Below are 113,006 nucleotides of genomic sequence, written 5' to 3'. Positions count from 1 at the left end.
TACTGATCGCCAGCCTGCTGCTGGTGCTGCGTGCCGTGCGCCAGCCCATCGCCGATACCCTGCGGTTTGCCGAAGACATCGCCGAGGACCGCCTGGACAGCGTGCTGGTGGTGCACAACCCGCATGATGAGATCGGGCAGCTGGCGCAGCGGCTGGTGCACATGCAGCAGCGCCTGCGCGGGCGCATCGAGGCCGAACGTGCCGCCGCGCGCGACAACGCCCGCGCGCGGCAGGCGCTGGACAGCACCCAGGCCGGGGTGATGGTGATCGACCCCGACGGCCGCATCAGCCTGCTCAACCATGCGCTGTTGGCCGAACTGGCCGCACCCGAAGCGCAGTGGCGTGGCCAACCGGCGCAGGCATTGCACCCGGTGTTCGCGCGCATCGTGGAAGCGCTGCAACGCCGCGAGCCGGGCAGCCATGAGATCGAGCACGCGGGCACGCGCTACCAGCTGGTGGCCACCCCGATCATCGACGACGGCCACCTGCTGGGCGCTGCGGTGGAGTGGCGCAGCCGCGCGCTGGAAACCACGGTCGAAACCGAAGTGGCGGCGCTGGTGGATGCCGCTGCGCACGGCCAGTTGCATGGCCGCATCGACACCACCGGCAAGCACGGCTTCGTGCACACGCTGGCGGTCAGCATCAACCGGCTGCTGGATACCTTCCAGGGCAATCTGTCCGGTCTGCAGGCGGTGCTGTCCGCGTTGGCCCAGGGCGATCTGCGGGTGCGCATGCAGGGCGAGTTCCAGGGCGTGTTCGCGCACCTGCGCGACGATGCCAACGCCACCGTGCAGCAGCTCACCGACATCGTGGCACGCATCCAGCAGGCCTCGACTGCCATTGATGGCGCAGCGGGCGAGATCGTGGCCGGCCACCAGGAGCTGGCCGGGCGCACCGAGCGGCAGGCCGCGCACCTGGAAGAAACCGCCTCGTCGATGGAAGAACTCACCGCCACCGTGCGCCAGAACGCCGACGCCGCCCAGCAGGCCAACCAGCTGGCGCTGCAGGCCACCGGCGTCGCCCAGCAGGGCGGCGCCTCGGTGGCGCAGGTGGTGGCCAGCATGCGTGACATCGCCGACGCGTCACGGCGCATCGGCGACATCACCGGGGTCATCGACGGCATTGCCTTCCAGACCAACATCCTGGCCTTGAACGCGGCGGTGGAGGCGGCGCGGGCCGGCGAGCAGGGCCGCAGCTTCGCCGTGGTGGCCAGCGAAGTGCGCCTGCTGGCCCAGCGCAGTGCCGACGCCGCACGGCAGATCAAGGGCCTGATCGAGGCCTCGGTGGACACCGTGGCCGCCGGCAGCCGCCAGGTGGACCAGGCCGGTGCGACCATGGACCAGATTGTCGGCAGCGTGCAGCAGGTCAGCGCGATCATGGCCAGCATCTCGGCGGCGTCGCAGCAGCAGAGCGCCGGCATCGAACAGGTGGGGCACACGCTGCTGCAGATGGATGGCAGCACCCAGCAGAACGCGGCGCTGGTGGAGGAAGCATCGGCTTCGGCGCAGGCGATGGAACGCCAGGCCGCGCTGCTGTCCGACGCGGTGGCCGCGTTCGTGCTGGAGGTGCCGGTGACACCGCGTGCGGCCCTGCGCGTGGCGGTGTAGCGGCATCCCCACACACGCCCTGCTCACGTTCCTTCACTGGCCGCTTCGACGGGTGCTCTTTATCCTGCACGGATGAGCACCCGTCGCACGCCCCCGTCACCGTCCACCCGCAACGCCTTCGTGCGCGTGCGCGGTGCCCGCGAACATAACCTCAAGGACGTCGACGTGGACATCCCGCGCGATGCGCTGGTGGTGTTCTCGGGCATCTCGGGGTCGGGCAAGTCGTCGCTGGCCTTCGGCACGCTGTATGCGGAGGCGCAGCGGCGCTACCTGGAGTCGCTGTCGCCGTATGCACGGCGGTTGATCGACCAGGTGGGCGTGCCCGACGTGGATGCCATCGAGGGCCTGCCGCCGGCGGTGGCGCTGCAGCAGCAGCGCGGCACGGCCAGCGTGCGCTCCAGCGTCGGTAGCGTCACCACGCTGTCCAGCCTGCTGCGCATGCTGTATTCGCGCGCCGGCACCTACCCGGCCAAACAGCCCATGCTGTATGCCGAGGACTTTTCGCCGAATACCCCGCAGGGCGCCTGCCCGAACTGCCATGGCCTGGGCCACGTGTATGAAGTGACCGAGCAGTCGATGGTGCCCGACCCGTCGCTGAGCATCCGCGAACGCGCCATCGCGGCGTGGCCGCCGGCCTGGCACGGGCAGAACCAGCGCGACATCCTGGTCACGCTGGGCTACGACGTGGATATTCCCTGGCGCGACCTGCCCAGGAAGCAGCGCGACTGGATCCTGTTCACCGAGGAACAGCCGGTGGCGCCGGTGTATGCCGGCTTCACCCCCGCCGAAACCCGCGCCGCGCTGCGCCGCAAGGAAGAGCCCAGCTACATGGGCACCTTCAGCGGTGCGCGGCGGTATGTGCTGCATACGTTTGCCACCACCCAGAGCGCGATGATGAAGAAGCGCGTGGCCCGCTACATGGTGGGCACGGCGTGTCCGGTGTGCGACGGCAAGCGACTCAAGCGCGAAGCGCTGTCGGTAACCTTTGCCGGGCTGGACATCGGTGCGCTGTCGCAGCTGTCGCTCAGTGCCATGGCCGCCGTGCTGCGCCCCGCCGCCGAAGGTCATTTCGAGGCCCCGGCGGCGGCCGCCACCCGCAGCCGCGCGGCCGGGCGCAAGGCGCAGCAGGCGCGCGTCGCCGCCGGCGGCCCGTCCCATGCAGGCGGCAGCGACGTGCGGCGCACGCCGGACCTGTCCGAGGAAAAACGCATCGCCGCCCAGCGCATCGCGCATGACCTGGTCGAGCGCATCGGCACGCTGGAGGCGCTGGGCCTGGGCTACCTGTCGATGGACCGCGCCACGCCCACGCTGTCACCGGGCGAACTGCAGCGGCTGCGCCTGGCCACCCAGATCCGCTCCAGTCTGTTCGGCGTGGTGTACGTGCTCGACGAACCCACCGCCGGCCTGCACCCGGCCGACGGCGAAGCGCTGTATGGCGCGCTCGATCAGCTGAAGGCCGGTGGCAATACCCTGTTCGTGGTCGAGCACGACCTGGAGATGCTGCGGCGCGCCGACTGGCTGGTGGATGTGGGCCCGGGGGCCGGCCAGCATGGCGGGCAGGTGCTCTACAGCGGGCCGCCCGACGGCCTGCGCACGGTCAAGGCCTCGGTCACCGCGCCGTACCTGTTCGACGGCGACCGCGGTGAACGGCGCACGCCGCGAACGCCCTCGGGCTGGCTGGAACTGCGCGGCATCCACCGCAACAACCTGCACGGCCTGGACGCGCGTTTCCCGCTCGGCGCATTCACCGCGGTGACCGGTGTCTCCGGCTCGGGCAAGTCCAGCCTGGTGAGCCAGGCGCTGGTGGAACTGGTCGGCGAGCACCTGGGCCACGAGCCGGTGGTGGAGGACACCGACAGCGAACTGCCGGTGCCCAGCAGCATCGAGCGTACCCGCGGCCGCCTGCATGCCGGCGCCAAGGCGATCAAGCGGCTGGTCAACGTCGACCAGAAGCCGATCGGGCGCACCCCGCGTTCCAACCTGGCCACCTACACCGGTCTGTTCGACCACGTGCGCCGCCTGTTCGCCGCTACCCGCACCGCCAAGGCGCGGCGCTACAGTGCAGGGCGTTTTTCCTTCAACGTGGCGCAGGGCCGCTGCGATACCTGCGAAGGCGAAGGCTTCGTGCACGTGGAACTGTTGTTCATGCCCAGCGTGTACGCGCCGTGCCCCACCTGCCATGGCCAGCGCTACAACGCCAAGACCCTGGAAGTGGAATGGAACGGCCGCAACATCGCCCAGGTGCTGGGCATGACCGTGGAGGAGGCACTGGCCTTCTTCGCCGACGAGGCCCCGGTGCAGCGCCCGCTGCAGCTGCTGCGCGACATCGGCCTGGGCTACCTGCGGCTGGGCCAGCCGGCCACCGAGTTGTCCGGCGGCGAAGCGCAGCGGATCAAGCTGGCCACCGAACTGCAGCGCAGCCAGCACGGCAGCAGCCTGTACGTGCTGGACGAGCCGACCACCGGCCTGCATCCAGCCGACGTGGACAAGCTGATGGCGCAGCTGCACGGTCTGGTGGATGCCGGCAATACCGTGGTGGTGGTCGAGCACGACCTGCGCGTGGTGGCCGACGCCGACTGGGTGATCGACGTCGGCCCGGGGGCGGGCGAGCAGGGCGGCACGATCGTGGCTACCGGCACACCCGCGCAGGTGAGCCGCGCCAAGGCCGGTGCCACCGCGCCCTACCTGCGCCGCTGGTTCCCCTAAGCCGTGCGTCGCTGCACCACCCGACCACCGATTGAAGCAAACCAGCACCGGTAGAGCGACGCCATGCGTCGCTGCACCCCTCAATACACGTCGCGGCGGTAACGTCCTTCGCCCAGCAACGTATCCACCTGGTCCTCGCCCAGCACCTCGCGCAGCACCGCGTCCACCCCCTCGGCCATGCCGTGCAGCGAGCCGCACACGTAGAGGCTGCCCCCCATCGCCACCCAGGCCCGCAGCGCCTCCGGGTCCGCACGCAGGCGGTGCTGCACATAGCCGCCCCCGTCCACGTCGCGCGAGAACGTCAGGTCGACGCGGGCCAGGTGGCCCTCGGCCTGCCAGGCCGCGATCTCGTCGCCGTACAGCCGGTCGAACGCGCGGGTGCGCTCGCCGAACACCAGCCAGTGACCGCGGTCGCCGTGCGCGGCGGCTTCGCGCAGCAGGCTGCGCAGGCCCGCGATACCCGTGCCATTGCCGATCAGCAGCATCGGTGCGTGTTCCGGGAAACGGTGGAAACCGGCGTTGCGACGCACCCGGGCCTGGATCGACGCGCCGGGGGCGGCGTGCACGCACAACCACCCCGCGCCCAGCCCGTGGCGGCCATCGGACAGGTGGGTAAGGCGGATCACCAGCTGCAGGCCATCATCGTTGGGCACCGAGGCAATGGAATACTCGCGGTGCGGCAACGCGGGCAGCGTGGCCAGCCAGGCGGCGGCGTCGGCGACCGGCAGGGCCGGCGGGACGTCGGGCAACACACGGCCCGCCGCCACCTCGACCAGCGTGGCGGCCACACCGTCCACCACGATGCGTGCCGCCGGGTCGAGCCCGTGCCTGGCCAGCACGGCGCGCACGTACGCATCGGCATGCCGCGGTGCCACTTCCAGGATGTCGCCGGCCTGCCAGCTGGCGTGTGCCGGCGGGGTCAGGTCCACCTGCCAGATCGCCGCAGCGGCACTGCCCGCGTTGAGCTGCTGGCGACCCTGCAACACCCACGCCTGCAGCGCGGCCGGCGCCGGCGGTGGTGCCGTGTCTTCGATGCCGCTGATCGCACTCAGCTGCTGTTGCCAGCGTGCGAGCGCCGCCGCATCGTCGCGGTCTACCTCCACGGTCGGGAACAGGCGCTGCGCGCCCTGCGTATGCAGCCACGCATCCACCGCACGCGAGAAGCCGCAGAAGCGCACGTACTCGCCATCGCCCAACCCCAACAGCGCATAGTCCAGCCCGGCCAGCGGCAGGGATCGGGTGAGCAGGCGGCGCTCGAACACGCGTGCGGCGTCCGGCGCTTCGCCATCGCCGAAGGTGCTGATCACGAACAATGCCTTGCCGGCCTGCTGCAGGCTGGCAGCGTCCAGCTGCCCCAGCGCACGGACCTGCACCGCCAGCCCCGCCGCCTGCAGCTGCGCAGCCGCGCGCCAGGCCAGCTGTTCGGCGAACCCGCTCTGGCTGGCGAAGGCGACCAGCCACGGTGCCTGGCCGTTGCCTCCCGCCGTGGCGATGGGCAGGCGCGCGTTGCGTACCTCGCGCTTCTTGCGGCGCCGGTCCAGGTACAGCATCCAGCCAGTGATGAAGAACAGCAGCATGGCCAGGCTGCTCAGCATCACCACGATGCGCCCGGGCAGGCCGAAGAAGCTGCCCGAGTGCAACGCGAACACGCTGACCATCACCTTGCCGCCGGCGTCCTGGGCCGCATACGGCTCATAGCCCAGCAGTGCGCCGCTGGCCGGATCGATCTGCACGATGTCCTGGGCGCGGTCGTGCGCGGTGTTGGTGCCCTGCACGCGCGCGGTGACCGCCTTGCCGGGTTTTGCCGGGAAGCGCAGGTCCACGTAGCCGCCGCGCACGCCCTCCAGCGCGTACAGCGTGGCCTGCAGCTTGCCCAGGTCCAGCGCGCCGGGCCCGGCCGTGGCGGTGGCCTGTTCGGCACGGGCGCCGCCCAGCAGCTGGGTAGCGCCGGCGCGGTACCAGTCGAACGACCACCACAGCCCGGTCAGCGCGATCAGCAGGTACACCAGCAGCACCCAGGTGCCCACCACCGAGTGCAGGCTCCACAGGAACGCGCGCCCGCTGCGGGCCCATTCCACCGCCAGCCAGGTGCGCCAGTGCCACCAGCGCCGTGGCCAGCGCAGGTACAGCCCCGACAGACAGAAGAACACCAGCACGATCGCGCAGCTGCCGGTAACCACGCCGCCGCGCTCGCCGGCCACCAGGTGCCGGTGCAGGTCTTCGACGAAGGCGAAGAACGCCAGGCCGCGGAGGTCGTTGAACACCGCGCCGGTATAGGGATCGAAGTAACGCCAATGTTCCTGGCCGCCCTCGAAACGCGCCACCGACAGCCGCTGGCCGGTGGCGTCCATGCGCAGCCGCTGCATCGCGCGCGGCTGGCCCTGCTGCAGCCGCGGCACCAGCTCGGTCAGTGCCATCGGCTGCGCACCGGCCTCATGCTGCCGGGCCACCTGGGCGAATACCGGGTTGGCCGCGCGCATGATCTCGTCTTCGAAGGCCAGCGTGGCCCCGCTCAGGCCCATCACCGCCAGCACCGTGCCGGCGGTGATGCCGAGCAGCCAGTGCAGCTGGAACAGGGTCCACTTGAACATGCGGGTCGGTCCGGTCAGAAGTCGAGCTGGTAGCCGAGGGTAACGGTGCGCCCGCGCCCGGCGAAGTAACGGTCCGGCTCGATCAGCGCGCTCTGCGAGTAGTAGGTGATGTACTGGCGGTCGAGCAGGTTGGCCACGCCCAGCTGCACGCTGCCCTTGGGCAGGGTGTACGTGGCGGCCAGGTCGAACAGGGCATAGCCCTGGAACTGCTTGGCCGCTTCATCGAAGGTGCGGTTGAACGCGTACTGCCCCTGCACGAACGTGGACAGTGCCGGCGTCCACTGCGCCGACCAGCTGGCAATCACCCGGTTCGGCGCGATGTTCAGGCCATCCAGGCGCGCATCCAGGCGGCCATCGGCATTGCTGTCGTAGCGCCCGCGCGTCCACGCATAGGACAGGCCGAGTTTGTGCGCTTCGTTGAGGCGGTAGCGCACGCTGGCATCCAGGCCTTCGATGCGGGTTTTCTCGCGTGCCATCTGGAAGGCACCGTCGACCGCGATGATCCGCGTGCCCAGGTCCGAGCGCGACTGGAACAGCGCCACGTCCGCTTCCCATGCACCGGCGCGCAGCCGCCCGCCGAGTTCAACGTTGCGGGTCAGCACCGGTTCGAGCGTATTGAGGTCGGCCACCGACGTGCCGCGGGTGTTGATCGAGCGCAGCACGCGGCCCACGTCGGGCATGCCGAAGCCTTCGGAGTAGCTGCCGAACACGTTGAACGTGTCGGTCGGCGCGAACACCAGGCCGGCGTTGTACAGGGTTTCGCCGAAGCGCAGCTTGCCGCCCTCAACGTTGACCCGGTTGTAGCGGTACAGGGTCTGGTAGCTGTCGATGCGCAGGTCGGCTTCTTCGCGGCGCACACCGGCCTGCGCAGTCAGCGTGGGCAGCAGCTTGTACTCGGCCTGTACGAAACCGGCCACGTTGCGGAACGCGGATTCCGGCACGTAGGTGCGGCCGGTGCCGTACAGGTCCTGCTTGCCGCTGTCGTGCAGCAGGTCGATGCCGCCGGTGAGCTTGAGCGCGCCGCCCAGCAGGTCATCGCGGCCCAGGCTGGTCTTGGCGCCCCACTTGGAGGCCACCGAGCGCGACTGGTCGTACAGCGTGCCCACCGGGGCGATCAGCGGATCCTGGAAGGTCGAAGAGCGGTCGCCGCCGAACAGGCCTTCGAATTCCTGGTTGAACACCATCGCGCGCAGTTCCATCCCGGCCAGGTCGTGATGGATATACGACAGCCCGGTGGTCCACACATCGTTCCACGGCGGCGTGCCCGGCGGCGTGCCGCGCACCGACGTGGTGGGAATGCCGGCGCTGCGGTTGCCCGCCACGGCGAGGTAGTCGGCCTTGGACTTGATCCGGTAGCGATTGGTGCTGAACTGCAGTTCCTGGTTGTCGTCGAACCAGTAGCCCAGCTTGGCGTGCAGGTCGTAGGCGCGGGTGGCCATCAGGTCGCCCTGGGTGGTGTCGGTGCCGATCGCGGTGCCGTCGCCGTCCAGCCACAGGCCCTGGTCTTCGACGCCCACGCCGACCAGGTAGTCCCAGCGGCCGGTGCCGCCGCTGATGCGGTAGTCGGCGCGGTAGCTGGTGGTGTCCCCGTCCAGGCCGCTGGTGGGGACGGTGGTCTGCACGCCGAGGTGCTGGTTGACCGCGCCCGGCTCGGGGCGGCGGGTGATCAGGTTGATGGTACCGCCGGTGGCGCCCAGGCCGTTCATGGCGTTGGCGCCCTGGATCACCTCGATCCGCTCGACCATGGCGTAGTCGATGGTGTGCGCTTCGCGACCGGTCGGGCGCAGCGGGTTGGACTGCGGAATGCCATCGACCAGGATCAACGGCGTGCGCCCGCGCAGGGTCTCGCCACTGCCGTTCATCTTGCCGCGGCTGGGCGTGTACGACGGCAGCAGGCTGGACAGCAGGTCCGACGAATTGCCGCTGATGCGCAGCTGCTGTTCGATGGCCTGACGATCGATGATCACCACCGTCTGCGGCGCGGTGTCAGCGAGCTGGCCGGTGCGCGAAGCGCTCACCGTGACCGTGTCCAAGGTGCGGGCGTCGGTCTGCTGGGCGATGGCGGGCGCCGCCAGCAGCGCGGAAAGGGCGATGAACAGGGGAGATAAGCGCACGGGCACGTCCTTGGAGCATGGACGTGGCAACACCAGCCCAGCAGCGAATGAGAATTGATCGCGTCATTGTTGGGCGGGCCATCGCCCCGGTCAATACCCGGCCCAATCCTCGATCTCGCCGGCCGCGAACGGCCCCAGCTTCTGCTTCACAATGCGCCCGTGCGCATCCACCAGCACCGAGTACGGCAACAGCCCCTGCGCGTTGCCCAGCCGCACGCTGGCATCGGCGGGCCCGGGCGTGTCCAGCACGATCGGGTAGCCCACCGGCACCCGGGCCAGGAAATCGCGCACGCCTTCGGGTGTATCCAGCGCCACCCCCAGCACCTGCACGCCATCGGCCGGCTGGGCAGCGGCAAAAGCCGCCAGCGCCGGCATTTCTTCCACGCACGGGCCGCACCAGCTGGCCCACACGTTGATCAGCAGCGGCCGACCGCGGAAGCGGGCCAGGTCCACGGGCGTGCCCGACACATCGGGCAGGGTGAGGGCGGGCATCGGATCGCCGATGCCGGCGCCGGGGGACATCGTGCGCGGTGGCGGTGGCGGTAGCGCTGCGCCGGGACGGTTGAAGAACCACGCCCCGGCGGCCAGGCCCACTACCGCCGCCAGAACGGCCACCACCCCCAGTTGGCGGGGTGGCCGGGTGCTCATCGCGCGGTCCGCAGCAGGGCTTCTTCGACGATGGCCTGGGTGAGCACGGTAGGCAGCACGGTCGGCGGTGCGCCCGGGCCATACACCACGTACAGCGGCACGCCCACGGCCTTGTGCTCATCCAGGAACGCGGTGATTTCCGGGTCGACGTTGGTGTAGTCGCCGCGCATGTACACCGCGTTGGTGCGGCGCAGGGTGTCGTGGAAGGCGTTGGTGCCCAGCACCGTGCGTTCGTTGGCCTTGCAGGTCACGCACCAGTCGGCGGTCATGTTGACGAACACCACGCGGTTGTCCTGGCGCAGGCGGTCGAGCATCTGCGGCGAATAGGCCACCACGTTGTCGGCGGCGGCGGCCGCCGCCTTGGCCGGCGGCACCAGTTGGGTCACGCCCCACACCGGCACCAGCGCGGCAAGCAGCAGCAACAGGGCCAGCAGCCCGCCCACGCGGTGGCTGCGCCAGCGGCTGCGTTCGTACCACCACAGCGCCAGTGCCAGCACCACCAGACCCCCCAGCACCAGCGTCATGGCATCCACGCCACGCTGCTTGCCCAGCACCCACAGCAGCCAGATCGCGGTGCCGTACATCGGGAAGGCCAGCACGTGCTTGAGCGTTTCCATCCAGGCGCCCGGGCGCGGCAGGCGCTTGGCCAGCGACGGAATGAAACCGATCAACAGGAACGGCAGCGCCAGGCCCAGGCCCAGCGCCATGAACACCAGAATCGCCGGGACGGTGCTGGCGGTAAACGCATACGCCAGCGGCAGACCCATGAAGGGCGCCACGCACGGGCTGGCCACCACGCAGGCCAGCACACCGGTGAAGAAGTCCCCCACCGGTCCGCTGCGCGCGGCCAGCGACTGGCCCACACCCCCCAGGCTGCCGCCCAGGGTGAACACGCCCGACAGGCTCAGGCCCACGGTGAACATCAGGTACACCAGCGCGGCGATGAACCACGGGTGCTGCAGCTGGAAGCCCCAGCCCGCGGCTTGGCCGGCCGCACGCAGGGCCAGCACCAGTGCGCCGATCGCGGCGAAGGCCACCAGCACGCCGGCGGTGTACCAGAGCGCATGGCTGCGCGCGCGCTGACGGCTTTCGCCGCTCTGCGCCACGCCCAGCACCTTCAGCGACAGGATCGGCAGCACGCACGGCATCAGGTTGAGGATCAGCCCACCGAGCAGGGCCAGCAGCAGCGCGCCGATCAGCGTGGTGGGCGCGGCATCGTCGCCCGGCGGGCGGGTGCGCTGCGCGTTGTCGGCGCTGGCATCGGGCACGACCGAGGTATCGGTCGCGGTGGCGGCCGTGTCGTTCGGGCGGATCAGCATCGGCTGGGTGGCAATGCCGGCGGCGTCGCGCTCGCGCGCCTGCGCCCGCTTGTCCTTGCCGGGCAACGGCGCAATCACTTCGTTCTGGTGCGCCGCTTCGTCAGCGCGCGCGTTGACCTTGCCGGCCGGCAGCGCCAGCTTCACCCGGCGCGTCATCGGCGGGTAGCAGATGCCATCGGTCTGGCAGCCCTGGAAGGTGATCACCAGGGTGGCTTCGTCGGCGTCGGCACGGCTGCGGCGCAGCGGCAGCTTGACGTCCACCTGGTCGAAATACACCGCCACGTCGCCGAAATGCTCATCGCGATGTGACTTGGCCGCCGGCCATGCCGGCTTGTCGGCGCGGATCCCGGCGGCGCCCTCGAGCTTCAGCGAGGTGCGGTCGCGGTAGAGGTAGTAGCCCGGCGCCGGGCTGAAACGCAGCAGCACGGTATTGCCGTCACCGACGATGGCGTCAAAGCCGAACGCGCGTTCGGAGGGCAGCGGCAGCGCCTGGGTGTTGGCGGTGCCCGGCAGGCGCAGGCCGCCGCCACTGCTGTTGCCGGCCAACGGGTTGTTGAAGGGCGAGGCGCCGACGGCCGCAGGCGCGGCGGCGGCCGGGGCCACGCCGGCAGCGGCGCCGCTGCCGGCGGGCAGCTTCACTTTGATGCTGCGCTTCTGCGGCGGGTAGCACACCCCGGCATCGGCGCAGCCCTGGTAACGCACTTCCAGGGTCACCGTATCGGTGCCGTCGTCGGCCTTGCCCGGCAGCACGGCGGTGAGCCGCTCGCGGTAGGTTTCCACCTCGCCGAAGAAGTCGTCGTGGTGCTTCTTGCCGGCCGGCATCTGCAAGGCCTCGGCGGCAAAGCCGGCATCGGCCTTGACCGTGGTGCGGTGGCGGTACAGGTAATAGCCGGGCGCAATCTTCCAGTTGATCTCGACGCGGTCGCGATCACGCGCCTGCGCGGTCAGCCCGAACGCTTCGTCCACCGGCAGCAGGTCTTTCTCGCTGACGGCCCACGCCGGCAGGGACACCACGAACAACGCGCACAGCGCGGCAACACGACGAAACAGCGTCATCAATCAGTTTCCTCACGGGTCTGCGCCCGAATCCAGTCCAGGTACGCCGGCAGGCCGGCGCGGGTTTCGACCGCGATGCACTCCGGGAGTTCATACGGATGCAACGCCTGCACCCGTGCGATGGCCGCGTCCAGGCGGCTGCCGGTGGTCTTGATCAGCAGCTGGACCTCGTGGTCCTCGCTGATCTCCCCGTGCCAGCGGTAAGTGGAGTGCGCCCCGTCCAGGCGGGTAACACACGCCGCCAGGCGTTCTTCCACGAGCGCCTGCGCCAGCCGCGTCGCGGTGGCCGCGTCGGGGCAGGTGGTGAACAGCATGAATACGGGATCGACGGTCGACATGACCGCCGAGTATAGGACTGCCAGACCCGGATGGCCGACCGGCGCCGTTGCGGCGCCGGCCGGCGGGGCTCAGTTGAGCAACTGGCAGCTGGTCGGCTTGGCCGAGGTGAACAGGCCCGGGGTGGCCCATTCGGGGTGGTCGATGAACGGGTTGCGGTTGCCCTGGAAGCTGTAAATCACTTCATTTCGGGCGCGTTCGGCGGCATCCGGCGGATCGGAGAGGTGCCATTCGATCAGCGTCGAGAGCAGGCCCATGTACGCCGGCGAGGCCGAGGTCTTGACGATTTTGGCCCGGTCGTCGGTCAGCTCCAGGTCGGGTTCGGACTGTCCGGTTTTGGCGTCTTTGCCCCCTTCATAGCGGATGGCCATGTACATCACGGCCCGCGCCATGTCGCCCTTGCGGTGGCCCCACACTTCGAAGGTGCCGGTATTGCCGTCCGGCGTGCGCACCCAGTTGGAGTTGCCGGGATAGCCGCCGCTGCCGCCGCCAACGCCGTTGTTGGACTCGGTGGCGCGCTCGCCGCAGTTGCTGTCGCACTTGCCGAACGGCTTGTTGCCGCGGTCGGCGTTCCACTGCGCGTCGGTCAGGTACAGCATGTGGGTGTCGGTGTAGGGCGCGTACGGCAGGCCCTTGTCGCCGGTGGTGTTGGCAAAGCCCAGCGAGTTGGGCCAGGTGTGTTCGCGGTTGTAGGTCAAGCCGCTGCCGGTGCCTGCGCGGCCGCTGACCTTGGTGTAGCTGTGGTTGCGGTAGGCGTCCAGGATCTTGCCGCTGTTGTTGGGATCTTCGTCGGCGATTTCCAGGATGGTCCAGGTGCTGGTGCCCGAGCCGCTGTACGGGTAGGCGGTGTGGCCCTTGATGGTTTCATGCAGCGAGCAGCGCAGCTGGCTGGGGTTGGCGGTGTTGACGCGCGAGTAGTACTCGCCGGGGGTGCCGGGGTCGGGATTGCCCGGGTCCGGGTTGCCGGTGCTGCTGGCCACGGTGAAGGCAATGCGGGTGTCGGCGGCGGGGCGGGCGCCCTGGGCGTCGCTGACCTTGGTGGCGCGGATGTCGAACCGGCAGGCTTCGCCGGCCACCAAGGCGGTGTTGGTGGAGACGGTGAAGGTGCTGCCGCTGCTGGCGTGGCTGAGCGGCACGGTGCCGGACTGGCCGCAGCTGAGCACGAACGCGCCGCTGGCCAGGGTGACGGTTTCGCTGAAGGTGACGCGGAGGTCGGCGGCGGCGGGGAAGGTGCTGGCGCCCTGTTCGGGGGTGGTGGTGCGCACCGACGGCGGGGTGTTGGGACCGGTGCCGCCGCTGCCGCTGAGGGTCTGGCCGTTGTTGCAGGCACCGAAGGTCTGTTTGGCCGATTCGGCCCAGGTGAAGTGGGCGTACTGGCTGCCGCTGCCGGTGAGCTGGAGGGAGGTGCCGGGAGCGGTGCTGTTGCTTTCGCTGACGGGGATGTTCTGGCTGGTCAGGCCGGCGGCGGGGCCGCCGCTGGCGGTGATGGTGCCTTCGTAGCTGATGAACTGGACGACGTTGCCGCTGGCGTCGACAAGGGCGATGCCGTCGTTGGCGCCGTTCTGGAGGCCATTGGTGGGGTAGGTGACGGTGGCAAGGGTGGCCTTGCCGCACCCGGCGGCGGTGCCGGCGGGAACCGGGTTGTTGGCGTAGACGGTGGCCGCGGACGGGTTGCTGCCGTTGTAGAGGTAGAGGCGGTAGGTGCTGAGGTCTTCTCCGCCGGTGGCGACGACTTCGATGGCTTCGCCGACGTCGCCGGCGGGCGTGCTGTCGTCGTAATGCAGTTCATTGATGAATACGTCGGCCTGGGCGGCGTTGGCGGCCAATGCGAGCAGGCACCCCAGGGACAGCGGTGTAAGCAACCTCATCTACGTCTCCTTGTGATTGGGTATTGCTGGCCGAATCTAATCAATCCAGATGACACATCTATCGATATGGCGGGACTTAGGTTCCGCAGTGGGACGTGCGTCAAGGAATTGGCGGGGGGGTTCTTTTTTTTAGAAGCTGAAGAGCCTGAGCAAAAGCCAGTGCCAGAGCCAGAGCTCTGGTTGGCCGGTTCTACAGGCTGGGCGGGGGTGTGAGGGTTCACGGGACACGCTGCAAGTACGTCCCTGTAAGCTCCGCCACCGCATCCATGCGGTGGAGGGTCCCATGAACCCTCACACCCCCACCCCAGACAGTTGGCTGGTGGCCCGGGGGAGAGCGGGCGCCTTTCCGCGCCTGGCGGGGAGGGCGTTTGCCTCTGCCGTTCCGTGAGCAACGGCAGAGTGTCTGAGGGGTGGTAGGGGTGGGGATGCGGGACCCTCGGCGCCATGGATGGCGCCGCGGAGCCCCCAGGGATGGGTTCACGGCGTGTCCCGCAGCCCCACCCCTACCAGCCCGGCGCGCCACGCCCGCAGTCTCGCGGCGCAGTTGACCTTGACCTTGATCTTGCCTCGAGCCCCACCGGCCGCCGGCCGGAAAAATTTCTCCCCTGCCCCTTGAAAGGGAAGTGCCCAGCACCATCTCTGCTCTGTACCCGCACCGTCGGGTTTTTTCGTGAGCGTGGCTGGCAGTCGCCCTGTGCGAGTGCTAACATCGCCAGACTTTTCCAGACCAATCAACAACTTAAAAGGGTCTCACATGAGCATCAAGCCGCTTCATGACCGCGTCGTAGTCAAGCCGATCGAAGCCGACGAAATCTCGTCCGGCGGCATCGTGATTCCGGATTCCGCCAAGGAAAAGTCCACCAAGGGTGAAGTCGTGGCCGTCGGCCCGGGCAAGCCCCTGGACAACGGCAGCGTCCGCGCGCCGTCGCTGAAGGTCGGTGACAAGGTCATCTACGGCCAGTACGCCGGCAGCAGCTACAAGTCCGAAGGCGTCGAGTACAAGGTCCTGCGCGAAGACGACATCCTCGCCATCATCTGATGACGTAGAGCGGGGCGCTGCCTCGCTGCGCGGTAGCCGGACTGACCGGTCGACCGTACCCCCCATTCAAGCAGCCGGGCATCGCCCGGCTCTACAAAAAAGGTAATCGCAATGGCTGCCAAAGATATTCGTTTCGGTGAAGACGCTCGTTCGCGCATGGTGCGCGGCGTCAACATTCTCGCCAATGCCGTCAAGGCAACCCTGGGCCCGAAGGGCCGCAACGTCGTGCTCGAAAAGAGCTTCGGCGCCCCGACCATCACCAAGGATGGCGTCTCTGTTGCCAAGGAAATCGAACTGGCTGACAAGTTCGAGAACATGGGCGCGCAGATGGTGAAGGAAGTTGCTTCCCGCACCAACGACGACGCCGGCGACGGCACCACCACCGCCACCGTGCTCGCCCAGGCCCTGATCCGCGAAGGCGCCAAGGCCGTTGCGGCCGGCATGAACCCGATGGACCTCAAGCGCGGTATCGACAAGGCCGTCATCGCCGCCGTCGCCGAGCTGAAGAACATCTCCAAGCCGACCGCTGACGACAAGGCCATTGCCCAGGTCGGCACCATCTCGGCCAACTCGGACGAGTCGATCGGCAACATCATTGCCGAAGCCATGCGCCGCGTGACCAAGGAAGGCGTCATCACCGTTGAAGAAGGCTCGGGCCTGGACAACGAGCTGGACGTCGTCGAAGGCATGCAGTTCGACCGTGGCTACCTGTCCCCGTACTTCATCAACAACCAGCAGTCGCAGACCGCCGACCTGGACGATCCGTACGTGCTGCTGCACGACAAGAAGATCTCCAACGTGCGCGACCTGCTGCCCGTGCTGGAAGGCGTCGCCAAGGCCGGCAAGCCGCTGCTGATCATCGCCGAAGACATCGAAGGCGAAGCGCTGGCTACCCTGGTGGTCAACACCATCCGTGGCATCGTCAAGGTCGTGGCCGTCAAGGCACCGGGCTTCGGTGATCGTCGCAAGGCGATGCTGGAAGACATGGCCGTGCTGACCGGCGGTACCGTGATCTCCGAGGAAATTGGTCTGTCGCTGGAAAAGGCGACGATCAAGGACCTGGGCCGCGCCAAGAAGGTGCAGGTCTCCAAGGAAAACACCACCATCATCGATGGCGCCGGCGAGAAGGCCAACATCGAAGCGCGTGTCACCCAGATCAAGACCCAGATCGAAGACACCTCGTCCGATTACGACCGTGAAAAGCTGCAGGAACGCGTGGCCAAGCTGGCCGGCGGCGTTGCCGTGATCAAGGTCGGTGCCTCGACCGAAATCGAAATGAAGGAAAAGAAGGATCGCGTCGACGACGCCCTGCACGCGACCCGTGCAGCTGTTGAAGAAGGCGTGGTCCCGGGCGGCGGCGTCGCGCTGGTCCGTGCAGTCACCGCGCTGAGCGGCCTGAAGGGTGCCAACGAAGACCAGAACCACGGCATCCAGATCGCCCTGCGCGCGATGGAAGCCCCGCTGCGCGAAATCGTGGCCAACGCCGGCGAAGAGCCGTCGGTCATCGTCAACCGCGTCAAGGAAGGCAGCGGCAGCTTCGGCTACAACGCGGCCACCGGCGAATTCGGCGACATGCTGGAATTCGGCATCCTGGACCCGACCAAGGTGACCCGTTCGGCGCTGCAGAACGCTGCCTCGATCGCTGGCCTGATGATCACCACCGAAGCGATGGTTGCCGAAGCCCCGAAGAAGGATGACGGCGCTGGCGCAGCTGGCGGCGGCATGGGTGGCATGGGCGGCATGGGCGGCATGGACTTCTGATGTAGAGGCCGGCCATCGGTCGGCACACATCGGAGCGGTCGGTACCAACCGTTGGTCGGTACCACCACCCGCCAAGGCAGTAGAAAAAACCCCGCCGGAAGGCGGGGTTTTTTTGTGCGCGGACCACGGGCTCACAACGCGCTGGTCGGCGCCTCGACTTCTTCCTGCAGCCAACGCAGGAACGACGCGATGGCCGGGTTCTCCTCGGCGCCGGGCAGGGTGGGACTGGGTGGGGCAGCATGCCGACGGCTGGCTGACCTATCCCGAGGCCACCCACAATGCGGCCGGGCCAACACGACTGGCGGCCAAGATCCAGGCGTGGCGTCGCCTGATTCCCGACGGTGGTTTCCGCCCGCATGTCACCAACGAGTGGCTGGACCTGGTCGACGATCCCAACCACCCGCGTACGCCGATCAACGGCGGCTACACGTTGAAGACCGGGCGCAACGGGCTGATCGATCTGCTTGGGCAGTGGCAGCAGGCCGGGGTCAACCACGCCGCGCTGGGCATCCAGTTCTCACAACGGCCGGCCGCCGAGGTGCTGCAGGAACTGGCCGAGTACGTGCTGCCGCTGTTTCCGTCGCATGCGGGGCCACTGCCGGCACAGGTGCGCTGGTAAGCCGCTACGTTGCCTGCGTCACTCCACGAACACCTTGCCCCCGTACTCCCACGTCCACGGCACGCCGGTGTCGCCCAGAACGAACTGCACCAGCGCCGGGAACGCCGCTTCGGCACGCACGTCATTGCCCAGCACCACCACGCAGCGTTGGCGCCGTGCCACGCACACCAGCGTGTTGCCCACCGCATCGTCGTGGCCGCCCTTGTAGAACCCGCGCCCCTGCGGCCCCTGGAACACCACCACGCCCAGCCCGGCGGCGAGGTCGCGGCGGCGTTGCGCGGATGCCAGCTCGTCCTGCAGGGTCGGGAACTGGCTGGCCGTGGTGATCGGCCATTGCGCACGGACCAGCTCCGCACGCCCCTTTGCCGACAGTCCCTCGCCGCGCATGTAGCCGGCTGCGAAACGGGCCATGTCGGCGATGGTGGTATCCATCGAGCCCGCGGCACGCACCCGGCTGCGTTCGTCGTGCGGTTCGGTGCGGCCGTCCTGGGTCCAGCCGTCGGCCAGGTTGCCGGCGAAGTCAGCGCGCCAGGTCATGCTGGTGCGGGTCATGCCGAAGCGGTCGAATACCCGCCGTTGCATCTCCGCGCCCACCGCCAGGCCCAACCCGCGCTCCAGCACGAACTGCAGCAGGATCAGACCTTCGCCGGAGTAGGCATAGCGCGTGCCTGGGTCGAAGTGCAGGCGCAGTTTTCCGTCGGGCTCCAGGAACGCGAAATTGGCAAAACCGCTGCGATGGCTGAGCAGCATCCGCGCGGTCAGGCGCCGCCAGCGCGGGTCGTCCTTCAGGTCCGGCCAGGGCGCGTACTGCTTCTCTGCCGGGTAGTCCGGCAAGGGGCGCTCCAGGTACTCGCCGATTGGCCGGTCCAGGTCCAGCACCCCCTCGTCCACCAGCTGCATCACCATGTAGGCAAAGGCCATCTTGGTCAGCGACGCGCCGTACATCACCGTGTCGGTGGTCAACGGGTCACCGGCGGCGTTGCGTTTTCCCGCTGCATGCACCTGCACCACCTTGCCCTGGTCGACCACCGCCACCGCCCATCCCTGCGCCCCGGTGGCGCGCATCAAGCGCGCCATTTCCGCCTCCACCGCAGCGGCGTCGACCATCGGTGGCGGGGCAGGGGGCGCCGCAGCGAGGGCGGTCACGGGTGCCATCACGGCGAGCAACACGGCGAACAGGCGCATGCACGGCACTCCAGCGGGCGGTGTGGCGCATGCTACCGCGGCGGCCTCGCCGACACAGTGCCGGCGAGGCCGCCGGCCTGGCCCACTCAGCCGCGCCGCAGGCAGATCCAGGCTGCGCCGCTACCCACCTGCACCCGCGTATCGGCCATCGCATCGGCCCCCAGGATCAGTGCCGGTCGTTCCTTCAATCCCAGCGAGGCGAACACCGGCAGTTCGCTGATCCGCACCTCCAGCGCGGGGTGCTGCCAACGGCCCATGCGCAGGCCCGGCAGCGTGACCAGCCAGGTCTCCATCACCCGGTCGCCCAGCCCGCGGGTGCCCTTTTCGCGTACCCGCACGCGCGCATCGCTGCCATCGGTGCGCAGGCCCAGCGCACTGGCTGCGGCGCTGTTGAGCACGGTCTGCGCCGCGCCGGTGTCTACCACCGCGATGGCCTCCACCGCAGGCGCGCCCAGCTGCACCGGGATGAAGCCGAACCGCTGCATGCTCGCGTCGCGGACCGGAACGGCATTGGGGACGCAGCCGGGGTCGGCCGGCATCCGGCCCGGCGGCTGCAGCAGCACGCGCTGGCCGGCGATATCGAAGGTGGTATCGAAGCGGTCGGTGACATCGTTGCCGAGGATGCCGTCGATGCGCCGCCCGTCCTTGGCCAACCCGCTCAGGTCGGTCTGCATGGTCGCGGCCTCGAACGACAGCGTGCCCACCTGCCAGCGGGTGCTGCGGGTCCGGCGCAGCACCGCGCTGCGGTCGGTCGCGCCTTCCACCTCGACGCCGGCCGCGTCCGGGTCATCCAGCCCCAGTCGCCGCGCCGTGGCCTGGTCCATCACCGTGGCCCCGGCCGCACTGTCGATCACAAAGTGCAGTGGCTCCACCCGGTCACCCAATTGCACCGCCACGGTGGGGTGGCCGCCCCGCATCCACATCGGGATCTCATGGGTGGCAGGCGCAGCATGCGCGGGCAGGGTGGCCAGGCAGGCCAGGGCGAGCAGGGGCGTGATGCGCATGGGACGGTCTCCGTTAGGGAAGGCCAGTACAACCGCTGGCGGTATCGGCACGATGTCGGCGCGGCACGCGCGCCGATACAGTCCCGATACAAACCCACGCCATAATCGGCGCATGCCTGCAGCAACCGACATCGTGGTGGTGGATGACGACGCCAGTATCCGCGACGCCATCGCCGACTGCCTGCGCCAGCACGGCTACCAGGTGCGGGTGGCGGCCGATGCGGCCATGCTCGATGCATTGCTGGCCCAGCAGCGTACCGCCCTCATCGTGCTCGACTGGATGATGCCCGGCGAAGACGGCCTGTCGGTCTGCCGACGATTGCAGGCCAGCGGCATCCCGATCCTGATGCTCAGCGCGATGGGCACCACCCCCGACCGCGTGATCGGGTTGGAGATGGGTGCCGACGACTACCTGGCCAAGCCATTCGACCCGCGCGAGCTGCTGGCCCGCGTGCGCGCGCTGCTGCGCCGCGCGCACAAGGGGGAGACGGTCGCGCCTTCCACCACGCTGCACTTCGAGGGCTGGCAACTGCAGGTGGATCAGCATCGCCTGCTGACGCCGCAGGCCAATGAGATCGCCCTCACCCGCGGTGAGTTCGCGCTGCTGCGCGTGTTGGCCGAACGCGCCGGCCGCGTGCTCAGCCGCGAGCAGCTGCTTCGGCTCACCCGTGGCGAGGACAGCGAACCGTTCGATCGCGCCGTCGACCTGGCGGTCAGCCGCCTGCGCCGCAAGCTCGCCCAGGCAGCCACGGGCGGCGACGCGTTGGTGCAGACCCTGCGCGGGGAGGGCTATCGCTTCGCAGCCCCGGTTACCCGCCGATGAGCCGCCCCTGGCGTACCGCCACCTGGGTGGCCCTGCTGACCCTGGCCACGCTGCTGGTGGCGCAGGCGGTCAGCTTCGCCGTGGTGTGGACGCTGCCCAGCCCGGCCGCGCCGCAGATGAACCTGCACCAGGCGCTCCAGGTGATGGCCGGCGAGCGCGCGGCCGCCGACCTGGGCCTGCGCCGCTGGCGGCAGGCGCAGCCGCCGGCGGGCAGCGACAACGACTGGATGAGCAGCGTGGTGGCGGCCCGCCTGGGCGTGCCGCGCGCGCGGGTGCGCACGGTCTGGCAGCGCAGCACCGATCCCACTGCCGTGCAGGTACAGGTGATCAAGCAGGGGCAGCTGCTGGCCAGTGGCCCCGAGCAGCGCGCCACGGTGGAAGAGGCATTGCTGTTGCCCGGCCTGTTGTGGCCGGCGTTCGAGCTGGCGGTGCAGCGGCCCGATGGCCAGTGGACCGTGGTCGGCGCCGACTACAGCGCGCTGCTGCAATGGCGACGCCAGGTGCTGCTGGCCTTGTTGGCTGGCGCGGTACTGCTGGCGCCGCTGGCGGCCTGGCTGGCGCTGCGGGTGACCGGACCGCTGCGCCGCCTGGCCGATGCCAGCGCGGACCTGTCGCTGCAGTCCACCGCGCGCCTGCCCGTGGAGGGGCCGCGCGAAGTGCAGGTCATGGCCGAGGCGATGAACGCCGCGCGCGAACGCCTGCGCGACCAGGCCCATGAGGTGACCCGCATGCTGGCCGCGGTCGCCCACGACCTGCGCACTCCTCTCACCGGTTTGCGCCTGCGGGCCGACAGCGCACCACCGGCCCAGGCCGAGCGCATGGTGGCCGACATCGCGCGCATGACCAGCATGATCGACCAGGTGCTGGACTATGCGCGTGGCGAACTGCACCCCGCGCAGCGCCACCCCACCGCACTGCACCTGCTGCTGGAGGAATGCGCCCAGCATGCGCAGGCACGTGGCGCGGACGTGCGGCTCACGCATGCCGACCCGGTCACCCTGGCCGTCGATGCGCTGCAGCTGCGGCGCGCGGTGGACAACCTCATCGACAACGCCCTCCGCTATGCCGGCGCAGCCGAGGTGCGCCTGGACAGGGGCGATGGCGTGATCCTGCTGGAGGTGGCCGACCGCGGTCCGGGCATCGCCGACGCCGACAAGGCCCGCCTGCTGCAGCCATTCCAGCGCCATGAAGGGTCACGCAATCGCAGCACCGGCGGCATTGGGCTGGGCCTGGCCGTGGCGCAGGGCGCGGCCCACCAGCATGGCGGCGAGCTGCAGCTGCTGGCGCGCGAGGGCGGTGGCCTGGTGGCCCGCATCTGCCTGCCATCCCTGCCTCCTGTCCGGCGCGCACCTGCGTAGGCGGATCACCGAAGGCAGGACCCACACCCTGCACAATCCGGGCTATGATTAGGCGCCTAATCATTTGCGCGGAACCCCCATGCTGGCCCTGAAGCACCAGGCATTCCTGGCCGAGATGCAGCGCCGCGGCCAGCCGGAGCCCGACGGCCTGGCGCAGTGCTTTCAGCTACTGTCACTGGCCAGTGCGATTGACCAGGACTGCGCGCAGCGGCTGGCCCCGTTGGGGCTGAGCGAAGGTCGATTCGTTCTGCTCTTCCTGCTGCAAGGCGCCGCGGCGCCGCTGTCGCCGCACCAGCTCGCCGAACGTGCCGGGGTCACCCGCGCCACCGTCACCGGCCTGCTGGATGGGCTGGAGCGCGACGGGCTGCTGGAGCGGCATGCCGACCCGGACGACAAGCGCCGCATCAACGTGAGCCTGACCACGGCTGGCGAGGCCTTGGCACTCACTCTGTTCGACCAGCACACCCAGTGGATACGCGACCTGTTCGCCGACCTCAATGAGGCAGAGCGCACCCTGCTCAGTGGCATGCTGTGCCGCATCTGGGCGCGCACCGATGCGGGGAGGGCAGCATGAAGAAACAGGCACTGACGCGCGAACGCCGCGGTCAACTCGATGGGGGCGAGGCCGAAGCGACCCATCTGGCCGAGATCCTCGCGGTCGATTTCGCCCGGCTGCTGGCCAGCGTGGCGCCGTCACTGCCGGCGGCGGCCATCAGCAACATGCGCAAGGCCGCCAACAGCGGCATCACCCTGCGCATGCAGGGTGCCGCCACGCTGCTGCGCGCCCATGCGCTGGGTGACCCGTCGCCCTGGTCGGCGCACGCCAGCGACACGGTGCGCGGCTGGGCCTGCTACCTCATCGGCAGCGATCCACGGCTCGCCCTGGAACACAAACTCGATGCGATGCGCGCCTTGGCCGACGACCCCCATTTCGGCGTGCGCGAATGGGCCTGGCTGGCGCTGCGTCCGCACATTGCCGCCGAGCCGCTGCGGGTGCTCGCGCACCTGCAGGCCTGGGTCCACGACGCCTCGCCCAACGTGCGCCGCTTCGCCTGCGAAGCGCTGCGCCCACGCGGGGTATGGGCCGCGCATATCACCTTGTTCAAGCAGGAACCCCACCATGCACAGGACCTGCTGGACGCACTGTGCTGCGATGAAGCGCGCTACGTGCAGGATTCGGTAGGCAACTGGCTCAACGACGCAGGCAAAAGCCAGCCCGACTGGGTCCGCGCGCTGTGCAGCCAATGGCAGCAGCGCCATGCCGATGATCCGGCCAACAGCTACATCCGCAAGCGCGCCCTGCGCTCGCTCTGACCCAAGGAATGCCATGTCGTACATGCTGATCGAGCTCTACACCGCCACCCCCGCCTGGACCGCGCTGGACCCGGTATCGCGGGGGGCGCTCTTCGCCCGCATCGGCGCGGGCATGCAGCATGTCGATCCGGCGCGGATCAAACCGCTGGCCATGGGCCCACTGGATCCGGACGTGCCGCGCAGCAGCGCGGAGCAGTTCTATGCCGTGTGGCAATGCAGCGACCGCACGGACGCTGATGCGCTGCTGGCGGCCATCGATGGCACCGGCTGGCACACCTACTTCACCACCACCCACATCGCCGGCGCATCGGGTGGGCTGCAGCAGCATCTGGCCGAACTGGCGGCGCTGCCGAAGGCATGAGGCTCCGCCCACGGTGGCTGAACACCGCCGTCGCAGTTGCGAATGAAACATTTTGCGCCGCACAAAAGCTGTGCTATCAATACTCCCCAATGAACGCACGTCCCGCCAATGCCTACTTTTGGTATTACTTTCCGAAGCCACCGGCGGAGGAAGGCATGCGTTCACCCTGAAGAAACCTTCAGACGCATTCCCGAAAGCCGCCAGCGCACCTGGCGGCTTTTTTGTTGCCGCCGCGCTGGGGACCCCCACTTCCAAGGAGTTTCCCTGCATGCCCCCGCACACCGATGACCTGCGCATCCGCAAGATCGAACCGTTGACCCCGCCGGCCCAACTGCTGGCCATGCTGCCCTGCGACGATGAAGCCTCCGACACGGTCAGTGCCTCGCGCGCGGCCCTGCACGAGATCCTGCACGGCCGCGATGACCGCCTAGCTGTAGTGATCGGCCCGTGTTCGATCCATGACCCGGTGGCCGCCATCGAATACGCCCAGCGCCTCAAGCCGCTGCGCGATGCCTACGCCGATGAGCTGGAAATCGTCATGCGCGTGTACTTCGAAAAGCCGCGCACCACGGTGGGCTGGAAGGGCCTGATCAACGATCCGGACCTGGACGGCAGCTTCAACATCAACAAGGGCCTGCGCGTCGCGCGGGGCCTGCTGCGCGACATCAACAAGCTTGGCCTGCCGGCTGGCGTGGAATTCCTCGACGTGATCTCGCCGCAGTACATCGCCGACCTGGTCGCCTGGGGCGCGATTGGCGCGCGCACCACTGAGAGCCAGGTGCACCGCGAGCTCGCCTCGGGTCTGTCGTGCCCGGTGGGCTTCAAGAACGGCACCGACGGCAACATCAAGATCGCCGCCGATGCGATTGGTGCGGCTTCCAACCCGCATCACTTCCTGTCGGTGACCAAGGAAGGCGGTACCGCCATCGTGGCCACCGCCGGCAACCCGGATTGTCACGTCATCCTGCGCGGCGGCAAGACGCCGAACTACGATGCCGACCACGTTGAAGCGACCAGCCAGACCCTGGCCAAGTCGCACCTGGCCGCGCGCATCATGATCGATGCCAGCCACGCCAACAGCAGCAAGAACCCGGAGAACCAGCCCAAGGTCATCGCCGACATCAACGCACAGCTGGCCAACGGCGAAGAGCGCATCGTCGGCGTGATGGTGGAAAGCCATCTGGTGGCCGGCCGCCAGGACCTGATCGATGGCCAGCCGCTGACCTACGGCCAGAGCATCACCGACGGCTGCATCGGCTGGGACAGCTCGCTGGCGGTGCTGGAAAGTCTGGCCCAGGCGGTGCGCGCGCGCCGCGCAGCGCGGGTGCGCGAAGCGGCGTAACGCGGTTGACGCGCCCGCGCCCACGGCAGGCCGGTACACCGGCCTGTCCCGGTAGAGCCACCCCATGGGTGGCTGCACGCAGCCCTGGCCCCTGTTGCAGTGCGTTGTTTGACAACAATTTAGTTTCGTTGCTACAACGCTCCTTGCTAGCTGCCCCAGCAACTGGGGTGGCAGGGAATGGCTCAGGGGAAACGGGATGCAGCACGTCGCACGGTATTTGGCCGGGCTCGGCCTCGCGTTGTCTTTCGGATTCGCCCACGCACAAACACCCGGCTCCTACGGCCTGCACGAACGCTCCATCGAGCGCATCAACGGGGCAAAAGATCTGGGCGTGCTCTCAGGTAGCCGTTGGCACGCATCGGCGGCGAGGAAAATGGCTGAACGTTACGGTTGGGGGGGGGGACTCCATGAAGTGGGTACGCTCTTTTTTGCGGCAAGGATATTGATAGAACCGACGTTGAAACTTCGCTTCTAACCGTGAGGTCGTTGGGGTGTGATCCTATCCAAACAAGCGGTACCCAGGATTTTTACGCGCACTTGGAATGTCTTCTTGGTGTTCTGGACAAAGACATTCCAACGGCCTGGCAGCTTGATGACAAGAAGCCGAGCGCAGGCAGCTAGTTCCCCTTACTCCGGGGCGTGCAGAACCCGCAATGCGGATCTTGTCGTTATCGCGGTTGTGCGAGCCTTGCCGTGCTTCCTGCTTTGGCAAGTGACGAGGCAATCTTCACCGATGGCGCTACGGAAAGCAGCGATGAACGGCCGCAACTGGCTGGGCGTGCCATCGGGGACTGCTGGAGCGCCTGCAGCAGCAGGCCTCACGGTCCCGACAACATCCATATCTTTGGAGCTGCGCTATGAGATGTCTTTCTCTCTCCATCATCTTGATTCTGACTGTCGGCTGCTCATCAACGCAGGTCAAGGCGCCGCAGCAGGATGTTGAAACGGCACTCCGCGCCTATTCCGACCAGATCGATCTCTGCGTAGGCGCATGGCAGACCATCGTTGATGACTGGGTCGAGCATGGTGGCCGCATTGACGGGGACATTGATTTGACCCGCGAACGAATCGCCGGTGACCGCGTCAGCACCTTCGCGGCGCTGATTCGGAGTGTCTGGAGCAGGCAGGTCGTGGCTGGAACGGATCTAGACCGATCGTATACGTTCATGGAGGCGCTTGAATCAAGAAATGTCGTGCCAGAAAGTTGCACACCTCTGGTTTGGGCGGCAGAGGTCCTGGCCAGTTCACCAGCGGCGATCTCTCCTGACACGATCACGTCCCTTCAGAAGAAGCTGGGTATTGAGAATGACCGAGTGAGAGTGACCATTTGGGCGATGTCCCAGCTGCTGATTTCACCGGCGAATGCGCCAAGGCACCCGCAGCGGACACCGTAGACCTGGACGGCCCTTCATGCGCTGCATCATGGTTGGTCGGAGGTCATGGCCGACGATCTGGAACCGGATACGTGGACAAGGCAGCGGGCCAGAGCAGCGTGAGCCCATGGGAATGGCCTTGCATACAGAATGCTTTCCTCATTCGAGAAAAGGTCAATAAAATGCGCAACATGCAAGCGGGGTGCTTCCTGCTTATTCTTCTTGGATCGTTATCTTGTTCGGTAATTGCCAAGGACGTGCAAGGGGACGTTTTTTTCAAGGATGGTGTTGATAATAGCGATGGGATGAGTTCGTTCATTAATTACTCGAACGCGACTATGAGGGTGCTGGGAGAGCGTAATTCGCTTTCTGCCTGCGGTGGCAATCCCCCTTCCAGGGCGTGTGTGAAATCTTCTTACTTCCATTTCTATATGCCTTCATCCCTGGCGCCGCAGTGGGAGAGTGAGGGCGTAAATTTTGCGCTGGTGGGCCAGTGCGCGCTTTCGACAGGCGCCCAAATGGTGTCCTCCTATGTGATCAGGTCACCACAGGATGGAAAGGTGATGACGTTCTATGTAGCCCGTTCCGGAGGCTTGTTGGGTTGGGAAATCGCATATCCCGATGGAGAGTACCGGTACTTCAAGGAAGGTGTGCGAGCTGAATCTTGCGCTTATGATCACATCGACCATCAGGTGGATTGAGAGCACCGCGGCCGCGTGAAAGGACTCGGTAAGGCACATGTGCCTCTGTCCGATGAGAACATGGCGGTGTCTGCGGCGATGGTTGCGGGGAAGAGTGCAGGGCGCTTGGTTGTAGGACAGGTTCGGGTTGATCCCAGATCGCTCTTTCAGGCTTACAAAGAAGCAGGGCTAACAGTGGCGGCTTGGATGCACGGACATTTTGATTCTCAATTGAACTTCTCGGCTCAAGATTTCACGCTTGTATGGGGTGCGTCATTTGAAACATTCTTGCTTAACAGGGAGGGTGAAGTTAGAGTTTTGACGAACGATCATCTTATGGATGCTTTCAAGAGAATTACGATAGGCAAGCGGCACTTGGGGATCCAGGGGCTTCAGCGTCAGTATTCGAGTGGAATTTCAGGTGACGAATCATGAAATTGATTTCAGCATTTGTTATATTGATGCTGGTCGCCGGATGCTCCTTGGCAAAGGGGAGGGGTGATCCGGAGGATTATCACCAGATACTTGATGCCTATTTTGACGAAAACAATGTATGCAATGCTGCGTGGGAGCCCATCGTTGACGAATGGGTAGCGCACGGCGGCAGCATCAGTGATGATATGGCCGCTACCCGGGATAGAGTCGTAGATGACCGGGCCACCCTGTTTGCGTCGCTCATCCGCGAGGTTTGGAAGAACGCAGCGGGAACGGATGGAGACCGGTCAAGCGCTTTCTCTGAAGTGCTTCTTTCCAGAAAGGTAGTGCCCGAGCGTTGTGCTTACCAGTTCTGGGTGCAAGGCGCTTTGATCGATACGCCAGGCGCCTTCGCTGCAGGTGCAATGACTGCAATCCAGCAAAGGCTGGGTATCGCAGACGACCGCTTGCGAACCGCTAGTTGGGCGATGTCCCAGTTGCTCATATCACCAGCCAATGCGCGGAAGTAGCTGTCAGCTTCGGATGGAAGGGTGCTCAGATGCGCAAGATGCAGTGCATTGGTGTAGTTGTGATCATGATGATTTCATGAGGTGCAAGCGGTGCTGGAGCCTGGAGCGTCTACTATATTGATGGAGTAAGAAAAGGCGGCGGAATGGTTGCGATCATTGATGCCGAATCAAGGTCATTGATCACCGTAGGCCATGGCGAAGAGCAGCCACCCATGGGGTGGCTCTACCGGCAGTGGGTCGCCTGCCCGTTGATCACGCGGTGCGCCGCAACCGCGCCAAGGCCAGATAGATCGCCGGCGTCGTATACAACGTCAGCCACTGGCTCACCAGCAACCCACCCACGATCGCAATCCCCAGCGGCTGGCGCATCTCCCAGCCGTCGCCGGTCGCCAGCATCAGCGGCAACGTGCCCAGCAATGCCGCCACGCTGGTCATCAGGATCGGCCGGAAGCGCAGTCGTGCCGCCTCGCAGATGGCGTCATACGACGACAACCCGCGCTCGCGTTCGGCCGACAGCGCGAAGTCGATCATCAGGATGGTGTTCTTCATCACCACGCCTACCAGCAGGAACAATCCCAGCAGCGAGATCAGGTTCAATTCGTTGCCGAACGCCATCAGCGCCAGCAGTGCGCCCACGCCGGCGGAGGGCAGGGTGGACAGGATCGCCAGCGGCTGCACGAAGCTTTCGTACAGCACGCCCAGCACCAGGTACACCGCCAGCATCGCGCCCCCGATCAGCCACAGCTGCCGCTCGCGCAGTTTTTCGAAGCCACCGGCCTCGCCACTCAGCTTGGCCTGGACATGGGTGGGCAGCATGATCCCGGCCATCGCGCGGTCCACGGCTTTCACCGCCTGGTCCAGGGTCACGCCGGGTGCGAGCGCGAACTCGATCCAGACCGAGGCGAACTGCTGGCTGTGGTAAATGCGGTCCGGTGGCTGTGACGGATACGAGCGGTGTGGTGATTGAGCGCACGGTCTATGGTGCGTATGGTGAAGTGATCAACCGGCCGTTGGCGGGAGGACCGGGGTACACCGGGCATGTGGAGGATGCCGAGACTGGGCTGAACTACATGCAGCAGAGGTACTACGAGGCGGAGGTTGGGCGGTTCTTGTCTGTTGATCCGGTGACGGCGTACAACAATCCGATTGGACAGTTCAATAGGTACAGGTACGCTGACAGTAATCCATATCGGTTTGTGGATCCAGATGGCAGGATGTCATCTATGATGGACCATCCTGGCATTGCGCAAAGCAGTGTGCAGGGCCTCAATCGCGAGGCTGGTAGCGAAGCCGCGAAGATGCCTGTTGCCATGTCCAAAAGCGTTGCGGCAGTTCCAGGCGAAAAGGGCGTCGTCGATCCAGCTGAGGCGGATGCGGTGGGAAAAATAAACGCATCCCTAGACAATGCAATGAAAAGAGTGGATCACACGAAAAATCCTGCAGTGATTAATGCATGGAATGAGGCTTCGTGGAAATGGGATCCGGGAAACTTGATATTCGTGCGAGAACCGAATACTGCCGCATTCGTCAATCCGGTTATGCCTACTGAAGTTGTGCTGGGGGCGAGGTTGGCTGCTTTTGCCAGTTATGGAGTGAAATTCAATTATCATAACATCTCATTCTTCAGCGACCGTGCGGCGCTAAACTTTGTGATTATGCACGAGTTTGGTCATGTGTGGACAGCTGGCAGGGGGGTGCCAGGATCCGATCGAGAGATAATGGCAAATAATTTCTCAATCGAAATGTTGTCTGCTTCGGATAGGAGGATGCTCAAATGCGCAAAATGCAGATAGTGGCCTTTGCCTTAATCATGATGATCTCGTGCGTCGCCGGCGCGGCGGGCGCTTGGACTGTCTATTATATTGATGGAATAAAAAAAGACGATGGGATGATGGCAATGATTGACATCGACGCGAAGTTCATAATCATGTCGAGCGATTCCTTTGTCCTGGATGATTGCGGTACTTTGCCGCCGTCTGTGGGTTGTATTAGCTCCAAGTACTTTACGTTCCATCATGATCCTCTTGTTGTTCTGGAAGTTGGTCGGCGTTGGACTTATAAATCATTTGGTTTTAGTGTCATTCGGAGGTGTGTTTTCAAATCGACGTCTGGCACTGTAAACGGGTTCGATATTGCATCTGAGCAGTTCTATGGGCGCTTGAATTTTTATGTAAGCTCGTCGCTTGATCTCCTGGGGTGGAGATTGAGTCACGATAAGGGGGGGGATCTATACCTAAGGGAGGGAGTCAAGCTTGGCTCTTGCGATCGGCCGGGGGGGCTCGTAAGCTCGCCCGATGGCTAGACATTCGATAAGTAGAACTTTCTGGCCTTATTAATCAGCCGGGTGTTACATGCGCAAACCAGAATTCACCAAGAAGCAGATCATCATGATCCGCAAGCACGGCAATGCCGGGCTAGCGGTGAAGGATCAATGTCGCCAAGCCGAAATCAGCACGGCGACGCATTATCAGTGAAGGAACAGTGCGGCAAGCTCATGAGCCGCGCCTTCGATGCAGGGACGCTGATGAGCTGCGGTGTCGGCGCGTTGTTGATGGTGCTCACGCGTTGACGTGGTCGAAGTAGTGGATTACACCCATGCTGACGCGCTGGGTCCCGGTGGCTTTGACGGAGGCGAGCTGTGCAGTGATTGAGCACGCCGTTTATGGGCCTTACGGTGAGGTGATCAACCGGCGTTGACAGGTGGGCCTGGTTAGACGGGGCATGTACAAGATGCCGATACTGGGCTGAACTAGATGCAGCAGCGGTACTACGAGTCGGAGGTTGGGCGGTTCTTGTCTGTTGATCCGGTGACGGCCTTTCAAGGCCCTATAGATCAATTCAATCGCTATCGATACGCCAACAACAACCCGTATTCGTTCACTGATCCTGATGGTCGATGTGGGACCCGTATCAAAGGCCATTCAGCCCCAAACTGCACGGCAATAGAGGTGAACCCCTCGGACGGTGGTGATGGGCGCAATGGTGGTTCCTCTGCGCGAGATCAGCGCTCACCGCGTGCTCCTGCCTTGCAGGGTTCGACAGGCGCGCCAACGTCAGACGGCAGGATTCCTGTGCCAGGTGTTGTGGGGTGGAAGACGGGTGAGTACGAGATTTCCATGACGCCGCAGCAGGTGGATTCGGCAGGGGGTGTTATAACTGGAGCTGCGGTTGTTGGCGGGGGTGCCATTGCGGTTCAGGCCGGGGCGCCGTATGTGGCCGCAGCCTCAGGCGGACTAATTGCTGGCACGAAGGGCGCCTGGAGAAATCTGTCTTTTGACGGCCCATCGCCGGGGGGCTTGCATGCTAATGGCAGGCTGCTTGGTGTTCGCTGGAAGGGCGGGCAATGGGGTGTTCGACTTGATCTTCACCCAATTAATAGTGGATCGACACCAATTCTACATATCAATTTCGGCCCCCCAGCACGCGGGGAGGCGGCGCATTTGATTCTGTTCGATCCGCGCTGGATCAAGAAGGGTGGGGAATGAGTACCGAAGATAGGAAGAGAAAAATCTCTGCATCTATTGCCGACCTAATCGAGAAGGAGCCAACGTCGAAAAGCGAGATGATCGATTGGTATGACAAAGCAAAGAAAGTTAAATCCTTGATGGAGCTTGACAGGGGGGATCTTCAAGTTCCGCACGCTCTTTGGCATTACCTGGATGATGCGGACATTCGTTTAAAAGATCAGCGGTATGCAGAGTCGCAAGTTCTGATGGTCAAGGAGGTCCTTCGTACTTGGATAAAGTGAAGGTATACGGCGCAGGCCTGCAACGGCTCCGCTTGCGGACCCCTCTCGGCAGAAGCGGTGGTGAACGCGTACTACGCCCCATCTGCACCCAACTTGGCTGTTCCCTCTGTAAGTTTCGGGGGCACGGTGACGGTGACCTGGCCATTGGTGTCCGGGGCTACCGCGTACAGCCTGGAGCAGAGTGCCAATGGTGCCGCTTGGACCGTGTAGGGTGGAATCGGCAACGGACAGGCGACAATACAAGGGCTGGCACGGGGAACGTATGCCTACCGCCTGCAGGCCTGCAATGGCGCTGGCTGCAGCGGCTACTCACCGGTGGTCAGCACCACGGTGATCCTGCGACCTGACACTGCGCCACAGTTGGCTGGCATCGGCATCAACAACTCCGGCAACTACACGGTGAGCTGGAGCGGTGTTGGCTGGGCGACCACGTACCGGTTGCAGGAGGCATTGCAGGGCGCTGGCTGGGGCACCATTCACGATGAGGGCGCGACCCAGCGAGCGCTGTACGGGCGACCGGAGGGCATGCATCAGTATCGCGTGGCCGCCTGTAACGAGGCGGGCTGCACCGATTGGTCCGGCACGATGCAGGTGCAGGTGCAGATGCCGCCACCAGTACCGTTGGGTCCCACCGTCTGGTATGAGCGACTGGCGGCCTCTCGCACCCGCTACAGCATCTTCTGGGGAGACGCCGGCATCTCTACGGGCTTCGAGGTGACGGGCCCAGCCAGTTGCATGACGTCGAGCGAGATGAGCTGCGTGATCGAGATCAACAAGGCGCCGAGCACTGTTCCATTCCAGGTCAGGGCCTGCAACGCTGCAGGTTGCTCGGCGTGGACCGATCCTGTCATTGCGGAGCCAATGCCATGAGCCGTGCCATTGATGCAGGGTCGTTGATGGGTTGGGTTGCGGGCGCACTGCTGCTGGTACTCGGCGTGGCGCCCCGCGTTGCCGCAGCCGAGGTGGTGGAGTACATCCACACCGACGCGCTGGGGTCGCCGGTGGCGGTGACCAATGCGAGCGGTGTGGTGATTGAGCGCACGGTCTATGGTGCGTATGGTGAAGTGATCAACCGGCCGTTGGCGGGAGGACCGGGGTACACCGGGCATGTGGAGGATGCCGAGACCGGGCTGAACTACATGCAGCAGCGGTATTACGAGCCTGGGGTTGGGCGGTTCCTATCGGTTGACCCTGTGACGGCGTACAGTAATCCTGTCGGACAGTTCAACAGTTATAGATATGGAAACGGAAATCCATATCGATTTATTGATCCCGATGGTCGTTCGGCTACAGATTTCAGGTCAATCGGGAGTCACATGGGACTCGGTGGGGCAGCAATGACCAATGTCCCGGGGATGGGGGTACGTCGGAAGATAATGCTAAGTCCCTTGTTAATGACGGGGTGAGGAAATTCACCAATGCGTCTGCTCAGTCGAGATATAACGCCGCGGTTGGTGTTGTGAAAAAAGTTATGCCGACGGTAAGGTCGATAAGTAGAAGGACTCCTGATGAATTCGCGAAAGTCTTTACGCGTGTTTTTCAGCCAGCATCGACTAGGCTTGGAGTTGAGTTTGGGGCTGACATCATTCAGAGGCTTGCGGGTTTTGGTATCGATGCGGTTGAGGTGGGGCACAGATTTAGAAGCTATGACGGCGTGGGTGGTGAAGTCTCTGGCTCGATCACCAATGGTGGATACAATGTCCACACGCATCCTCTTGAAGATATATCTGGATCCCTGCATGCTCCATTCTCAGAAGGTCATGTGAGATTCAATAAAATTCACAATAGCACTGGTTACGTTTCTAGCCCTTCAATGCGTATTTTTAAGAACGCACCGGGAAGTGGTGTTGAGGAGGTTCTTTGAAAAGTAGATGCACTGTCTTGCTCGTGATGGGTCTCTTGATTTCTTTCGCCTGTCTTTTGGTTTTGATCAAGAGTATGGTTCCGTCTGAGTGCCCTTGGAAGAAGTCTCAGCGGTGTGAAACTTCGTTCTCCAGAATTGCTTCGAATCCGGATAGGTATCTGGGCAGGAACATTTTCACGTACGGATACGTCGCAGTGTCTGAAGGGAATGTATATCTATATCGAAACGAAGCCGGTTACGTCGAGGGCGAGTATTTTGATCGGCTCTTCATCAATCTTGAAACCATTGAAAAGATAGCTGATGTTGAGAGGGGCCTTTACACATACACCTCAATTTCTGGTGTGATGTATGAAGATGTTCGAGGAAAGGAAGGGCCAGCAATTGGTGGGCTCGATGGAGTGATTCTCTTTGAGCCCGATGCTAGGGCCGGGGAGCGAGAGGGCTGGGATCGAGTTGGAATTCCGGTGACGAGAATTGATCAGAATGGAGATCCAAAGTGAGCGCTATTGGTGGCCGGCATTAGCTGAACTCGAGCACGCTTCTGGGATGGATGTCGGAGCGTCGAGCCCGGAGGCGGCGCAGCATCAATGGATGGCTACCGCTCTCATTCGCTATCGCGATGGTTGATGCTGGTGAGCACGGAAAAATCGCTTCGTTCGTCGCCGGCGTGCCTTTTGCCTGCGTGCTTCCAGCAGCTATTGCGCCGTTGCAGGGCTCCACGCGGGCGCTGGTCAACGTACTGCTTAAGCTGGGCTGCCATGAGTTCGTCTGCGTCGGAGCGGAGGCCCGGCATCTAGAGGACGCATTGGACGAGATTGTGGAGGATGCAGGCAGGATGGACGTGGTGACCACGGCGATTGAAGAGGCAAAGGAGGCTGCGGAGTACGTGCTGTTCGCTGTCGGGTGCCTGACGTCGCATGTGGTCTTGGTCGACGGCGAATGCGGCGTCTTCCCGGCGGAGCTTGTGAAGCTGGGGGCCGTACCCCGCAGCTCTGGCGGGAATGAGGAGGGGTTATGAGCACTTCCATCAGGTCAAAGATCGCTTCACTCACCTTCAGGGGGTTTGAGGTCTCGCCTCATGTGATAGAGGAGATGCTCAGTGTGAAAGCCAGTGAAACAGGCGAGCGGGGTACCCACGTGAGGGCGGGTGTTGCCGCGTTGCTGAAGCGTTCCTTTCCCAGGTTCTCGATTGAACTGGCACCAGACTGCAGGCTGGATCAAGCAGTTTCAGTACTGCTAGCCCACGCCGGTGGCTTGCAGCGCCTGAAATCCGTGCGGGACGTGGTCACGCCCGAATTTCTTGAGCTGGATATCACTTGGCCGGTCAAAGGGTCCGATGAGCAGGAGGGCAGCTTTCTACCTGTCGCCGTGCTCTCGGATCTGGCGAACCTCGAATGCTCCCTTTCATTCGGATTCATCTGACGCCGTAAGGACATCAGGCCGTTGCTACCCCCGCCGCATCCGCGCCAACGCCAGATAGATCGCCGGCGTCGTATACAACGTCAACCACTGGCTCACCAGCAACCCACCCACGATCGCGATCCCCAACGGCTGGCGCATCTCCCATCCTTCGCCGGTCGCCAGCATCAACGGCAACGTACCCAGCAACGCGGCCACACTGGTCATCAGGATCGGCCGGAAGCGCAGCCGTGCCGCTTCGGAGATGGCGTCGTACGAGGACAGCCCGCGCTCGCGTTCGGCCGACAGCGCGAAGTCGATCATCAAGATGGTGTTCTTCATCACCACGCCTACCAGCAGGAACAGCCCCAGCAGCGAGATCAGGTTCAACTCGTTGCCGAACGCCATCAGCGCCAGCAGTGCGCCCACGCCGGCCGAGGGCAGGGTGGACAGGATCGCCAGCGGCTGCACGAAGCTCTCGTACAGCACGCCCAGCACCAGGTACACCGCCAGCATCGCGCCGACGATCAGCCACAGCTGACGCTCGCGCAGTGTCTCGAAGCCACCGGCCTCGCCACTCAGCTTGGCCTGCACATGGGTGGGCAGCATGATGCCGGCCATCGCGCGGTCCACGGCTTTCACCGCCTGGTCCAGGGTCACGCCGGGTGCGAGCGCGAACTCGATCCAGACCGAGGCGAACTGCTGGCTGTGGTAAATGCGATCCGGCGCCATGCCGTAGGACCAGCTGGCGATCGACGACAGCGGCAGGCGCTGGCCGTCCTTGCCGATCACGTGGATCTGGTCGAGCGTGGACGGGTCCTGGGTGTAGCGGGGGTCCAGTTCCATCACCACGCGGTACTGGTTGAGCGTGTCGTACAGCGTGGCCACCTGGCGCTGGCTGAAGGCGTTGTTGAGCACCGAGGCGATCATGCGCATGTCCACACCGAGCCGGGCGGCGGCGTCGCGGTCGATGTCCAGCACCACCTGGCGCATGCCCTCGTCGCCCTTGGATTCCACGTCCACCAGTTCGGGCAGGGCACGCAGCGCGTCGGCCACCTTGGGCGCCCATTGCCGTAGGGGCTCCAGCTCGCCGGACAGCAGCTGGAACTCGTACTGGCCACTGTCGCCGCTGCCCTCCAGCTTGATGTCCTGGTCCACCCACAGGAACATGCCGCCGCCGGGAATCTTCGGCATGTTGGCGCGCAGGCGGTCGATCACCTGCTGGCTGGAGACCTTGCGCTCGGCCAGTGGCTTCATCTTGATCATGATGAAGGCGTTGTTGACCCCGCTGCGCCCGCCGATGTACCCGATGATGTCGCTGATGGCCGGGTCGGCCAGCAGCAGCTGGCGGTAGGCATCGATCTTGGGCTGCATCACCTGGAACGACAGCCCGTCGTCGCCGCGCGCGAAACCACGCAGCTGCGCGGTGTCCTGCTTGGGCACGATGCCCTTGGGCACCTGTTGGAACAGCCACACGTTCAGCCCGATCACCGCGCCGAACAGCAGCAGCGGAACGGCCAGCCAGCGCAGCATCTTCTCCAGGCTGGCCACGTAGCCGCCCCGCAGTCGCTCGAACAACGCCGTGCCGCCCCGCTGCAGCACGTTGCCGGTGCCGGGGCGCTCACGCCCGAGCAGGCGCGCGCACAGCATCGGGGTCAGGCTCAGCGAGACCAGCAGCGACACGCCCATCGCCGCCACCAGGGTCAGCGAGAACTCGCGGAACAGCTTCTCCACGAAGTCGTCCAGGAACAGGATCGACACGAACACCACCGCCAGGGCGATGTTCATCGACAACAGCGTGGCGCCCACTTCACCGGCACCGCGCAGGGCGGCGTCCATCGGCGAGGCGCCCTCTTCGCGATGGCGGGCGATGTTCTCCAGCACCACGATGGCATCGTCGACCACCAGCACCGCGGCCACGATCAGCGCCATCAGCGACAGCGTGTTGAGCGAGAAACCGAGCAGCGCGATGACCGCCAGTGCGCCCAGCAACGACACCGGAATGGCCAGGGTGGGCACCAGGGCGGCGCGCCAGTGGCCCAGGAAGGCCAGTACCACCAGCACCACCAGGGCGATGGCGAGCAGCAGGGTCAGTTCGGCCTCGTGCAGGGTGGCGCGGATCACCGGCGAGCGGTCCATCACCACCTGCATGTCGATACTGGCCGGCAGCAGCGCCTGCAGCGTGTCCATCTGCGCGTTGATGGCGTCGACGGTCTCGATGATGTTGGCGTCGGGCTGGCGGCTGACGATCAGCAGCACCGCCGGGCGTTGGTTGTGGAACCCGCTGGCATAGCGGTCCTCCACGCCCTCGCTGACCTGGGCCACGTCGCGCAGGTGCACCGGGCGGCCCTGGCGCATGGCGATGATCAGGTCGCGGTACTCGGCGGCGCTGCGCAGCTGCAGGCTGGCCTCCAGCTGCCATTGCCGGCTCTGGCTGGCCACGGTGCCCAGCGGCTTGAGCGCGTTGGCGGTGCGGATGGCCGCCGCGACATCATCGAGTGCGATGCGCTGCTGATTGAGCGCATTGGGATCCAGCGACACCCGCACCGCCGGCAGCGAACTGCCGCCGACCTGCACTTCGCCCACGCCCGGAATCTGCGCCAGCTTCTGCGCGATCACCGTGGAGGCCACGTCGAAGATCTGCCCGGGCGAGAGACTGTCCGAGCTCAGTGCCAGTGCCAGGATCGGTGCCTGCGAAGGATTGACCTTGTTGTACTGGGGCATGCCCGGCATACCGCTGGGCAGCTGCGCGCGGGCGGCGTTGATCGCCGCCTGTACGTCGCGCGCGGCGCTGTCCACATCGCGGCCCAGTTCGAACTGCAGCTCGATCTGGGTGGAGCCCTGGGTGCTGGCCGAGTCGATCCGGCTCAACCCCGGTATCGTGCCCAGCGCGCGTTCCAGCGGCGTGGCCACGTTGGCCGCCATCGATTCGGGGCTGGCCCCGGGCAGGCTGGCGCTGACGTTGATGGCCGGGTAGTCCACCTGCGGCAGCGGTGCCACCGGCAGCAGCCGCAGGCCCAGCAGGCCGGCCAGCACCACCGCCACCGACAGCAGCAGGGTCGCCACCGGGTGCCGCACGAACCAGCCGATCGCGCGCGCCAGCGGGCTCATGCGTGGGCCTCGGCCGCATCGTCCGCGCCCTCGGCGGGGCGCCGGCGGAAGCGGTCGAAGAACAGGTAGATCACCGGCGTGGTGAACAGGGTGAGCACCTGGCTGACGATCAGCCCGCCCACCATCACCACGCCCAGCGGCTGCCGCAGCTCCGCGCCCGAGCCGCTGGCGAACATCAGCGGAATGGCGCCGAACAGCGCGGCCAGCGTGGTCATCAGGATCGGGCGGAAGCGCAGCAGCGCGGCCTGGTGGATCGCCTGGCGCGGGGCCAGGCCGAACTCACGCTCGGCCTCCAGCGCGAAGTCGATCATCATGATCGCGTTCTTCTTCACCAGCCCGATCAGCAGCACGATGCCGATCACCGCGATCAGGTCCAGGCTGCGCCCGCTCAGCAGCAGCGCCAGCAGCGCGCCCACCGTGGCCGAGGGCAGGGTGGAGAGGATGGTGATGGGGTGGATGAAACTCTCATACAGCACGCCCAGCACCAGGTACATCACCACCACCGCGGCCAGCACCAGCCACAGCGTGCTCGACAGCGACGCGCGGAACGCATCGGCCGCGCCCTGCAGGCGCAGCTCCACCCCGGTGGGCAGGCCGATCGCCGCACGCGCACCTTCAATGGCCTGCACCGCTTCGCCCAGCGACGCACCGCGTGGCAGGTTGAACGAGAATGTCACCGCCGGGAACTGGCCCACGTGGTTGATCAACAGATGCGCCGGCCGCTGCTCGATGCGCGCGATGCCATTCAACGGCACCTGCTTGCCGTCCGGCCCGGCCACGTGCAGGCGCGCGATGGCGTCCGGCCCGAAGGCCGCGTCGGGGCGCGCTTCCAGCACCACGCGGTACTGGTTGGCCTGGGTGAAGATGGTGGAGATCTGGCGCTGGCCGAACGCGTCGTACAGCGCATCGGCCACCGCGTCCACGCTGATGCCAAGGCGTGCGGCGGCCACGCGGTCGATCAGTACGTGTGCCTGCAGGCCCTGGTCCTGCAGGTCGCTGGCCACGTCGGCCAAGGCTGCGGACTGCCGCAGGTGGGCCAGCAACCGGGGCGTCCACTGCGCGAGCTGGTCGCTGTCGGGGCTGGTCAGGGTGAACTGGTATTGGGTGCGGCTGATCCGGTCCTCGATGCCCAGTTCCTGCACCGGCTGCAGGTACAGCGTGATGCCGGGCACGTGCGCCACCCGCTGCTGCAGGCGCGCGATGATCGCCTGCGCGTCGCTGCTGCGCTGCGCGTGTGGTTTCAGTTCGATCAGCAACCGGCCACTGTTGAGCGTGGCGTTGTTGCCGTCCACACCGATGAACGAGGACAGGCTGGCCACGTCCTCGTCCTCCAGCAGCGCCGCCGCAAGCGCCTGCTGGCGCTGCGCCATGGCCTGGAACGAGATCGACTGCGGCGCTTCGCTGATGCCCTGGATCAGGCCAGCGTCCTGCACCGGAAAGAACCCCTTGGGCACCCACACGTACAGCGCGGCGGTGAGCAGCAGGGTGGCCACGGTGGCGCCCAGCATCAGCGGTTGGCGCTCCAGTACCCAACGCAGCTGGCGGTCGTAGATCGCCACCACGCGGTCGAACGGGTCGCCCTGCTGCGCCGATTCCTGGCCGTCGGCGTCGCGGCGGGTGGCATGCCCGGCCTTGAGCAGGCGCGCGCACATCATCGGGGTCAGCGTCAGTGACACCAGCAGCGAGATGCCGATCGCCACCGCCAGGGTGATCGCGAACTCATGGAACAGCTTGCCCACCACGTCGGCCATGAACAGCAGCGGGATCAGCACCGCGATCAGCGACAGGGTCAGCGAGATCAGGGTGAAGCCGATCTGCCGGGCGCCCTTCAGTGCCGCCTGCATCGGCGTGGCCCCGCGCTCCAGGTGGCGGGCGATGTTTTCCAGCATCACGATCGCATCGTCGACCACGAAGCCGGTGGCGATGGTGAGTGCCATCAGGGTGAGGTTGTTGAGTGAGAACCCCGCCAGCAGCATCACCCCGAAGGTGCCCACCAGCGACAGCGGCACCGCGATGCTGGGAATGATGGTGGCCGGAATGTTGCGAAGAAACACGAAGGTGACCATCACCACCAGCGCGATGGCGATCAGCAGTTCGTGCTGGACGCCGCGGATGGAAGCGCGGATCGATTCGGTACGGTCGCTCAGCACCGCCACGTCCACGCCCTTGGGCAGCGATGCCTGCAGCTGCGGCAGCAGCGCCCGCACCTGGTCCACCACGGCGATCACGTTGGCACCGGGCTGGCGCTGGATGTTGATCAGCACCGCCGGCGTGGTGCCCGACCACGCGGCCAGCTGGCGGTTTTCCGCACCGTCTTCGATCGTGGCCACGTCGCCCAGGCGCAGCGGCGCGCCGTCCTTGTAGGCCAGGATCAGCGCCTGGTACTCGGCCACCGAGCGCATCTGGTCGTTGGCATCGAGCATGATCGCGCGGGTGGGGCCGTCGAAGCTGCCCTTGGGCATGTTGACGTTGGCCGCGCCGATCGCGGTGCGGATACTGGCCATGCTCAGCCCGTTGGCGGCGAGCGCCGACGGGTTCACCTGGATGCGCACCGCCGGGCGCTGCCCGCCGGCCAGGCTCACCAGGCCCACGCCCGGCAGCTGCGACAGGCGCTGGGCCATGCGCGTATCCACCAGGTCGTGCACCTGCGGCAGCGACAGCCCCTGCGAGGTCACCGCCAGGGTCAGGATCGGGGTGTCGGCCGGGTTGACCTTGCGGTACACCGGCGGCACCGGCAGGTCGTCGGGCAGGAAGCTGTCGGCGGCGTTGATGGCGGCCTGCACTTCCTGCTCGGCCACGCCCAGGGCGACCTCCAGCGAGAACTGCAGGGTGATCACCGAGGCGCCGCCCGAGCTGGTGGAGGACATCTGCTTCAGCCCGGGAATTTGGCCGAGCTGGCGCTCCAGCGGCGCGGTCACCGCACTGGTGGTCACCCCCGGGCTGGCACCGGGATACAGCGTGGTGACCTGGATGATCGGGTAGTCCACCTGCGGCAGCGCCGCCACCGGCAGCAGCCGGTAGGCCAGGATGCCGGACAGCAGCAGCGCCACCATCAGCAGCGTGGTGGCGACCGGGCGCTCGATGAAGGGCCGCGAGAGGTTCATGCGCCGGTCCGCGGCGCGTCCACCTGTGTTGCCGGCGTGGGCACCACCTCTACCGGCGCGCCTTCGCGCAGGCCGTCGATGCCTTCCACCACCACCCGCTCGCCGGCCTTGAGGCCTTCGCGCACCGAGACGCGCTCGCCATCGGCCGGGCCCAGCACCACGTTGCGCAGGTGCGAGGTGTTGTCCGGCGCGATCACGTACACATAGCTGCCCTTGCTGCCGAACTGCACGGCGGCGTTGGGAATCACCACCGCATCGGCACTGCTCACCTGCAGGCGGATGTTGACGAACTGGTTGGGGAACAGCGCCTCGTCGGCATTGGCGAACTGCGCGCGCAGCTTCAGCGTGCCGGTGGCGGTGTCGATGCGGTTGTCCAGGCTGGACAGCACGCCGCTGCCGAGCGCCTGGCGCTCTTCGCGATCCCAGGCTTCCACCGTGAGCTCGGGCGTGGCGCGCACGGCGGCCACCACGGCCGGCAGGTCCGGCTCGGGCACGGTGAACAACACGCTGATCGGCGTGGTCTGGGTGATGGTGGCCAGCGGCTCGGTATCGCCACTGCGCACCAGGTTGCCCACGTCCACGTTGCGCAGGCCCATGCGCCCGGCCACCGGCGCGGTGATGCGGGTGTACTGCAGCTGCAGGCGGGCTTCATCCACCGCGGCCTGGTCGGTCTGCCGACGGCCCTGCAGCTGGCGCACCTTGCTCTGCTGGTCGCTCAGGTCCTGGGCAGAGACGAAGTGCTTGGCCTGCAGTTCGCTGTAGCGCTTGAGCTGGGTCTGCGCGTTGTCCAGTTCGGCCAGGTTCTGCTGCTGGGTGCCCAGCGCACGCGCCAACGCCACCTGGTAGGGGCGCGGGTCGATCTCGGCGATCAGATCACCGGCCTTGACGTGCTCGCCCTCGCGGAACGACAGCCGCAGCAGTTCGCCGTCCACGCGGCTGCGCAGGCTGACCGTATGCAACGGCGTGACCGTGCCCAGCGCCTTCAGCCGCACCACCAGGTCTTCGCGCACCACGGTGGCCACGCGCACCGGCGTGGCGGTGCTCGCGGGGGCGGCTTCGGCGGCCGGCGCGGGCGACAACACGCGCCAGGCGATCACGGCGGCGGCCAGCACGGCCACGACCAACAGCGGTTTGAACAGACGACGGGAACGCGGGGGGAGCGGGGCAGACATGGGGCATCCTGCGCGTGCGCCACACGGCGAACGCGTCCATGGTTTACCGGCCCGTGGGGGCAGGCGAGGCGAAGTGGGGTTGTCTGGCGGGGCCGCTGGTCGAATGCCGCAGCGTGGCTGGATACCGACCCGGGAGGGGCGGGGGCGTCATGGTACCGCGTGTGGGTGCCTGCACTCACATGACCTTGGTCATGGAGCGGGGACGGTCGGGTGCTACCGGTGCATTGAACGGTCCGTTCAATGCACCTCGTCGCGGTAGACGAACTTGGGCATTTCCCATTTGAAGTGGATCGCCAGCAGGCGCAGCAGGAAGCCGCCGCCCAGGCACCACAGCGTGGCGGCGTTGATCGAGACGCCCAGCTCCAGCAGGCCCAGGTAGGCCGCGCCGGTGAACAGCGTGATCACCGCATACAGTTCCTTCTGGAAGATCAGCGGCACCTCGTTGCACAGCACGTCGCGCAGCACGCCACCGAAGGCGCCGGTCAGCATGCCCGAGATCAGCACGATCGGCGCGGCGTGGCCGGCATCGCGCGCCACCGCGCAGCCGATCAGGGTGAAACAGATCAGCCCCAGCCCATCCAGCACCAGGAAGGTGCGGCGGAAGTGGTGCATCCAGCGCGCCACCCAGGTGGCGATCAACGCCGCGCAGATGGTGAAGCCCAGGTACTCGGGGTGCTTCACCCAGCCCAGCGGATAGTGGCCCAGCACGATGTCGCGCAGCGAACCACCGCCCAGCGCGGTGACGCAGGCAATGATGACCACGCCGAACAGGTCCATGCGCCGCCGTCCGGCGGACAGCGCGCCGGTCATGGCTTCGGCGGAAATGGCGATGAGGTAGATCAGGGAGAGCAGCATGGGGGAGGCTCCGGGCACGTCAGGCGGGGACGGAAGCACGCACATCGCACGCCAGCGCGGGGCACTGTCGTGAGGGTGGGATTCCGTTGCCGCTCCCGCTGTCCTTTTGCCTGAGAGTTCGGTGGCCAAGGCCACGTGCCCCTTCGGCGGGTCATTGAAGACCTCTCTCCAGATCGGCGTGCTGGATGCATGGTTGGTGGCGTTCCGAGCCACCGGCCTGAGCGATTATGGGAGCCTGCGCCTTCGGCGGGTGCCAACGTGGCACCTCTCTCCTGCATCCGGGGCGGATTCTAGCAGCCGCCGGGCGCTCTCCGGTGGATAATCCCGGTATGCCCGCTGAACCCGCCCCCTGGTACGTGTACCTGCTGGAATGCCGCAACGGCAGTTACTACGCCGGCATCAGCAACGATGTGGACGCCCGCTTCCAGGCCCATCTGGCCGGCAAGGGCGCCAAGTACACGCGCGCCCACCCGCCGGTGAAGCTGCTGGCCATGCGCGCCTACCCGGACCGGGCAACCGCCTCCAAGGCCGAATGGCAGCTCAAGCGGCAACCGCGGGCGCGCAAGCTTGCGTGGCTGCAGGCCACCCCGTAGCGCCGGGCTCTGCCCGGCTGCGCGTGGCGCTGGCTCGCCGTCACGGCGTAGGCCACAATCAGCCGACCACCGGGGGGAACCAGGATGTTCGATCTCCAACGAAAGCCGCTGACAGGAGCGCGCATGGCGTGGCCCCTATCGTTCCCCGCGCTGCTGCTGGTCGGCCTGGTGATCGCCGCGCCCGCATCGGCGGCCAGGCCTGTGAACGCACTACGGTATGGCGACATCGCCCCGGCCGATTCCTTCCGTGCCGCCTACGCCCCCGACGCCATCGCGGCCGCGCGCACGCCGCTCGACCCGGCCAAGGTGCCCGCCAGCCTTCGTGGCCTGGTGCCGCTGGCCGAACACTGGGGCATCGGCGACGACGTCCTCCGCGAGATGCTGCAGGAGGCGGAAAGCCCGGCGAAGAAGAGGGCGCTGGCCGATGCGGTCAACCCGCACAATGCGGCGATCACGGCCTGGTTGGACAGTTGGCCGCAGGGCGAGCCAATGAGCGACGAGGCGGCCGCCTTCATGTACATGCAGCAGGGCCTGGACGAGATGGGGCTGTTCCAGGCGCGCTGATCCTCCTCTCTCTACCGGATGAACCCCTGCGATGACCCCGCTTGCCCTGCTGCTCGCCCTTGCCGGCGCTACTACACCTGCCGCCCCCGCCATCGATCCCGCCACGCGTGCCGCGATCGAAGCCACCTGCCTGGACTACGTGGACGGCCAGCTCGAGGGCGACCCGGCCCGCGTGGCGCGTTCGCTGCACCCGGACCTGGCCAAGCGCGCGATCCTCGGCGACACCCCGGATGAGCGCCTCGGCCTGCGCCGGATGTCGAAGGAAGAGCTGGTGGAACTCACCCGGCAGGGCGCGTTGAAAACCCCGAAGGACCAGTGGAACCGCAGCTGCACGCTGCTCGACGTTACCGGCAACGCCGCCTCGGTGCGGTTGGAAACGCCGTGGTTCGTGGACTACTTCCACATGGGCCGGTTCGGGGAGCGCTGGGTCATCGTCAATGCGCTGTGGTACAGCAAGCCGAAAGCGGCGGCGAAGTGACGACCACGCACAGCGACAGTGAGGCGGGATATCGATTCGGGCCGCAAGAGGTCGATGCCGTGCTGCGTGCACGGCCGGAGAAGCGCTACGCCTATTTCGTCAATCGCGTGGCCGACTGGGAAGAAGTATGGGGATTGCGCAACGCCGATGGCTGGGTGATGTCGGCCACCGATGCGGGCCAGCAGGTGGCACCGTTCTGGCCGTTCCGCGCCTTCGCCGAACGTGCGGCGGTGGGCAGTTGGTCGAACACGTGGCCGGGAAGGATCGCGCTGCACGCCTTCCTGGAGCGCTGGCTGCCCGGCCTTGCCGGTGACGGTCGGCGGGTCTGTGTGCTGCCTGACGAACACGGCCAGGGCGCGACCGTCGCGCCTGCCACGCTGAAGGCCGATATCGAAGAAGAGCGGGAAAAAATTGAATAGCACAGACAAGGACGCCACATGACCGATACAACCGCACAACGACAGGCGCAGGCACTAGCTGCCATCCAGCAGGCCGTGGGCACCGAAGCCGGGGAAGACGGCGTGGATCTGTTCGCCGATCACCACCGCGACGAGCTGCCGGCCAGCTATTGGCAGCAGCACTTGGGCAACGATGCCCCGACATCGGCGGCCATCATTGGCCTGCTGGAATTCAAGTCGGCCTGGGGTGAAAACGAGATCGAGTACTTCGATTTCACCCTGCCCGGCGACGTCACGAACTACGTGGTGTCGGTGCACTTCGATGAGGCCGGCGAGATTGACGCGATCGGGATGGAAAGCTGATGGGCCTGTTCTCGCGCCTGTTCCGCGGCCCCGAGTTCATCGAGCACCCTCAACTGGGCCGGCTTGAACTGCTGACCGGTTCCAATGACAGCCACCATTGGATCCAGGCGCCCGAAGAGGAGGAGGACGGGGTCGTACTGGCCAGTTTCCATGTCATCGGCAAGGCGCCCCCCAGTGAGGCGCAGATTGCGTTCCTGCGCCGGCTCATCGACGAGCCAACGTGGATACTGGACGACGTGCAGGCGGTGATCGGTCCGGCCTATGCGCAATACTTCGGAGAACCCTTGCCCCGTGCGTGGCCGCTGGTGATGCAGTTGTGCTCGGTGAGCGTGCCGCTGGACGCCGACCCCGGCAACCCATGGGACATCCAGCTGGTATCGGAACAGGGGCCGATCTTCACCGTGGCGTTCTGCAATGGGGTCGCCGAGCTGGGCAGCATCGATTCCTGAGTGACGCTGCGTGCAGGCAACATCCTGGCGCAGCCAGCGATGGCTCACAGTCGCTTCGCCGCCACGCCATGCGTGTGGCAACCCAATGACGACGCGCCAGGGAAGCGGGAGTGGGAACAGCGGGCAAGCCGCCCATCTCCGTTTCCCGTCTGCCGGCGGGGTGAGCATCGTCAGGGTCAGGGCGGCGGCGGGGTGTCGCTGGGCAGCTTCGGCCTGCGGTCCTCACCCATCCCCGGAGATGATCCGCGCACTGCGCTGGTAGCTCCAAGGCTACCGCCCAGCCTCGTACCGGCGTGGCCAGGTGGCATCTGGCCAATGCGTCGTTGACTGTCTGGATCACCCGGCACTGGACGGTCCAGCAGATCGTCGATGCTGCCGGTGTCAGTGTGCCGTGCCAGACACGATCAACGCGGTCTGACAGGTCCGGCTGAACCATTGAAAGATCCTGCACCGGACCCCTACCGCGCGCGCCACGGTAACGCTAAGCTTGGCCGGCCCCCGAGGGGCACACCAGGAGAAAGGGACAAGGACATGCCCGCCATGGGCACGTGATCACCGCCGTGACACCCGGACCCGCGCGACCCACGCGCCGCGGTCCACCCTGCCGTACCCACCCACCTTTTTTGATACGTCGTGCTGCCGGCTTGCTGCGGGCGGTGCGCGCGTACACGACCGCCAGCGCAGTCCAGTTGCCGGCGGCTCACCCATCACCACAGGAAACCGCGTCCCATGTCCTTGAGCATCCACGACATACATGCCCAGCTGACCCAGCGCTACGCCGACGACGACGGCGTGCGCGTGGAACTGATCGAAGGCCTGACCCCGGCGGTCATGGTGGAGCTGGAAGAGTACGGCGACCTGGACATCATCGTGGCCAGTTCGGGCGAGCAGATCGTGGTGTCCACCATTCTGGTGCCGGCCAGCCAGGTCAAGGACGTGGCCGGGCTCAATGCCGCCTGCATGCGCCTGAACCCGATCAACCCGCTGTCCAACCTGGGTATCACCACCGACGCCAACGGCGTTGAGAACTACGTGGTGTTCGGCGAACTGTCGACCCGCTCGGGCATCGACGCGATCGACGAAGAGATCCAGGCGCTGGCCGCCAACACCATCGACGCAGTCGAAGCACTGCGCCCTTACTTCGACTGAGGCCTGACCCGATGAGCATTTTTGGAAAGCTGGTGACCCTGTTCCGCGGCACCGCACACGAGGCCGGCGAGAAGATCGTCGACGCCAAGGCCCTGACCATCCTGGACCAGGAGATCCGCGACGCCGCCACCCAACTGGACCGGTCCAAGGTCGACCTGGCCAGGTTGATGGGCCAGTCCAAGCTGAGCGAGAACGAGATCGGCGCGCGCGACCGCAAGATCGCCGAGTACAGCCGCTACATCGAAGGCGCGCTGGCCAAGGGCGATGAAGCGCTGGCCCTGCAGGTGGCGGAAAAGATGGCACCGCTGGAGACCGAACAGAATGCTGCCCGCGAGTCCAAGGGGCACCTGGACCAGAGCATCGCCACCCTGCGCGCTACCGTGTCCAAGACCGAGTCGCGCCTGAAGCAGATGCGCGCCCAGGTCGACCAGGTCAAGGCCACCGACACCGTGCAGCGTGCCCAGGCGGCCATTGCCGCGCGCCACTCCGGCACCAACAGCAAGATGTCTTCGGCGCTGGGCTCGCTGGAACGGATCAAGGCCCGCCAAGCCCAGCAGGGCGCGCAGATGCTGGCGGCCGAAGAGCTGGAAACCGATGCCGGCGATGGCGACCTCAACCGCAAGCTGGCCGCCGCCGGACTGCTGGAGGATTCGTCCAGTGCCGCGGCGGTGCTGGCCCGTTTCAAGCAGCCCAGGCAGCTGCCGCAGCAGAGCGCCGGCCTGCTGCCGGGCACCGTGCCGGTCGCCGATGGCGATGTGCTGGTCGGGGTGATCACCCCGCGCGACAGCCACAACTGAACCACGGAGGCAGGCCATGTTCCTGATCCAGCGGCTGGCCAGTTCGTTCCGCCTGCACATCCGCCGGGTCAGCTGGCCGGTGCTGCTGGCGGTGCTGCTGCTGCACATGCTGGCCAGCTGGTGCCTGCTGGCCCTGGCCGGCGAGGAAAAGCTCAGCGACTGGCATGCCTTCCTGTATTTCTACGTCACCACCGCCACCACCATCGGCTACGGCGATCTGTCGCCCGGCTCTACCGCTGGGCGCTACATCACCGCACTGCTGGTGATGCCGCTGGCGGTGGCCACCTTCGCCGCAACGCTGGCCAAGCTGAGCGGCGCGTTGCTGGCATTCTGGAAGAGGCACCACATGGGAAAGATGGCCTACGACATGGCCGGCCACAGCGTGCTGGTGGGCTGGCGCGGCGCGGAGTCCGCGCGCCTGGTCGAACTGCTGCTCACCGATACCACCACCGATGACGAAGGCATCGTGATCGTCGCCGCTGGTCTGGCCGAACACCCGTACCCGAACAACGGGCTGGTGCGGTACATCGATGTGCCCAGCTATGCCGATCCCGGCGTGTACGGGCGTGCCTCGCTGGCCACGGCGGGCCGGGTGCTGGTGTATTGCCCCAACGATGACCAGGCCATCGCCGCCACCATGGCGGTAGGCTCGTTGTCGCTGGTGTGCCCGGTGGTGGCCTACTTCGAATCCGCGCCGCCGGCGCGGCTGGTGCTGACCCACTACCCGGCCATTGAAGTGACCCGGCCGCTCACCGCCGACATCATGGCCCGTGCCGCACAGGATCCGGGTACCTCTGCACTGACCATGGACATGCTGTGCGCGGGCGACGTGGGCATGACCCAGTTCAGCGTGACCGTACCCGACGGCGCACCGTCGGACTATGCCGCCCTGATCGACGCATTCCGCTCCCAGCGCGCCAATCTGCTTGGCTACTGCCCCAAGGGCGGCAGCCCGACGCTCAATCCCCCCGAGTCGACCCGCGTACAGCCCGGCGACATCCTTTATTACCTGCGCAATACGCGCCTGGATGCCGCGCGTGTACTGAGCGCGGCGGCCCAGCATCGGGCAACCGCGACCGCATGAGCCTGTTCAACAAACTGTTCGGCAGCCCCGCGCCGCCGCCGGCGCCCGCCAGCGCCTTCCGCTTTCCGTTGCCGCTGGGCGTGCGCATCGGTGCCCACATCACCTTCGACCGCACCATGTACCAGGTGGCGCCCGGCGCGATGCTGGGCGAACTGCCCGAGGGGTACCAGGGCATCCCCTGCATCGGCCAGATCGATCTGGGTGACGGCACGGTCCAGCACCGCTGCTACGTCGATGATGATGCCTACCTGATGGTGCAGACCGTGGGCGGTGATGTGGACGGGCTGATGGCGTTCTGTTTCGCCGAGACCGTCAACCCGCCGAACAAGCACGCCTTCCAGGCCTTCATCCTGGAACATGCCCACCTGGGCGCGGCGGAGATCGACTACGCCGGCAAGCGCTGGCAGCGGCAGATCAATACGACGGCCGCCGCGCGGATTCCGCCGATGGTGTTCGACGAAACGCTTTACCGCTACACGCCTGCACGCCAGGACGGCGACCTGACCCACTACGCCATGATGTACCAGCGGCACGTGCCTGAACTGGCGCGCGATGAATTCCTGCTCATCACTGCCGAAGACAGCGGTCCCACCGAGTTCTGCATCACCTATGCGGTGGGCGTGGACCTGGGCACTGAAGATTTCCAGATCACCTGATACGCCTGTCGCGGCCATCGCCGCACCTCACCCCTACCCAACCCGCAAGGACACGCTCGCATGCAGTACGTCATCAATGGACACTCTTTCCTCGCCTTCTGCGCCTTCGCCGGCGTTGGCCTGCTGATTCTGCTGCTGGCCATCACCGTGGTCACGCTGGTGACCCCGCACAAGGAAATCACCCTGATCCGCGCCGGCAACAAGGCCGCGGGCGTTGGCATGGCCGGCGCGATGATCGGTCTGGCGCTGCCGCTCAATGCGGTGATCAGCAATTCGGTATCGCTGCTGGACGCGGCCATCTGGGGTGGCATCGCGGCCGTCATGCAGCTGGTGGCCTTCGGCATCTCCCGCGCGATCATCACCCGTCGCGGTCCGGACCAGATCGATGCCGGCAACGAAGCGGCCGGCTGGTTCTCCGCGGGCGTGGCCATTGCGGTGGGCCTGGTCAATTCCGCCGCGATGGTCCCGTAAGGAGACGCCAATGAAGAAGCGTTCCTCCAATCTGCGCCTGACCCTGATGGTGGCCGCCGCCCCGGCGGTGTTGCTGCTCAGCGGCTGCGAAGAGCCGGCCAACACGGGCCTGGTCCTGCAGACAGAATCGCAGTGTGACTACCAGACCGACGTGCCCAAGGACGAGTGCCACGCCGCTTACCAGAAGGCCCTGGCCGACCACCAGCGCGTTGCCCCGCAGTTCGCCGACCGCGCCCAGTGCAACGACCAGTTCGGCGGCTGCACCGAAGTGCGCAGCGCGGACGGCACGTCCAGCTGGGTACCACCGATGACCGGGTTCCTGCTCGGCTACGCGGCCAGCAGCCTGGTCTCCGGTGCGTCGCGCACGGACTGCCAACGCTATCCCGACGCACAGGGCTGCCGCAGCGGCAGCAGCAGTGGCAGTGGGGGCGGCGTGTACCGCAGGGTGGGGGGCAGTTCGCCGCTGTACCGCGATTACCGCAGCGGTGAATACCGCCGCCCGAATGGCGAGGCCACCACCGATCGCGCCGGCCGCGTGTACGGCGATGCGGGCAATACCAACGTGCCGGCGCGGGCGGTGAGCGTGTCGCGCTCGGGCTTTGGCTCGTCGTCGGCTGCGCGCAGCAGCTTCAGCAGTTCGCGCAGCAACTACAGCGGCGGCCGCAGCTACGGCGGTTGAGCGATGCTTCTCCGCGCCCCTGCACGTGCCGGGGCGCGTCCCTTCCGCTGTCCGCAGGGCTGCACGCCGTGAAACGAATCCTGATTGACGAGCGCCCCGACTGGCGCGACCAGGCCGAAGGCCTGGGCTTCCATTTCCACACCATCGACGGCGAGCGCTACTGGGACGAAACGGCGTACTACCAATTCTCGCTCGCGCAGATTGAAGAGGACATCGAAGCGCCCACCGAGGCACTGCACGACATGGCGCTGGAACTGGTGTCCGAGGTGGTTGAATCGGAGGCCCTGCTGACCCGGCTCAACATCGCGCCGCAGTACTGGGACTGGATCGCCACGTCCTGGCGCCAGCGCGATCCGCACCTGTATGCGCGCATGGACCTGAGCTATGCGGGCACCGGCCCGGCCAAGCTGCTGGAGCTGCAGTACGACACCCCCACATCGCTGTACGAAGGCGCCTATTTCCAATGGCTGTGGCTGGAAGACCAGATCCGGGCCGGGCAGTTGCCGGGCCATGCGGACCAGTACAACAGCATCCAGGAGAAGCTGCTTGAAGCGCTGGCCACGCTGGCCCAGCACCGTCTGATCGGGTCGGCCCTGCATGTCTCGGCGGTGCGCGACTCCGAGGAAGACCGCGCCACCGTGCGCTACCTGCGCGACTGCGCGCATCAGGTGGGCATCACCACGCGTGAGGTGGTGATCGAAGACATCGGGGTATCGGGCGAGGGCTGGTTCACCGACGACGAGGACAACGTGATCCAGACGCTGTTCAAGCTCTATCCCCTCGAATTCATGATGGAAGAGCGCTTCGGACCGGCGCTGACCACGCGGCGCATGCAGCTCATCGAACCGGCCTGGAAGGCGGTGCTCAGCAACAAGGGCGTGCTGGCCCTGCTATGGGAGCGCCATGCCGGGCATCCGAACCTGCTGCCCGCACATTTCGCCGACGCCGGCGCTGTCCCGGCAGCGGGTTGGGTCCGCAAGCCGCTGCTGTCGCGTGAGGGCGCCAACATCCGTATTGCGCTGCCCGACGGCACCACGCTGGAAACCGACGGTCCCTACGACGATGGTCCGGCGATCATGCAGGCCTACCACCCGTTGCCGTGCTTCGAGGGCAATTACCCGCTGGTCGGTTCCTGGGTGATCGGCGATACCGCCGCCGGGATCGGCATCCGCGAAGATGCCACGCTGATCACGCAGAACACCTCGCGCTTCGTCCCGCACGCCATCCTCTGAGCACGCCGCGACCTAACGCGGCGGCAGCACGAACACCAGCAGCACGCACACCACCAAGATGCCCACCAGGACCCAGCGCAACCCCTCCGCTGACAGCACGCCGAACAGGCGCAGTTCACGGGCAGCGAAGTGGTGCCCGCAGTTCGGACACCGCACCTGCATCTGCACGTGGCGCGGGGTGATCGCGTTGAAGAACATCGGCACACCGCTGCGCACCAATGCCTTTCGGCTGTCGAACACGGCCGCGCAACGCGGACAGGTTTCGCGGTTGCTCATGGCGAGGGCGGCGGCGGAGTGTCGCTGGGCAGCTTCGGCCTGCGGTCCTCGCGATCATCCCCGAAGATGATCCGCGCGCTGCGCTGGTAGCTCCAGTACGCCACCGCCCAGTTGAGCAGCACCACGATGCGGTTGCGGAAGCCGATCAGGAAGAACACGTGCGCGGCCAGCCAGAACCACCAGGCCAGCACGCCGGACAACTGCAGCCTGCCCAGGTGCACGATGGCCGCCATGCGCCCGATCGTGGCCAAGTTGCCGAAGTCCTGGTACTTGAACGGGCCCGGCGCCGGTGTGTTGTCCAGCCGTGCGCGGATGATCGCCGCCACGTGCTTGCCCATCTGCTTGGCGGCCGGGGCAACGCCGGGCACCGGCCGGCCGTCGGCCTGGCTGAGCGCGGCCAGGTCGCCGGCGACGAAAATCTCCGGGTGGCCCTCGATGGTCAAGTCGGGCTGGACAGGCACGCGGCCGGCGCGGTCCAGTGGCACCGCCAGCGTGCGTGCCAGCGGCGAGGCGGCCACGCCGGCGGCCCACACCACGGTGCGCGCCGGCACGAACTGGTCGCCCAGCTGGAAGCCGTCGCCATTGATGTCGCTCACCGGCGTACCGGTCAGCACTTCCACGCCCAGCTTTTCGAGCTGGCGGCGCGCCTTCAGCGACAGTACCTCGGGGAAGGTCGACAGCACCCGCGGGCCGGCTTCCACCAGGCGCACCTTGGCGCTGGCCGGGTCGATGTGGCGGAATTCGTTGCGCAGGGTATGCCGGGCGATCTCGGCCAGGGTGCCGGCCAGTTCCACGCCGGTGGGGCCGCCGCCGACCACCGCAAAGCTGAGCCAGGCCGCCTTGCGGGCCGGATCGGGCTCGGCCTCGGCGCGCTCGAAGGCCAGCAGCAGCTTGCGGCGCAGCGCGATGGCATCGTCCAGGGTCTTCAGCCCGGGCGCATCGGCGGCCCATTCGTCGTGGCCGAAGTAGGCGTGGGTGGCGCCGGTGCACAGCATCAGCGTGTCGTAGCCCAGGTGGCTGCCATCGGCCAGGGTGATCTGCCGGGTCTGCTTGTCGATCGAGGTCACTTCGCCCAGGCGCACTTCCACGTTGCGCTGGTCGCCCAGGATGTGGCGCAGCGGCGCGGCGATATCCGGCGCGGACAACCCGGCAGTGGCCACCTGGTACAGCAGCGGCTGGAACAGATGGTGGTTGCGACGGTCTACCAGGGTGATGCGCACGCGCGCGCTGGCCAATGCCCGGGTGGCCCAGAGGCCGGCGAAGCCTCCACCGATGATCACCAGGTGGGGCAGGGTATCGCGGGTCATGCAAGGACTCCTTGGCGGGGGCCGGCCGTCCGGCCCATGGGTTCATGGTCGACGCGGCATATCGTCGCACGTGAAGCACGATGTTCACGCCGATGACAGATACTGGGTTCAGGGGCCGTCGCGCTGGCAGGCGGCCGTGGTCGCATCGCTCTGGAGGCTGACATGACCGAACCGGAAAAGCGCATCGCCCTGCTGATCGATGCCGACAACGCGCCGTCGTCGAAGATCGACGTGGTGCTGGCCGAGGTGGCGCGCTATGGCGTGGCCAACGTGCGCCGCGCCTACGGCAACTGGAAGAGCCCCGCGCTGAAAGGCTGGGAATCGGTGCTGCATGCCTATGCGATCCGCCCGATCCAGCAGTTCGCCTACAGCCGGGGCAAGAACGCCTCGGACATGGCCATGGTGATCGATGGCATGGACCTGCTGTACGCACGCAACCTGGACGGGTTTGCGATCGTATCCAGCGATGCCGACTTCACCCCGCTGGTGATGCGCCTGCTTACCGACGGGGTCAAGGTGTACGGATTCGGCGAGAAGAAAACCCCCGAGCCCTTCGTCAATGCCTGCTCCAAGTTCACCTACCTGGAAGCGCTGGGACAGGACCTGGCGGCAGACCCGGAGGTCGAGCACGGCAACGAGGAAACCCGGCCGCGCAAGAGTGGCCCCGAGCTGCGCAGCGACACCCGCCTGGTGCAGATGCTGCGCAGCGCGGTGGCCTCGGCCGAAGCCGACGATGGCTGGTCGCACCTGGGCCCGGTGGGCAGCCAGATCGGCAACCAGGCCTCGTTCGATTCGCGCAACTACGGCTACGGCAAGCTCAGCGAACTGCTGGCCGCCACCGGCTTGTTCGAGATGAAGAAAGACGGCAAATCCACCTACGTGCGCGCGCTGCCAAAGAAGGGCGCAGCCAAGGCGGCCAAGTAAGGCAGGGCGGGGTGCCGGTCAGCGGATGGCCTGCACCACCGACAGCGTGCGCGCATCGGACTGCTGGTAGCCGTCGATGAAACCGCGGCCAAAATCCTGCAGCGTGCCGAACGACATCAGCACCAGCGCGGCGGCCAGCATCAGGTTGCGATGATGACGGCGGTAGCCTACGACCAGCAGCACGATACCCAGGCACAACAGACTGATTTCGAGGATCTGCGCAAACATTGCATTTCGTCCATGAGGTGACGGCCAGGCCGCCGACCGGCGTATCGTAGCGCCACCGCGCGGCGCTGTGGCGCCGCTTCTGTCCGAACCGGGAAACCAACCATGCTGAAGATCTGGGGCCGCCACAATTCGAGCAACGTGCGCAAAGTCCTCTGGTGTGCCGAGGAAATCGCCGTGCCCTACGAGTCGATCCAGGTCGGCGGTGCGTTTGGCGGCACGCAGTCGCCGGAATACCGGGCGATGAACCCCAACGGCCTGGTGCCGTTGATCGAAGACCACGGCCTGCCGCTGTGGGAATCCAACACCATCGTGCGTTACCTGGCCGCGCGTTACGCGCTGGGCACGCTGTACCCCGAAGACGTGGTGGCACGCGCGCAGTCGGAGAAATGGATGGACTGGACCACCTCCGCGTTTTCGGGCGTGTTCCGCGACCTGTTCTGGGGCACCCTGCGCACCGCGCCGGCCGACCGCGATGAAGCGCGTATCGCCACCGCGCTGGTGCGCTCGGGCGAGCTGCTGGCCATGGTCGACGATACGTTGTCGCGGCAGCCGTGGTTGTCCGGCGACGACTTCGCCATGGGCGATATCCCGCTGGGCGCCTTCATCTATGCCTGGTTCGAAATGCCGATCCAGCGCCCGCAGTTGCCGCACCTGGCGGCCTGGTACGAGTGCCTCAAGCAGCGGCCGGCCTACCAGCGCGGCGTCATGACCGCGCTGACCTGAGATGCCGTGCGGACCGTGGGTCCGCACACCGCCCTAGTACAGGTCCGTCGGATCCACATCCAGCGACCAGCGCACCTTGCGTGCCTGCGGCAGCGCGTGGATCTGCGGGGTGATCAGGTCCAGCACGCCGTGCAGCGGCCGGCGGGCCGGCGCGGACAGCAACAACTGCGTGCGCTGGTACCCGGCGCGACGCGGCATCGGTGCCGGCATCGGGCCGTAACGCTCCACCGCGGCATCGTCGGGAATCAGCCCGCGCACCGCGCTCAGCATCGCGTTGGCATGCTCCACCTGCTGCGACTCGGCGCGCAGCAGCGCCAGGTGCGCGAACGGTGGAAAGCCCGCCGCTTCGCGCTGCTGCAACTCCGCGTCGGCAAAGGCGTGATAACCGCCATTGACCAGCGTCTCCAGCAGCGGGTGCCCGGGGTGGTGGGTCTGCAGCCATACCTCGCCCGGATCGGTGGCGCGCCCCGCGCGCCCGGCCACCTGGATCAACTGCTGGGCCAGCTTCTCGCTGGCGCGGAAATCGGCCGAGAACAGGCCCTCATCGATACCCACCACCACCACCAGCGTCAGCTTCGGCAGGTCGTGGCCCTTGGCCAGGATCTGCGTGCCGACCAGGATCCCGGCCCGGTCGCCCAGCGCCGCCAGTTGGGTTTCCAGCGCATCGCGACGGCTGGTGGTGCCGCGGTCGATGCGGATCACCGGGTAGTCGGCGAAGGCGTCGACCAGGTGTTCTTCAAGGCGCTCGGTGCCGATGCCCTGCGGCTGAAGTGCCAGGCTGCCGCAATCGGGGCAGGCCAACGGCGCGGACTGGCGTGCGCCGCAATGGTGGCACTGCAGGCGGCGGCCGCCGGCGTGCACGGTCATCGGCGCGTCGCAGCGCTGGCACGGCGCGGTCCAGCCGCAGTCGTGGCACAGCAGCACCGGCGCATAGCCGCGGCGGTTCTTGAACACCAGCACCTGGTGGCCGGCCTGCAGGTGCTCGGCAATGCCCTGCAGCACTTCCGGCGACAGCCCATCGCGCAGCGGTCGCTTGCGCACGTCCAGCACCCGCACCCGCGGCGGGCGTGCATCGCCGGCGCGCACTTTCAGGCGCAGGTGGGTGTAACGGCCGGCCTGCGCGTTGTGCAGCGATTCCAGCGACGGCGTGGCACTGCCCAGCACCACCGGCACGTCCAGCGCCTTGGCCCGCACCAGCGCGAAGTCGCGCGCGTGGTAGCGGATGCCGTCCTGCTGCTTGTAGCTGCCGTCGTGTTCTTCATCCACCACGATCAGCCCGGCGTTGGGCAACGGGGTGAAGATCGCCGAGCGCGTGCCCACGATCACCTGCGCTTCGCCGCGCGATGCGGCAGCCCATACGCGTGCGCGCTCGTTATCGTTCAGGCCCGAATGCAGCACGTGCACCGGAATACCCAGGCGGGTACGGAAGCGCGACAACGTCTGCGGGGTCAGGCCGATTTCCGGCACCAGCACCAGCGCCTGCCGGCCGCGTGCCAGGCAGTCCACGATGGCCTGCAGGTACACCTCGGTCTTGCCGCTGCCGGTCACCCCGTCCAGCAGATAGGCGCCGAAGCCGCGGGCGCCGGTGATCGCCGCGATCGCGGCCGCCTGCTCGGGGTTGGGCGGTGGTCCGGCGCTGGCCTGCGCAACCGGCACCTGATGGTCCAGCGCGATCCGCTCGACCACGCCGCGCTTGGCCAGTGCACGGGCGGCGCTGCGCCAGTCGTCCATGCGCGCGTCCAGCACGTCTTCATCAACCACGCCCTCGGCCAGCAGCGCGCCCAACCGCTGCGGGCGGGTGCCGGCACGCAGGCGCGCGCGCTGCGCGTGGCCGTCGGCGGTCAGCTGCCAGCCCCAGCGGTGGGTGTCGGGTACCGCCTCGCCACGTCGCAGCGGCGCCGGCAGCGCGGTGCTGACCACCTCGCCCAGCGGGGCGTGGGTATAGCGCGCCAGCCACTGCAGCGAGGTCCACAGCTCGCCGCCCAGCAGCGGTTCGGCATCGATCCAGTCCAGCGCGGTGCGCAGCGTGCCGCCATCGGCCACCACGCCGATGCCCGCCACCACCCCGACCAGCTCGCGCGAGCCGAACGGTACCCGCACCCGGCGCCCGACCATGCCGGCATGCGGCGGCTCGCCCGGCGGCGGGGCGTAATCGAACCACTGGGGCAGGGGCAGCGGCAGCGCCACCTGCACGGTCGGCGCATTCAGCTGGGGCGTGGGGCCACCGGTCAGCGACAGGGTGGGGGCCGGATCGGAACTGGGCATCGCAGCAGTGTAGCGGCCCGTTCCCGCCCCGACAGCGACCATGAACACGCCTCCGGATCTCTCTGCGCGAACCTAAATAGCGGCTAAATATCTGTCCCGTCGAGAGATTCAGGCTTATCCACATCTTCTGTGGATAAGTCTGTGCGCCACTCTCGATCTCCGGGCCGTGCGTCAGGAAGTTCCGACCTCTCCCTCAACTTGGTCAAAAAATAGCCACACAACTATATCCATAAAATTCAACAAGATAGCTGTGAAACAAAGCTGAAACATGCATCGCACGGCTATCACACCCGGTTGCACCTGGGTTTTCCTTGATGCTGTGCACAACCTGCGCCCGTCACAGCAGCAATCTGGCTGCCCCGTCTTCACACGCTGCCTATATCGGCACGCCGGATCGGCCGCGCAATCGCTATCATTTCCGCAAATGATGGAGTTGCTATGACGGCTGCGACGGCCCCCCTTTCTTCAACCGCAGCCGGCGCGCTGTCGGCGTTCCTGCGCGGCGTTGAGCGCCGCGCCCTGGTGGTGGCCGAGCTGCAGTGCGGTGACCCGGCCGTGGCCGAACAGGCCCTGGTGGCCGTGATGCGGGCGTTCGCCGGTATCGCCAGCGATGTGCCGATGGCGCAATGGCCCGACCGATTCTGGATCCTGCTGGCCCACCGCACCCCCATCCGCATGCCGGCCGAGGGCGGGCGCTGGGCGGCCGGGCTTGGCCACCTGCAGGCCCTGCCGCCGCCGGCACGGCTGGCGCTGCTGCTGCGCATCGGCGGCGGGCTGGATGAAGCGGCCGCGGCCCAGATCCTCGACCTGCCCGTGGCCGACTACCAGCAGGCGCTGGCCGATGCCTGCCCGCGCGATGCGCACGGCCATCCCGATGCGGCCGGCTGGCGCGCACTGGCCGAAGAAGTGCAGCAGCGCCTGCGCGACCTGCCGCTGTCACGCCTGCAGAAGCTGCAGCAGCCGGTGGCGGCGCCGACCCCGGCGAGCCACGATGCCGCCTCCTGGCGTACCCCGCACAAGGCCGATGCCACGCCAGCCCGTGCCCGCCCGCGCCGTCAGGGCGGGCGCCGATTCCCGTGGAAGGGGCTGCTGATCGTGGCGGTCACTGCCGGGGTGCTGCTGGGTGGCGCGGCCTGGTGGAAACATGCGCGCACCACGACCGACCCGGCCGCCACCGCGCCCGCCGGCGCCGTGGCAGACGCCGGTCCGGTACAGGTGGAAGCCCTGCCGGCCGATGACGTGCCCGTGACTGCGCCGTCCGACCCGGCCCATGCCGCCACCGATGCAGCCATGCTGGCCGACCCGGACCTGCCCTTGGCGCGCGATGCCGACCTGTATGCCTGGTCGGCCGCCGGCGGGCCGGTGCCGGTGGATGAATCACAGCCGCAGCCCAGCCGCCCCGAAGCGGCGGCGGCCGGGCTGGAGACCAGCACCGATGAATAAGCTTCTCCTGCGCATGGCGCTGCTGCTGGCCATGCCCGCGTTGGCCAACGCCGCGTCGCAACCGCTGCCGTTGCCCGAACGCGACACAACGACGGCCGTCGCCACGCCCGCCACCGCGCCGGCCATTCCAGCCACCCGCGCCGCACTCGACCCGGCCCAACTGCAGGAACTGCGCCGCCGCTATGCCGCCTGGCAGGCACTGCCGGAACCGGAGCGGGCGCGCATCCGCGACGCCGCCCAGCGCATGGCCGCGCTGCCACCGGCCCAGCAGCAGGCGCTGCGTGCGCGTTTCGACGCGCAGGACCAGCGCTTCCGCGACGGTTGGCTGCTGGGACCGCAACTGGGCCAGGCCTTCCCCAAGCTGCAGGGCTTGTTCGGCTACCTGCCGGCCGAACAGCGCGAACCGGCGCTGGCCATCCTGCGCCAGCTCAGCCTGGACCAGCTGGCCCAGCTCAGTCTGGTGGCCCAGCGCACGCCGCCGCAGGAGCGCGACCAGGTCCGCAGCCAGTTCCTCGCGCTCGCCCCGGGTGCCCGCGACGCCTGGTTGAAGCAGAACGTCGGGCACTGAGCATGCCCCCGCCGCGCATCGCCGGGGGCGAGCGCGGCGGTAACGTCATGGTGTCGCAAACCGCACATTCACCCCCGGTCGTGGGTTTTGCCGTGCCACGCGCGTAAGATGACCGGCCGCAACCCGGTGCCTGTGCCCTCCGCGCGCTGCCGCAGTTGCCGTACGTGATCCCCATGTCCATCGCTTCTCCTACGCCGCGCCTTTCCCAGGAAGTGCGCGCCACCGGCCTGCTCGCGCTGCCGCTGGTGCTGGGCCATGTTTCCACCGGCCTGATCTCCTTCGTCGACAACGTCATCGCCGGCCACCACGGCACCCAGACGCTGGCTGCCGTCACCATCGGCACCGCGCTGCTGTGGCTGCCGATGCTGATCCCGATCGGCACCCTGATCTCGCTCACCGCCTCGGTGTCGCAGCTGCACGGCGCTGGGCGCGAGCGTGAGATCGGCCCGCTGTTCCGCCAGGCGCTGTGGCTGGCGCTCGGGCTGGGCCTGATCATGTTCACCTTCCTCACGGTGGTGCCGCCGCTGCTGCCGGCGTTCGGCATCGCCCCGGACATCGTGCCCGGCGCCACGGCGTTCCTGCACGCGGTGCGTTGGGGTGGTCCGGCGCTGACGCTGTATTTCTGCATGCGCTACCTCAGCGAGGGCATGCACTGGACGCTGCCGACCATGATCCTGGGCTTCGGTGGCCTGGTGATCCTGGCGCCGCTGGGCTACATCCTCTGCTACGGCAAGTTCGGCATGCCGGAAATGGGCGCCGAGGGGCTGGGCATCGCTTCGGCCACGATGATGTGGATCCAGGCGCTGTGCTTTGCCGGCTACCTGTGGAAAACCAAGCGGTTCGCGCACCTGCAGCTGTTCTCGCATTTCGAGTTGCCGCGCTGGGCCGCCATCTGGGACCTGCTGCGGACCGGCCTGCCGATCGGCATCACCGTGTTGATGGAAGGCGGGCTGTTCATCGTCACCGCGCTGCTGATCGGTCGCCTGGGCGCCACCGAAGCGGCCTCGCACCAGATCGCCATCAACGTGGCGCAGCTGTGCTTCATGATCCCGATGGGCGTGGCCGAAGCCACCACCGTGCGTGTGGGCCATGCGGTGGGCAGCGGCAACGGGTTGGGCGTGCGCCGCGCGGCGATTGCCGGGCTGGTGATCATCCTGGGCACCCAGACGCTGTCCGCACTGGTGCTGCTGTTCGGCCATGACGCCATCGTCGGGGTGTACACCGCCGACATGGGCGTGGCCGCGCTGGCCTCCACGCTGCTGCTGTACGCCGCGGCGTTCCAGTTCCCCGATGGCGTGCAGGTGCTCTCGGCCGGCGCGTTGCGCGGGCTCAAGGACACCCGCGTGCCGATGTTCATCGCCATGTTCTCTTACTGGGGGCTGGGCATGCCGCTCGGCGCCGGTCTGGGCCTTGGCCTGGGCATGGGCCCGCAGGGCATGTGGCTGGGCCTGATCCTGGGCCTGACCGCCGCCGCCATCCTGATGGCCTGGCGCCTGCGCGTCAGCAGCCGCCGGGTAGGCCTGGCGTTGCCGCCCGCCGCCTGACGGCCCCCTTACTTGTGTCCGATGCCGGCCTGCCCGGCACCGGCTATGCTGGCATTACGGCAAGAAGCCAACTGGAGTTTTCCCCATGAACCAACCCGCGCGTCGCAATCCCGTCGCCAGCTTCTTCATCGGGCTGTGGGATGTGATGAACTTTACCCGCAGGCTGATCCTCAACCTGGTCTTCTTCGGCCTGCTGTTGTTGATCCTGATCCTGTTCGTCGTGGCGATGGGCAAGGGGGCCAGCGCCGGCAATGCGCTGCAGGACCGCACCACGCTGGTGATCGCGCCGGAAGGCCGGCTGGTCGAGCAGTTCAGCGCCGACCCGGTCAGCCGCGCGCTGTCCAAGGCGATCGGTGACAACAGCGCCGAGGAAGTGCAGCTGCGCGACATGATCCGCGCGCTGGATGCGGCCCGCACCGACAAGAAGATCGAACGCGTGGTGCTGGAGCTGGACAAGCTGCAGCCCAGCGGCTTTGCCTCGATGCGCGAAGTGGCCGCCGCGCTGCAGGAACTGCGCGCCGCCGGCAAGCAGGTCGTGGCCTTCAGCGAGAACATGAGCCAGTCGCAGTACCTGCTGGCCGCACAGGCCGACGAGGTCTACCTGGACCCGATGGGCGGCGTCGTGCTGGAAGGCCTTGGCCGTTACCGCCAGTACTTCCGCACCGGCCTGCAGGACAAGCTGGGCGTGGACGTGCATCTGTTCAAGGTGGGCGAATACAAGTCCGCCGCCGAGCCGTACGTGCTCGACGCCGCCTCGCCGCAGGCCAAGGAAGCCGACCTGTTCTGGATGAACGATGTGTGGCAGCGCTACCTGGCCGACATCGCCAAGGCACGCAAGCTGGACGCCGCGCAGCTGGCCGCCGGCATCGACACCATGCCCGAAGGAATCGCCGCCGCCGGGGGTGACCTGGCCAAGTTCGCCCTGCAGCAGAAGCTGGTGGACGGGCTGAAGACGCGCGAGGAAGTCGAAGACCTGCTGACCGACCGCGGCGTTGCCGACGAAGACGCCGACGGCGGCTTCCGCAGCGTGAACCTTGATGCCTACCTGTCCGCGCTGGACAGCCGCCGTTCGCCGGTGGATTCGCGTCCGCAGGTGGCGGTGATCGTGGCCGCCGGTGAAATCGCCGGTGGGGACCTGCCGGCCGGTCGCGTCGGTGGCGTGTCGACCTCGGCCCTGCTGCGCGAAGCCCGCGACGACAAGGACGTGAAGGCGGTGGTGCTGCGCGTGGATTCGCCCGGCGGTGAAGTGTTCGCCTCCGAGCAGATCCGTCGCGAAGTGGTGGCGCTGAAGGCGGCCGGCAAGCCGGTGGTGGTGTCGATGGGCGATCTGGCCGCCTCCGGTGGGTACTGGATCAGCATGAACGCCGATCGCATCTACGCCGATCCGTCGACCATCACCGGGTCGATCGGCATCTTCGGCATGATCCCGAACGTGGCCCGTTCGCTGGACAAGATCGGCGTGCACACCGATGGCGTGGGCACCACCCGCTTCGCCGGTGCGTTCGACATGACCCGTCCGATGGACCCGGCCGTGGGCCAGGTGATCCAGTCGGTGATCAACAAGGGCTACGCCGATTTCACCGGCAAGGTTGCCGACGCACGCAACAAGCCGGTCGAGGCGGTCGATGAAGTCGCCCGCGGTCGCGTGTGGAGCGGTGCGCAGGCCAAGGAACGCGGTCTGGTCGACGAATTCGGTGGGCTGAAGGCTGCCGTTGCCGATGCGGCCAAGCGCGCCAAGCTGGGCGAGGTGGACAAGGTCCGCGTGCGCTACATCGAGAAGGGCGCCACGCCGTTCGCGCAGTTCATGAGCGGCTTTGCCGGCAGCCACGCGGGTGCGTGGATGCTGGGCGAGTCGGGCATGGCGCGGTTGATGCTGGCCCGTTCGATGCCGGAGCTGGATACGCAGTTGCGCTTCGTTGAAGACGCGGCCCGCGATCCGCGCGGCAGCGCACCGGTCAAGGCCCTGGCGTATTGCTTCTGCGGCTTTTGATGCGGTAACGCGCAGGCCATGAAAAAACCCGGCGAACGCCGGGTTTTTTTTGGTTCCGAACCGGGGGTGCGCGCAGCCACCCATGGGGTGGCTCTACCGGTCGGTGGGCGCTTCGTCGGCGGCGCGGGTGTCCGGCGCCTTTTCCAGCATGTCGCGCGCGGCCTTGGCCTTGTCCAGCGGCTGCTGGATGGCATCGCGCAGTGCGGTGGCCTGCGGTTCCGGCGGTTTGTCCGGTGCCGGTGGAACCGGTCGGTTGCAGCCGGCCAGGGCCAGCAGCGCGGTCAGCGGCAGGACGACACGGATGTTCATGGCAAGCGCACCTTGGTGAGGCCGGGGCGGACAGTGTCGCACCGTCGCCGCTGCCGTGCATGCGGGGCGGACCGCGTGCAGGGGCTGCGCTATCCTGCGTCCAGCGCACCGCATGGTGCAGTGCGCTGCATTACGGGGCAGGGTCCCCCGCAGGAGAAACAGGTGAGCGCGCAACGTTGGCGATTGGATGGGCAGACCGCCTTGATTACCGGTGCAAGTGCCGGCATTGGCCTGGCGATTGCCCGGGAACTGGCCGGTTTCGGCGCGGACCTGTTGATCGTCGGGCGCGATCCCGATGCACTGGAAATGGCCCGCGATGAACTGGTGGATGCCTTCCCCGACCGCGAGATCCATGGCCTGGCCGCCGACGTCTCCGACGACGAAGACCGCCGCGAGATCCTCGACTGGGTCGAAGACCACAGCGATGGCCTGCACCTGCTGATCAACAACGCCGGCGGCAACATCACCAAGCCGGCCACCGAATACACCGAAGACGAATGGCGCGGCATTTTCGAGACCAACCTGTTCTCGGCCTTCGAGCTGTCGCGCTACGCGCACCCGATGCTGGCCCGGCACGCCGCCTCGGCGATCGTCAACGTGGGCAGCGTGTCCGGCCTGACCCACGTGCGCAGCGGCGCGGTGTACGGCATGACCAAGGCGGCCATGCACCAGATGACCCGCAACCTGGCCGTGGAATGGGCCGAAGACGGTATCCGGGTCAACGCGGTGGCGCCGTGGTACATCCGCACCCGGCGCACGTCGGGGCCCCTGTCCGACCCGGACTACTACGAAGAAGTGATCGACCGTACCCCGATGCGCCGCATCGGCGAGCCCGAGGAAGTGGCGGCCGCGGTGGGATTCCTGTGCCTGCCAGCGTCCAGTTATGTCACCGGCGAGTGCATCGCGGTGGACGGTGGGTTCCTGCGGTACGGGTTCTGACCCCGACGCACGTGCGGTAGCGCAGCCGACCAACGGTCTGGAGCGCAGCCGACCAACGGTCGGCTCTACCGGATGGGGATGCGCAGCCGACCAACGGTCGGCTCTACCGGATGGGGATGCGCAGCCGACCAACGGTCGGCTCTACCGGATGGGGCTGCGCAGCCGACCAACGGTTACGGGATGGGGCAGTCGCTGTCGGCGAGGATGGCCTGCAGGCGTTCACGTTCGGCCGCGGCCCGGGCCGCGTTTTCCGGCGCGGCGAAGCGTTCCCGTCCGCGCGCATCGCGGAAGCGCTGCTGCCAGCTGTTGCAACGCTGTGCTTCGGGGACGGGCTCGCACGTATCGCGGATCACTTCGCACCCGGCCGCATTGAGCGGTGTGGTGCCGCCCAGGCCGGTGACGGTCATCAGTTCGCAATGCGGCGGTGCCGGTTCGCGTTCGTGCAGATAGCCGCCGCCGTCGCGGCCCTGGCAGGCGTAGATCTCCGGCAGCGGCTGTTTGGCCACGGCGTCTGCTTCGGCCTGCTGTTCGGCCTGTCGGCGCACCACGTCGCTGTCGAGGATGGCCGTGCCCTCGGCCTCTACCGAGGTCTGCACATCGCCGGCCTGCAGCACCGGCAACGGCGCGTGGGCCAGGGTGCCGGTGGCAACGGACGGATCGCTGCTGGCCGGCACCGCGGCCGCCACCGGGGCGCTGGTTGGCGCAGCCGGTACGGCGCTGCTGGGCGGCGCGACGAAACGCTGGATACGTTGCTGGGTGCCCGGCGGGCAGGGCGCATTCTGCACGGTGAGGCCGCCATCGGCGGCGGTGCACCGGAACAGCACCACGTCCTCGGCGCATGCCAGCGCGGGCAGGCACAGCCACACCGCGAGCACTGCCACGCCGCTGCGCGGCGCGACACGGCGCATCAAGGAGGAAAGGGGCAGGGAGGCGATGTGCATCGGGTCGTGGCAACCAGCGGCAAGGCGTAGCGAAGTGCGCATTGAAGCACGTGCTAGCGGCAGTCGCGTTCCAGCCGCGCATCCACGCTGCGCTGCTCACGGTTGAGCGCGTCGCGTTGTCCCTGCAGCGCACTGTTGTACTGGCGTACCAGTTCCCAGTGACGGCCCTGCAGGCGTGCACACACTTCTTGCTGCGGCAGCGGGTTGCACGCGTCGCGCACCAGTACGTTGCCGGTGGGCACTACGGTGTCGGTGTAGGTGCCGGGATAGACCTCGCGGTTGCCTTCCCAATGCGTGCTGCCACTGCCCACGCTGAGGCTGCCGCCCACGTGCGGGCCACCGCCGGAGATCGACAGCGAGCCGCCGCTGGCACTGACCGAACCCGATCCCGCGCCGGCACCCATCGGCGCGATCGGCGGCAGGGGCCGCGGCGGCGGTCGTCCACCGCCGCCCGGGGGGCGGTGACCATGCCCATACGGCAGGTACACGCTGGTCCAGATCGGCACCCAGCGCGGATTGCCCTCGCCGCTGTCGCTGGTATAGCGGCTGCCGTCGTCGCGCACGCATTCGTACAACGGCTGTGGCGGCTGCACGTAAACGTGCCGCACCTCGCGCTGCGGTGCAGCCGGCGTGGGCGTGTCGGTGGGGTCGCGGTCGCTGCGCACCACGCGCGGGGCAGGGTCGCGCGGGCGTTGCATGTCGCGCACTTCCTGGCGTCCGTCGCGGCAGGGTGCATCCTGCAGCGACACCGCGCCGTTGCTGCCCACGCACCGGTACACGCGCACATTGCCGGCGTCCTGCGCGGCCAGTGGCGCGCTGGCGCAGCACAACAGCAGGGACAGGCGCAGGGCGGTCGTTCGGTGCATGGGGCCAGTGTGCGGCTTTAGCGGCGGCGGCGCAAAACCGTGGGCGAGCAGGCCGCTCAGCTGCGCAGGACCTGGCCGCTGAGCGCGTCGCGGATCGGGGTGGGCTGGGCCAGGCCGCCGGTGTCGCCGTCCACCAGGCCGTCCAGCAGCGGCAACAGCGCCGGGTCCAGTTCGGCCCGGGTCCGCGCCGGTGGTTTGCCGGCCAGGTTGGCACTGGTGGACACCAGCGGGCCGCCCCAGGCCCGGCACAACGCGGCCACCAACGGGTGCGCGCTGATGCGCACGGCAATGCCGCTGTGCGCACCGGTGATCCAGCGCGGTGCGCGTGGTCCGGCCGGCAGGATCCAGGTGTTCGCGCCGGGCCAGCTGGCCAGCACCACGGCCTGGCGTTGCGCGGGCAAGGCCTGCAGGCGCACCCAGTCGTCCAGTTGGGCCAGGTCGGCCGCCACCAGGATCATGCCTTTCTCGACCGGGCGCTGCTTGAGCTGCAGCAGCTTCATCACCGCCGCCTCATGGGCGGGATCGCAGCCCAGGCCCCACACCGCTTCGGTCGGGTAAGCCACTACCCCGCCGGCGCGGAGCACGGGCAGGGCGGTATCCAGGGTGAGTTCGTTCATGGCGGCAACAGCGGGCGTGGGCGTAGGCCCGTATTATCCGCCCGCGGCGTGGCAACCGGGTGATCCCCGCGCAGATCCACGCGGGGCGTGGGCCTGCGCCGGTGGCGGCACTCAGGCCTTCTTGGCGACCGTCTTCTTGGCCACTTTCTTGGTGGCCGCCTTCTTGGTCGCGGTCTTCTTCGTTGCAGCCTTCTTGGTGGCGGCTTTCTTCGCCGGTGCCTTCTTGGCGGCCGCCTTCTTCGGCGCGGCCTCCTTCTTCACCGTGGCCTTCTTGGCCACTACCTTCTTGGCCGCCTTCTTGCCGAAGCCCTTGCGCACCGGCTTGCCGGTTTCTTCCATCAGCTGCTGCACTTCGGCCAGGGTCAGCGAGGCCGGCTCACGATCCTTGGGGATCTTGCCGTTCATCCTGCCATCGCTGATGTACGGGCCGAAGCGGCCGTTCAACACCTGGATGTCGCTGCCCTCGAACTCCTTGATGATCCGGTTGCGCGCGATCTCTTCCTTCTCTTCGATCAGGAACACCGCACGGGCCAGGTCGATCGTATAGGGGTCGTCTTCCTTCTTCAGCGAGGCATAGGTGCTGCCGCGCTTGGCGAACGGACCGAACCGGCCGATGCCGACGCTGACGTCCTCGTCCTTGTCCTGGCCGAGCGCGCGCGGCATCAGGAACAGCTCCAGCGCGTCTTCCAGGGAAATGGTGTGCATCGACTGGCCCGGGCGCAGCGAGGCGAACTTGGGCTTGTCTTCGGCATCTTCGGCGGTGCTGCCGATCGCCGCGTACGGCCCGAAGCGGCCCAGCCGCACGCTGACCGGCTTGCCGGTCTTGGGGTCGGTGCCGAGTTCGCGCGCGCCACTGGCTTCGGCGCGGTCCACCGATTCGTTCTTCTCTTCGACCAGCTTGCTGAAGGGGTCCCAGAAGCGGGCCATCAGCGGAATCCAGTCTTCCTCGCCACGCGACACCGCATCGAGCTCGTCCTCGAGCTTGGCGGTGAAGTCGTAGTCCACGTACTGGGTGAAGTGGCTGGACAGGAACTTGGACACCGCGCGGCCGACGTCGGACGGGCGGAAGCTGCGGCCTTCCATTTCCACGTACTTGCGGAACAGCAGGGTCTGGATGATCGAGGCGTAGGTCGACGGGCGGCCGATGCCATATTCTTCCAGCGCCTTGACCAGCGCCGCTTCGGTGAAGCGCGGCGGCGGCTGGGTGAAGTGCTGGTCGGCCACGATGCGCTCGAGCGGCACGCGGTCGCCGGGCTTCATCGCCGGCAGCTTGCGGCCTTCGTCGTCGTCTTCGGCGCTCTTGGTGTCCTTGCCTTCTTCGTACACGGCCAGGAAGCCGGGCACCACCACGGTGGTGCCGCTGGCGCGGAACACGTGTTCGCTGCCGGCCGACAGGTCCACGCTCACGGTGTTGAGCGTGGCCGGGATCATCTGGCAGGCCACGGCCCGCTTCCAGATCAGTTCGTAGAGCTTGCGCTCGTCGTCGGTCAGGAAGCGCGCCACCTGGGCCGGGGTCCGCAGGGCCGAGGTCGGGCGCACGGCTTCATGCGCTTCCTGGGCGTTCTTGGACTTGGTCTGGTAGGTGTTGGGCTGGTCGGGCAGCGAAGCGATGCCGTAATCGCGGGCGATCACGTCGCGGATCTCGGCCAGTGCATCCTGGGACAGGTTGACCGAGTCGGTACGCATGTACGAGATCAGGCCGACGGTGCCTTCTTCCTCGCCAATGGCCACGCCTTCGTACAGCTTCTGCGCCACCTGCATGGTCTTGCGGGTGGTGAAGCCCAGCTTGCGCGAGGCCTCCTGCTGCAGCGTGGAGGTGGTGAATGGCGGGGCCGGGCGGCGCTTGCGCTCCTTGCTGGCCACGTCGGTGACATGCAGCGCGCCCTGCGCGGCCTGCTGGATGCGCAGGCGTGCGGCTTCGGCGGTATCGCCGTCGGTCACGGTGAACTGTTCGAACTTCTTGCCGTCCAGCTTGGTCAGGCGCGCGGTGAACGGCTGCGACGGATGCGCACAGGCGGCATCGATGCTCCAGTACTCGCGGGCGATGAAGGCTTCGATCTCTTCCTCGCGCTCGACGATCATGCGCAGCGCCGGGCTCTGCACGCGGCCGGCGGACAGGCCGCGCTGCACCTTGCGCCACAGCACCGGGGACAGGTTGAAGCCCACCAGGTAGTCCAGCGCGCGGCGCGCCTGCTGTGCATCGACCAGGTCGCCGGCGATCTCGCGCGGGTGGCCCATGGCTTCCTTGATGGCGCGCGGGGTGATCTCGGTGAAGACCACGCGCTGCATCGGCTTGTCCTTGACCAGCCCGCGTTCCTTCAGGATTTCGGCGATGTGCCAGCTGATCGCCTCACCCTCGCGATCCGGATCGGTGGCCAGGAAGATGTCGTCGGCGCCCTTGGCAGCCTTGACGATGGCATCGACGTGCTTTTCGTTCTTCTCGATGAGGTCGTACCGCATCGCGAAGTTGTTGTCGGGATCGACCGCGCCTTCCTTCGGCACCAGGTCGCGCACATGCCCATACGAGGCCAGGACGGTGTAGTCCTTGCCGAGGTATTTGTTGATCGTCTTGGCCTTGGCGGGCGATTCGACGATGAGCAGGTGCTTGGGCATGTCAGATTATTTCTGTGGGCAGCAGCCCGGGAGAGGGCGCTAGGGTGGAGCAAATGGCCGCATTAGTGAAGGGCAGCGGGCGATTTCCATAAACTGAACGCCCGGGTATGCGCCGGGCGTTCAGCTTTTCCTCTTATTAGAGGAATCACGACCGAGCCGCCCGTGTCAAGCGGCCCGGTGTGAGGGTGGGGTCAGGACATGGACGAGGCGATGACCCCGATCATGGCAATACCCACGCCGATGGCGGCCACGGTGATCAGGCCGGAAACCACCAGAATCACGATGGTGACGGTGCCCAGGCCCGGCTGCTGCAGGTGCTCGTTTTCGGTGTAGGCCCATTTGTCGACCACCACGGTGTCGCAGATCATGTCGTGCAGGGCCTGCTTGCGCTCGGTGAAGGCGGCCATGATGAAACCGATCATCAGGGTCAGGCTGCTCAGCAGGAAGCCGAAGTAGCGCCCGATGCCGCGGCCCAGGGTGAGCCGTTCGCCATTGCCACGCACCACCTTGATGCCCACCGCCATCTTGCCCAGGGTGGCGCCACCGGCCGACGCGTGGAAGCCGGCGTAGTAGGCCACGCCCAGCGCCAGGCCGGCCACCATCGCCAGCAGGCTCATCACCAGCGCCACCGACTCGTTGCCCGACACCGCGCCGATGCCGTTGAAGATCAGGCTGACCGGAATGTTGACCACGCTGACCACCACCGAGTCGAGGAAGTAGCTGGCATAGCGCTTCCAGAACCCGGCGTAGACCACGTTGCCGCCGCCGACCACTGCGGCGTTGGCATAGCCACCGGCGGCCGGTGCGGTGTACGGCGAATGGGTGCCGCCACCGGTGCCCGGCAGCGGCGCGGTGCCGTTGTCGATGGCCGTGTAATCGCCACGCAGGTCGAAGCCGCTGCCCAGATTCTCCGCAGCGCTGCTCAGGTTCTGCAGCTGCAGTTCGTCGACCGCCTCGGACAACGGCTTCCACTGCGGCATGCCCTCACGCCAGACCAGGGTGGTCAGGCTGATCTGCGCGCGCTGGAAACGCAGGCGCATCTCGTCGGCGGTCAACGGGCCCTGGCGCTCCTGGCCATCGGCGAAATACCACTCAGTCATTGCTTCAATCCCCTTTGGGTTCATCCATGGACATGCGTCCGTTGTCAGCCGCGGCAGTGCTGCGGCAGGTACTTGTCATCCGGCTCGCCGGTGCATTCCCACTGGTGCAGCTCCGGGTCGAAATCCAGCCACAGCAGCTTGCCGTCCAGGGCCGCCTTGTCGGGCACCGACAGTTCGGCTTCGATGCCGCAGTGGCTGTTGTCGAAGCGGCCGATCCGCACCGCCGACAGGTCGCCGCTGGCATAGCTTTCGGCCGGCTGGAACCCTTCGTCGTCATTGACCGGGCAGCGCCCGTGGGTCTGCACGAACTCGCTGACCTGCACCTTGATCGGGTCCAGTTCGGTGATGGCCTGCGCGGTCTTGGAGCGCAGCACATACTCCTGGTAGGCGGGCAGGGCGATGGCGGCAAGAATGCCGACGATCGCCACCAGCAGCACGCCGCCGATGCCGGCCACGATGCCGGCGATGGCGCAGCCGGACAGGCCCTGGCGTGGCGCTACCGGCGCGGCGGCCATCGTGGGTGCGGCAGCAGCCGTCAGCGGCGGCGCCGGTGCAGGAGGGGGCACCGGGTCGGACGCGGGGCTGTCCGCAGGAATCTGCGGCGGCAGGGCCACGGCGGGGGTGTCGGTTTCGGCGGGGGTGTCGGCCACGGGCGCTGGCGGCGGGGCCAGTACCAGGCCGATCTCGTCGGCCACTTCGCGCAGCGGTTGCCACTGCGCCATGCCGTCGCGCCAGACCAGCGTATCGGCCGCAATGCGGCTGGACTGGTAGAGCGCGATCAGTTCATCGGACGCCAGCGGCCCGCGCTGCTGGCGATTTCCTTCTGCATAGAACCACTGGCCCACGGCACGCTCCTGAATGCGCAAGGCGCCCAGTGTACGGTCAGTGAAGCGGTTCCGGTTCGTCAATGAACATCTGCGTTTCCATCCAGGCGTAGGCGGCCTCGGACCCGGGCTGGTTGAACAGCACCATCAGCACCACCCACTTGAGGTCGTCCAGGTCCAGCTCGTCCTGGTCCAGGGCCATGGCGCGGTCCAGCACCAGCTCACGCTGGTTGGCGTCCAGAATGCCGTGCTGCTCCAGGAACATCAGGAAACCGCGGCCTTCAACGTCCAGCTTGTCCAGTTCCGGACCGTGGTAGATGCGCACCGGGCCATCGACCCGGGCCACGTTCACGGCCGGGCGCTGGTCGGCCAGGGCATCGAGCCAGTCGAACGCTTTCTTGATTTCGGTGGGGCTGAAGCCGGCCTGTATCAGGCTGTTCTGGAGGGTGTCGCGGTCACGGACGAGGTCCGGGTCCTCGCTGAAATAATGTTCGAACAGGTACAGCAGGACATCCAGAATGCTCTCTTTCATTGCCCCTCGGCCTGCGTCAACGACGCTGTGGAGGTGAAGAAACTAGGGTTTTCGACAGTAGCGGCCATAGGCGGCAACCACCTTTCCTTCCAGTTCCATGACCAGCAGCATGGCCGACAGCTGAGCCGTCGTCAATCCGCTGCGCTGGATCAGTGAATCCATACCCGTTGGGTTGTCATCCAGTGCCTGCCACAAGCGCTGGTAGTCCGGGTGGGGGAAGGAGGGGGCGCGCCGAGGCGCCGGTCGTGCCTGTTCAGTGGGGGCGTCCAGCCGGCTTCGCAAGGCCTGCCCCAGGGTGCCGGCCAGGGCGGTCAGCCCGGCGATCACTTCGTCGGGGTGTTCCACCAGCATCACGCCCTCGCGGATCAACCGGTGGCAGCCGCGCGCCCGCGGGTTGCGTACCGAGCCGGGCAGGGCGAAGACCTCGCGCCCGGCCTCGGCCGCCAGCCGGGCGGTGATGAGCGCCCCGGACCGCAGCGCCGCCTCGATCACCACCGTGCCCAGGCTGAGCCCGGCAATCAGCCGGTTGCGGGCCGGGAACTGGCCGGGCTTGGGCGCGGTGCCGGGCGGGTACTCGCTGACCACCGCGCCGTGCTGGGCGATCCGTGCGTGCAGGGCGGCATGGCGCGGCGGGTAGGTCTGGTCCAGGCCGGTGGCCACCACCGCCACCGTCAGGCCGCCCGGCACCCGCAATGCCGCCTCGTGGGCGCGCGCGTCCACCCCGGCGGCCAGCCCGCTGACCACCGACAGCCCGCTGCGCGCGAACGCGGCAGCGAATTCGGCGGCCAGCTCCGCGCCGCTGGGCGACGGCGTGCGGCTGCCCACGACGGCGACCCCGGGATGCCAGAGGCTGGCCGGGTCGCCCTGCACGAACAGCACCAGTGGCGCTTGGGGGTGGTGGCGCAGCAGCACCGGGTAGTCGTCGCTGTGGATCGGCACCAGGTGGTGGCCGGGGTGGGCCGCCCACTGGTGGGCCAGCGCCAGGGCAACCGGGTCGGGGCAGGCCAGCCGCGCGCACTGTTCGGGGGTGCAGCCGTTGGCACGCCAGCTGGAGGGGCCGGCACGCAGCGCCAGCATGGGATCGGCGTGGGCGTGCAGCAGGCGTCGCCGCGGCGGCAGGGGGCCGCCGGCCAGGACCAGGCGGAGCAGGGCGTCGCGGGTGTCAGGCAGGAGGGGTTCGCACATCTGCCAAGGCTAGGCCGCATACAACGACGGCGCCCTGGGGCGCCGTCGGAGTAATGCGTAGGGTTTTGCGTTTACTGGGCGTCAGGGTGCTTTGCCGCGTAACCGACCAGCACCGGCTTGACCCCCTGCATCACCAGTGCATAGCTGACCTTGTCGTAGGTGCGGAACACCATCGCATGGGCAGCATATTCGTCGGGCAGGGAGAGGCGCCCGGCGCCGTCGGTGAGCGAGTCGTCCATCCGCGACGAACCGGGGTACTTCATCTTGTTGGCCACGTGCCGGCCCTGGCGCCACAGCGACACCACGGTGCCGTTGTCGATGCCGTCGGTGCTGCCGGCGGAAATGGCGATCACATCGCGCGGGCCGCCGGACAGGAACATGTCGGTCACGGCCAGCACGCGGATATCCAGGCCTTCGGTCTGGGCAGCCGGGACGTGCGGGAAGAACTGCAGGTCGTACGGGTTGGCCTGCACCGGCACCAGACGGTCGCCGTTGCGCACTTCCACCCCGCCAACCCCGGTCTGCAGGGCGATGGTGGTCACATCCACATTGCCGGCGGCCACCTTGGTGACCGTGCCGACGTTGATCTGCGCCAACTCGTAGCCCAGCGTCTGGTTGCGCTTGCTGGGGACGAAGAAGTTCTTCCAGAGGTTGCCGCTGCCCGGGGTCACATCACCGCTGGCGGTGAGGTCCTCGGTCGGCTTGGGCAGGGCGTAGCGCACGGTCGGGCGGACCACGGCCCAGCGCTGGCCCACTTCGGCGCCTTCCAGCCCACGCACATAGGCGGTCTGGCCACTGGTGGCACGCAGGCGGTTGTCTTCCAGGCCCACCACGAACGGCAGCGACTTGACCTCGTCGACCACGCTCAGCTGCTTCAGGAAGGGTTCGACCTGGTCCAGCGGAATGCCGGTGATCGGCGCTTCCTGGCGCGGGCCGGGCTGGGCCACGACGCGGTCCAGGTAGGCCAGGCTCAGCACGTCACCCGGGTAGATCAGGTGCGGGTTCTTGACCTGCGGATTGGCCTGCCAGATTTCCGGCCACAGCCACGGCTTCTTCAGGAAGCGCGCGGAAATGTCCCACAAGGTATCGCCCTTGCGGACGACGTAGGTATCCGGGTGCCCGCCATTCACTTCAACGGCGGTAGCATAGGTGGCAACGGTCAACATCGCCACGGCGACGACCGTACGAGTACGTTCAAACATAGGTGGTGCCTGATTCCCCAACAGGTTGCCGCACTATAGTCCAGAAACCGGGGCGCAGGGCAAGCGTTGGCGATAGAATTGCGACGTACGCCGCTTTGACCGGCGCCCCCTACCGGTATTTGCCATGGCTATCCTGCCCATTCTTGAGTTTCCCGATCCGCGCCTGCGCACCAAGGCCGCGTTGATCGACGCCGCCGAGGTCACCACCCCGGCGTTCCAGCAACTGATCGACGACATGTTCCACACCATGTACGACGCCCCGGGTATCGGCTTGGCCGCCAGCCAGGTGGACGTGCACAAGCGCTTCATGGTCATCGACGTCAGTGAAGAGAAGGACACCCCGCGGGTGTTCATCAACCCGGAGATCGTCGCCAACGAGGGCGGCCAGGTCTACCAGGAAGGCTGCCTGTCGGTGCCGGGCATCTTTGCCGACGTTACCCGCGCCAACCAGATCACCGTGCGCTTCCTGGACCGCCAGGGCCAGCCGCAGGAACTGACCACCGACGGCGTGCTGGCGGTGTGCATCCAGCATGAGATGGACCACCTGGACGGCAAGCTGTTCATCGATTACCTGTCCCCGCTGAAGCGCGAGATGGTGCGCAAGAAGCTGGCCAAGGCGCGCAAGCACGTTGCCTGAGATGCCCAAGGGCCGGGCCGCGCGGGCTGACCGCGGGCCGGGCCTGGTTGTGCGGCGCCGGCCACCGGCGCCGTTTTTCTTTCTGCAAGTGGGGTAGCCATGAAGATTGTCTTTGCCGGTACGCCGGAGTTCGCCGTGTCCTCGCTGCGTGTCGCCGCGCGCCACCATGAAGTGGTCGCCGTATACACCCAGCCGGACCGTCCGGCCGGGCGTGGGCGCGGGCTGATGCCGTCGCCGGTGAAGTTGGAGGCGATCGCGCGTGGCATCCCGGTGTTCCAGCCCGAGCACCTGAAAACCCCCGAAGCCCAGCAGCAGCTGCGTGACCTGCAGCCGGACCTGATGGTGGTGGTGGCCTACGGGCTGATCCTGCCCAAGGCCGTGCTGTCCATTCCCACCCACGGCTGCTGGAACGTGCATGCCTCGCTGCTGCCGCGCTGGCGCGGCGCCGCGCCGATCCAGCGTGCGATCCAGGCCGGCGACCGCGAAAGCGGCGTGTGCCTGATGCAGATGGAAGCAGGCCTGGACACCGGCCCGGTGCTGCTCAAGCAACACCTGGCCATCGGCGCCAACGACACCGGCGGCCAGCTGCACGACCGCCTGGCCGAACTGGGTGCGCAGGTGCTGTCGGACGGACTGGGCCTGTTGCGCGCCGGGATCAAGCCGATTGCCCAGCCGCAGCCGGAGGCGGGGGTGACCTACGCGCACAAGCTGGACAAGGCCGAGGCCCGGCTGGACTGGGCACAGGACGCACCGGCACTGGAGCGCACCGTGCGCGCCTTCAACCCGTGGCCGATCGCCGAGGCCCAGCTGGCCGGCGAGCGCGTGCGCATCCATGGCGCGGTGGCGCTGCCGGACAACCAGGGCAAGGCCCCGGGCACGCTGCTGGCGGCCGCCCGCGAAGGCATCGACATCGCCTGCGGGCAGGGCGCACTGCGCCTGCGGGTGCTGCAGCGCGAAGGCGGCAAGGCAATCACGGCCGCCGATTACCTCAACGCGCGCCGCGACCTGAGCGTGGGTGCCTGAGATGACCCAGCTCCGGCAGGACAAGCAGGCCCCGCAGCGTGCCGCCAGCGCCCCCGGCGTGCCCACCCGCGTACTGGCGGCCAAGGTGCTGGCCCAGGTGATCGGCCGCGGCCGCTCGCTCAAGGCCGAACTGGCCAAGGCATTGCCGAGCCTGGACGACAGCCGCGACCGCGCCCTGCTGGAGGCCCTGTGCTTTGCGGTGCTGCGCCGCCGCGGCGCCTACGACGCTGCGCTGGCGCAGTGGATGCAGCGCCCGCTGGGCGTGCGCGAGGACGAACTGCGTGCGCTGTTGCTGGTGGGCTTTGCCCAGCTGGACGCGCTGGAACTGCCCGCCCACGCGGCGCTGTCGGCCACCGTGGACGCTGCCCGTGCCATGGGCCGTGACCGCCAGGCCGGCATGGTCAACGCGCTGCTGCGCCGCGCCCAGCGCGACGGCATCCCGGCCCAGCCGGCGCGCGCTGCGTTCCCGGACTGGCTGGCCGGCATGATCGAACAGGACTGGCCGGAGCAGGCCGCGGACGTGTTCACCGCCAGCCTGCAGCCGGCCCCGTTGTGGCTGCGGGTGAACCGCCAGCACGGCAGCCGCGAGGCGGTGCTGGAACAGCTGGCCGCCGCCGCCATCGAGGCCGAGGCGTCGCCGCTGTGCAGCGATGCGATCCGCCTGCCGGTGCCCGTGCCGGTGGCGGCGCTGCCGGGGTTCGCCGCCGGTGCGTTGTCGGTGCAGGATCTGTCGGCGCAGCAGGTGGCCGATGCCCTGGCCCCGCGCGCCGGTGCGCGCGTGCTGGATGCCTGCGCCGCGCCGGGTGGCAAGGCCGCGCACCTGCTGGAGCGTGATCCCAGCCTGCAGCTGTTGGCACTGGACATCGACCCGCGCCGACTCAAGCGCATCAGCGAGACCTTCGCCCGCACCGGCGTGGGCGCGCAGGCGCGGGTGCTGGCCGCCGACGCCGCGGCGCCGGACAGCTGGTGGGACGGGCAACCGTTCGACTGCATCCTGCTGGATGCGCCGTGCTCGGCCACCGGCATCATCCGCCGCCAGCCGGACGTGCTGGTGCACCGCCGTCCGGCCGATATCGAGGCCCTGGTGGCGCTGCAGGCACGCCTGCTGGATGCGTGCTTCAGCATGCTGGCTCCCGGTGGCACCCTGCTGTATGCGACATGCTCGATCCTGCGCGAAGAGAACCAGTTCCAGATCGAGTCCTTCCTGCAGCGCACCCCCCGCGCAGGCTTCCTGCCGTTGGGCGAGGCCTTCGGCCACGACTCCTGGGCCGGTCGCCAGCGCCTGCCCGGTGAAGAGGGTGCAGACGGATTCTTCTACGCGCGTCTGCTAAAAAAGGGCTGATATCCCGCTGCTGGACCCGCGTCATATGTTGAACACCCCTGCCAGGCGCGAGTTCTGGCTGCTTGCCACGATGGCCCTGCTGGTGCTCGGTGCCGGCCTGGGCCTGCGCGACCCCTGGCCATCGGACGAGCCGCGCTTTGCGCTGGTGGCCAAGCAGATGGTGCTCAGCGGCGACTGGCTGTTCCCGCACCGTGGCACCGAGTTGTACTCGGACAAGCCGCCGATGCTGATGTGGGCGCAGGCCGCGCTTTACAGCCTGTTCGGCAACTGGCGGGTGGCGTTCCTGCTGCCGTCGCTGCTGGCCGCATTGGGCACGCTGGCCTGCGTGTACGACCTGGGCCGCCGCCTGTGGACCCGCCGGGTCGGCCTGTACGCGGCGTGGGCGCTGTTGTTTGCGGTGCATTTCACCTTCCAGGCCAAGAAGGCGCAGATCGACCCGCTGGTGGTGTTCTTCATCACCCTGGCCAACTACGGCCTGCTGCGGCACCTGCTCTGTGGGCCGGCGTGGCGGTGGTGGTGGCTGGGCTGGTTCGCTGCCGGGCTGGGGGTGATCACCAAGGGCGTGGGCGTGCTGGCGCTGCTGATGGTGCTGCCGGCGGCCGTGGCGTCGCTGCTGGGCTGGCCGCGGGTTCGCCTGCACGTACGCGACTGGCGCTTCTGGCTGGCCCCGCTGGCCTTCGTGCTGGCGGTGGCGCTGTGGCTGCTGCCGATGGTGCTGGTGGCCACGTCCAGCGGCTCGGTGGAGTACCGGGCCTACATGAACGACATTCTGTTCCGGCAGACCGCCAAGCGGTACGCGCAGTCGTGGGACCACCACCAGCCGTGGTGGTATTTCCTGGCCACCATGCCGTCGATGTGGCTCCCGGCATTCCTGGTGCTGCCCTGGGCCACCCCGGCCTGGTGGCGCCGGCTGCGCCGCCGCGATCCGCGCTACCTGGTGCTGCTGGGCTGGTGGCTGCTGATCGTGCTGTTCTTCTCTATCCCACACGGCAAGCGCGATGTGTACATCCTGCCGGCGCTGCCGATGTTCTGCCTGGCGCTGGCACCGCTGCTGCCGGGGTTGCTGCGGCGGCGGGACGTGCAGTGGCTGCTGGGCGCGTTCAACGCCATGCTGGTGCTGGCCCTGCTGGGCGCGGGCATCGCGATGCTGGTGGGCCAACCCGGCTTTGAAAGCCGATTGATCCTGCAGCGTGGCATCGACACGTCGGTGACTGCGGCGCTGGGCTGGATAGGCGTGGCGCTGGGCGCCTGGGGCTTGGCCAGCCTGTGCTTCAGCGGCCCGCGGCGGCGCCACGTGGCCGTGCTGTCGACTTTGGCGATGGTCTGGGTGGCGTACGGGCTGGTGGGCTACCCGCTGTTCAACGATTCCAGCTCCGCGCGTGGGTTGATGCAGCAGGCCGGGCAGCGCATCGGCGCCGACGCGCAGCTGGGGCTGGTGGGCTGGAAGGAGCAGAACCTGCTCATGGCCGACCGCCCCGTGACCACTTTTGGCTTCAAACGCCGTTGGTACAGCCAGTTGCAGGACGGGGTGGCCTGGCAGGCGCAGGCGCCGCAGCAGCGCTGGCTGCTGGTGCAGGAGGCGGCCGTGCTGGACTGCATCGACCGCCGCCGTGCCGAACGGGTGGGCGTGGCCAATCGCCGCGGCTGGTGGCTGGTCCCTGCCGATGCCGTGGTCGGCCCCTGCCTGCCCAGTGCCCGGGAACTGGCGCGTATCACCCTGGAACAGGGCCGCGAAGCGCCGGAGGAGTGACAGTGCTCTCATGGATCATTACGGGACGATCGGTGACAATGCGGCCTGCTCGCCCGATCCTGGAATGGAGGCCGGTGAACCCGTTCCTCCTCCGTCATTACGCCGCATTGCCCAGATCGTGACCATGTCTCCACTCCGTCCTGCCCGCGCCAACCTCGCCTTGGCATGGGCATTCACGATCGCGCTCGGGTTGTCCCCGGTGCTGCTGATGTCGACCCTGGACGGTGGCAGTGCGGGCTATTACCTGCTGGTCCTGCTGAGCATCATCGTGCTGGCGGTGGTGCGCCCGGCCGCGCCCGGGCAGGTCTGGTGCGACAACCGCCGCGAATATGTGTGGATGGGCGTGGGCGTGGCGGTGATGCTGATCGGCGTGCTCACCAGCCTGCTCGTGCATGGCCTGTGGAAGGGCTCGGAGGTGGAAAAGGCCTCGCGATTCCTGACCGTGCTGTTGATCCTGGCCGCTGCGCTGCGAATTCCGCGCCCGATCCTGGCCCATGGTCTGTTCGGCCTGTTGCTGGGCATCTGGTATGCGGTGATCAACGTGGGCTGGCTGGTGTTGAGCACCGGCGGGCGCCCGGCCACCCGCCAGTTCAACACGGTGACCTACGGCAACCTGACCCTGCTGTTTTCGATGCTGGCGCTGCTGCTGCTGGGCTATCGCATCACCCGTTTCAAGCGCACCGAGTTCGCGCTGAAACTGATCACCGGCGTAGCCGGGCTGGGCGCATTCCTGGCCACCCAGACCCGCGGCGGGCTGTTGGCAGTGCCGGTGCTGGTGTTCATCGCACTGCTGGTGCAGGGGCGCCGACTCAATCGCTACAAGGCGTGGGCCGGTGCGTTGCTGCTCGGCGCGCTGGGCCTGATCGTGCTCAGCGACAGCACCCTGCGCGAGCGCATCCACCTGGGCGTGAACGAATTCGAAGAGTGCCAGGTGACCCATCTGGCCGATACGTCGGTGTGCATTCGTCTGCAGCTGTGGAGCGCGGCCGGGCACATGATCCAGAGCGAGCCGGTGTTCGGCATCGGCGGAGGCGACCGCTTCCGCGAAGAACTGCGCAGCCTGGCCGAGACCCGCCAGGTGTCGCCCACCGTGGCGCGCGACTACGGCGAAACCCACAACGACCTGCTGTATTTCCTGGCCACCTACGGTGTGCTGGGCGGGTTGGGGCTGGTGCTGCTGTACGCCGCACCGGGGTGGGTGCTGCTGCGTCGGCTGTGGCGGGACGACGACGCCGGGCGCCTGTTCGCCGGTGCCGGGGTGATGATCTGTGCCAGCTACCTGGTGTTCGGCCTCACCGAGATGATGTTCCGCGACATGCGCTCGGCCTCGTTCTACGCCACCTGGGTGGCGGTGTTCCTGGCCCTGTCCGACCCGGCGCGCCGGCGCCAGGCGGACTGATCCCGGGTCAACCGCCCTGCAGGGCAGCCGCGTAGCTGGCTTCGGTCAGGCCGGTGAACGTGTCCAGGCCGAACTCACGCACCGCACGCTGGCGCGCGGCCACGCCAATCCGGGCCAGGTCGTGGCGCTGTGCATACAGCTGGGCCACCTGGGCGGCGATCGCGGGAATGTTGCGCACCGGCACGATCCAGCCGTCCTGGCCGTGGTCGATGTTCTCCGGCAGGCCGGCGTAGTCGCTGACCATCACCGGCTTGCCCATCGCCATCATTTCGCGGCAGGCGAACGAGATCGTTTCCACGTCGTGGGACAGCACGAAGCCCGCATCGCCGCTGGCCACGAACGGCCGGATATCCTCCAGCAGGCCGGGCAGGTGGACCTGCGCGGCCAGGCCCAGCTCGGCCACCCGGGCCAGCAGGCGCGGCTCCGCATCGCGGCCGGCCACGGCCACGTGGATGTGGCCGCGGATCGGTTCGGGCAGGGTGGCGATGGCCTCGACCAGGTCGATCCAGCCCTTGTGGCCGTCGGTGCCGGCATTGCTCACCATCACCAGTGCCTCGGGATCGGTGGTCCAGCGCGCGCGCAGCGCCGCGCCGGCCGATGCATCGACGGGGGCGAAGCGGGCCAGGTCCACGCCGTTGCGCACCACATCGATCGGGCAGCGCCGGTAGGGGCTGTCCAGCAACATGTCGCGGGTGTGCGCGGAGACGGCGATCACCCGGTCGGTGCCCCAGCGCGCGCGCAGGGTGTTGCCGAACGTGTTGCTGGGCTTGCTGTTGTGCTTGGTGAACACCAGCTTGGGCCGATGGGCCAGGCCGGCCACCGCTTCCATCATCACCCGATGGTCGCGCGCGCCGTTGGCGTGCACGATGTCGATGCGGTGCTGCTGCACCAGGTGGCGCAGGCGGCGCATGTCGGCCCATTGCTGGGGCAGCGTGGGCAGGCCACTGCTGAAGGCGATGTCCAGCGGTTCGGCAATGCCTTCGTCGCGGACCACGCGCAGCACGCGACTGTTGTCCGGGGCGGCCATGAACAGCTGGTGGCGCGCCGACAGCGCGCGCGCCAATGACACCAGGTAGGTGGTGTGGCCGCCGCCGTCGCCGGAATGGAAGTTGGTGTAGAGGATCTTCATGGGGGCCTTCGATCAAACGCGCATGAAGTCTGCCACAGCAGCGTTCATGCGGCGTCGCTGCGCCGCGGCGGGTCGCTCACCGGCTGGCCGTGCTGCAGCATCCACAACATGATCGTTTTCTGGCGCACGTAGTTGGCGCGCACGTAGGCATACACCAGCCCATGCCAGCCATCGCGGAAGCCTCCGCGCAGCAGCAGCCCGCGCCAGAACCGCCACGCCGGGGCCAGGACCAGCTTGGCCAGGGTGGCGCGCTTGCCGCGTGCGAACTCGTGCTCGGCCATCATCCGGGCGTAGCGTTGGGTCTTGCTCAACTGCTGTTCCAGCGAGCGGTACGGGTAGTGGATCAGGTCGCCGCGCAGCACGCCCACGCTGCCATCGACGCTGGCCGCTTCGTGGATCTCGCGCTTGCCGCGCCAGCCGCCGTGGCGACGGTCGAACAGGCGCAGCACGCGGTCCGGATAGGCATTGCCGTGGCGCAGGAACTTGCCGAAGTACTCGGACAAACGCGCGAAGCGGTAGCCGTGGTGACCGGCGAAGCCACCGGCCTGGGCCGCCAGGATGGCCGCGCGCAGGTCGTCGCTGACGCGCTCGTCGGCATCCAGGCACAGCACCCAGTCGTGGGCGGCCTGTTCAACGCAGAACGCCTTCTGGCTGCGGAAGCCGTCGAACGGGCGCTGCAGCACGGTGGCCCCGGCGGCGCGGGCAATGGCCACGGTGGCATCGGTGGAATTGGAATCCACCACGACGATCTCGTCGCAGAAGGCCAGCGAGGCCAGGCAATCGCCGATGCGGTCGGCTTCATTGAACGCGATAATGCAGGCCGAGATGCGAGGCCGTTCAGTGGGAGCGGTCGTGGAGAACATGATGGCCGAGTACCTGCTGTTTGCGACGGAGCGTTATGCGCTGCCCATTCTCGCCCCTCTGGCCCAGGCGTTGCACGCGTCCGGGCAATCGGTGTCGGCCTGGTTCGCCGATGGGGCGGCCGGGGCCACTCTGCCGGGGGTGCCCAACGTGGACCTCAAGCAGGCGCTGGCGCTGCGCCCGCGGGCGGTGTTCAGCGCCGCCAACTGGGTGCCGCCGTTCATCGCCGGGGCCAAGGTGCAGGTCTTCCACGGCTTCAATGTGCAGAAGCGCGACAGCGCGCGCGGCCATTTCCGCGTGCGTGGCCTGTTCGACCTGTACTGCACGCAGGGGCCGGCGACGACGGAGCCGTTCCGGGACCTGGCCGCGCGCCAGGGCCATTTCGCCGTGGCGCAGACCGGCTGGCCGAAGCTGGACCCGCTGTTCCGCGACGACGGCGGCGCCAGCGCGGCGCTGCGGGCGCCGGCCGCTGGCCGCCCGGTGATCCTGTTCGGGTCTACGTTCACCGAGCGCCTGAGTGCGGCGCCGCACCTGTACGAGCACATTGCCGCTGATATCGCGCGCGGCGAGCGCTATTGGCTGCTGACCCTGCATCCCAAGTGCAGCGAGGAACTGTTCGCGCGCTACCGCGCGCTGGCCGGCGACAACGCCGCCTTCATCGAGCCCGAGCAGGTGATGGCCGCGCAGCGTGCCGCCGATGTGCTGGTGTCTGACACCTCCTCGATCGTGTCCGAGTTCGTGGTGCAGTACAAACCGGTGGTGACCTTCCGCAACCGCGTGCCGCAGCCGCACATGATCGACTTCGACGACGCCACCCGGCTGCCGGCGATGCTGGACCGCGCGCTGTCGCCCGAGCCGGCGCTGGTGGCGCACATCCAGCAGTACGCCGACAGCATCCACCCGTACCGCGACGGATATTCCAGCGAGCGCGTGATCGCGGCCACCGAGGATTTCCTCGCCGGCGAGCTGGGCACGCTCAAGCGCAAGCCGTTCGGCGCGTGGACGCGTGGCCTGCAGATCCGGCGTGACCTGGGCTATTGGGGGCCGTCCAAGCGGTAGAGCCGACCGTTGGTCGGCTGCGTCGCTTACCAGCGCAGGCGCCGCTGCGCCAATGCGGCGCTCAACCGCGCATGCACCGCGCGCGCCTCGGCGTCGGGCAGGTAGCGCAGGCACAAGGCCACGCTGCCACTGGCACCGGCGGTATCCAGCCACACGCTGGCGGTCCCCAGCAGGCGATCCAGTGGGGAGCGGCTCAGGCGCAGCACCTGCAGTTTGTCCAGCTCGGCAAACCGCCACCAGCGCTGCCACCAGCCACCGCGCACGGCCACGTACTGGTCGTCCAGGTGATAGCCCATGCGGGCCATCTGGCGATGCGCGCGGAACGCCGACCACGGCAGCCACAGCAGGATCAGGGCGGCCCACGGCACCTCGTTCCACACCGCGGCCACGGCCACCAGCGGGACCCACACCGCCGTGCCCAGGCTCAGCCGCCACCAGCCGCGCTGCTGCACCGGTTGCCAGCGGGCGGGCGGCCACTGCACCTGCGGCAGCAGGTGCTGCACCAGGGCATCGGCCGCCTCGGGGGTGGCCAGCGGGGCCAGTTCGCGCAGGTCGCGGCGCTGGTTTTCTTCGGACACCCCGGCGGCAATGTCGATGCGTAGATGGCGGCGCCCGGCCCAGCGTTGCAGGGGGCTTTCGCGCAGCGTCCAAGCCTGGATGCGCCGCCGCGCCACGCTGCTGCGCAGGCGCGTGAGCAGGCCACTGACCACGGTGAGCCGGCGTTCGTGTTCGCTCAACTGGAAGCCGTAGTAACGCAACAGCGCCAGCGCCACTGAAAACACGCGCAGCAGCACCCAGAACGCGGCCACCGCCACCAGCGCCACCACCGCCCACACCCAGTCGGCCGGGTGCAGGCCATTGGCGTAGCCCAGCGCCTGGCGCCCGCCTTCCTCGATCGCGTCGGTCACGGTGCCATCGGGGAACAGCTGGAACGTCGCGCCCACGGCAGCCAGCACCACCACCCAGCCGCGGTTGGACAGCAGGCCGATGCGCACCACCTCCGGTGTGCTCAGTTGCAGCAGCACGCCGTCGTCGAGGGGCGGCGTGACCGCCTCTGCATCCGCATCCGTGGCCGCCGGCGTTGGCGCGCCCCCCTGGCCGCGGTGCCGCACCAGCTGTTCCAGCGCCAGCGCCTGGGACAGCTTCAGCACGCGCATTTCCGCCTCGGGCCGGGCGCCACCGGCCGATTCCAGGCGCAGTTCGGCCACCCCGAACAGACGGTGCAGCGGGTTCTGGTGCACCACCACGTTGTGGATGCGCGCGAAGGGAATCTCGCGCCGGTTGCGCGACACCACCCCGCTGCGCACGCTGATGGCGTCGCGGCCGATCCGGTAACGGTAGGTCAGGTACTGCAGCACCGAGGTGCCCACCAGCACCACGATCACTACCAGCGCGGCCAGGTAGGACCACATCTGATCGCGGTCGCCACGGTTGCCGAACACCAGCAGCGCCACCAGCGGCAGCAGGAACTGGCGCAGCTGCATCAGCAGCACGAACAGCCACGACCACCGGTGCAGGCGCTGCTCCTGCGGCGCATCGTTCAGCGCGGCCTCTGCCGGGGGCAGGCTGCTCACAGGGCGTCGTCGTCGCGGTCGAGCTGGTGGCCCAGCGTGTCGCGCAGGCGTTCGGCATCCTCGCCATCCAGCCCGCTCAGGCTCACCGCGCTGAAGCGGCTGCCGGCGGTGTGCACCACCAGCGTGGCCAGCCGGGCACTGCGTTCGATCGGTCCCCGGCGCAGGTCCAGGTGCTGCACGCGTGAGAGGGGCACGCGGGTTTCCTGCTGCCACATCAGGTCGCGGCGGACCCCCAGGCCTTGGGCGTCGAGCCGCCAGAAGGTGCGGCGCTGGCGGCGGTAACCAATGACCGCGCCGATTGCCGCGCCCAGCACCAGCATGCCGGCCGCGCCCAGCCAGCGCAGCGGCAGGTCCAGCAGCACCCAGGCCGTGGCGAGCCCGCCACCAAGCACGAGGGTGCCGGTGATGGCCCCGGCCACCGCCGCGATGGCAGCGGCACGTCGTGGCAGCGCCTGCCAGTCAGCGCTGGGCGGCAGCGGCGGCAACGCCGGCGGAGAGGGAATGGCAGGGGTGTCGATGGCGTCGGACAAGGCAGGGCGCTCGGCAAGGGACATGCCGGGCGTGCTGCTGGTGGCGGTGCGCCCGTCGCGCAGACGGTAGCAGGTTGCCGCGCGCTATTGCGCGGCCTGGATCAGCGCGTCGACGTCGAGCAGGTGGCCGGCCCGTTCGGCCTTGGTGCGCAGATACTGTTCGTTCTCGGCGGTGATATCGCCGGTGACCGGCACGCAGTCCACCACGTCGATGCCGGCATTGCGCAGCCGCTGCGCCTTGGTGGGGTTGTTGCTGAGCAGCTGCACGCGGTGCACGCCCAGCCCCTGCAGCATCGCCACCGCGCTGCCGTAGCGGCGTTCGTCGGCGCCGAAGCCCAGCTGCGCATCGGCGTCGATGGTGTCCAGGCCGTCGTGCTGGTAGCCGTAGGCGCGCATCTTGGCGGCGATGCCGGTGCCGCGGCCTTCCTGGTCCAGGTACAGCAGCACGCCGCCGCCCAGTTCCTTGAGCTTGCGCAGGCCGCGCCGCAGCTGGTCGCCGCAGTCGCACTTGAGCGAGCCGAACAGGTCGCCGGTGAGGCAGGACGAATGCACGCGCACCGGCACTACCCCGGACAGGTCCGGACTGCCGACGATGATCGCCACCTGGTCGCGCTGGGCCACGCCGCCGCGGAACACCGCAAATTCGGTCATGCCCACCTCGCGCAGCGGCACCGGCGAACGCGTCACCAGTTCATAGGCGTGGGCGGCCTGCTCGGCGCCCTGGTGCAGGTCGCACAGCGATACCTGTGCGCAATCATCGAAGCGGTGGTCGGTGTCCTCCAGCAGCACGCCCACCATGGCCGGCAGCAGCAGGCCCAGACGGGCGATTTCCACCGCGCCATCATCCAGCGCCTGCCCGGCCGACCAGCCTGCGGGCATCACTTCCGGTTCGCGCCGGTAGCTCAGCGAGGGCAGGGCGTCGAAGTCGATGCCCGCCAGCGGCACGCGCGCGCCATGCTCGGCGGCTACGCCCAGCACCCGCGCACGGGTGGCGGTGAGGAACAGGTAGTGGCGGTCGGCGGCGGCCTGGGCGAACGCGCTGAAGCTGCTGCGGGTGCTGCTGTCCAGGGCGATGAAGGCCAGGCGCTGGCCGTGGCCGTCGTCGATCACCACCGGGCGGCCCGCGCGCAGTTCGGCCACCGCCCGTTCGCAGCGGATCGCGGCCGGGTCGCCGAACAGGGAAGAAGCAGCATCAGACATGGCAGGGGCCGTGGGGGGACATCGTGGGTTCCACAGTGGGGACGGAAGGCGCCGTTTCCAATCGTGCCGGGGGCGCGACGCTGCGTCGCAGTCAGTGGGGGTGTTCCTCGGTGGCATAGGGGTCCACCTCGTCGCTGCCCGGCGGGCGCAACGTGTAACGCTTGTAGGTCCACTGGTACTGGGTGGGGTCGCGCCGGGCGATCCGCTCCAGCCCGGCGTTGAGGGCGGTTGCCGCCGTGCGCGGGTCGGGGTCGGCCACGGCCGGATCGGCCGGCTCGACGTGCAGGGCGAACTGCATGCCCGGGCCCACGCGCTCGCACCAGCCGTACAGCACGGTGGCCCCGGTCCGTTCAGCCAGCCGGTTGACCAGGGTCATGGTCAGCGCCTCCACCCCGAAGAACGGGGCGAACACGCCGTCGCCGGCTTTGGGCTGCTGGTCGGGCAGGATGCCGGTGGCGCCGCCGTCCTTGAGCACCTTGAACAGCTGGCGCACCGCCGGGCCCTCGGCCCGCACCTGCTGCACGTTGTCGCCGCCACGCACCAGCTGCAGGAAGGCATCGCCCACGGCTTCGTCGGGCGCCTTGTAGACGATGGCGATCGGCCCGCGCGAAGCCAGCCACTGGTTCAGCAGCTCCCAGTTGCCATGGTGGGGGGCGGCCACGATCACGCCCTTGCCGGCGGCCAGCGCCGCGTCGTACAGGGCTTCGCCATGGCGCTCGACCAGGCAGGCCAGGTTCTGCTCACGCGGGCGGGTCCACAGGCGCAGGGTTTCCAGCGCCTGCAGCGCGGTGGAGCGCAGCACCTCGCGGTGCATCTGCACCCGCTGGGCGTCGGTCAGGTCGGGGAAGGCCAGTTCCAGGTTGCGCCGGGTCACCCGGCTCTCGCGCGCATTGAGGGCGATCCACAGCCACGCCAGCGCATGGGCGACGCCGCGCAGCCAGGACCAGGGCAGACGGGTGAACAGGGCGGCGGCACGGTAGGCCAGGCGGGCGGTGGTATGCGGTTTCATCACGGGGAAGTCTAGCCGCTGGGACAATCGGCGTGGACCGGCCAGCGCGTTAAGGTAGCCGGCCCCCACCCCGGAAGCCCCGCCCATGCTCGTTCTCATCCAGCGCGTCACCCAGGCCAGCGTGTGTGTCGATGACGTGGCGGTGGGCCGGATCGGCCCGGGATTGCTGGCGCTGGTGGGCATGGAGCCCGGCGACAGCGAGGCGCAGATCGCGCGGATGGCCGATCGGGTGCTCGGCTACCGTGTGTTTGCCGATGAGGGCGGAAAAATGAACCGTTCGCTGGCCGATACCGGGGGCGGGCTGCTGCTGGTAAGCCAGTTCACCCTGGCTGCCGACACCGCCAGCGGGATGCGGCCGGGCTTCAGCACCGCCGCGCCGCCGGCCGAGGCTGAACGTGGATTCAACCGGTTGGTCGAGATCTGCAGGCAAAAACACGCCCCGGGGGTGGAAACAGGCCAGTTTGGTGCCCATATGGTTGTCAGCCTGGTCAACGATGGTCCGGTGACCTTCCTGCTCAGACCCTGACCCCCGGGACCACCGCCCGGGCGGTGGGGCGCCAGGCTGGTATAATGCTAGGTCCTATTCCTCTCCCTGCCGGTGGCGCGAGCACTACATGGCCAACGAACGTCCTGCCCAGCAAAACGACATCAAGCTTCTGATCAGCAAGGGCCTGGAACAGGGCTACCTGACCTACGCCGAAGTCAATGATCACCTGCCCGACGACATCGTCGACCCGGAGCAGATTGAAGACATCATCGGCATGATCAACGGCATGGGCATCGATGTCCATGAAGTTGCACCCGATGCAGAAACCCTGTTGCTCAACGATGGCAACACCGGCAACCGCGAAGTCGATGACACCGCGGCCGAAGAAGCTGCCGCCGCGCTGAGCGCGCTCGACACCGAAGGTGGTCGCACCACCGACCCGGTGCGCATGTACATGCGCGAAATGGGTACCGTCGAGCTGCTGACCCGCGAAGGCGAAATCGCCATCGCCAAGCGCATCGAAGAAGGCCTGGGCCAGGTCCAGGCGGCACTCGGCACCTTCCCGGTGTCGGTGGAATCGCTGCTGGCCGACTACGACGCGCACAAGGAAGGCAAGAAGCGCCTGGCCGAAGTGATCGTCGGCTTCAACGACCTGGTTGAAGAAGTCCCGGCCCCGGCCGTGGCCGAAGACACCAGCGACGACGCCGAAGACGACGCCGACGACGAAGACGACGGCGACGACGTTGAAGAAGAAGCCGGCCCGACTGGTCCGGACCCGGAAGAAGTTGCCCGCCGCATGCAGGCCCTGAGCGATGCGTACAGCGCGTTCAAGAAGGCCGCCGCCAAGGGCGACCGCAAGCCGCTGGCCAAGCTGCGCGACGACATGGCCGCCGTGTTCGTGACCCTGAAGCTGCCGCTGCCGCTGACCGACGTGCTGGTCAAGCAGCTGCGCGACGTCATGGCCGAGATCAAGTCCCACGAGCGCCGCGTGCTGAACCTGGCCACCGTGACCGCGCGCATGCCGCGCAAGGACTTCATCCGCTCCTGGGAAGGCAACCAGACCAACCTGGAGTGGGTGGAAGACGCACTGAAGCGCAAGCAGAAGTGGTCCTCGGCCCTGCGTGACGTGAAGGACCAGATCATCGCCGAGCAGCAGGCCACGCTCGACATCGAAAAGACCACCTGGCTGGAACTGGACGAGCTGAAGGAAATCAGCCGCGCCATGGCCTACGGTGAGGCGCGTGCGCGCAAGGCCAAGAAGGAAATGGTCGAGGCCAACCTGCGCCTGGTGATCTCCATCGCCAAGAAGTACACCAACCGCGGCCTGCAGTTCCTCGACCTGATCCAGGAAGGCAACATCGGTCTGATGAAGGCCGTCGACAAGTTCGAGTACCGCCGTGGTTACAAGTTCTCCACGTATGCCACCTGGTGGATCCGCCAGGCCATCACCCGTTCGATCGCCGATCAGGCGCGCACCATCCGTATTCCGGTGCACATGATCGAAACGATCAACAAGTTGAACCGCATTTCCCGCCAGATGCTCCAGCAGTACGGCCGCGAGGCCACGCCGGAGGAGCTGGCCAAGGAAATGGACATGCCGGAAGACAAGATCCGCAAGGTGATGAAGATCGCCAAGGAGCCGATCTCGATGGAAACCCCGATCGGCGACGACGAGGATTCGCATCTGGGCGACTTCATCGAGGACACCAACGTGGAGTCCCCGATCGAGAACACCACCAACATCAACTTGTCTGAAACCGTGCGCGACGTGCTGGCTGGCCTCACCCCGAGGGAAGCCAAGGTGCTGCGCATGCGCTTCGGCATCGACATGAACACCGACCACACCCTCGAGGAAGTGGGCAAGCAGTTCGACGTCACCCGCGAGCGTATCCGCCAGATCGAAGCCAAGGCGCTGCGCAAGCTGCGTCACCCGAGCCGGTCCGAGCAGCTGCGCAGCTTCCTGGATATCGATTGATCGATCCCGGCAGTTCGCGTTGAAATCCGACAAACCCCGCGCAAGCGGGGTTTGTTTTTTGGGGCGGCAGGTATGCCCGCGTGTGCAGCGGGCAGGTATGCGGATGCGGTAGGATGCGCGTCGCTTTACACCTGTGGATCAATGGAATGACGATGAAAAAAGGTTGGCTTGTCCTTGCTCTGTGCCCCTTCGCCGCGCTGGCCGCGGAGCCTCGGCAACCTGCCTGTAACGCAGCGGATTTCTACCAGACCCAACCCGACCTCACGGTCGGCCGCGTCGTGGATGCCGGCAACGTTGCGCTGGTGGGGGAGCGTCCCGGCTGCCTGGACACGCCGCAGGACAGCTGCCGCAGCGGCGATGACGTCGAACCGGGCAGCAGCCTGGTGATCGGCAGCCGCTGGAACGACTACTACTGCGTGCAGGTGCTTCCCCCCGGCAAGGACGTGGTGGGCTGGGCGCCCGCCGAGCGTGTCATGAAGACCGGGCACATGGCCGAAACCGACTTCACCAGCTGGCTGGGGTACTGGGACGGGCGCGGTGGTCGCGTGCTGGAGATCCGGTCCGAGGGACGCACGCTGCAGTTGAGCATGCTGCCACCGGGTGGCAAGGGCGCCGGCCGGCTGATTGGCAGCGCCGAGCCGATGGGTGACGAACTGTTCCTGGGTGAGGCGCCCTGCGAGGCGCGGGCCTCGCTGCAGGGCTCGAGTTTGGTGGTGACCGACAACGGGCAGTGCGCCACCCCGGCCGACAGCCTGCGGGGCGTTTACGGCAGCCGGGCGGTTGAGGAGCGGCTGGAGCGGCTGATGAAGCGGCTGGAAGACCGGTAGGTGAGCTGATATTACGTTTCGCGTTTCGTAACTTAATTACGGAGTTCTGTACGTCTGCGCTGGGATTGAACATATATCAATCAATTACTTATTAATTGATGTGGCTTGCGATCGACCAGAAGTTGGCGTATAGATTCGTAACTTAATTCGTCCCAAAACCCAGGTCATGGCCCGTCCTCGCGCGCTCCAGCTCCAGACGCTGTTCGACAGCCTGCCTGCCGGCGAGGTGGTGTCAGCGGCCGATCTCATTGATCGCCTCGGGGTCACCCGCACGACCTTGAGTCGTCTCGTGGCCGAGGCGGGGGAGCGCGTCGTCCGGATTGGCCGCACCCGCGCCACGGCCTATGCGGTCCGGCAGTACACCGCAGCCGGCAGCGAATGGCCGCTGTTCCGGCTGCGGCCCGATGCCAGGCTCGAAGAGCTGGGCACGGTCGTGGCACTCACGGGCGACACCTTCCACGTCGCGGTCAACGCCGCGCGACCGAATCTGACCCGTTCGCCAGACGAGACCGTCGAAGGCCACTTCCCGGGGCTGCCGTGGTACCTGGACGACCTGCGTCCGCAGGGGTTTCTCGGTCGCACCTTCGCGCATCGTCGCGGCCGGGATCTGGGCGTTCCCGACGACCTCAATCGATGGCAGCTGGCCGATACCCTGCAGGCGCTGGTGCGTGCAGGAGGGACCGAAATCGGAGATCTTCTGCTCGGCGGCGATGCGGTGGAGATGGCATTGCGCGGGCTCGACGCGCCGGGTGACCGGGTTCCGGCAGGGGAACGTGCACGCCGCTATCCCGAGCGTGCCGCGGCTGCACTGGAAGGCGAAGACGTCGGCTCATCGCCCGGTGGCGAGCAACCGAAGTTCACCGCCACGGTGGAGCATGATGGTGGCCGCTACGCAGCGCTGGTCAAGTTCGCGCAGCCCACCGCAGGGCAGGCCGCAGAGCGCTGGGCGGACCTGCTGGTCTGCGAGCACTTGGCCCTGCAGTGCCTGCGCGACGCTGGCATGCAGGCGGCAGCCTCAGAGATCCTCCAGACCGACACGCATACCTTCCTGGAGGTGCAGCGCTTCGACCGCACCGTCGACGTGCTCGGGAGGCGTGGTTTCGTCTCGTTGCTGGCGTTGTCATCGGCCTTCGTCGGCGATGTGACCCTGGACTGGGGAACGGCAGGCGACGCGCTGCTGTCGCAGGGCTGGGTAGATCGCGACGCGCAGGCCACCATGGGCAGGCTGCACGCGTTCGGCCGGCTTATCGGCAACAGCGACATGCATCAGGGCAATCTCGGCTTTCACCTCGTCGATCGCGGGCCGCTGGCGCTGGCACCGGTCTACGACATGCTGCCGATGTCACTTGCGCCTTCGCGCACCGGGGTACTCCGCGCGCCCACGCCGCTGGCGTCCGTCGCCCCGGAGCGCAGCGGCCAGCTTGCGCACCTGCAATGGGCGGCACCGCTGGCGGTGGATTACTGGCAGCGCGTGGCGGGATCGGCGCTGCTGCGCTCGGCGGTGCTGCGCGAGCTGGCGGCGGAGAATGCACGCCGGGTGCAGGCGATGGGGCAGCGTTTTGGATGATGTTTGGGTGTGCAGTGGAAAGCGTGCGGGGGGCTCCACTACACTGTGCAGCCGCAAGGGCCTATAGCTCAACGGTTAGAGCAGAGGACTCATAATCCTTTGGTTCCAGGTTCGAATCCTGGTGGGCCCACCACATCAGCATCCCGTAGTGCCGCATGTGGGTTGGAATCCTGCCTTGGTCCCGGTCCGAATTCCCAACCTCCCTGACTCATGTCGCCAGTCCATGCAGTTCGCGGTAGAACTGCTCAAGCGCCTTCAGTTCGCCCTCATAGTCGAAGTCTACGGTCTCCCGCTCCTTCAACCGTTCGAGTACGTCGAAGCGGAGTCCATCCACGCCGCCGCGATTCCACGCGGCTTGCAGCACTCTGTCTGCGTACTTGCCCATCAGCAGTTCAAAGCGAGCGCGATTGAGCGATGCATCAACATTGCGGCTCGCGCCCAGCAGGAGGTGGCCGCTTTCGCTGTCACGGATGGCATAGATGCCCATGGGCGGGAAGGCGTCGCGCGCCTGTCGTGCGGCCGCGCGCCGCGCCGCGCGCGACATCGGTGTGTTATCAACGTCCATCGTTCCCTTCCTTGTGACGGTAGTAGAGGCCATGCAGCACCAGCATGGTCAGGAATGCGGCAGGGACGGCCCAGAACAGGCCTGCCAGTCCGAAGCGCTGTTGCAGCGCCGCGGCGGCCGGCAACTCGATGCCAAGGATCGCCGCCATGCTCAGGAGCGCCGGGAGCAGCGCCGCACCGCTCGCACGCATCGCGCCCACAAGCACGTTGCTCCATCCGAGTAGCACTACACTCCAGGCCACCGTGCGCACGATGGTGACCGACACGTCCAGCACGGGCCCGGGCTCCAGGAAGACGCGCAGCGCAAACGGTGCGAGCAGATGCGCAGCAACCACGAACAGAGTGGTGACCATCGCGTTCACGCGCAGTCCCGTAGCTACGATTGCAGAGAGACGTTCCCGCCGTCCCGCGCCGACGGCATGCGCGCTGAAGATCGCGGCGGCAATGCCCAGGCTCATCGCGGGGAACTGCACCCAGCTCAGCACCTGCGTCGCTGCGCCGTAGGCAGCGGTTGCGGTTGAGCCGTGGCGGTTCACAAGGCTCAGCAGCACGATCTCGGCCAGCGCCATCGCCAGCATCTGCAGTGCGGCGGGCACGCCGATCTGCAGCATGCGCTTGGCGACGGCTGCACTGGGCCTGCAGTGCTGCCAGCCCGTGCGAGCGGCAAGCGGATGGCCGTTCCGACGCCAGCGATGCCTCAACACGACCAGCGCGGCAAGCTGTGCGAAGAGTGCAGATATGGCCACGCCGGTCACGCCCAAGGCGGTGTACGCCACCAGTAGCGGCGTGCACACCGCCCCTGCCAGCGTCGCGGCGAGCAAAGCCCACATCGGCGAGGTCGCATCTCCGGTACCGCGGCTCAACGACATGCCTGCCCACGAGACGAATACACAGGGCATCACCAGCAACATGGCGCGTGCATAGTCGATCGCGGCGGGCAGGATGTCCTGCGGCGTGCCAAGTGCTCGCATCAACCCTGGCGCACACCATGCACCGACCATGGCGACGACAAGCCCGACGCCAAACGCAGCCGACCAGGCTGTCGCAGCCACGCGCCGCAGTTGCGTCGCATCCCGCGCGCCCATTGCCTGGCCCGCCAGGATGGTGGCACCGGCACCCATCCCGATGATCAACGACAGCAGCAGGAAGAACACGGGAAAGAACGACGCCGCCGTCGCGATGCCGCGCACGCCGAGCAGGCGTCCGAGCCAGAAAGCATCGAGCAGTCCGCCCGCGCTTTGCATCGCGTGGGTCAGGATCAAGGGTGCCAGCAGTGCGAGGTAGCGCGCACGCAGCGTCGGTACCGGCGCGGTGGAGGATGGTGCGTCAGACGCGTTCATGCGGCCTTCCTGGCAATCGGGGGCATGCGGGTTCCCACAGCGCTGCGACCCGAGGCCGCGCTCTGGTTGGAAAGAGAAGGAAAAGGGACTCGGCTTAGGCGGGTACAGGCTCAGCGAGCTGCATGACGTACGTCCGCACGTCGTGCGGCCAGGCGAGCATCTGCGTCATCAGCCGCTCGTGGTCGTCGGCGAACAGCGCCCGCGAGGCTTCCTCGAAGCCGGGCATGTCGCCGGCCAGCGTGGACATTGCGTTATAGGCGCGGTCGCGCGCCTGGCGTGCGCGATCGGCGGCACCGCCCTTGCGCCGCGCGTCGTGTACGAGTTTGCGCAAGGCCACCGATGCGCCGCCCGGCTGCGCCGCGAGCCAGTCCCAGTGCTCCGGCAGAAGCGTCACTTCCCGCGCCACGACACCGAGTTTGGGCCGACCACGTCCTTTGGGAGGTTGGGGGCGGGCCACCACGGTGTAGCGTGCTGCAACCGCATCCTCGCCGCCGCCCAGATCCAGATCCACCGCCTGGCCGGTGTCATCGTTCAAGACCAGCGCATGCGTTTCGGGCTGCGTCTGCTGCGCTCGCAGTACGACCACGGCCACCTCGTGCAAGGGGCCGCAGATGAGACGGCGCGTCTCTACAAAGGCGGTATAGGTCGGGGGCGTGGTTCGGTCCATGCCGGAATAATGCCCGGGTAAAATTAAATCGTCAATAACACCCGGATAAATTACAGCCTTTCCGGTTCGATCAAGTCCCGTGCAATATCGGAAGCGGCCTGCAACGGCCGCGGCAGCGTCAGTCGCATGGCCCGAGCCGCCCGATACGACGGTACTCCCGCCGTATCCCCCTGTGTTGCCTGCGGACCAGCCACCCGGTCCCAACCATCCAGGCCACAGCCCAGGCCGCAAGACGAAGCGCAGCCTGTTTCCACTCGGCCGTGCCCAGCAGATGGCAGACGATCACGCTGGCCAGCGCGTAACCGCACAGCGCCAGCGCCGACATCTGCGCCAGCTTCAAGTGCCGCAGCCTGTTGCGCAGCTGCAGCGTCCGGATCGACGCGTAGACCGCCACCGGCGCGTGCGCGGCGACACGCTGGTCGCTCTGCTGTCGCAGCAGAAGGGTCCAGCTGGTAACGAGGAACACCGAGAAGAACGGGATCAGCAGCCATTGGCCAGGTGACAGACGCCCGTCCGCCGCGGGCCAGGTGAGCAGGGCGATGCCCGCGACCGTCACTGCAACCTCGAGGGTGACGCGCACGGCAGCGAGGCGGCGGTGCCGTTGGATCTTCCGGGCCATCGTTTCGGCCAGGCGGGATGGGGGCTGCTGCCGTTGCCAGAGCGCGCGCAGGGCGTCGTCATTGATGTCCATCGTGGATCTCCTGGAGTGCCTTGCGCGCCCGGTGTGCGCGCACGCCAACGTTGTCGGTGCTGATGCCGAGCATCTCGGCGATCTCCTTGTAGTCGAAACCCTCCAGTTGCAGCAGGAGGACCTGTCGTTGCGGCAGCGGGAGCAGGCGCAGTGCATCGAGCAGCCATTGACCGGCGGCGTCCCCAGGATCCGCTGCGGCATCGGCAATGGATTCCATGGCCGCCTGGTCCAGGTGGCCCGGGGCCGGGGCGCGCACCGCGTGCCGCACGTGGCTGGCGCCAAGGTTGTGGGCGATGCGAAGCATGTAGGCCGGAAGCCGGGCGGGGTCACGCAGTCGCGGCAGGCCTTGCCACACCGCCAGAAGCACCTCCTGGACAAGGTCTTCGTGTGCAACCGGGTCGCGCTCGTAGGCGCGTACCGTCCGCCATACACGCGGCAGGTGCTGTTGGACATCGGACCACAGCGGGTGCATCAGGCGGTGCCTCCATAGGGACATGCACACAGTCGTAGAACGGGAGCAATTTCTTACACGTCGTTCTTCGCTGCGTGAGCGGTAAGAAACCCGCGCCCGGAGGGTACTACCCAAGGGACTGGCATGTTCATCGCGAACCGACGTCAGCCAAGACCACACAGAGAGGAACACCCATGCGAAAGACGATCGAACACCTGGCCACAGCGCTGGGCCGTTCCAAGGGAAAGAAGCAGGTCCTTGCCGTGGGCGGCGTGCTCTGCCTGGCAGCGTGGGCTACGTTTGCGCTGTCGATGGCGATCGGCGTCGGGACCACCGCGCGGGTTGCCCTGCTGAGCGTGGCCCTTGTGGCTACCGAGGTGCTGTTCTGGGCGGCGGCGGCCCTGTTGGGCCTTACCGTCTTCCAGCTGCGCCGGACGCTGCTGGGCAGGCTTCTGCCTGGGAGGCGCGACGATGCCGCGTAATCTCAGACAGGTAGTGATCGCGTTCCTGGCCTGCGTGCCCTTGCTGGGCTGCCACGTGGCGGCCAGGACGGGTGGGGGGCGCGCAGGCGTGCTCTATCACGGCTTCTCGCTCGTTGATCCCTTGGCGCAGCGCGTGGTGGAGGACGCCTACATCCTGGTGGACGACGGCAGGATAGCGTCGGTCGGCGCAGGTGCGTGGACGGGCAGGCCGCCGGAGCGTTCGGTGGACATGACGGGCCACTATGCGCTGCCAGGGCTCATTGATGGGCATGCGCACATCACCTCGGGGCCGCACAGCGTCGAGGTGGTCGATGGTGCGCCGACCATCCGCATTCCGAGTGTCGATGCGATCACCCGGTACAACGCAGCCGTTGCGCTCGCGTTCGGCATCACCACGGTGCGCAACCCCGGCGGCGACCCGGCCGCGAATGCCCATTACGATGCACAGATCCGGCGTGGCGCCTGGCGGGGGCCCGAGGCACTGCATGCGGGCGCTGTCATCCAGCCGCCGCCGTTTGGCGGTGCCGCATTCGCCTACCCGCGCTCGGAGGCGGAATGGGACGCCGAAGCCCGGCGACAGGCGGGCATGGGCATGCGCTACTTCAAGCTCTACAGCGGGCTGGATGCCGATGAACTCCACCAGGGTATCCAGGCCGCGCATCGGCACGGGCTCAAGGCGATCGCACATCTGGATACCATCAGCTGGACGCAGGCAGCCCGGCTTGGCATCGATGGTCTGGAACACACGCTGCCCACCAGCGCCGATCTGCTTGAGCCCGAGCAGCGCGCCCTTTACCTGGCAGAGCGGGGTGCCGACGCACGGTACCTGTTCCGTTGGTTTGAACTGGCGGCGTTCGACGGTCCACTCATCCAGGAGATGCTCGCCGAACTGGCCCAGCGACGCGTGGTGGTGAGCACCACGCTGGGTGTCAACGCGTTGGCCTACAACAGTGACCGCCTGGACACGGTGCTCCCCCTCGAAGACAGGGCCTACATGCATCCGGCCAACCTCGAGGCGTTGCTGTCCTTTCTGCCGCGCATGGACGAAGCGGATCACCAGCGCGCGCGGGCCGTGATGCCCAAGGTGCTGGAGCTGGCGCGAAGACTGCATGGTGCGGGCGTGCCGATCCTGGTGGGCACCGATGGCAATGGGGGCGGCCCGGCATACAGCCGCGAACTGGACCTGCACATGCGCGCCGGCCTCGGTACCTGGGCGGTGCTCCGGCTGGCCACATCCGATGCCGCCGACCTGCTCGGTATCGGCGACCGGACCGGGCGCATTGCGGAAGGTATGGAGGCGGACATCGCCTTCTTCGGCAGCAACCCGCTTGCCGATCCCGGGAACCTGCGTGACGTGACGCTTGTGCTCGCCGATGGAAACGCCGCAACGCCCGAGGAGATTCTTCGCACCGTCGACTGGGCGCCACCGGTACCGGGCGTCGCGCATCGGTAGTACCCCCAACGACCTCTCCGGTTCGCCGCCGACGTGCGCGTCGGTGGCGTGCGGAGCAGCGACGCACCTGCGGGCTTGTTGCGGACCACTACAGCAAGGCGGGAGAATGAACATTCTGACCGCATCCCCCCGTCGGAAGGTCGCACCTGTCATGGACATCATCAGCCACATCGTCGGCGCCGTACTCGATGCATTTGGCCGACCGGGCAGTCGCTGGGCGTGGGTAGGCCTGATCGGGTGCGCCGTGCTCATCGGCGTGGCCTGCACGGTGTTGCTGTCCAGATAGCAGCACCGACCACCGGAAAAGGCAATGAATCTGCGCAGGAAATCACTGGCCGAGCTTTACATCGAGCGCGACGCCCTCCAGGCGGAGATGGCGGATCACGCTGCACGCCTTGCGGGCCGGCAGGCATCGGCCGAGCAGTTCGCGCCGGCACTGATGCCCCAGGCGGAGCGTCTGGTCGCGATACGGGCGCAGATCCTGCGCAGAACACCGGCCCGTGAGTTGATGGCGCGCTACCGCCTGCTTGAGAAGCAGGCCGGGGAAACGTCTGCACGCACGGCGGCCGAGCAACGCACGCTGGACACGGAGCTGCTTGACCTGAAGCTGCATTTCGCCAACCCGCGGCGCCGGCCATTGACCCTGAAGACGTTCCTGGTCCTGGCGGCCGTGGTGGCCGCGATGCTCTACCTGCCGAAGCTGATCGTCGCGCTGTTGCCGTAAGCACCCCCCGCCCGGGACAGTGCGCCCGTGCAGGTGGCCAGACGGAAACGGGCGCCAGAGCAGGTCAGTGCACGTTGCAGATGCACTGCCCCACCCAGGGCGCCCGCTGTTCTACCGAAGCATCAGGTCGGCGCGAAACCGCGTGCGCTCTTCTTTTCATTCTTCTCTGCCTTCTTTTCCTTGGCAGTCTTGGCAGGCTTCTTCTTCTGCTCTTTCTGCTTGTCCATACCCTTGGCCATTGCAGTGTTCTCCGGTGGTGGTGGGGCGGAGCATGGCACATCTGGTGGCGGCCACGGGTGTTGTCGTGGCCCGTGGTGATGGGCTGGCCGGGCGCGGCCCCCACCCAGGCCGCGGCCGACCCTGCGCGGCGGCCCCGGATGGGTGCAGAATGGCCCCCTATCGTCGAGCGCCGCGTCCATGACCATCCCCCAGATGGATGATGTTTTTCACCAGATCGTCGAGCTGTCCCTGGACTCCATCAAGGAAGTCTCACTGGACGGCACGGTCAGGTTCGTCAACGCCCACGGGCTGGCCCGGGTGGCGGCGGAGAATGCCGAGCATGTGATCGGCGCGCAGTGGGCGTCGCTGTGGCCGGAGGAGGAACACCACAAGGTGGCCGACGCCCTGGCCGCTGCCGCGCGCGGCGAGCGCCGCCAGTTCGAGGCGGAGTGCCTCACGCCCGCCGGCGAGCACCGTTTCTGGCTGGTTTCCACCAGTCCGCTGCGCGACGAGGAGGGCGAGGTGCGCGGGTTGCTCGCGGTCAACCGTGACGTCACCGCCCGGCACCGGGCCGAGGCGGCGCTGCGCACCCTGACCGCGGCGCTGCGCGAACACGCCCCGTCGATGGTGGGAACGGTGTTCACCGACGAGCTCAACGCGCAGTTGGCCAACGCCCAGCAGCGCAGCACCGAGCTGCAGGGCGAGCTGGACATCGCCCGGGTCGCCCAGCGCGTGGCCGAGACCGTGGCCGCGCAGGCGCAGAAGGGCGACGCGGTCGGGCAGCTGCTGGCCGGCACGGTGCACGACCTCAACAACGTGCTGCACGTGGCCGGCACGGCGATCGAGATGGTGCGCACGCACGGGCAGCTGGTGGAGCGCGATGCCAGCCTGCTGCAGATGGTAGACCGGGCGGTGCAGCAGGGCGCGGCGATGTCGCAGCGCCTGCTGGGGTTTGCCCGCCACCACCCCTATCGCCCGCAGTTGGTGGACGTGGCGCGGATGATGGACGAGCTGCTGCCGCTGCTGCAGCAGGCCGCGGGCGCCGGCATCACGCTGGCCTACCACCCGGAAATCACCCAGGCGCTGGTCCAGGTCGACCTGCACAGCCTGGAACGGGCGGTGATGAACCTGGTCATCAACGCGCGCGATGCCTGTGGTGAACGCGGCAACGTCACCCTGTTGCTGGGGGAACGGCAGGTGGATGAAGTGCCCGTGGAGGAACCGCACAAGCCCGGTGCGTACATCGTGCTCAGCGTCCAGGATGACGGACCGGGCATCGCACCGGAGGTGCGCAAGCGATTGTTCGAAGCCTACTTCACCACCAAGCCTGCCGGCATGGGCACCGGGCTGGGGCTGGCCCAGATTCGCGGCACGGTGCGCCAGGCCGACGGATTCGTCGAGATCGATTCGGTCCCGGGGGAAGGCGCACGATTCACGCTGGGGATCCCGCGCGCATGAGGTCCGGGCCGCCGTGAGCGGCGGCAGCGTCCGCGTTTTCCTCAGTGGCGAGCGGTGACCTAGCGGCGAGCGGTGACCTAGTGGCGGTGCAGGTGCGTGTCGTCCCCGCTTGCACCCGGTGCCTGGGGGATGTCACCCACGGCCGGTATCAGCCCGTGTTCGACGCGCCGCACGAAGTCGGCAAAGCGCGCGCCGGAAATGGCCTGGCGGTTCTTGCACCGCTCGCAGGTGAGCACGGCCGCACCATGGGCCACGTTGACCAGGCCCGGCGCGCCGGACAGGCTGAGGATGGCGTGACACTGCAAACACTGGGCACGCACGAAGGTCAACCGGCTCAGCGCCTGCGGATCCTCCTGGCTGGCGTCACCGATTACATCCAGCAGGTAGAACAGGCCTGTATTGGGCATCCACTTGGTTCCTCGACGATGCACCTTGAGCGTACTGCCGGAGCCGATCAAGGTCCGGTGAATTCCCGGCCCAAGGCAGTGACGTGATGCCTCAGCCCACTTCGTCGGCAGGCGATCCCGCGCGGCAGGCGGCCACCAGGTGGGCGGCGGCCTCGGCCACCATCGGCCGGGCAAGGTGATAGCCCTGTGCCTCGTCGCAGCCCCATAGGCGCAGCAGTGACAGCTCCGCTTCGGTCTCCACGCCTTCGGCCACCGTGCGGTAGCCCAGCTGCCGGGCCAGCTTGATGATCGCCTCCACTTTCAGCCGCGCGGTGCGTGACTGGGCCATGCCGGTGACCAGGCTGCGATCGATCTTGATCAGCGACACCGGCAGTTCGCTGAGGTAACTGAAGTTGCTGTAGCCGCTGCCAAAGTCGTCGATGGCGATGCGGATGCCGGCGGCGGCCATCGCGCGCAGTTGCGGCAGGGCAGACGGATGGCCCTGCAGCCATTCGCCTTCGGTGATTTCCACTTCCAGCAACGACGCAGGCACGCCGTGTGTGGCCAGCTGCGCCGACAGCATGTCCCACAGGCCGGCATCATCGAAGTCACGTGCCGACAGGTTCAGCGACAGCCCGAAGCCGGGCAGCGTGTGTCGCCAGCGCGCCAGCTGGGCCAAGGCATGGTCCACCACCCAGCGGCTCATCGTCGGCATCAGCGCGGTGCGTTCCAGTACCGGAATGAACTCGCCCGGCCCGACCGGCCCCAGCATCGGGTGCACCCAGCGCAGCAGCGCTTCGGCAGCCACCGGCAGACCGTCACTCAGCGCGAAGCGCGGTTGGTAGACCAGGTTGAACTGATGCTGCGCCAGGCCGCGCGCTGCGTCGGAGGCCAGCCGGTAGCGGCGACGCAAACGTGTATCGCGGTCGGCCGAATACCAGCACCGGCCCGCGTCGGTCTGGATGGCGTGGTTCATGGCCACCAGGCATTTGCGGATCACATCGCCGGTTTCCACCTGGGTGGCCTGGAAATTGCAGACGCCGGCGTGGAACTGCGGCGACATCGGGATGCTGCCGGCCAGCAACGGCCGCCGCAGGCGCTCACGCAGGCGGTCGAGCAGTGCGTCCACCTGCGCATGGTCCTGGCCATTGAGCACGAACGCGAAACGGCTCACGCCCACGTGATAGGCCTCGGCCTGGTCCTGCAACACGTGCTGCACGCGCAGGGCGGCCTGCCGCAACAGGGTCTCCACCGGCTTCATGCCCAGCGCCTGGCCGGCATCGTTGGCGCTGTGCACGTCGAACACATCCAGCAGCACGGCGGTGAACTGGCCGCCGTCGCCGCGCCGCGCCAGCAGGTCCAGATCGGCCTGGAACTGCTGGCGGTTGGGCATTCCGGTGACCTGCTCGCGGCGGCCCATCGACACCTTCAGTTCCATCTGCGCCATCACCACCCGCGCCAGGGTCTGCAGCTGCTGGGTTTCCAGCGGCGACAGCACCCGCGGCACACGGTCCATCAGGCACAGCGTGCCCAGCGCAAGCCCGCTCTTGGTCACCAGCGGTGCGCCGGCATAGAAGCGCAGCTGCTCAGCGCCGGTCACCAGGGCGTTGGTGGCAAAGCGTGGGTCCTCGCGCAGGTCGGCCACCTGCATCACCTGGTCGGACTGGATTGCCCAGGCGCACACCGAGGCATGCCGGTCGGTGCGATCCAGGGCCAGCCCGACGCGCGAGATGAAGCGCAGGCTGTCGGCATCGATGATGGAGATCAGCGCGATCGGAACGCCGAAGGTGAAGGCGGCAAGTTCGGTGATCGGGTCCAGCGATTTTCCCAGCGCCGGATCCATCACGTTCAAGGCGTCGATCAACGCAACCCGCTCACTCTCGTCGCTTCTGTCCCACATGCACTGCGCCTGTCGTCCCCTGTCTTCAGGCTACTATCCCGCGCGGCGTGCGCAACGCCCGTGAAGTGTCGTACAGCGCATGGCGCAAGGATGAAGCGTTCACGATGACTCAGCCGCGCATGGCCCGCGCCAGCACCTTGAACACGCGTGTGTCCTGCGCCTGCGCCGCGTTGAAGCGCAGGAAGCTGGGTGCACCCAGCGACGGGCTGAAGGCGTTGCCCGGCGCCAGCACCACGCCGTCGGCCAGGCTGCGCTGCGCGATGGCGGCGGCGTCCATGCCATCGGGCAAACGGCACCACAGCAGCATGCCGGCCTGCGGCACGATCCACGGCTGGATACCCAGCGCGGCCAGTCGGTCCAGGGTGACCTCGCGCGCGGCGGCCAGGCGCGTGCGCACGGTCTCTACGTGGCGGCGGTAGCCGCTGTCGGTGAGAGCGGTGAGCAGGATGTCGGCGGCCAGGCGACCGCCGCCGAAACTGGTGGCGATCTTCAGGTCGGCCAACGCGTCGATCCACTCCGGTCGTGCGGCGATGAAACCGCAGCGCACCGCGGCAGACAGCGTTTTGGAAAAGCTGCCGATCTGGATCACCCGCGACAACCCGTCGAAGGCGGCCAGGCGGGGCGCGGGGCTGTGTTCGAAATCGGCGAACAGGTCGTCTTCGACGATCACCAGGTCGCTGCCTTCGGCCAGGGTCAACAGGCGGTGTGCGGTCACCGGTGAGAGCACCGCGCCGGTTGGGTTGTGCAGGCCCGAATTGGTGATGTAAAGCCGCGGCGAATGCGCCTGCAGCGCCGCGCCGAACGCCGCCACATCCGGCCCGTTGGGCGTGTACGGAATGCCCACCACCTGCACCCGGTGTGCCTTGAGCAGGGCCAGGAAATTGAAATAGCAGGGGTCATCGACCAGTACGGTGTCGCCGGGCTGCAGCAGGAAACGGCAGATCAGGTCGACGGCATGCGAGCCCGACTCGGCCAGCAGGATCTGCTCCGGTGCTGCGTCCACCCCCTGGCCGGCCAGCCGACGTGCCAGCAGCTGGCGCAGCGGCGGCAGGCCCAGCGGGCTGGCGTAGTCGGCCAGTGACGTGGCCGATGCGCGGGCCGCAGTGCGCAGACCGCGGCGGATGCCCTCGACGTACATCCAGTCTTCGGGCAACCAACCGCAGCCGGGCTTGAGCACGCGCGCATCGTGTTCCAGCGATTGCCGGGCCAGCCAGAGCGGGTCGACCTGGCGGTCGCGGGGCGGGTCGATGCCGCTCAGCGCCAGCGGTGCCACCGGTCCGTTGACGTGGAATCCCGCGCCGGGGCGTGAACTGATGACCCCTTCGGCCACCAGCCGCGCGTAGGCCTCCACCACCGTGGACACCGACACCTGCAGGGCCTTGGCCTGCGCGCGCACCGACGGCAGGCGCGTGCCGGGCACGTAGCTGCGGGCGTTGATGCGGGCGCGCACGCTGGACATCACGGCGGCGATGCGGGTAGGGGGTAGATCCATGTCACGGGTTCCGTACTGGGTTTTGGGGCATAACAGTTCGGTGAAAGTGTACTGGACTGTGTCTGGGGCCGGCGGGTGCCGCGTGGTCCACTGGGGGTCACTTTCAGGAACACCAGAATGGACACCACCACCCGGGGCTGGATCAACGGATTCATCGGCGTACTGATCTTCGCCGGCTCACTGCCCGCCACGCGCGTGGCGGTCGCCGACATCGATCCCACCTTGTTGACTGCCGCGCGCGCCAGCATTGCCGCCCTGATCGCCGCGGCGATGCTGCGGGTGTTGCGCCAACCGCGCCCGGCACGCACCGCGGTGGCGTCATTGCTGGTGGTGGCGCTGGGCGTGGTGGTGGGGTTCCCGCTGCTCACCGCGTTGGCCCTGCAGCATGTGTCCTCGGCGCACTCGATCGTGTTCCTGGGCCTGCTGCCGCTGAGCACGGCGGTGTTCGGCGTGCTGCGCGGCGGCGAACGGCTGCGCCCGGCGTTCTGGGGGTTTTCGCTGCTGGGCAGTGCCTCGGTCGTCGGCTACGCGCTGCTCGGCGGCGGTGCCGCGTCGTTGCAGGGCGACCTGCTGATGCTGGCGGCGGTGGTGGTGTGCGGGCTGGGCTATGCCGAAGGGGCGCGGCTGTCGCGCACGCTGGGTGGGTGGCAGGTGATCAGCTGGGCGCTGCTGCTGGCGTTGCCGCTGATGCTGGCGCTGATGTGGATGCGCTGGCCGCCCACGTTGGCCACCATCGGCGCACCGGCCTGGTGGAGCCTGGGCTACGTGTCGGTGTTCAGCATGTTGGTCGGCTTCATGTTCTGGTATCGCGGGCTGGCCCAGGGAGGCATCGCCGCGGTGGGCCAGCTGCAGTTGCTGCAGCCGTTCTTCGGGCTGGGGCTGGCCGCGCTGCTGCTGCACGAGCAGGTGAGCTGGACGATGCTGGTGGTCACCGTGTGTGCGGTGAGCTGCGTGGCCGGGGCCCGGCGGTTTGCCCGCTGAGCCGCGGCCCGGGCGCAGGGCTCTAAAGACCCATGCCCCCCACCGGCGCGGTCTCGAAACGTTCGCCGAACCCGGTGATGTGCGGCCGCGCCCGGGCGATCGCGTCCTGCACGGCGGGCAGTGCCAGTGAGCCGCGATGGTGCTCCTGGCTGTCCCACACCTCGGTGATCCACAGCGCGTCGGCGTCGGTGGGGTCGCGGGCCACCACGTAGCTGCGGCAGCCGGGCATGGCATCGGTACCCTCCAGGAGGATCGCGATGACGGCATCGCGCTGCCCGGGGGCAATCAACATCCTGCCGATCAAACCGTACATGCCTGCCACCTGTCGCCGGGATCCAGCGGGCATCGTGCGCGCGGCGTGCGCAGCCGGTCAACCGGCGTTGAGCCGACCCCACCGCTGCGCTATCCTGCGCGCCGCCGTTGCCCGCCCCGCTGGATAGTGATGACCCCACCCTGATGCCGCGTTGACCACGCGCCCGTGCCACTGCCGGGTTCCAGGGAGTGTCCTGTCTTCATCACACAGCGCGCCGTGCGCATCGCCGGCGCGCGGAGTCTGCCCATGTCTGTTTCCTACCCGCTGCGCCAGCAATGGCTCGGCAATATCCGCGGTGACCTGCTGTCCGGGACCGTGGTCGCGCTGGCCCTGATTCCCGAGGCGATCGCGTTTTCGATCATCGCCGGGGTCGACCCCAAGGTGGGGCTGTATGCCTCGTTCTGCATCGCGGTAGTCACCGCCATCGCCGGCGGCCGCCCGGGCATGATCTCGGCGGCCACCGGTGCGATGGCGCTGGTGATGGTGGACCTGGTCAAGGACCACGGCCTGCAGTATCTGCTGGCCGCCACCCTTCTGGCCGGGCTGCTGCAGGTGCTGGCCGGGGCCTTGAAGCTGGGCGTGCTGATGCGCTTTGTATCGCGCTCGGTCATCACCGGCTTCGTCAACGCGCTGGCGATCCTGATCTTCCTGGCGCAGATGCCGGAACTGATCGGGCGCTCCTGGCACGTGTGGGCCGTGTGCGCGGCCGGGTTGGCGATCATCTACCTGCTGCCCCGCGTGACCCGCGCGGTGCCCTCGCCGCTGGTGGCGATCGTGGTGCTCACCGCGCTGTCGATCGGGCTGCACTGGGACGTGCGCACCGTGGGCGACATGGGCGCGCTGCCTGACAGCCTGCCGGTGTTCCTGTTCCCGGACGTGCCGCTTACCTGGGACACGCTGCGCCTGCTGCTGCCGGTGTCGGCCACGCTGGCGGTGGTGGGCCTGCTGGAGTCGATGATGACCGCGCAGATCGTGGAGGACATGACCGACACCCCCAGCCAGCGCAACCGTGAGTGCGCCGGGCAGGGCCTGGCCAACATCACCGCCGGGCTGTTTGGCGGCATGGGCGGCTGCGCGATGATCGGCCAGTCGGTGATCAACGTGTCGTCCGGCGGACGCGGGCGGTTGTCGTGCCTGGTGGCCGGCGTGCTGCTGTTGCTGCTGGTGGTGTACGGCGCCGAGTGGGTGCGGCAGATTCCGATGGCGGCGCTGGTGGCGGTGATGGTGATGGTCAGCATCGGCACCTTCCATTGGCGCTCGTTCCAGGAGCTGCGCCAGCATCCGAAAAGCTCTTCGATGGTGATGATCGCCACCGTGGTGGTGACCGTGGCCACCCATGACCTGGCCAAGGGCGTTCTGACCGGGGTGCTGTTGTCGGCGCTGTTCTTCGCCCGCAAGGTGGGGCGCATGCTGCAGGTGGGCGATACGTCGCTGCCCGACGGCAGCCGCGTGTACACGGTCAGCGGCCAGGTGTTCTTCGCCTCGGCCGGCCAGTTCGCCGCCAGCATCGACCTGCAGCAGGTGCCTTCGCGGGTGGTGATCGACCTGACCGACGCGCACTTCTGGGACCTCAGTGCGGTGGCGGCGCTGGAGCGGGTGGTCGACAAGCTGCGCGCGCATGGGGCCGAGGTGGAGGTGCGCGGGCTCAACGCGGCCAGCCAGACCCTGGTCGAGCGCGTGGGGCGTTCGACCGGGCAACAGGCCGCGCGCCCCGGCGAACACTGAACGGGGTCAGGAAACGGTCCTCAACATCGGCGCGCCAGCGCCGTTATCCAGCTCAATGCCCCGATGTCTGCGATCGGGGCAAGGGCTGGCCGTGAGTTGCACCGCGCCACCCGGACCGCAATGGACTGCGCGAAGCCGTAGTGGCGCCCCCGGGTGACCGCTGATCCGACCTTTTTCCCGGAACCGCCCCCATGCCTGCGTCCCGCCCGACTTCCTCCCCGCGCCCCGGAAGCATCGCCAACCGGCTGATGCTGGGAACCGCACTGATCGCCATGCTCTGCTTCGGCATCACCGCTGCCATCAGCTACCGCGAAGCCAGCCAGGCGCTGATCGATTCATCGCGGCAGACCATGCAGAGCGAGGCCAATGCCGAATCGCGCCGGGTCGGTGCCGACCTGGCCAATGCGTTCTCCACCAGCCAGGCGCTGGCCGACAGCCTGGTGGTGCAGCACGCCACCGGCACGCTGACGCGCGCCACCGCCGCGCAGGTGCTGCAGCAGCAGCTGCGCTCGCACCCGGAATGGGTGGGCCTGGGCACGCTGTGGGAACCGCAGGCGTTTGACGGCAAGGACAGCGAGTACGTGGACGCCGAGGGGCACGATGCCACCGGCCGCTTCATGAGCTACTGGTCCTGGCAGGACGGCACTCCGGTGCAGGACGCGCTGAAGGGCTACGACGTCCCCGGTGATGGCGACTGGTACCTGCGCCCGCGCGCGCTCAAGCGCCAGGCCGTGGCCGAACCGTACAACTACGAGATCGCCGGCAAGCCCGTGCTGATGACCACCCTGTCCACCCCGGTGCTGGACAAGGACACCTTCCTGGGCGCGGTTACCGTCGACTTCGGCCTGGCCGCGTTGCAGGAGCGCCTGGCCGCGCTGCGCCCGATGGGCGAAGGCCACGTCGAACTGATTTCCCCGGGCGGCATCGTGCTGGCTGCGCAGGATGCCAAGGAGATCGGCAAGCGTCGCGACGATGCCGCCACCCGCCGGATCCTGGCCGCGGTGGGCGCCGACAAGCCCTACGAAGACTTCAGCGTGGATGCCGCCGGCAACGTGAAGGCGTATGTGCCGCTGCGCATCGGCACCAGCCAGGAGCGCTTCGCCCTGGGCGTGGTGGTGCCGCACGACCTGATCACCGCGCAGGCGCGTTCGCTGCTGTGGATCATCCTGGCCGTGGGCCTGGGCGCGGCACTGGTGCTCAGCGCCAGCGTCTACGTGCTGCTGCGCCGCCAGGCAATCCGCCCGTTGGCCGAAGCGGTGCGGTTGTCGGCCGATGTCGCCGAAGGCCGCCTGGATACCGCGCTGCCGCCGCCGCGCAACGACGAAGTGGGACGCCTGCTCGAATCGATGCAGCGCATGCGCAGCCAGGTGCGTGCGGTGATGGCCGCACAGGGTGAAATGGCGCAGCGGCATGAAGCCGGTGAGCTCAGCTACCGCATGGACGCGCAGTCCTTCCCGGGCGAATACGGGCAGATGGTGGGCGACACCAACCAGCTGGTCGGCGCCAACATCGCCGTCACCCGCCGCCTGGTCGAAGTGATGCAGCGTTACGCGGTGGGCGACCTGTCGCAGGACATGGACCGCCTGCCGGGCGAGCAGGCGCGCTTCACCGAGGCGATGGATACCACCAAGGCCAACCTGCGCGCGATCAACACCCAGATCCGCGACCTGGCCGGTGCTGCCGCGCTGGGCGATTTCAGCCAGCGTGGCGACGTGGTGCGCTTCGACCACGACTTCCGCGGCATGGTCGAAAACCTCAACACCATGATGCAGGTCAGCGACGACAACCTGCAGCAGATCTCCGCGCTGCTGCGGGCGATCGCCGCCGGTGACCTCACCGCGCGCATGCACGGCCAGTTCCATGGCGTGTTCGCGCAGATGCGCGACGACGCCGACACCACCGTGACCCAGTTGACCGACATCGTCGGCCGCATCCAGCAGGCCACGGCCAGCATCAACCTGGCCGCCGGCGAGATCGCCTCGGGCAACAGCGACCTGTCGCGCCGCACCGAGCAGCAGGCGGCCAGCCTGGAAGAAACCGCGGCCTCGATGGAGGAACTGACCTCTACCGTGCGCCAGAACGCCGACCACGCCGTGCAGGCCAATACGCTGGCGGCCAACGCGGCCGAGGTGGCCTCCCAGGGCGGGCAGGTGGTGGGCCAGGTGGTGACCACCATGGCCGGCATCGAAGCCTCGTCCAAGCGCATCGCCGAGATCATTTCGGTGATCGACGGCATCGCTTTCCAGACCAATATCCTGGCCTTGAACGCCGCCGTTGAAGCAGCCCGTGCCGGTGAGCAGGGCCGTGGTTTTGCGGTGGTGGCCTCCGAAGTGCGCGCGCTGGCACAGCGCTCGGCCGGTGCGGCCAAGGAGATCAAGACCTTGATCGACGACTCGGTCGGCCAGGTCACCCAGGGCTCGGCACTGGTGCGCACCGCCGGCGACACCATGCAGGAAATCGTCAGTGGCGTACGCCGCGTCAACGACATCATGGCCGAGATCTCGGCGGCGTCGAAGGAGCAGTCGGCGGGCATCGAGCAGGTGAACCAGACCATCACCCAGATGGACGAAACCACCCAGCAGAACGCAGCGCTGGTGGAAGAAGCCACCGCGGCCGCCCGTGCCATGGAAGAGCAGGCCCAGCACCTGGGCACCGCCGTGGCGATCTTCCGCATCGACGCCGGCGCCTCCCCGGCCCCTGCGTCGCGCCCGCACGCTGCGCCGCCGGCCAGGCGTGCCGCGGCCGCTGGACGCGGCGCAGCGCGTGAGCCGGTGCTGGCCGGCGACGACTGGCAGACGTTCTGATCCCGGCGCGCGGCGGGGGCCGCCGCGCGCTCGGCTAGACTGTGCAGGTGAACACGGCAGGTGCCCACGCACCTGCCCCGCACAGGACGGCGCATGAAACGCACTGCACGCACTCCGCCGTGTACCGGCGGCACCGATCCCGCGCCCCTGTTGTCGGTGCGCGCATGACCGGGCCCTCCAACCGGCTGGGCCTGGCCGCACTGACCGCGCTGGTGGTGGGGTCGATGGTGGGCGCGGGCATCTTCTCGCTGCCGCAGAACATCGCGCGCAGTGCCGGTCCTGGCGCGGCGCTGCTGGGCTGGGCCATCAGCGGGCTGGGCATGCTGATGCTGGCGTTCGTCTTCCAGAACCTGGCCAACCGCAAGCCGCAGCTGGACGCGGGCATCTACGCCTACGCCAAGGCAGGCTTCGGCGACTACATCGGCTTTTCGTCGGCGTGGGGCTACTGGATCTGCTCGCTGCTGGGCAACGTCAGCTTCTTCGTACTCATTTTCAGCGGGCTGGGCTACTTCGTGCCGGCCTTCGGCGAGGGCAACACCTGGCAGGCCATCGCCTGCGCCTCGGTCCTGCTGTGGGGCATGCACGCCATGGTCCTGCGCGGGATCGGCCAGGCGGCGCTGATCAACGCGGTGGTCACCGTGGCCAAGGTGGTGCCGATCGTGGTGTTCGTGGTGATTGCCGCCGTCGGCTTCCGGCTGGAGGTGTTCACCGCCGATTTCTGGGGCACGCTGTCGCTGGGCGGCCTTGGCGGGCAGCTGCGCGGGATGATGCTGATCACCGTGTGGGTGTTCATCGGCATCGAAGGTGCCAGCATCTATTCGCGCCGGGCGGCACGCCGCGCCGATGTCGGTCGCGCCACGGTGATCGGCTTCCTGGGCGTGCTGGCGCTGCTGATGCTGGTCAACCTGCTGTCGATGGGCGTGCTGGGCCAGCAGCAGCTGGCACACCTGCACAATCCGTCGATGGCGTTCGTGCTGGAAGCCATCGTCGGCCCGTGGGGCGCGCGCCTGATCATCATCGGCATGGTCGTGTCGGTGCTGGGTGCGCTGCTGGCCTGGGTGCTGCTGTGCGCCGAAGTGCTGCATGCCGCGGCCGGCGACGGCACCATGCCGGCCTTCCTGGCCCGGCAGAACGCCAACGATGTGCCGGCCAACGCGCTGTGGCTGACCAACGGGCTGATCCAGCTGTTCCTGGTGATCACCCTGTTCAGTGCCAGCACCTACACCAGCCTGGTGCTGCTGGGCGCATCCATGGCGCTGGTGCCGTACCTGTTCTCGGCCGCCTATGGGGTGCAGGTGGCCTGGCGTGGTGAAGGGTACGCAGATCCATCGGCACCGCGTCGGCGCGATCTGGTGGTGGCGGTGCTGGCCACCGTGTACGCGCTGTGGCTGGTGTATGCCGGCGGGGTGACGCAGGTGCTGCTGTCGGCGCTGCTGTATGCACCGGGCATGCTGATGTTCGCACTGGCCAAGCTGCAGCGCGGGCAGCCGGTGTTCACCCCGGTAGAGCGGGTGATTGCGGTCTGCGTGCTGGCGGTGGCGCTGGCGGCGGTGTGGGGGCTGTGGCACGGCCACCTGACGTTGGGCTGACGCGCGCGCAGCGCAGCGGTGCCATGCAGGGCAGGGCGATGGTCCGGACGGCGGTCATGCCGTGCCGTTTGGCGGCGTGCCGCGCGCGACCAGTTCGGTCAACAGGTCGATCTGACGTTGCTGCTGCTGCAGGATCTGCAGCAGCGTGTCATGGCTGACCACGTCCACTTTTTCATGCAGCGACATGATTTCCAGTTCGGCCTTGAGGTTCACTTCGTAGTCGTAGCTGGCCATCTGGCGGTCCTTCATGGCCTGCCGGTTCTGGCTCATCATGATCACCGGTGCCTGGATCGCCGCGAGCATGGACAGCATCAGGTTGAGGAAGATGTAGGGGTAGGGATCGAATGCGGTTTTGCCGAGTACTTCGCTGTTGAGCACCACCCAGATCAGGAGGGCGGCGCCGAACAGCAGGATGAATTTCCACGACCCGCCGAAGCTGGCCACCTGGTCGGCCAGTCGCTCGCCGAAGGTGGACTGGTCGGCCAGCCGTCGGTTGGGGTCGTCCACCACCGCCTGCCGTCCGATCACGCGGCGCGCGACGGCATCCAGGTCATGGGTCTGCCGGCCCAGCCAGCGGGCGGCGCGTTCGAGGCGGTCGGGGTTGGTAGGCGTGGACATGCGCAGCTCCAGGTAACGGTCGCCGGGAGCGTGAGCGGTGGTACGGAAAGACCCGGTGAGGGCCACGACGCTTTTTAGGCACAGCCGTCGGCGGGTCGGGCGCTGGGCCCCCATGCCCTTTCCGGCGAATGTCCTCCGGCGTCGGCCTGCGGCCGCCCCCTCCCCCTTTAC

The 113,006-nt window shown here is 67.5% G+C and carries 108 protein-coding genes, 1 tRNA gene and 2 riboswitches (1 of these 111 running past the window's edge); of the genes, 66 read left to right on the top strand and 43 right to left on the bottom strand.

Annotation, left to right across the window (positions count from 1 at the left end; translation table 11 throughout):
- Positions 1-1,607, top strand: the 3' portion of a protein-coding gene (locus ABIA71_RS09020; protein WP_354284891.1) for a methyl-accepting chemotaxis protein. Its footprint begins 958 nt before the window's first position; 1,607 of the gene's 2,565 nt are visible here — the last part of the coding sequence; its start codon lies off the left edge, out of view; the stop codon is at positions 1,605-1,607.
- Between the two features lie 72 nt (positions 1,608-1,679).
- A complete protein-coding gene (locus tag ABIA71_RS09015; RefSeq protein WP_354284890.1) occupies positions 1,680-4,313 on the top strand; it encodes an excinuclease ABC subunit UvrA in 2,634 nt (877 codons plus the stop codon).
- 80 nt (positions 4,314-4,393) lie between these two features.
- Here ABIA71_RS09015 and ABIA71_RS09010 read toward each other — a convergent pair whose 3' ends face one another.
- The 6 genes from ABIA71_RS09010 to ABIA71_RS08985 form a co-directional block, all read right to left on the bottom strand.
- On the bottom strand, positions 4,394-6,904 hold the full coding sequence (locus ABIA71_RS09010; protein ID WP_354284889.1) for a PepSY domain-containing protein: 2,511 nt from the start codon (positions 6,902-6,904) through the stop codon (positions 4,394-4,396).
- 14 nt (positions 6,905-6,918) lie between these two features.
- Entirely contained in the window at positions 6,919-9,018 is a 2,100-nt protein-coding gene (locus ABIA71_RS09005; protein ID WP_354284888.1) for a TonB-dependent receptor, read from the bottom strand.
- 90 nt (positions 9,019-9,108) lie between these two features.
- Positions 9,109-9,666, bottom strand: a complete 558-nt coding sequence (locus ABIA71_RS09000) for a TlpA family protein disulfide reductase (RefSeq protein ID WP_354284886.1) — start codon at positions 9,664-9,666, stop codon at positions 9,109-9,111.
- Positions 9,663-12,041, bottom strand: coding sequence for a protein-disulfide reductase DsbD family protein (locus ABIA71_RS08995; protein WP_354284885.1), 2,379 nt, complete (start codon positions 12,039-12,041; stop codon positions 9,663-9,665). The genes ABIA71_RS09000 and ABIA71_RS08995 overlap by 4 nt, the downstream gene beginning before the upstream one ends.
- A complete protein-coding gene (gene cutA, locus ABIA71_RS08990; RefSeq protein WP_354284884.1) occupies positions 12,041-12,379 on the bottom strand; it encodes a divalent-cation tolerance protein CutA in 339 nt (112 codons plus the stop codon). Before cutA ends, ABIA71_RS08995 begins: the two co-directional genes overlap by 1 nt.
- Before the next feature lie 69 nt (positions 12,380-12,448).
- Positions 12,449-14,245: an endonuclease gene (locus ABIA71_RS08985; RefSeq protein ID WP_354284883.1), complete on the bottom strand. Its 1,797-nt coding sequence runs from the start codon at positions 14,243-14,245 to the stop codon at positions 12,449-12,451.
- A gap of 754 nt (positions 14,246-14,999) precedes the next feature.
- Between ABIA71_RS08985 and ABIA71_RS08980 the strand changes: the two genes are divergently transcribed.
- The 3 genes from ABIA71_RS08980 to ABIA71_RS08970 all read left to right on the top strand — a co-directional run bounded on the left by ABIA71_RS08980 (position 15,000) and on the right by ABIA71_RS08970 (position 17,664).
- Complete coding sequence (locus tag ABIA71_RS08980) at positions 15,000-15,284, top strand: co-chaperone GroES (protein WP_038685917.1); 285 nt, start codon at positions 15,000-15,002, stop codon at positions 15,282-15,284.
- Positions 15,285-15,395: 111 nt separating this feature from the next.
- Positions 15,396-17,045, top strand: a complete 1,650-nt coding sequence (groL, locus tag ABIA71_RS08975) for a chaperonin GroEL (protein WP_128096242.1) — start codon at positions 15,396-15,398, stop codon at positions 17,043-17,045.
- 229 nt (positions 17,046-17,274) lie between these two features.
- Complete coding sequence (locus ABIA71_RS08970; protein ID WP_354284882.1) at positions 17,275-17,664, top strand: LLM class oxidoreductase; 390 nt, start codon at positions 17,275-17,277, stop codon at positions 17,662-17,664.
- Positions 17,665-17,682: 18 nt separating this feature from the next.
- Here the strand turns inward: ABIA71_RS08970 and ABIA71_RS08965 are convergent, their stop codons facing one another.
- The gene (locus tag ABIA71_RS08965) at positions 17,683-18,849 is read right to left on the bottom strand and encodes a serine hydrolase domain-containing protein (protein ID WP_354284880.1); all 1,167 of its coding nucleotides are present in this window, start codon (positions 18,847-18,849) and stop codon (positions 17,683-17,685) included.
- An 86-nt stretch (positions 18,850-18,935) separates the two neighbouring features.
- On the bottom strand, positions 18,936-19,853 hold the full coding sequence (locus ABIA71_RS08960) for an aspartyl protease family protein (protein ID WP_354284879.1): 918 nt from the start codon (positions 19,851-19,853) through the stop codon (positions 18,936-18,938).
- Positions 19,854-19,965: 112 nt separating this feature from the next.
- Here ABIA71_RS08960 and ABIA71_RS08955 point away from each other — a divergent pair, with 112 nt between their 5' ends.
- The 11 genes from ABIA71_RS08955 to ABIA71_RS08905 all read left to right on the top strand — a co-directional run bounded on the left by ABIA71_RS08955 (position 19,966) and on the right by ABIA71_RS08905 (position 28,048).
- On the top strand, positions 19,966-20,676 hold the full coding sequence (locus tag ABIA71_RS08955) for a response regulator (protein WP_354284878.1): 711 nt from the start codon (positions 19,966-19,968) through the stop codon (positions 20,674-20,676).
- Between the two features lie 32 nt (positions 20,677-20,708).
- Positions 20,709-22,034: a HAMP domain-containing sensor histidine kinase gene (locus tag ABIA71_RS08950; RefSeq protein ID WP_354284997.1), complete on the top strand. Its 1,326-nt coding sequence runs from the start codon at positions 20,709-20,711 to the stop codon at positions 22,032-22,034.
- 79 nt (positions 22,035-22,113) lie between these two features.
- Positions 22,114-22,608, top strand: a complete 495-nt coding sequence (locus ABIA71_RS08945; protein ID WP_354284876.1) for a MarR family winged helix-turn-helix transcriptional regulator — start codon at positions 22,114-22,116, stop codon at positions 22,606-22,608.
- Positions 22,605-23,348 (top strand): DNA alkylation repair protein, encoded by a 744-nt coding sequence (locus ABIA71_RS08940; RefSeq protein WP_354284875.1) that lies wholly within the window; start codon positions 22,605-22,607, stop codon positions 23,346-23,348. Before ABIA71_RS08945 ends, ABIA71_RS08940 begins: the two co-directional genes overlap by 4 nt.
- A gap of 13 nt (positions 23,349-23,361) precedes the next feature.
- The gene (locus ABIA71_RS08935) at positions 23,362-23,709 is read left to right on the top strand and encodes a DUF6616 family protein (protein WP_137190520.1); all 348 of its coding nucleotides are present in this window, start codon (positions 23,362-23,364) and stop codon (positions 23,707-23,709) included.
- 268 nt (positions 23,710-23,977) lie between these two features.
- Positions 23,978-25,051: a 3-deoxy-7-phosphoheptulonate synthase AroG gene (gene aroG / locus ABIA71_RS08930; protein WP_354284873.1), complete on the top strand. Its 1,074-nt coding sequence runs from the start codon at positions 23,978-23,980 to the stop codon at positions 25,049-25,051.
- A gap of 196 nt (positions 25,052-25,247) precedes the next feature.
- Complete coding sequence (locus tag ABIA71_RS08925) at positions 25,248-25,526, top strand: hypothetical protein (RefSeq protein WP_354284872.1); 279 nt, start codon at positions 25,248-25,250, stop codon at positions 25,524-25,526.
- Positions 25,527-25,908: 382 nt separating this feature from the next.
- Complete coding sequence (locus ABIA71_RS08920; protein ID WP_354284871.1) at positions 25,909-26,445, top strand: hypothetical protein; 537 nt, start codon at positions 25,909-25,911, stop codon at positions 26,443-26,445.
- Positions 26,446-26,516: 71 nt separating this feature from the next.
- Positions 26,517-27,125 carry a hypothetical protein gene (locus ABIA71_RS08915; protein WP_354284869.1) on the top strand — a complete coding sequence of 203 codons (609 nt, stop codon included), beginning with the start codon at positions 26,517-26,519 and terminating at the stop codon, positions 27,123-27,125.
- Positions 27,126-27,140: 15 nt separating this feature from the next.
- A complete protein-coding gene (locus tag ABIA71_RS08910; RefSeq protein ID WP_354284868.1) occupies positions 27,141-27,539 on the top strand; it encodes a hypothetical protein in 399 nt (132 codons plus the stop codon).
- The gene (locus ABIA71_RS08905) at positions 27,536-28,048 is read left to right on the top strand and encodes a hypothetical protein (protein WP_354284866.1); all 513 of its coding nucleotides are present in this window, start codon (positions 27,536-27,538) and stop codon (positions 28,046-28,048) included. Before ABIA71_RS08910 ends, ABIA71_RS08905 begins: the two co-directional genes overlap by 4 nt.
- Before the next feature lie 252 nt (positions 28,049-28,300).
- On the opposite strand, the gene ABIA71_RS08900 is transcribed toward ABIA71_RS08905, so the two are convergent.
- The gene (locus ABIA71_RS08900) at positions 28,301-28,939 is read right to left on the bottom strand and encodes an efflux RND transporter permease subunit (RefSeq protein ID WP_354284996.1); all 639 of its coding nucleotides are present in this window, start codon (positions 28,937-28,939) and stop codon (positions 28,301-28,303) included.
- A gap of 41 nt (positions 28,940-28,980) precedes the next feature.
- Between ABIA71_RS08900 and ABIA71_RS08895 the strand changes: the two genes are divergently transcribed.
- From ABIA71_RS08895 to ABIA71_RS08850, 10 genes are all read left to right on the top strand, one after another.
- Positions 28,981-29,841: an RHS repeat domain-containing protein gene (locus ABIA71_RS08895; RefSeq protein WP_354284864.1), complete on the top strand. Its 861-nt coding sequence runs from the start codon at positions 28,981-28,983 to the stop codon at positions 29,839-29,841.
- Between the two features lie 558 nt (positions 29,842-30,399).
- Positions 30,400-30,522 carry a hypothetical protein gene (locus tag ABIA71_RS08890; RefSeq protein WP_354284862.1) on the top strand — a complete coding sequence of 41 codons (123 nt, stop codon included), beginning with the start codon at positions 30,400-30,402 and terminating at the stop codon, positions 30,520-30,522.
- 279 nt (positions 30,523-30,801) lie between these two features.
- The gene (locus tag ABIA71_RS08885; protein WP_354284860.1) at positions 30,802-31,533 is read left to right on the top strand and encodes an RHS repeat-associated core domain-containing protein; all 732 of its coding nucleotides are present in this window, start codon (positions 30,802-30,804) and stop codon (positions 31,531-31,533) included.
- Positions 31,530-31,796 carry a hypothetical protein gene (locus ABIA71_RS08880; RefSeq protein ID WP_354284858.1) on the top strand — a complete coding sequence of 89 codons (267 nt, stop codon included), beginning with the start codon at positions 31,530-31,532 and terminating at the stop codon, positions 31,794-31,796. Before ABIA71_RS08885 ends, ABIA71_RS08880 begins: the two co-directional genes overlap by 4 nt.
- A 315-nt stretch (positions 31,797-32,111) precedes the next feature.
- Positions 32,112-32,666, top strand: coding sequence for a hypothetical protein (locus tag ABIA71_RS08875; protein WP_354284856.1), 555 nt, complete (start codon positions 32,112-32,114; stop codon positions 32,664-32,666).
- Positions 32,663-33,202, top strand: coding sequence for an RHS repeat-associated core domain-containing protein (locus ABIA71_RS08870; protein ID WP_354284854.1), 540 nt, complete (start codon positions 32,663-32,665; stop codon positions 33,200-33,202). Before ABIA71_RS08875 ends, ABIA71_RS08870 begins: the two co-directional genes overlap by 4 nt.
- Entirely contained in the window at positions 33,199-33,660 is a 462-nt protein-coding gene (locus ABIA71_RS08865; protein ID WP_354284852.1) for a hypothetical protein, read from the top strand. The genes ABIA71_RS08870 and ABIA71_RS08865 overlap by 4 nt, the downstream gene beginning before the upstream one ends.
- A 194-nt stretch (positions 33,661-33,854) precedes the next feature.
- Positions 33,855-34,160: a hypothetical protein gene (locus ABIA71_RS08860; protein ID WP_354284850.1), complete on the top strand. Its 306-nt coding sequence runs from the start codon at positions 33,855-33,857 to the stop codon at positions 34,158-34,160.
- 119 nt (positions 34,161-34,279) lie between these two features.
- On the top strand, positions 34,280-34,678 hold the full coding sequence (locus tag ABIA71_RS08855) for a hypothetical protein (RefSeq protein WP_354284848.1): 399 nt from the start codon (positions 34,280-34,282) through the stop codon (positions 34,676-34,678).
- The gene (locus ABIA71_RS08850; protein WP_354284846.1) at positions 34,675-35,082 is read left to right on the top strand and encodes a hypothetical protein; all 408 of its coding nucleotides are present in this window, start codon (positions 34,675-34,677) and stop codon (positions 35,080-35,082) included. Before ABIA71_RS08855 ends, ABIA71_RS08850 begins: the two co-directional genes overlap by 4 nt.
- 24 nt (positions 35,083-35,106) lie before the next feature.
- Here the strand turns inward: ABIA71_RS08850 and ABIA71_RS08845 are convergent, their stop codons facing one another.
- The 4 genes from ABIA71_RS08845 to ABIA71_RS08830 all read right to left on the bottom strand — a co-directional run bounded on the left by ABIA71_RS08845 (position 35,107) and on the right by ABIA71_RS08830 (position 43,300).
- Positions 35,107-38,169, bottom strand: coding sequence for an efflux RND transporter permease subunit (locus tag ABIA71_RS08845; RefSeq protein ID WP_354284844.1), 3,063 nt, complete (start codon positions 38,167-38,169; stop codon positions 35,107-35,109).
- Entirely contained in the window at positions 38,166-41,273 is a 3,108-nt protein-coding gene (locus ABIA71_RS08840; RefSeq protein WP_354284842.1) for an MdtB/MuxB family multidrug efflux RND transporter permease subunit, read from the bottom strand. The genes ABIA71_RS08845 and ABIA71_RS08840 overlap by 4 nt, the downstream gene beginning before the upstream one ends.
- Complete coding sequence (locus ABIA71_RS08835; RefSeq protein ID WP_354284840.1) at positions 41,270-42,445, bottom strand: MdtA/MuxA family multidrug efflux RND transporter periplasmic adaptor subunit; 1,176 nt, start codon at positions 42,443-42,445, stop codon at positions 41,270-41,272. The genes ABIA71_RS08840 and ABIA71_RS08835 overlap by 4 nt, the downstream gene beginning before the upstream one ends.
- A 237-nt stretch (positions 42,446-42,682) precedes the next feature.
- A complete protein-coding gene (locus tag ABIA71_RS08830) occupies positions 42,683-43,300 on the bottom strand; it encodes a trimeric intracellular cation channel family protein (protein WP_038685940.1) in 618 nt (205 codons plus the stop codon).
- Positions 43,301-43,390: 90 nt separating this feature from the next.
- Positions 43,391-43,482: riboswitch (glycine riboswitch) on the bottom strand.
- 8 nt (positions 43,483-43,490) lie between these two features.
- Positions 43,491-43,585: riboswitch (glycine riboswitch) on the bottom strand.
- 44 nt (positions 43,586-43,629) lie between these two features.
- Between ABIA71_RS08830 and ABIA71_RS08825 the strand changes: the two genes are divergently transcribed.
- The 13 genes from ABIA71_RS08825 to ABIA71_RS08765 all read left to right on the top strand — a co-directional run bounded on the left by ABIA71_RS08825 (position 43,630) and on the right by ABIA71_RS08765 (position 52,213).
- Entirely contained in the window at positions 43,630-43,893 is a 264-nt protein-coding gene (locus tag ABIA71_RS08825; RefSeq protein ID WP_128097542.1) for a GIY-YIG nuclease family protein, read from the top strand.
- A 123-nt stretch (positions 43,894-44,016) separates the two neighbouring features.
- On the top strand, positions 44,017-44,457 hold the full coding sequence (locus tag ABIA71_RS08820; RefSeq protein WP_354284837.1) for a hypothetical protein: 441 nt from the start codon (positions 44,017-44,019) through the stop codon (positions 44,455-44,457).
- A gap of 31 nt (positions 44,458-44,488) precedes the next feature.
- Positions 44,489-44,935: a nuclear transport factor 2 family protein gene (locus ABIA71_RS08815; protein WP_354284835.1), complete on the top strand. Its 447-nt coding sequence runs from the start codon at positions 44,489-44,491 to the stop codon at positions 44,933-44,935.
- Positions 44,936-44,994: 59 nt separating this feature from the next.
- On the top strand, positions 44,995-45,354 hold the full coding sequence (locus ABIA71_RS08810; protein ID WP_354284833.1) for a DUF2750 domain-containing protein: 360 nt from the start codon (positions 44,995-44,997) through the stop codon (positions 45,352-45,354).
- Positions 45,355-45,372: 18 nt separating this feature from the next.
- The gene (locus tag ABIA71_RS08805; protein WP_354284831.1) at positions 45,373-45,696 is read left to right on the top strand and encodes a DUF2004 domain-containing protein; all 324 of its coding nucleotides are present in this window, start codon (positions 45,373-45,375) and stop codon (positions 45,694-45,696) included.
- On the top strand, positions 45,696-46,145 hold the full coding sequence (locus tag ABIA71_RS08800) for a hypothetical protein (RefSeq protein ID WP_354284829.1): 450 nt from the start codon (positions 45,696-45,698) through the stop codon (positions 46,143-46,145). The genes ABIA71_RS08805 and ABIA71_RS08800 overlap by 1 nt, the downstream gene beginning before the upstream one ends.
- A gap of 729 nt (positions 46,146-46,874) precedes the next feature.
- On the top strand, positions 46,875-47,294 hold the full coding sequence (locus ABIA71_RS08795; protein WP_128097548.1) for a DUF2170 family protein: 420 nt from the start codon (positions 46,875-46,877) through the stop codon (positions 47,292-47,294).
- 11 nt (positions 47,295-47,305) lie between these two features.
- The gene (locus ABIA71_RS08790) at positions 47,306-48,091 is read left to right on the top strand and encodes a PspA/IM30 family protein (protein ID WP_128097549.1); all 786 of its coding nucleotides are present in this window, start codon (positions 47,306-47,308) and stop codon (positions 48,089-48,091) included.
- A gap of 16 nt (positions 48,092-48,107) precedes the next feature.
- On the top strand, positions 48,108-49,175 hold the full coding sequence (locus tag ABIA71_RS08785) for a potassium channel family protein (RefSeq protein WP_128097550.1): 1,068 nt from the start codon (positions 48,108-48,110) through the stop codon (positions 49,173-49,175).
- Complete coding sequence (locus ABIA71_RS08780) at positions 49,172-49,831, top strand: DUF2491 family protein (RefSeq protein ID WP_354284826.1); 660 nt, start codon at positions 49,172-49,174, stop codon at positions 49,829-49,831. Before ABIA71_RS08785 ends, ABIA71_RS08780 begins: the two co-directional genes overlap by 4 nt.
- Before the next feature lie 60 nt (positions 49,832-49,891).
- On the top strand, positions 49,892-50,302 hold the full coding sequence (locus ABIA71_RS08775; protein WP_128097552.1) for a DUF350 domain-containing protein: 411 nt from the start codon (positions 49,892-49,894) through the stop codon (positions 50,300-50,302).
- 10 nt (positions 50,303-50,312) lie between these two features.
- The gene (locus ABIA71_RS08770; RefSeq protein WP_354284824.1) at positions 50,313-50,981 is read left to right on the top strand and encodes a DUF1190 domain-containing protein; all 669 of its coding nucleotides are present in this window, start codon (positions 50,313-50,315) and stop codon (positions 50,979-50,981) included.
- 68 nt (positions 50,982-51,049) lie between these two features.
- Positions 51,050-52,213 (top strand): glutathionylspermidine synthase family protein, encoded by a 1,164-nt coding sequence (locus tag ABIA71_RS08765; RefSeq protein WP_354284822.1) that lies wholly within the window; start codon positions 51,050-51,052, stop codon positions 52,211-52,213.
- 12 nt (positions 52,214-52,225) lie between these two features.
- Here ABIA71_RS08765 and ABIA71_RS08760 read toward each other — a convergent pair whose 3' ends face one another.
- The gene (locus ABIA71_RS08760; RefSeq protein ID WP_354284820.1) at positions 52,226-52,489 is read right to left on the bottom strand and encodes a hypothetical protein; all 264 of its coding nucleotides are present in this window, start codon (positions 52,487-52,489) and stop codon (positions 52,226-52,228) included.
- Positions 52,486-53,796: an NAD(P)/FAD-dependent oxidoreductase gene (locus ABIA71_RS08755; RefSeq protein WP_354284818.1), complete on the bottom strand. Its 1,311-nt coding sequence runs from the start codon at positions 53,794-53,796 to the stop codon at positions 52,486-52,488. The genes ABIA71_RS08760 and ABIA71_RS08755 overlap by 4 nt, the downstream gene beginning before the upstream one ends.
- Before the next feature lie 162 nt (positions 53,797-53,958).
- On the opposite strand from ABIA71_RS08755, the gene ABIA71_RS08750 reads away from it, so the two are divergent.
- Positions 53,959-54,720, top strand: a complete 762-nt coding sequence (locus ABIA71_RS08750; RefSeq protein WP_038685954.1) for an NYN domain-containing protein — start codon at positions 53,959-53,961, stop codon at positions 54,718-54,720.
- Between the two features lie 18 nt (positions 54,721-54,738).
- Here the strand turns inward: ABIA71_RS08750 and ABIA71_RS08745 are convergent, their stop codons facing one another.
- A complete protein-coding gene (locus tag ABIA71_RS08745; protein ID WP_354284816.1) occupies positions 54,739-54,948 on the bottom strand; it encodes a hypothetical protein in 210 nt (69 codons plus the stop codon).
- 102 nt (positions 54,949-55,050) lie between these two features.
- Between ABIA71_RS08745 and ABIA71_RS08740 the strand changes: the two genes are divergently transcribed.
- Entirely contained in the window at positions 55,051-55,671 is a 621-nt protein-coding gene (locus ABIA71_RS08740) for a glutathione S-transferase family protein (RefSeq protein WP_354284814.1), read from the top strand.
- Between the two features lie 33 nt (positions 55,672-55,704).
- Here the strand turns inward: ABIA71_RS08740 and ABIA71_RS08735 are convergent, their stop codons facing one another.
- Positions 55,705-57,879 (bottom strand): primosomal protein N', encoded by a 2,175-nt coding sequence (locus tag ABIA71_RS08735; protein ID WP_502961224.1) that lies wholly within the window; start codon positions 57,877-57,879, stop codon positions 55,705-55,707.
- A gap of 495 nt (positions 57,880-58,374) precedes the next feature.
- Between ABIA71_RS08735 and ABIA71_RS08730 the strand changes: the two genes are divergently transcribed.
- The 4 genes from ABIA71_RS08730 (at position 58,375) to sppA (ending at position 63,481) form a co-directional block, all read left to right on the top strand.
- Entirely contained in the window at positions 58,375-59,379 is a 1,005-nt protein-coding gene (locus ABIA71_RS08730; RefSeq protein WP_354284810.1) for a hypothetical protein, read from the top strand.
- Positions 59,372-59,947, top strand: a complete 576-nt coding sequence (locus tag ABIA71_RS08725) for a DUF3106 domain-containing protein (protein WP_354284808.1) — start codon at positions 59,372-59,374, stop codon at positions 59,945-59,947. Before ABIA71_RS08730 ends, ABIA71_RS08725 begins: the two co-directional genes overlap by 8 nt.
- Positions 59,948-60,120: 173 nt before the next feature.
- Positions 60,121-61,491 carry an MATE family efflux transporter gene (locus ABIA71_RS08720; protein ID WP_354284806.1) on the top strand — a complete coding sequence of 457 codons (1,371 nt, stop codon included), beginning with the start codon at positions 60,121-60,123 and terminating at the stop codon, positions 61,489-61,491.
- Between the two features lie 85 nt (positions 61,492-61,576).
- Positions 61,577-63,481, top strand: coding sequence for a signal peptide peptidase SppA (gene sppA, locus ABIA71_RS08715; protein WP_354284804.1), 1,905 nt, complete (start codon positions 61,577-61,579; stop codon positions 63,479-63,481).
- A 93-nt stretch (positions 63,482-63,574) separates the two neighbouring features.
- Here the strand turns inward: sppA and ABIA71_RS08710 are convergent, their stop codons facing one another.
- Positions 63,575-63,790 carry a hypothetical protein gene (locus tag ABIA71_RS08710; RefSeq protein ID WP_354284802.1) on the bottom strand — a complete coding sequence of 72 codons (216 nt, stop codon included), beginning with the start codon at positions 63,788-63,790 and terminating at the stop codon, positions 63,575-63,577.
- A 162-nt stretch (positions 63,791-63,952) separates the two neighbouring features.
- Here ABIA71_RS08710 and ABIA71_RS08705 point away from each other — a divergent pair, with 162 nt between their 5' ends.
- The gene (locus ABIA71_RS08705; RefSeq protein WP_354284800.1) at positions 63,953-64,729 is read left to right on the top strand and encodes an SDR family oxidoreductase; all 777 of its coding nucleotides are present in this window, start codon (positions 63,953-63,955) and stop codon (positions 64,727-64,729) included.
- A 173-nt stretch (positions 64,730-64,902) separates the two neighbouring features.
- Here the strand turns inward: ABIA71_RS08705 and ABIA71_RS08700 are convergent, their stop codons facing one another.
- From ABIA71_RS08700 to ABIA71_RS08660, 9 genes are all read right to left on the bottom strand, one after another.
- A complete protein-coding gene (locus ABIA71_RS08700; RefSeq protein ID WP_354284798.1) occupies positions 64,903-65,670 on the bottom strand; it encodes a DUF4124 domain-containing protein in 768 nt (255 codons plus the stop codon).
- Positions 65,671-65,723: 53 nt separating this feature from the next.
- Complete coding sequence (locus ABIA71_RS08695; RefSeq protein WP_354284796.1) at positions 65,724-66,536, bottom strand: DUF4124 domain-containing protein; 813 nt, start codon at positions 66,534-66,536, stop codon at positions 65,724-65,726.
- 56 nt (positions 66,537-66,592) lie between these two features.
- A complete protein-coding gene (tsaC, locus tag ABIA71_RS08690) occupies positions 66,593-67,153 on the bottom strand; it encodes an L-threonylcarbamoyladenylate synthase type 1 TsaC (protein ID WP_354284794.1) in 561 nt (186 codons plus the stop codon).
- A 111-nt stretch (positions 67,154-67,264) separates the two neighbouring features.
- Entirely contained in the window at positions 67,265-69,766 is a 2,502-nt protein-coding gene (locus ABIA71_RS08685) for a DNA topoisomerase I (RefSeq protein WP_354284792.1), read from the bottom strand.
- Between the two features lie 191 nt (positions 69,767-69,957).
- The gene (locus tag ABIA71_RS08680; protein WP_354284790.1) at positions 69,958-70,866 is read right to left on the bottom strand and encodes an RDD family protein; all 909 of its coding nucleotides are present in this window, start codon (positions 70,864-70,866) and stop codon (positions 69,958-69,960) included.
- Positions 70,867-70,910: 44 nt separating this feature from the next.
- Positions 70,911-71,711, bottom strand: coding sequence for a GYF domain-containing protein (locus tag ABIA71_RS08675; RefSeq protein WP_354284788.1), 801 nt, complete (start codon positions 71,709-71,711; stop codon positions 70,911-70,913).
- A gap of 37 nt (positions 71,712-71,748) precedes the next feature.
- Positions 71,749-72,222 (bottom strand): DUF494 family protein, encoded by a 474-nt coding sequence (locus tag ABIA71_RS08670; protein ID WP_038685975.1) that lies wholly within the window; start codon positions 72,220-72,222, stop codon positions 71,749-71,751.
- 42 nt (positions 72,223-72,264) lie between these two features.
- The gene (gene dprA, locus ABIA71_RS08665; RefSeq protein WP_354284786.1) at positions 72,265-73,407 is read right to left on the bottom strand and encodes a DNA-processing protein DprA; all 1,143 of its coding nucleotides are present in this window, start codon (positions 73,405-73,407) and stop codon (positions 72,265-72,267) included.
- A 71-nt stretch (positions 73,408-73,478) separates the two neighbouring features.
- A complete protein-coding gene (locus ABIA71_RS08660; protein ID WP_354284784.1) occupies positions 73,479-74,609 on the bottom strand; it encodes a LysM peptidoglycan-binding domain-containing protein in 1,131 nt (376 codons plus the stop codon).
- A gap of 124 nt (positions 74,610-74,733) precedes the next feature.
- Between ABIA71_RS08660 and def the strand changes: the two genes are divergently transcribed.
- The 5 genes from def to ABIA71_RS08635 all read left to right on the top strand — a co-directional run bounded on the left by def (position 74,734) and on the right by ABIA71_RS08635 (position 80,760).
- Positions 74,734-75,246 carry a peptide deformylase gene (gene def / locus ABIA71_RS08655; RefSeq protein ID WP_128095809.1) on the top strand — a complete coding sequence of 171 codons (513 nt, stop codon included), beginning with the start codon at positions 74,734-74,736 and terminating at the stop codon, positions 75,244-75,246.
- 99 nt (positions 75,247-75,345) lie between these two features.
- The gene (gene fmt / locus ABIA71_RS08650) at positions 75,346-76,269 is read left to right on the top strand and encodes a methionyl-tRNA formyltransferase (protein ID WP_354284782.1); all 924 of its coding nucleotides are present in this window, start codon (positions 75,346-75,348) and stop codon (positions 76,267-76,269) included.
- A 1-nt stretch (position 76,270) separates the two neighbouring features.
- Positions 76,271-77,611: a 16S rRNA (cytosine(967)-C(5))-methyltransferase RsmB gene (rsmB, locus tag ABIA71_RS08645; protein WP_354284780.1), complete on the top strand. Its 1,341-nt coding sequence runs from the start codon at positions 76,271-76,273 to the stop codon at positions 77,609-77,611.
- A 25-nt stretch (positions 77,612-77,636) separates the two neighbouring features.
- Entirely contained in the window at positions 77,637-79,361 is a 1,725-nt protein-coding gene (locus tag ABIA71_RS08640; protein WP_354284778.1) for an ArnT family glycosyltransferase, read from the top strand.
- A gap of 124 nt (positions 79,362-79,485) precedes the next feature.
- Positions 79,486-80,760, top strand: coding sequence for an O-antigen ligase family protein (locus tag ABIA71_RS08635; RefSeq protein WP_354284776.1), 1,275 nt, complete (start codon positions 79,486-79,488; stop codon positions 80,758-80,760).
- 7 nt (positions 80,761-80,767) lie between these two features.
- Here ABIA71_RS08635 and ABIA71_RS08630 read toward each other — a convergent pair whose 3' ends face one another.
- The gene (locus ABIA71_RS08630) at positions 80,768-81,889 is read right to left on the bottom strand and encodes a glycosyltransferase (RefSeq protein ID WP_354284774.1); all 1,122 of its coding nucleotides are present in this window, start codon (positions 81,887-81,889) and stop codon (positions 80,768-80,770) included.
- Between the two features lie 44 nt (positions 81,890-81,933).
- Positions 81,934-82,752 (bottom strand): glycosyltransferase family 2 protein, encoded by an 819-nt coding sequence (locus tag ABIA71_RS08625; protein ID WP_354284772.1) that lies wholly within the window; start codon positions 82,750-82,752, stop codon positions 81,934-81,936.
- Between ABIA71_RS08625 and ABIA71_RS08620 the strand changes: the two genes are divergently transcribed.
- Complete coding sequence (locus ABIA71_RS08620; protein ID WP_354284995.1) at positions 82,751-83,809, top strand: CDP-glycerol glycerophosphotransferase family protein; 1,059 nt, start codon at positions 82,751-82,753, stop codon at positions 83,807-83,809. The two genes, ABIA71_RS08625 and ABIA71_RS08620, sit on opposite strands and share 2 nt — an antisense overlap.
- A 26-nt stretch (positions 83,810-83,835) precedes the next feature.
- Here the strand turns inward: ABIA71_RS08620 and ABIA71_RS08615 are convergent, their stop codons facing one another.
- The 4 genes from ABIA71_RS08615 to ABIA71_RS08600 all read right to left on the bottom strand — a co-directional run bounded on the left by ABIA71_RS08615 (position 83,836) and on the right by ABIA71_RS08600 (position 88,122).
- The gene (locus ABIA71_RS08615; protein ID WP_354284770.1) at positions 83,836-85,383 is read right to left on the bottom strand and encodes a PH domain-containing protein; all 1,548 of its coding nucleotides are present in this window, start codon (positions 85,381-85,383) and stop codon (positions 83,836-83,838) included.
- On the bottom strand, positions 85,380-85,937 hold the full coding sequence (locus ABIA71_RS08610) for a PH domain-containing protein (RefSeq protein ID WP_354284768.1): 558 nt from the start codon (positions 85,935-85,937) through the stop codon (positions 85,380-85,382). The genes ABIA71_RS08615 and ABIA71_RS08610 overlap by 4 nt, the downstream gene beginning before the upstream one ends.
- 60 nt (positions 85,938-85,997) lie before the next feature.
- On the bottom strand, positions 85,998-87,113 hold the full coding sequence (ribA, locus tag ABIA71_RS08605; RefSeq protein ID WP_354284766.1) for a GTP cyclohydrolase II RibA: 1,116 nt from the start codon (positions 87,111-87,113) through the stop codon (positions 85,998-86,000).
- Between the two features lie 91 nt (positions 87,114-87,204).
- A complete protein-coding gene (locus ABIA71_RS08600; RefSeq protein WP_354284764.1) occupies positions 87,205-88,122 on the bottom strand; it encodes a lauroyl acyltransferase in 918 nt (305 codons plus the stop codon).
- Between the two features lie 85 nt (positions 88,123-88,207).
- On the opposite strand from ABIA71_RS08600, the gene dtd reads away from it, so the two are divergent.
- The 5 genes from dtd to ABIA71_RS08575 all read left to right on the top strand — a co-directional run bounded on the left by dtd (position 88,208) and on the right by ABIA71_RS08575 (position 93,111).
- Entirely contained in the window at positions 88,208-88,648 is a 441-nt protein-coding gene (gene dtd / locus ABIA71_RS08595) for a D-aminoacyl-tRNA deacylase (protein ID WP_354284762.1), read from the top strand.
- Between the two features lie 88 nt (positions 88,649-88,736).
- A complete protein-coding gene (rpoD, locus tag ABIA71_RS08590; RefSeq protein ID WP_038686002.1) occupies positions 88,737-90,584 on the top strand; it encodes an RNA polymerase sigma factor RpoD in 1,848 nt (615 codons plus the stop codon).
- 152 nt (positions 90,585-90,736) lie between these two features.
- The gene (locus ABIA71_RS08585; RefSeq protein WP_354284760.1) at positions 90,737-91,411 is read left to right on the top strand and encodes a hypothetical protein; all 675 of its coding nucleotides are present in this window, start codon (positions 90,737-90,739) and stop codon (positions 91,409-91,411) included.
- Positions 91,412-91,577: 166 nt separating this feature from the next.
- Positions 91,578-92,978, top strand: coding sequence for a type II toxin-antitoxin system HipA family toxin YjjJ (gene yjjJ / locus ABIA71_RS08580; protein ID WP_354284758.1), 1,401 nt, complete (start codon positions 91,578-91,580; stop codon positions 92,976-92,978).
- Positions 92,979-93,035: 57 nt separating this feature from the next.
- Positions 93,036-93,111 (top strand) — tRNA-Ile (locus ABIA71_RS08575).
- Between the two features lie 75 nt (positions 93,112-93,186).
- On the opposite strand, the gene ABIA71_RS08570 is transcribed toward ABIA71_RS08575, so the two are convergent.
- The 5 genes from ABIA71_RS08570 to ABIA71_RS08550 form a co-directional block, all read right to left on the bottom strand.
- Complete coding sequence (locus ABIA71_RS08570; protein ID WP_354284756.1) at positions 93,187-93,543, bottom strand: GIY-YIG nuclease family protein; 357 nt, start codon at positions 93,541-93,543, stop codon at positions 93,187-93,189.
- Positions 93,533-94,882 (bottom strand): MATE family efflux transporter, encoded by a 1,350-nt coding sequence (locus ABIA71_RS08565; protein WP_354284755.1) that lies wholly within the window; start codon positions 94,880-94,882, stop codon positions 93,533-93,535. Before ABIA71_RS08565 ends, ABIA71_RS08570 begins: the two co-directional genes overlap by 11 nt.
- A gap of 94 nt (positions 94,883-94,976) precedes the next feature.
- Positions 94,977-95,549 (bottom strand): DUF2239 family protein, encoded by a 573-nt coding sequence (locus ABIA71_RS08560; protein WP_354284753.1) that lies wholly within the window; start codon positions 95,547-95,549, stop codon positions 94,977-94,979.
- 118 nt (positions 95,550-95,667) lie between these two features.
- Positions 95,668-96,240 (bottom strand): hypothetical protein, encoded by a 573-nt coding sequence (locus ABIA71_RS08555; protein WP_354284751.1) that lies wholly within the window; start codon positions 96,238-96,240, stop codon positions 95,668-95,670.
- Positions 96,227-96,736, bottom strand: a complete 510-nt coding sequence (locus tag ABIA71_RS08550) for an RNA polymerase sigma factor (protein ID WP_354284749.1) — start codon at positions 96,734-96,736, stop codon at positions 96,227-96,229. The genes ABIA71_RS08555 and ABIA71_RS08550 overlap by 14 nt, the downstream gene beginning before the upstream one ends.
- 149 nt (positions 96,737-96,885) lie before the next feature.
- Between ABIA71_RS08550 and ABIA71_RS08545 the strand changes: the two genes are divergently transcribed.
- From ABIA71_RS08545 to ABIA71_RS08525, 5 genes are all read left to right on the top strand, one after another.
- Positions 96,886-97,173, top strand: coding sequence for a hypothetical protein (locus ABIA71_RS08545; RefSeq protein WP_354284747.1), 288 nt, complete (start codon positions 96,886-96,888; stop codon positions 97,171-97,173).
- The gene (locus tag ABIA71_RS08540) at positions 97,163-98,626 is read left to right on the top strand and encodes an amidohydrolase family protein (protein WP_354284745.1); all 1,464 of its coding nucleotides are present in this window, start codon (positions 97,163-97,165) and stop codon (positions 98,624-98,626) included. Before ABIA71_RS08545 ends, ABIA71_RS08540 begins: the two co-directional genes overlap by 11 nt.
- A 106-nt stretch (positions 98,627-98,732) precedes the next feature.
- Entirely contained in the window at positions 98,733-98,912 is a 180-nt protein-coding gene (locus tag ABIA71_RS08535) for a hypothetical protein (protein WP_354284743.1), read from the top strand.
- 24 nt (positions 98,913-98,936) lie between these two features.
- On the top strand, positions 98,937-99,350 hold the full coding sequence (locus ABIA71_RS08530) for a hypothetical protein (protein WP_354284741.1): 414 nt from the start codon (positions 98,937-98,939) through the stop codon (positions 99,348-99,350).
- Positions 99,351-99,782: 432 nt separating this feature from the next.
- Positions 99,783-101,027, top strand: a complete 1,245-nt coding sequence (locus tag ABIA71_RS08525; protein WP_354284739.1) for a two-component system sensor histidine kinase NtrB — start codon at positions 99,783-99,785, stop codon at positions 101,025-101,027.
- 77 nt (positions 101,028-101,104) lie between these two features.
- Here the strand turns inward: ABIA71_RS08525 and ABIA71_RS08520 are convergent, their stop codons facing one another.
- The 3 genes from ABIA71_RS08520 to ABIA71_RS08510 form a co-directional block, all read right to left on the bottom strand.
- Positions 101,105-101,434: a hypothetical protein gene (locus ABIA71_RS08520; protein ID WP_354284737.1), complete on the bottom strand. Its 330-nt coding sequence runs from the start codon at positions 101,432-101,434 to the stop codon at positions 101,105-101,107.
- A gap of 91 nt (positions 101,435-101,525) precedes the next feature.
- Positions 101,526-103,313: a GGDEF domain-containing phosphodiesterase gene (locus tag ABIA71_RS08515; protein WP_354284735.1), complete on the bottom strand. Its 1,788-nt coding sequence runs from the start codon at positions 103,311-103,313 to the stop codon at positions 101,526-101,528.
- A 109-nt stretch (positions 103,314-103,422) separates the two neighbouring features.
- Positions 103,423-104,805, bottom strand: coding sequence for an aminotransferase-like domain-containing protein (locus tag ABIA71_RS08510; RefSeq protein WP_354284733.1), 1,383 nt, complete (start codon positions 104,803-104,805; stop codon positions 103,423-103,425).
- Between the two features lie 117 nt (positions 104,806-104,922).
- On the opposite strand from ABIA71_RS08510, the gene ABIA71_RS08505 reads away from it, so the two are divergent.
- On the top strand, positions 104,923-105,786 hold the full coding sequence (locus ABIA71_RS08505) for a DMT family transporter (protein ID WP_354284731.1): 864 nt from the start codon (positions 104,923-104,925) through the stop codon (positions 105,784-105,786).
- A 22-nt stretch (positions 105,787-105,808) separates the two neighbouring features.
- Here ABIA71_RS08505 and ABIA71_RS08500 read toward each other — a convergent pair whose 3' ends face one another.
- Entirely contained in the window at positions 105,809-106,099 is a 291-nt protein-coding gene (locus ABIA71_RS08500) for a putative quinol monooxygenase (protein WP_354284729.1), read from the bottom strand.
- Positions 106,100-106,345: 246 nt separating this feature from the next.
- Between ABIA71_RS08500 and ABIA71_RS08495 the strand changes: the two genes are divergently transcribed.
- From ABIA71_RS08495 to arcD, 3 genes are all read left to right on the top strand, one after another.
- On the top strand, positions 106,346-107,824 hold the full coding sequence (locus ABIA71_RS08495; RefSeq protein ID WP_354284727.1) for a SulP family inorganic anion transporter: 1,479 nt from the start codon (positions 106,346-106,348) through the stop codon (positions 107,822-107,824).
- A 191-nt stretch (positions 107,825-108,015) separates the two neighbouring features.
- Complete coding sequence (locus ABIA71_RS08490) at positions 108,016-110,628, top strand: methyl-accepting chemotaxis protein (RefSeq protein ID WP_354284725.1); 2,613 nt, start codon at positions 108,016-108,018, stop codon at positions 110,626-110,628.
- A gap of 164 nt (positions 110,629-110,792) precedes the next feature.
- Positions 110,793-112,217 carry an arginine-ornithine antiporter gene (gene arcD, locus ABIA71_RS08485; protein WP_354284723.1) on the top strand — a complete coding sequence of 475 codons (1,425 nt, stop codon included), beginning with the start codon at positions 110,793-110,795 and terminating at the stop codon, positions 112,215-112,217.
- Between the two features lie 54 nt (positions 112,218-112,271).
- Here the strand turns inward: arcD and ABIA71_RS08480 are convergent, their stop codons facing one another.
- The gene (locus tag ABIA71_RS08480) at positions 112,272-112,835 is read right to left on the bottom strand and encodes a DUF1003 domain-containing protein (RefSeq protein WP_354284721.1); all 564 of its coding nucleotides are present in this window, start codon (positions 112,833-112,835) and stop codon (positions 112,272-112,274) included.
- Positions 112,836-113,006: the final 171 nt, after the last annotated feature.

The sequence above is a fragment of the Stenotrophomonas sp. 2619 genome (genome assembly GCF_040548725.1).
GTDB lineage: Bacteria > Pseudomonadota > Gammaproteobacteria > Xanthomonadales > Xanthomonadaceae > Stenotrophomonas > Stenotrophomonas maltophilia_AP.
The sequence above is the reverse complement of the archived record's forward strand: the minus strand, read 5'-3'. Positions and strand labels throughout refer to the sequence as shown.

Bases quoted from the DNA above. Each gene is read 5' to 3' on its own strand.
- ABIA71_RS09015 (WP_354284890.1), top strand. From the start codon at position 1,680: ATGAGCACCCGTCGCACGCCCCCGTCACCGTCCACCCGCAACGCCTTC.
- ABIA71_RS09010 (WP_354284889.1), bottom strand. From the start codon at position 6,904: ATGTTCAAGTGGACCCTGTTCCAGCTGCACTGGCTGCTCGGCATCACC.
- ABIA71_RS09000 (WP_354284886.1), bottom strand. From the start codon at position 9,666: ATGAGCACCCGGCCACCCCGCCAACTGGGGGTGGTGGCCGTTCTGGCG.
- ABIA71_RS08995 (WP_354284885.1), bottom strand. From the start codon at position 12,041: ATGACGCTGTTTCGTCGTGTTGCCGCGCTGTGCGCGTTGTTCGTGGTG.
- cutA (WP_354284884.1), bottom strand. From the start codon at position 12,379: ATGTCGACCGTCGATCCCGTATTCATGCTGTTCACCACCTGCCCCGAC.
- ABIA71_RS08985 (WP_354284883.1), bottom strand. From the start codon at position 14,245: ATGAGGTTGCTTACACCGCTGTCCCTGGGGTGCCTGCTCGCATTGGCC.
- ABIA71_RS08980 (WP_038685917.1), top strand. From the start codon at position 15,000: ATGAGCATCAAGCCGCTTCATGACCGCGTCGTAGTCAAGCCGATCGAA.
- groL (WP_128096242.1), top strand. From the start codon at position 15,396: ATGGCTGCCAAAGATATTCGTTTCGGTGAAGACGCTCGTTCGCGCATG.
- ABIA71_RS08965 (WP_354284880.1), bottom strand. From the start codon at position 18,849: ATGCGCCTGTTCGCCGTGTTGCTCGCCGTGATGGCACCCGTGACCGCC.
- ABIA71_RS08960 (WP_354284879.1), bottom strand. From the start codon at position 19,853: ATGCGCATCACGCCCCTGCTCGCCCTGGCCTGCCTGGCCACCCTGCCC.
- ABIA71_RS08955 (WP_354284878.1), top strand. From the start codon at position 19,966: ATGCCTGCAGCAACCGACATCGTGGTGGTGGATGACGACGCCAGTATC.
- ABIA71_RS08945 (WP_354284876.1), top strand. From the start codon at position 22,114: ATGCTGGCCCTGAAGCACCAGGCATTCCTGGCCGAGATGCAGCGCCGC.
- ABIA71_RS08940 (WP_354284875.1), top strand. From the start codon at position 22,605: ATGAAGAAACAGGCACTGACGCGCGAACGCCGCGGTCAACTCGATGGG.
- ABIA71_RS08935 (WP_137190520.1), top strand. From the start codon at position 23,362: ATGTCGTACATGCTGATCGAGCTCTACACCGCCACCCCCGCCTGGACC.
- aroG (WP_354284873.1), top strand. From the start codon at position 23,978: ATGCCCCCGCACACCGATGACCTGCGCATCCGCAAGATCGAACCGTTG.
- ABIA71_RS08925 (WP_354284872.1), top strand. From the start codon at position 25,248: ATGCAGCACGTCGCACGGTATTTGGCCGGGCTCGGCCTCGCGTTGTCT.
- ABIA71_RS08920 (WP_354284871.1), top strand. From the start codon at position 25,909: ATGAGATGTCTTTCTCTCTCCATCATCTTGATTCTGACTGTCGGCTGC.
- ABIA71_RS08905 (WP_354284866.1), top strand. From the start codon at position 27,536: ATGAAATTGATTTCAGCATTTGTTATATTGATGCTGGTCGCCGGATGC.
- ABIA71_RS08890 (WP_354284862.1), top strand. From the start codon at position 30,400: ATGCGCAAACCAGAATTCACCAAGAAGCAGATCATCATGATCCGCAAG.
- ABIA71_RS08885 (WP_354284860.1), top strand. From the start codon at position 30,802: ATGCAGCAGCGGTACTACGAGTCGGAGGTTGGGCGGTTCTTGTCTGTT.
- ABIA71_RS08880 (WP_354284858.1), top strand. From the start codon at position 31,530: ATGAGTACCGAAGATAGGAAGAGAAAAATCTCTGCATCTATTGCCGAC.
- ABIA71_RS08870 (WP_354284854.1), top strand. From the start codon at position 32,663: ATGAGCCGTGCCATTGATGCAGGGTCGTTGATGGGTTGGGTTGCGGGC.
- ABIA71_RS08855 (WP_354284848.1), top strand. From the start codon at position 34,280: ATGGTTGATGCTGGTGAGCACGGAAAAATCGCTTCGTTCGTCGCCGGC.
- ABIA71_RS08850 (WP_354284846.1), top strand. From the start codon at position 34,675: ATGAGCACTTCCATCAGGTCAAAGATCGCTTCACTCACCTTCAGGGGG.
- ABIA71_RS08845 (WP_354284844.1), bottom strand. From the start codon at position 38,169: ATGAGCCCGCTGGCGCGCGCGATCGGCTGGTTCGTGCGGCACCCGGTG.
- ABIA71_RS08840 (WP_354284842.1), bottom strand. From the start codon at position 41,273: ATGAACCTCTCGCGGCCCTTCATCGAGCGCCCGGTCGCCACCACGCTG.
- ABIA71_RS08835 (WP_354284840.1), bottom strand. From the start codon at position 42,445: ATGTCTGCCCCGCTCCCCCCGCGTTCCCGTCGTCTGTTCAAACCGCTG.
- ABIA71_RS08830 (WP_038685940.1), bottom strand. From the start codon at position 43,300: ATGCTGCTCTCCCTGATCTACCTCATCGCCATTTCCGCCGAAGCCATG.
- ABIA71_RS08825 (WP_128097542.1), top strand. From the start codon at position 43,630: ATGCCCGCTGAACCCGCCCCCTGGTACGTGTACCTGCTGGAATGCCGC.
- ABIA71_RS08820 (WP_354284837.1), top strand. From the start codon at position 44,017: ATGGCGTGGCCCCTATCGTTCCCCGCGCTGCTGCTGGTCGGCCTGGTG.
- ABIA71_RS08815 (WP_354284835.1), top strand. From the start codon at position 44,489: ATGACCCCGCTTGCCCTGCTGCTCGCCCTTGCCGGCGCTACTACACCT.
- ABIA71_RS08805 (WP_354284831.1), top strand. From the start codon at position 45,373: ATGACCGATACAACCGCACAACGACAGGCGCAGGCACTAGCTGCCATC.
- ABIA71_RS08800 (WP_354284829.1), top strand. From the start codon at position 45,696: ATGGGCCTGTTCTCGCGCCTGTTCCGCGGCCCCGAGTTCATCGAGCAC.
- ABIA71_RS08795 (WP_128097548.1), top strand. From the start codon at position 46,875: ATGTCCTTGAGCATCCACGACATACATGCCCAGCTGACCCAGCGCTAC.
- ABIA71_RS08790 (WP_128097549.1), top strand. From the start codon at position 47,306: ATGAGCATTTTTGGAAAGCTGGTGACCCTGTTCCGCGGCACCGCACAC.
- ABIA71_RS08785 (WP_128097550.1), top strand. From the start codon at position 48,108: ATGTTCCTGATCCAGCGGCTGGCCAGTTCGTTCCGCCTGCACATCCGC.
- ABIA71_RS08780 (WP_354284826.1), top strand. From the start codon at position 49,172: ATGAGCCTGTTCAACAAACTGTTCGGCAGCCCCGCGCCGCCGCCGGCG.
- ABIA71_RS08775 (WP_128097552.1), top strand. From the start codon at position 49,892: ATGCAGTACGTCATCAATGGACACTCTTTCCTCGCCTTCTGCGCCTTC.
- ABIA71_RS08770 (WP_354284824.1), top strand. From the start codon at position 50,313: ATGAAGAAGCGTTCCTCCAATCTGCGCCTGACCCTGATGGTGGCCGCC.
- ABIA71_RS08760 (WP_354284820.1), bottom strand. From the start codon at position 52,489: ATGAGCAACCGCGAAACCTGTCCGCGTTGCGCGGCCGTGTTCGACAGC.
- ABIA71_RS08755 (WP_354284818.1), bottom strand. From the start codon at position 53,796: ATGACCCGCGATACCCTGCCCCACCTGGTGATCATCGGTGGAGGCTTC.
- ABIA71_RS08750 (WP_038685954.1), top strand. From the start codon at position 53,959: ATGACCGAACCGGAAAAGCGCATCGCCCTGCTGATCGATGCCGACAAC.
- ABIA71_RS08745 (WP_354284816.1), bottom strand. From the start codon at position 54,948: ATGTTTGCGCAGATCCTCGAAATCAGTCTGTTGTGCCTGGGTATCGTG.
- ABIA71_RS08740 (WP_354284814.1), top strand. From the start codon at position 55,051: ATGCTGAAGATCTGGGGCCGCCACAATTCGAGCAACGTGCGCAAAGTC.
- ABIA71_RS08730 (WP_354284810.1), top strand. From the start codon at position 58,375: ATGACGGCTGCGACGGCCCCCCTTTCTTCAACCGCAGCCGGCGCGCTG.
- ABIA71_RS08725 (WP_354284808.1), top strand. From the start codon at position 59,372: ATGAATAAGCTTCTCCTGCGCATGGCGCTGCTGCTGGCCATGCCCGCG.
- ABIA71_RS08720 (WP_354284806.1), top strand. From the start codon at position 60,121: ATGTCCATCGCTTCTCCTACGCCGCGCCTTTCCCAGGAAGTGCGCGCC.
- sppA (WP_354284804.1), top strand. From the start codon at position 61,577: ATGAACCAACCCGCGCGTCGCAATCCCGTCGCCAGCTTCTTCATCGGG.
- ABIA71_RS08710 (WP_354284802.1), bottom strand. From the start codon at position 63,790: ATGAACATCCGTGTCGTCCTGCCGCTGACCGCGCTGCTGGCCCTGGCC.
- ABIA71_RS08700 (WP_354284798.1), bottom strand. From the start codon at position 65,670: ATGCACATCGCCTCCCTGCCCCTTTCCTCCTTGATGCGCCGTGTCGCG.
- ABIA71_RS08695 (WP_354284796.1), bottom strand. From the start codon at position 66,536: ATGCACCGAACGACCGCCCTGCGCCTGTCCCTGCTGTTGTGCTGCGCC.
- tsaC (WP_354284794.1), bottom strand. From the start codon at position 67,153: ATGAACGAACTCACCCTGGATACCGCCCTGCCCGTGCTCCGCGCCGGC.
- ABIA71_RS08685 (WP_354284792.1), bottom strand. From the start codon at position 69,766: ATGCCCAAGCACCTGCTCATCGTCGAATCGCCCGCCAAGGCCAAGACG.
- ABIA71_RS08680 (WP_354284790.1), bottom strand. From the start codon at position 70,866: ATGACTGAGTGGTATTTCGCCGATGGCCAGGAGCGCCAGGGCCCGTTG.
- ABIA71_RS08670 (WP_038685975.1), bottom strand. From the start codon at position 72,222: ATGAAAGAGAGCATTCTGGATGTCCTGCTGTACCTGTTCGAACATTAT.
- dprA (WP_354284786.1), bottom strand. From the start codon at position 73,407: ATGTGCGAACCCCTCCTGCCTGACACCCGCGACGCCCTGCTCCGCCTG.
- ABIA71_RS08660 (WP_354284784.1), bottom strand. From the start codon at position 74,609: ATGTTTGAACGTACTCGTACGGTCGTCGCCGTGGCGATGTTGACCGTT.
- def (WP_128095809.1), top strand. From the start codon at position 74,734: ATGGCTATCCTGCCCATTCTTGAGTTTCCCGATCCGCGCCTGCGCACC.
- fmt (WP_354284782.1), top strand. From the start codon at position 75,346: ATGAAGATTGTCTTTGCCGGTACGCCGGAGTTCGCCGTGTCCTCGCTG.
- rsmB (WP_354284780.1), top strand. From the start codon at position 76,271: ATGACCCAGCTCCGGCAGGACAAGCAGGCCCCGCAGCGTGCCGCCAGC.
- ABIA71_RS08640 (WP_354284778.1), top strand. From the start codon at position 77,637: ATGTTGAACACCCCTGCCAGGCGCGAGTTCTGGCTGCTTGCCACGATG.
- ABIA71_RS08635 (WP_354284776.1), top strand. From the start codon at position 79,486: ATGTCTCCACTCCGTCCTGCCCGCGCCAACCTCGCCTTGGCATGGGCA.
- ABIA71_RS08630 (WP_354284774.1), bottom strand. From the start codon at position 81,889: ATGAAGATCCTCTACACCAACTTCCATTCCGGCGACGGCGGCGGCCAC.
- ABIA71_RS08620 (WP_354284995.1), top strand. From the start codon at position 82,751: ATGATGGCCGAGTACCTGCTGTTTGCGACGGAGCGTTATGCGCTGCCC.
- ABIA71_RS08625 (WP_354284772.1), bottom strand. From the start codon at position 82,752: ATGTTCTCCACGACCGCTCCCACTGAACGGCCTCGCATCTCGGCCTGC.
- ABIA71_RS08610 (WP_354284768.1), bottom strand. From the start codon at position 85,937: ATGTCCCTTGCCGAGCGCCCTGCCTTGTCCGACGCCATCGACACCCCT.
- ribA (WP_354284766.1), bottom strand. From the start codon at position 87,113: ATGTCTGATGCTGCTTCTTCCCTGTTCGGCGACCCGGCCGCGATCCGC.
- ABIA71_RS08600 (WP_354284764.1), bottom strand. From the start codon at position 88,122: ATGAAACCGCATACCACCGCCCGCCTGGCCTACCGTGCCGCCGCCCTG.
- dtd (WP_354284762.1), top strand. From the start codon at position 88,208: ATGCTCGTTCTCATCCAGCGCGTCACCCAGGCCAGCGTGTGTGTCGAT.
- rpoD (WP_038686002.1), top strand. From the start codon at position 88,737: ATGGCCAACGAACGTCCTGCCCAGCAAAACGACATCAAGCTTCTGATC.
- ABIA71_RS08585 (WP_354284760.1), top strand. From the start codon at position 90,737: ATGAAAAAAGGTTGGCTTGTCCTTGCTCTGTGCCCCTTCGCCGCGCTG.
- yjjJ (WP_354284758.1), top strand. From the start codon at position 91,578: ATGGCCCGTCCTCGCGCGCTCCAGCTCCAGACGCTGTTCGACAGCCTG.
- ABIA71_RS08570 (WP_354284756.1), bottom strand. From the start codon at position 93,543: ATGGACGTTGATAACACACCGATGTCGCGCGCGGCGCGGCGCGCGGCC.
- ABIA71_RS08565 (WP_354284755.1), bottom strand. From the start codon at position 94,882: ATGAACGCGTCTGACGCACCATCCTCCACCGCGCCGGTACCGACGCTG.
- ABIA71_RS08560 (WP_354284753.1), bottom strand. From the start codon at position 95,549: ATGGACCGAACCACGCCCCCGACCTATACCGCCTTTGTAGAGACGCGC.
- ABIA71_RS08555 (WP_354284751.1), bottom strand. From the start codon at position 96,240: ATGGACATCAATGACGACGCCCTGCGCGCGCTCTGGCAACGGCAGCAG.
- ABIA71_RS08550 (WP_354284749.1), bottom strand. From the start codon at position 96,736: ATGTCCCTATGGAGGCACCGCCTGATGCACCCGCTGTGGTCCGATGTC.
- ABIA71_RS08545 (WP_354284747.1), top strand. From the start codon at position 96,886: ATGCGAAAGACGATCGAACACCTGGCCACAGCGCTGGGCCGTTCCAAG.
- ABIA71_RS08540 (WP_354284745.1), top strand. From the start codon at position 97,163: ATGCCGCGTAATCTCAGACAGGTAGTGATCGCGTTCCTGGCCTGCGTG.
- ABIA71_RS08535 (WP_354284743.1), top strand. From the start codon at position 98,733: ATGAACATTCTGACCGCATCCCCCCGTCGGAAGGTCGCACCTGTCATG.
- ABIA71_RS08530 (WP_354284741.1), top strand. From the start codon at position 98,937: ATGAATCTGCGCAGGAAATCACTGGCCGAGCTTTACATCGAGCGCGAC.
- ABIA71_RS08525 (WP_354284739.1), top strand. From the start codon at position 99,783: ATGGATGATGTTTTTCACCAGATCGTCGAGCTGTCCCTGGACTCCATC.
- ABIA71_RS08520 (WP_354284737.1), bottom strand. From the start codon at position 101,434: ATGCCCAATACAGGCCTGTTCTACCTGCTGGATGTAATCGGTGACGCC.
- ABIA71_RS08515 (WP_354284735.1), bottom strand. From the start codon at position 103,313: ATGTGGGACAGAAGCGACGAGAGTGAGCGGGTTGCGTTGATCGACGCC.
- ABIA71_RS08510 (WP_354284733.1), bottom strand. From the start codon at position 104,805: ATGGATCTACCCCCTACCCGCATCGCCGCCGTGATGTCCAGCGTGCGC.
- ABIA71_RS08505 (WP_354284731.1), top strand. From the start codon at position 104,923: ATGGACACCACCACCCGGGGCTGGATCAACGGATTCATCGGCGTACTG.
- ABIA71_RS08500 (WP_354284729.1), bottom strand. From the start codon at position 106,099: ATGTACGGTTTGATCGGCAGGATGTTGATTGCCCCCGGGCAGCGCGAT.
- ABIA71_RS08495 (WP_354284727.1), top strand. From the start codon at position 106,346: ATGTCTGTTTCCTACCCGCTGCGCCAGCAATGGCTCGGCAATATCCGC.
- ABIA71_RS08490 (WP_354284725.1), top strand. From the start codon at position 108,016: ATGCCTGCGTCCCGCCCGACTTCCTCCCCGCGCCCCGGAAGCATCGCC.
- arcD (WP_354284723.1), top strand. From the start codon at position 110,793: ATGACCGGGCCCTCCAACCGGCTGGGCCTGGCCGCACTGACCGCGCTG.
- ABIA71_RS08480 (WP_354284721.1), bottom strand. From the start codon at position 112,835: ATGTCCACGCCTACCAACCCCGACCGCCTCGAACGCGCCGCCCGCTGG.